Below are 81210 nucleotides of genomic sequence, written 5' to 3'. Positions count from 1 at the left end.
AAGGGAAATGAAAATTTTAGAGAAAGATATTGACATCCTATTAGCTGGTTTACTTCAATAAGGCAAGTTTTGAGGCAGCCTTTTTTTATGTCACTAAAATACCAGGGGAGCAAGACAGCCGAAGTGTTTTCGAACTACGTAATATAGTAGCTAACCCTGTTCCTTCTTCAGCCGAAACTGGGAACGTCAAGTTGGTTCATGGATCGGCGATATTTTTGAACGAGATAATTGGATTCCCAAATGGTCTAGTGGGGTTGATAAAAAAATTCCGGTGATTTTTGTGTCATTATCCTAATTAGAACATAACATGAATTAACCCATTTAATTTTTTCCTCCTAAAACGAATAAGGAGATGTTTCTATTGTCAAGTTGTGGTCATGAATCAAGTTGTTGTAATGATATTGGTGGATTTGGTGGCGGCTTCGCTTTTATAGTCGTTTTGTTTATACTCTTAATCATCGTTGGAGCTTCTTGTTTCGGCGGAGGTTACGGCGGAGGTTACGGCGGCGGCCCCGTACAAGGATATGGCGGTTACTGCTAAATAGTATATAAAAAAAGCCGACCTTTATTGGTCGGCTTCTTTTATGACTAATTTATCGCGAAGTTAGCTTAATGATTGAATCGATAATTTCATCCCAATCTTCACTATGAATCTCATGTCCCGATCCATCAAGAGTCACTAATTCTGCATGAGGGATGGCTTTTGCAAGGGCAAGTCCGTGCTCGTATGGCAAGGCTGGATCTTCTGTGCCATGAATAATGAGGACAGGAACGGATATCTCACCCATTCTATCAAAATATTCGTCTCCGCCAGCAAGCAAAGCATGATTAAATCTGCTCGGTAGTTGTTTGGCGCGGTCCGCCTCTCTTTTTGCCAGTTTATACATTCTTTCCTGCTCATAAGGTTTGGAACCGGCTAAAGTTTTCCATCCATCCGCAAGAAAAGCGATGACCGCCTCCCGATTTGTCCAATCCATGAAAGCACTCTTCGCATGATGATCCAATATGCTTTGGTCCATTGGAGGCAGTTTTTCCATTACAGTCCCGAACACACTTGATGCAATTAGCGTAAGCGTAGTTACGCGTTCCGGATATCTTAATGCAAGAATCTGGCCGATCATACCGCCTAGGGACATCCCGACGATAGACGCCCGCTCTATGGAATAAGCGTCCAGGACACCCGCGGCATCGTCAGCCATGTCCGTTATTGTATAGTTGGAGGTACCGGGTTCATAACTGACCGATCGTCCGAGATCCCGATGATCGTACCGAATGACAAACCTCCCTGAATCAGCGAGGCGGAGACAGAAGTCATCATCCCACCAGTCTAATGAAGACATCGCTCCCATGATCAAAAGCACAGCAGGGTCCTTACGGTTTCCAAAACTTTCTGTACATATATCCACTTTATTTATTTTCAGTATCTGTTCACTCATGTTTTTTACCTCCGTATTAAATATTATCTAATAGCCGCTACCATGGCGCAGATCAATAAATTCTTTCCGGAGCATGATGATTGGCCTGCGCTTTTAATTATCGCAGTCTAACCCACTTAATAATCATGACGAGGCCTCCTTTTATATTTGTGAAATGGGAATTATCCCTATATTACTGTAACATGTGCGAAATCTTTGCACCACCAAATTTTTCCACATTTCTAAGAAGACAGAAAACCCCGAATACAGAGCACCTTTTTGGTGTCATTTATTCGGGGTTTATTGCAGATGCATTTTCCACTTATTGAGCTGTATATCCGCCATCTAACACGACTGCCTGGCCTGTGATGCCCCGTGCTTTGTCGCTTGCGAGGAAAATGGCGTAGTCGGCAATTTCACTTACATCGAGTAAGCGGTTTTGTGGGACAAGTGGATAGATGACCTCTTCCAAAACGCTTTCTAGCGGGACTTGTCTTGTTTTCGCCAGATCCTCCAATTGACCGCGGACGAGAGGTGTGTCTACGTATCCTGGGCAAAGGGCATTGACGGTAATGCCAAAAGAGGCGCTTTCCAAGGCGGCGACTTTCGTTAATCCGATTACACCGTGTTTGGCACTATTGTACGCTGCTTTGTTGGCAAATCCAATCAGGCCGTTAATGGAAGAGATGTTGATGATTCTGCCGAAGCCTTGTTCTTTCATGATCGGCAAAACGTTCTTAATTGAAATGAATGGCGCGGTCAGCATGATTTTGATCATCAGTTCGAATTTTTCAGTTGGAAACTCCTCGATAGGAGCAACATGCTGAAGGCCGGCGTTATTGATGAAAATATCTATTCGTCCGTATTTGTCTTTAGCTTGTTTGATTAGTTGGATAATATCTTCTTCACTTGTTACGTCTGCTTTTAAGCCGATAACTTCCAAGCCTTTGTTCCTTAGGTCTAAAGCAGCTTTTTCAACTGTGTTTTGGTCAAGGTCGGACAAAACGACCTTTGCGCCATTTTCAGCGAATATCTTTCCAATCTCAAAACCGATTCCTCTAGCAGATCCGGTAATTATCGCCACTTTATCTTTAACCATATTACATTCCTCCAATAAAAAATGTAATGGTCCAGGTCTGTCATTTTATGTCGTAAATAGGGAATATTTCACAAGGTAAACTCCATTGGAAATATAAAGGGAAGGTTATAAAAATATGGTTTAGGTTAATGAGTAAGAGTCTATCATGATTTTCAAGATAAAAAAAGAATTTTATTTCCCCCTATCGTTGGCATAAATATTGCATAGATAAAAAGGTGAGTAAATATAGGTAATTGAAACGGAAAGGGGAAGCTGGATGATTAAAAAAATAGCCATTATCGGTTCAGGTGTAATGGGGAGCGGGATCGCTCAGTCTTTTGCAGTTAGCGGATATTTCGTCACCATTAACGATATAAAGGAAGAGTTGCTATACCATGCCCAAAATCGAATTTCTGAGAATCTATCACTGCTCATTGAGGAAGGGACCTTGACTGATCAGGAAAAGCAAGGTGCTTTAGCGAATATTACGTATAGCGTAGATTTGGAAGGGGCTGTAAGGGATGCTGACTTTATCATTGAGGCGATTCCGGAAGTCCTCGAGCTGAAGTTAAATCTATATCAGCAAATGGAGGAAATAATCAAACCGGATGCCATTGTTGCTTCAAATACATCGACCTTTCCGATTTCTCAATTGATGGAGAAGGCCTCGTTTGCGGACAGAATGGTCATCACGCATTTCTTTAATCCTGGCCATTTGGTTCCGTTGGTTGAAATTGTTAAGCATGACGAAACAAAGCCCGAAATCGTCAAGACAACAATGGATTTAATGCGTAAAATCGGCAAGTCTCCGATTCTCTTGAAAAAAGAAATAGCAGGATTCATCGCCAATCGTCTTCAGACTGCCTTGATGCGCGAAGCCTTTTATCTATTGAAAGAGGGCGTTGCCGATGCTGAGGATATCGATACGGCGATAACGGCTGGACCAGGTTTTCGATGGGCATTTACTGGGCCGATCGAGATTGCTGATTTTGGCGGACTGGATACATGGCAGCGCGTTTTTGATAATGTTTCACCGGTATTGGATCAAAGTAAGGAAGCCCCTGATTTGATTCGTGATTTGGTGGCTAAGGGAAAGCTTGGGACGAAGTCGGGAGAAGGGATTTTTACGTATGAAGGATCTGCCGTTTCCCAGAAAATCAATGAGAGGGACCGTAATTTTATTAAACTAGGAAAATTAAAAATGGAGAAGGAGGAAGTATTATGAGAGAAGTAGTGATTGTAGGGGCAGCAAGAACACCAGTTGGTGCGTTTGGAGGCAGTCTTGCCAATGTGTCGGCGGTTGACTTGGGAGTTGTGGCCGCCAAGGAAGCGATTAAGCGGGCAAATATCTCGGCTGACATGATCGATGAGGTATTGGTAGGGAATATTCTATCTGCTGGATTAGGGCAAAATGTGGCACGTCAGGTTGCGATTCATGCAGGGATTCCGGAAACAACGCCGGCCATGGCCATTAATAAACTTTGCGGATCTGGCCTCCGTACGGTAATAATGGGAGCGCAATTCATTGCCCTTGGTGATGCTGATGTGATTCTTGCCGGGGGGATTGAAAGCATGAGCAATGCTCCATATTTACTTCCAAATTATCGTTTTGGACAGAAAATGGGTAATGCCGAAGCAGTCGATTCCATGACATATGACGCCTTAACGGATGTTTTTAATCAATATCATATGGGCGTGACTGCGGAGAATATCGCCGAGCAGTGGGAAATCAGCCGTGAAAAGCAGGATGAATTTGCTTTAGATAGCCAACTGAAGGCTGAAAAGGCACAGCTTGAAGGAAGATTTGCAGATGAAATCGTACCTGTTGAATATAAACGCAGAGGAAAGGCGGTCTTGGTGGACCAAGATGAACACCCGCGTCATGGGCTGACGATCGGCCAGCTAGCGAAGCTGCGTCCTGCTTTTAAGGAAAATGGAACGGTTACGGCAGGAAATGCATCCGGAATCAATGATGGGGGTGCGATGTTAGTCCTGATGTCTAAAGAGAAAGCGGACGAACTGGGACTGGAAGCATTAGCAACCATTAAGTCATATGCAAACGCCGCGCTTGATCCGAAAATCATGGGATACGGTCCAGTGCCTGCGACAAGAAAAGCTTTGGCAAAAGCGGGATTGACAATAGATGATCTTGATTTGATGGAAGTGAATGAAGCCTTTGCGGCCCAATCACTAGCCGTGCTTAAAGACCTTGAACTGAAGCCGGAGAAAGTGAATGTAAATGGCGGTGCTATTGCCCTGGGTCATCCGGTAGGTGCTTCCGGTGCCCGCATCTTAGTGACTTTATTGTATGAAATGAAGCGCAGGGCTGCAAAAACCGGACTTGCCACATTATGTATCGGTGGCGGACAGGGAACTGCGCTGATTGTGGAACGGTAATGACTTGGCCTCATTTTCCTATGATATAATGGAGGAAACTTCAGACGGGTTAAGGAGAATAGGAATGGCCAGCGATAATAAAACTATTCAATTGGAATTAGTGAAAGCGATATTGGAAGAATTGCCTTTCGGTGTTTTGGTATCGAAAAACGAAACAGAAATCGTTCTCTGCAATCGCGTATTATCCGAGGCTTTTGCTGAGAATGAATTTGATCTGCAAATAAATTTGATTATTGAAAAAAATCTTGTGCCAGCTGTAAATACTCCGATCCGTTTGAATGATAATAATGGAATTGTCAGAAAAGCCATCATTCAAATGGGTGATGAGGAGTATCAGATTTATCTCCTGTTATTTACAAATAATAAAAGTGATTTTCTTAATATCGATAATCATGAAGAACTTCTGTTTAAGGATATTATCGAATTTGCCTATGACGGCTTGGTGATGGTCGATACGGAAGGGTATGTCCAAATGCTGAGTCACGCTTATGCGGATTTTCTTGGCGTCGATCAGGAAAGCTCCATAGGGAAACATGTAACGGAGGTCATTGAAAACACCCGTATGCATGTGGTCGCCAAAACTGGCAAGCAAGAGGTCGCTGAATTACAAAAAATTAAAGATAATTATATAATTGCGACCCGCTCCCCGATAAGGAAACAAGGTAAATTAATAGGGGCGGTCGGAAAGATTCTTTTTAAGAATGTCGGGCAATTTACCGCTCTTTCCAAACGGATAAATTCACTTGAAGTAGAGCTGAAAAAGTACAAAGGTGATTTTCGCGAGAGAAATAAGGCCTCATATACGTTTGATCATTTGATGGGGAGAAGCACTGCTTTCATGGAAGTAAAAGGTCAAGCCAAAATTGCCGCTAAAAGCGACTCGAATGTGTTGATTTTGGGCGAAAGCGGAACAGGTAAGGAGCTGTTTGCCCATTCCATTCATAATGACAGCAGAAGGGCCATGGGTGTGTTTGTCAAAGTGAACTGTGCCGCCATCCCGGCAGAGCTGCTGGAGTCAGAGCTATTTGGCTATGAAGAGGGTTCTTTCACTGGTGCAAAAAAAGGCGGAAAAGCAGGTAAGTTCGAAGCGGCTGAAGGCGGAACGATTTTTCTCGATGAAATCGGTGAGCTGCCACTGCATATGCAGGTGAAGCTGCTCCGTGTTTTACAAGAAAAAGAGATCGAGAGGGTCGGTTCGACGGGAAGCATTCCGATTGATGTACGGGTAATCGCTGCAACGAACCGTAATCTGGAGGAAATGGTCTCGAAAGGGGAATTCCGACTTGATATGTATTACCGGTTGAAGGTCTTGCAAATCCAGGTTCCTTCCTTGAGGGAGCGACCGGAGGACATTGAAATACTGGTAAATCATTTTGTTGAAAAGTACCAGAACCTCATGAAAAAACGCGTAACGGGTATGAGTGAACAAGCTTTACGGCTGTTGCGTCTTTATAAATGGCCGGGTAATATCCGTGAGTTGGAGAATATCATTGAACGCGCAATGAATATTGTTGAAGAAGGGGAAATGATACGTTCCAAGCATCTCCCTAAAGAAATAACGGGTCATAAAGAATCAGTATCGATCCGCACTTTAGCTGAAGTAATGGACGAGACCGAACGGGCTGCAATAGTTTCATGTTTGGAAATGACTTCTGGTAATAAATCGGAAACGGCAAAGAGACTCGGAGTGAGTCGAACAACACTGTATGAAAAAATGAATAAATATAGTTTATGAATATAGAAAGTACCCTTTTGCCAAAGGGTTCAGACTGTAGACAAATTCGAAGAATATCGAGTTTGCCTGCAGTTTTTTTATTTTAAAAACGTTTCAGGTGTTTTCAGAAATCCGCTCCCTTTCCGCCAACTGTCTGCCAAGCCTCATCAAAGCAAGCGCCTCCGGGTCCCGGCAAGCCAGTTTTTCGGCAGGAGTGTCGCAAATTTCTTCAATCCAATGAGGGGTTTATAAAAAAACAATGAAGTAACCTAGTCTTAATCATGGTTCAGGATGAGACCAACCTACAGTTTTTTCTATAAAAAACAGTCCAGTAGATTGGAGCGGGTGTTCGAGACTCCTGCGGGAAATGCGCGTCTAGGGAGACCCCGCAGGCGCAAGCCGAGGAGGCTCCCGGGACCGCCCGCGGAAAGCGAGTACTTGAAGTGAACGTTTAAACAGCCCCTCCAAAAAAAACAGTAGGTACATTAGTGCATATTTTTCACTAGCAAATATTCGGGAGTGTTAGGAGATCCGTACATAAAATGAAAGGAAATATAAATGGTGTAAGAAAAGGTTTACACTTTTTTGAAGTTTATACGTATGTGTACTGAAACCTTGACAGTTTTAAGGGATTTTATTTATAAAAAGGGAAATAAAATGTTTGAAAAGGTATTAAAAGATGTGATTTTTCATTGTACTTAAGTTGGCACAATAATTGCATAATTACTTTAGTGGATGGCCTATCTGTCATTTTATATTGTGTTTCCACGTAAAATGAAAGGGGATTTCGTAATTCAGCAGATTGTTGAAAGCGTTCTCAATAATTGGAAACCACTGAGGAAGATCATTCAGCTTGACTTGGGGAAGGCAGGCTTGGATGGCAAAAGCGGAATAATTGAAAATATGGAATTTAGGAGATTAATAGTTTTACTTAAGGGCTTCCGAAATTATTTTGGGGCAAGGGGAGAAAAGGGGGAATTGAGTTGGTGATTCAAATTTTAGCCATTGTTGTGGCGCTGGGACTTTTAATCTTTTTAGCCTACCGGGGCTATCCGGTCATTATCATAGCGCCGATTGTTACTTTATTGGCGGTCATTCTATCCGGTGGGCATTTGCTGCCGAGTTATACAGAGACATATATGACGTTTGCGGCTAACTATATAAAAGCGTTTTTTCCGATATTTTTATTAGGGGCCGTATTTGGAAAAGTCATGGAGATGAGCGGTGCAGCTGCATCCATTGCCAAGACCATCGTAAAATCACTAGGCTCAAAGCAGGCCATTCTTGCTGTGGTGCTGGCGTGTTCGGCGCTGACATACGGCGGGGTTTCATTGTTTGTAGTGGCATTCGCCGTTTATCCATTTGCAGCGGCAATTTTTAAAGAGGCAGACATTCCAAAAAGATTATTGCCAGGAACGATAGCATTAGGCGCTTTCACTTATACGATGGATGCCCTTCCTGGAACACCTCAGATTCAAAATATCATTCCAACGAATTATTTCGGAACTGATACCTATGCAGCTCCAATAATGGGGATTATTGGCGCGATCATGGTATTCACTGGAGGAATGCTCTGGTTAGAGCGTCGCCGTAAACAAGCGTTGGCAAATGGTGAAGGCTACGGGGAAGGACATATTAATGAACCAGAAAGTGCAGAACAGCAAAACCTGCCTAACTTTTGGCTGTCCATCGTACCGCTCATCCTTGTCGTAGCGTTTAATTTTGCTTTCAGCCGGAGTGCCATTTCGGTTAAGCACTGGTATGATGCATCGATGTTGAAGGAAACTTTCAACATTGCCGATGTAAGCACAGTCACTTCATCATGGTCTTTGATTGTTGCATTGACAATCGGTATTATTGCAGCGATGCTTCTGAATGTTGGACGTATCAAGGTCAAATTGGCAAGTGGATTAACAGCTGCGGCAATGGGATCATTGCTTGCCATATTCAATACTGCATCTGAAGTTGGTTTCGGGAATGTGGTGAAAACTCTTCCTGGATTCTCGGTCATTCAAAACTGGGTGTTCGATGCAAGCGGCAATCCACTCGTATCCGAAGCTATCGCCGTCAATGTGCTGGCAGGGATTACCGGATCCGCGTCAGGTGGACTTTCGATTGCGTTAGAAGTAATGGGAAGTCACTATTTGCAGGTGGCTCAAAGTGTCGGAATCACCCCGGAAATGCTTCATCGAATTGCATCCATGGCATCTGGCGGAATGGATACGCTGCCTCATAATGGTGCCGTCATTACCTTGCTTGCCATTACTGGACTGACACATCGTCAATCTTACAAGGATATCTTTGCGATTACGGTTTTGAAAACAGTGACCGTGTTCATCATTGCTTTTGCAACTTCACTGTTTATTTAATAGAATAGTATTAAGAATGGAGATGATGGAAAATGAGTAAATTATTAACATCTTTTGATAGCGCTATTCAACAAATCGAGGATGGAGCAACCATTATCGTTGGCGGATTCGGATTAAGCGGAATACCAGAAAAACTAATCTTTGCTTTGCGTAACAAAGGTGTGAAGGATTTGACGATTGTCAGCAACAATTGTGGAGTTGACGATTGGGGTCTAGGTCTTTTGCTTGAAAATAAACAAATCAAAAAAATGATCGCTTCTTATGTAGGGGAAAATAAGTTATTTGAACAGCAATTTTTAAGTGGCGAGCTGGAGGTCGAGCTAGTTCCCCAAGGAACGCTGGCCGAGCGTTTAAGAGCGGGCGGAGCGGGAATTCCTGCCTTTTATACAGCTACAGGAGTAGGAACGGAAGTCGCAAAAGGTAAAGAACATAAAGAGTTTGATGGCCGCACATACATTATGGAAAAAGGAATAGTCGGAGATTTTGCCTTTGTAAAAGCCTGGAAAGCAGATCATTTCGGTAATCTTGTATATCGGAAAACGGCAAGGAATTTTAACCCTGTCGTTGCCACAGCAGGGAAAGTCACGCTTGTCGAAGTGGAGGAGCTCGTGGGCACAGGAGAGCTCGATCCAGATGAAATTCATACTTCAGGGGTTTATGTACAGAAAGTGCTTGTAGGAAATGACTATGAAAAACGAATTGAAAAACTTACAACTGCTAACGCATAAAAAGGAGGAGTATTCGAATGACTAGACAACTAATTTTAGAACGGGCCGTTAAAGAAATCCAAGATGGTATGTGTGTGAATTTAGGGATTGGAATGCCGACCTTGATTGCCAACATGATTCCAAATGACTTTAATGTCATGCTTCAATCGGAAAATGGCTTACTGGGAATCGGGCCTTATCCACAAAAGGATGAAGTCGATCCGGATTTGATTAATGCAGGAAAAGAAACAGTAACGGCAAAATCGGGGGCATCATTTTTTGATAGCGCTGAGTCGTTCGCGATGATTCGCGGCGGCCACATCGACCTGGCCATTTTAGGCGGGATGGAAGTTTCCGAGAATGGGGACTTGGCAAACTGGATGATTCCAGGGAAGATGGTAAAAGGAATGGGAGGGGCGATGGATCTCGTCCAAGGCGCAAAACGAATTGTTGTCATAATGGACCATGTGAACAAGCATGGGGAATCCAAAGTGAAAAAGAGCTGTACATTGCCATTGACGGGGGAAAAAGTCGTCCATTGCCTGATTACCGAACTGGCTGTTTTTCAATTTACAGAAGCTGGCATGGAATTGATTGAATTGCAAAATGGCGTAACACTTGATGAAGTGAAAAGTAAAACAGAGGCTGACTTTAAAATAAGCCCCTCTATTGAAATTAGAGCGTAAGTTAAAGAGATTAATAAAATAATTCATTAATAGACTACTTTCATTCGCAAAATGGGCGAACGGAAGCAGTCTATTTTTTTTGTCGTAAGGCTGTCATAAGTTGGGGGGATTCTAACAGGGGGGAGTTTATGCAGGATCGAAAAATGTCGTTTCAGATTATAGAACAAAGGGATTTTATCCAATTTTATAACTAAGTTGATTGAAACGGAAGTTGCGAGACTCCTGCGGGAAAAGCGTGTCCAAGGAAGACTCCGCAGTCGCAAAGAGTGCCGAGGAGGCTCCCGGACCGCCCGCGGAAAGCGAGTGCCTTACGTTCCGATGAAAACACTCGAAATTTACAGCCCCTCCAAAAACTGTAGGCTACAGTCTGAGACCGCAAAATGTGGTCTCTTTTATTTGGTTTAAAAATCAGCAATATGAAAATTTTCCATCCATGCTACTTTTCCATTAAAAAGGCTTATATAAAGCCTGATGGGAACTTAAAAGGAGGGATTACATTGACGGTAGCATTACGAACATTATTGGATCGATCAGTGAAAAAGATGGGCAAAGGGATGAATCCTGTGGTGAAGGCATCAGCATTGGAAATGGTGGAACGTGCTTATACTAAAGGAATCAATGTACAGATAAGTGCAGGCCATCGCTCTTTGGAAGAACAAGCTGCGCTTTATGGTCAAGGACGAGTTTACAGCTACAATGGAAAAAACTATAGCAATCTTGCTAAACCTATTGTGACGAACGCTAAACCAGGACAATCTTTTCATAATTATGGACTGGCCATTGATTTCTTCATTGTGAGTGATGATGGCAAGAGGGTGATATGGAAAGTTAATTCAAAGTGGCAGCGCGTGGCTGCCATAGGTAAGGATTTAGGCTTTAAATGGGGCGGGGATTGGAGTTCATTCAAGGATTATCCCCACTTGGAGATGACAGGCGGGTTATCTTTTACACAGTTACAAGCAGGAAAAGAACCGCACCTTACCTTCAAACTAGAAAAAATGGAAATGCCGAAAACCAGCAAAGGAGATAGTCATATAATTTCGATACAAAAAACGTTAAATAGCCGATATAAAACGAATATTGAGGGTGATGGGTTTTATGGTCCCAAAACTCGATCGGCCCTTATAAAAGGTTTACAAACGGAGCTGAATAAGCAATACAATAAAAAGCTAGTTGTCGATGGAAAATGGGGACCTAAAACCAAGACTGCAGCCGTCACCATAAAAAAAGGCGCTAGCTGCAATATCACATGGATCCTGCAAGCAGCGCTCTATATGAAAGGATATAACCCTGGGCCTCTTGATGGAGAATTCGGAAAAAATACCGAGACGGCATTATTCAAATACCAAAAGGCATGTAAGGTTTCTGCTGATAAGCTTGCAGGTCAAGAAACATGGAATGAATTGCTTACTTGATAGAGAATCAGATCACTAAACATCTAATGTGAATGAGAAATGATGGCGGATAGGATGCCATCCGTCCAGCCATGGGAATAATTCGACTTTCCCGGGAAATAATTCACCTAAACCCAACATGATTCGACATAACCCGGAATAATCCTTCCTTCACAAATCCGCTATTCATCTAAAGAATTCATTCAAGTTCCAAGCACCAATCATTGCATCGCATAAAGCTTCCTGGCGGGTATTCGAATTCACATTCGGAGATGAGGTTGAATTTAAGCTTGCGGCAAATTGCGTTTGATGCAGAATTATTGATCGAAGGGAATGCGTGAATGTATTTGTATTTTCGTTCGGCTTTGATTTTCTCTATCATTGCCTTCACGGCATGAGATGCGATTCCTTTTCCTTGAAAGGAAGGGAGGACGCTCCAACCGATTTCGTACACATTTTCATCGTTCCACACTTTTTGCCAGTAGCCAACGGAACCGGCTGCCTCTGTCTCTGGAAACGTGTTGATGCTAAACATGCACCCCTTATCTCCAATCTGTAGGTACCGTTGATGGCGTTTCATGATTTGTTCATTACTTTCTGGTCCGCCAAGATGTTCCATCATTTCTGGGGCATTTAGTTGAAAAAGCAATTCAAGGTCTTTATCTTCCCACGGTTTAATTTCTATTTTAGTTTCTTTGCTTCGATCTGAAATCCGACTCACCCCTAAATTTTATATTTTCTAATATAATCTTCTTGGCATAATGCGAGATTCCTTTTTTTGAACTTATTATTCTATTACCTTTGTATTGAAGTTTGATTTTAATAAGAATAAAGAGATGAATGTTTCCCATTAAATGCTATAATTTACAGGTGATTCTATCAGATGACAGAGAACGGAGATGAAGAAATGAAATCTTCAGTAAATCAGTTTTCCACTCAATTTGAATGGATATTGAATGTGATCAATGTGGGTGTCCATATTGTGAATAAAGATGGGGACACGGTATTTTACAATGAAATGATGGCACATATCGACGGGCTTGATCGTGAACATGTGCTGGGGGAAAATATTTTTCAGCTTTATCCTTCATTGACTGATGAATCCAGTACGCTGAATGTAGCATTGGAAAAAGGCAATGAAACGATTGAGTCCATTCAAACATATGTCAATTTAAAGGAGAAAAAAATAACGTCGATTAATAGTACGTATCCTTTGTATGAGGATGGTGAAATTATAGGGGCAGTGGAAATCGCAAAGGATATTACGAAGGTCATGAATATGTACGACCAAATTGTCGATTTGCGTTCCCAGCTGGCCGAGACCCATAAGAAAAGTAAGTTCTCTGAAGGGACGGCGACCTATCATTTTAGTGATTTGATTGGTAACAGCCATGCTTTTCAGCAAGCGATTTCATTGGCGAAAAAAGCGGCTCGTACCCATTCCCCAGTCATGATTTATGGACCTACCGGGACAGGGAAAGAACTGGTTGCGCAAAGTATACATAATGTAAGTGCTCAGCGAAATCAGCCTTTCATCGCGCAGAACTGTGCAGCTGTTCCAAAGGAATTGATGGAGGGGCTGTTGTTCGGCACGACGAAAGGGGCTTTTACCGGAGCTATGGATCGCATGGGCATTTTTGAACAGGCAAATGGCGGAACTCTTTTCCTTGATGAGCTGAATAGCCTCGACCTCGGTCTGCAGGCAAAATTACTGCGAGTGCTTCAGGAAGGTGAGGTGCGCCGTGTTGGAGGTTCGAAGGAGCAGAAGGTTAATGTGAAGATCATTGCTGCGATGAACATATCTCCAGAAGAGGCGTTGGAGCGGGGAATCATTCGCTCGGATTTATTTTTCCGCCTGAATGTCGTGACGATCCAAATGCCTTCTCTTTTGGAGCGTAAAACGGATATTCCGGAAATCGTCGATCACTTTATTCAAAAGTTCAACAAATCATTTTTTACCGAAGTGCGCGGGATCAGTCAAAAGGCGATGCAGCGGCTTCTTCAATATCAATGGCCAGGAAACATTCGTGAACTGGGACATGCCATCGAGTTGACCTTTAACGTCATGGACGCAGGGGAAGATATGATTGATGAACATCATCTTCCTGCTTATCTTTTCCCTTCAGGAAATTATGCTGTAGCAAATGCGCAGAGCCATCCTTCCCCATTGAAAAACAAGATTGATTTACCTGTCGTTCTTGAAGAAATGGAAAGGGAAATGATCATCAATATGTTCGAGAAATATAACGGAAATATCAGCAAAACGGCAGAAGCCCTCAATATTAAAAGACAGGGACTGCAATATAAGTTAAACAAGTACGGCATTGAAAAAGTTTATACGGCAGGATCGAAGGAATCAAAGTGAATGCAGGTTTTTTCACTTTCTTGATCATGTTGTAACGAAGAGGGCTCTTGTGTAAAGAGACCCTCTTTTTTGATTTTTTACTTGGTGCAAAGAATCTGGCTGCAAAAAATTATGCGTATTGAAAAATTTCTTGCGACTTTAAGCTCGGTTTGCCCCCTTTTTCCTACGTTTTCCTTGTTATTCATGTTGGCATCATTCTTGCGAGAGTATATATATAAGTTCTTACAATAAAGGGGGCATTTTAAATGAATTTGATGGGAATGGATGTAAAACATAAAGAATACCTAGGTGGACGCAGGCATTATAATGATATCGAATTGTGGAAGGATGTAACGGAAGAGCAGTGGAATGATTGGATCTGGCAATTGACCAATACGATTAAAACACTGGATGATCTGAAAAAGGTCGTCAACTTGACACCGGATGAAGAGGAAGGAGTCCGGATTTCGACTCAAACGATTCCGTTGAACATTACGCCTTATTATGCTTCATTGATGAATCCCGATGATCCTCGCTGTCCGATTCGTTTACAGTCGGTACCGCTTTCGGCAGAAATGAACAAGACTAGATATGATTTGGAGGATCCGCTGCATGAGGATGAGGATTCCCCTGTTCCAGGATTGACGCATCGATATCCGGATCGCGTTCTATTCCTTGTAACGAACCAATGCTCCATGTACTGCAGATATTGTACGCGACGCCGTTTTTCAGGTCAGGTTGGCATGGGTGTTCCCAAGAAGCAGCTTGACGGGGCGATTGAATATATCCGTAACACTCCTGAAGTGAGGGACGTGCTGATCTCTGGTGGAGACGGCCTGCTTATCAATGATAAGATCCTTGAATACGTATTGAGTAACTTACGTGCCATCCCGCATGTGGAAATCATTCGGATCGGAACACGTGCACCGGTCGTTTTCCCGCAGAGGATTACAGAAAATTTATGTAATATTCTGAAAAAGTATCATCCGATTTGGTTGAATACGCATTTCAATCATTCACTTGAACTGACGGATGAAGCGAAAAAAGCATGTGATATGCTGTCGATGGCAGGCGTGCCGCTTGGTAATCAGGCAGTCATCCTGGCTGGAATCAACGATAGTGTACATATCATGAAAAAGCTTATGCATGACTGTGTAAAAGCAAGGGTAAGACCTTATTACATTTATCAATGTGATCTATCTGAAGGGATTGGCCATTTCCGGGCGCCGGTTTCAAAAGGACTGGAAATCATTGAAGCGCTGCGCGGCCATACATCAGGATATGCAGTGCCGACCTTTGTGGTGGATGCTCCTGGCGGAGGCGGAAAGATTGCCCTGACTCCGAATTACCTTCTTTCGCAAAGTCCGGATAAAGTCGTTTTACGGAACTTTGAAGGAGTTATCACAAGCTATCCGGAGCCGAAGAATTATGTTGCCGGCAGTGCGGATGCTTACTTTGATGAAGTGTATGGTACTGAGGATAGGAAAGAAGCCGTCGGGATTTCAGCTCTGATGACGGACGAGAAATTTAATTTGGTGCCAGAGGGCCTTCGTCGTCTTGACAAGAGAAAATCGTATGAAAGCACAGATGAACATGCTTCCTTGAAGGATCGCCGTGATAAACGGGATGAAATGAAGGAAAAATTAAGGTTAGCACAAGAAAAAAAGAACGCCATGGCCGTTAGTGGCTCTGTTAAATCTGAAGGCAAGGAGGAATGAAGATGGATTGCTTGTGGTGCAACACCCCGAACGTGGAAGAAAGTGAAAAGAAGGATTGTTACTGGATCATGCCTGACGGGAAACGCTCTATAAAAGTCCTTCAAGTTCCAGCCGTGAACTGTCCTGAGTGTGGAATCTATGTGTCTGATTCGATGAATCAAAAGGTGGATGAAGCCTTATCTATATATGATGTGAGTGAATATCCTGATGAGTTCACGTATGATCAGCTTCTTCAGGCACCTATCAAAAAATTATTCAATTGGAAATAGAATGCCGGGAGAAGCGGATGATATGCATCTCTTCTCCCGAATTCTTTAAATAAGGGGGGTACATAATGCCAGTTCAAAAGCTGCCTTTTTTCACCCAAGTGGAGACTGGGGATTGTTATACGATGGAACTCTATCATGATCATGCCAATCAGCGCTTACGCATGGATGATTATCGGGGAAATATCAAAAAAGCGATCGATCGGGCCCTTGCCATCGCAAAGGAGCAGGGCTTCACTAAAGTGATACTTAAAGCCAGAAATGAAGAGCTATCAGCGGCATTGGGTCAAGGATTCATGCTGGAAGGCATATTGAGCAAGTATTTCAAAGGGAATGATGCTTATTGCATGGCCTTCTATTTAACGGATGAAAGGCGAACAAGCGACTTTTGGGTCAAGGAAGATAAAGTCATCCAAGATGTAAGTAGGATTCCTAGGGTGATGGAATCTCAGCAAATACCTGAGGATTATATCCTCCGGTTTGCTACGGTTGAAGATGCACAAGAGCTGGCGAAGTTATATGGTGCCATTTTTGAGACCTATCCTACACCGATGAATGATGAGCGATATATCAAAAAAGTGATGGAGGAAGGCACGATCTTTAGTGTTATCGAATATGAAGGAACCATCGTGAGTGCTGCATCCGCTGAAGTGAATGAGATGTATCATAATGCTGAATTAACGGACTGTGCAACGATTCCCCAACATCGAAAGCATGGTTTCATGAAGGTGCTCATCTCCGCATTGGAACAAGAATTGTTCAGGAAAAATATTTATTGCTCTTATTCATTAGCGCGATCATTGTCAATGGGCATGAACGCAGTCTTTCATCAGCTGGGATATGAATATGGAGGCAGATTAACGAAGAATTGCAATATTTGGGATAAGTATGAGGACATGAATATTTGGGGTAAAGATTTATCCGTCAAGTAGGAGGATTGTTTCTATGGCTAAATACACGTGGGTTGATAAAGAAACCTGTATTGCGTGCGGGGCATGCGGTTCAACAGGTCCTGAGATTTATGACTATGACGATCAAGGGATCGCTTTCGTCATCTTGGACGATAATCAGGGTATTGCCGAAGTTCCTGAAATCCTGCATGATGACATGCAAGATGCTATGGAAGGCTGCCCTACCGAATCCATCCTGATTCAGGATGAGCCTTTTAGTTGGTAAACTGGTTCTGGAAATTAATTGATTAATAGAATATTGCACAGTGGGTACGAACGTTAAAAGGAGAGATGACATGACACGCAATTATTTGATTAAGCCTACTTTAGATCATCACTATCCCACTATCTCTCATGGGAATGGAATTTATCTTTATGATATAGATGGAAATCAGTATATAGATGGATCATCAGGAGCGGTCACAGCAAGTATTGGCCATGGTGTAGTAGATGTTGTCGAGGCAATGACGGAGCAAGCCCGCAAAGTTTCTTTTGCATATAGGTCTCATTTTACGAGTGAAGCCGCAGAGGCATTGGCCAAAAAGCTAAGTGAGTTGGCTCCTGGGGATTTGAATTGGTCATTTTTCGTGAATAGTGGATCGGAAGCGACCGAAACGGCGATGAAAATCGCGATTCAACATTGGCAAGAAAAAGGGTTTGAGCGAAAAAACCGCATCGTCTCCAGGTGGACGAGTTATCACGGGATCACGATGGGCGCTTTATCGATGTCCGGCCATGTACCAAGAAGAAAGCGTTTTGTTCCGCTATTGGAGGATTTCCCTAGCATTTCGGCTCCCTACTGTTATCGCTGTCCTTATAATAATGAAACTTCCGGATGCAAGCTCCAGTGTGCAAATGAACTGGAGACAGCCATTCAAAGGGTTGGCTCCGAGAATATCGCCGCCTTCATCGCAGAACCGATAATCGGGGCATCCGCTGGTGCTGTAACACCGCCGGATGGCTACTATCAAAGGATTAAGGAAATCTGCGAAAACTATGACATTCTTTTTATTGCCGATGAGGTAATGACGGGAATCGGACGGACAGGAAAAATGTTCGCGATGGAACACTGGGGAGTCACTCCGGATATCATCGCATTGGGTAAAGGAATGAGCGCAGGCTATACTCCAATGGCAGCCACAATGGTTACTGACCGTGTCATGGAGCCCATTTTAAAAGGCTCGAAATCCATCATGGCTGGACACACATATAGTGCAAACCCTCTATCTGCGGCCGTTTCATTAGAAGTGCTTTCCTACATTGAGGGAAATGACCTGGTTCAGGCAGCGGAAGAGAAAGGTCAATATCTGTTTAAGAAGCTGCAAGGATTGGCTGAGAAATTCGACATCATTGGTGATGTAAGAGGGAAAGGGCTTCTTCTTGGGCTTGAGTTTGTCTCCAATCGAATTTCAAAAACGCCATTCGACTTGCAAATCGGCCTGACTACAAGGCTTGTCAATAAGGCTTTTGCTAAGGGGCTGTTGATCTATCCTGCTGCAGGTGCGATTGAAGGAATTGCTGGCGATGCGGTTATCATATCTCCGCCATTAATCATTACGAATGAAGAAATCGATACCCTCGTCAAGATACTGGAAGCTTCCCTCGAAGAGTTGCAGCAAGAATTGCACACGGAAGGTTTGATTGAGGACATGCAGGCTATTTAGGAGGAACGATATGAAGCAGGTCATTATGAAGAAAAACAAAATTGTGACCATGGAAGAAGCATTAGAGCATATTTCCGATGGATGCACACTCATGTATGGCGGGTTTGGCGGAGTGGGGACTCCTCCGACACTCGTACAGGGTATCCTTGACAAGGGCGTCAAGGAATTGACCTTGATTGGCAATGATACTGGATTCCCTGACATCGGCATTGGACGGCTTGTGACTGCTGAAAGGGCAAAGAAAGTGATCGCCTCGCATATCGGTTCCAATCCTAATGCCGGCAGGCTCATGACTGAAGGAAAGCTGCAAGTAGAATTTTCACCGCAAGGGACATTAGCCGAACGGATTCGTGCTGGCGGTGTAGGCTTAGGCGGGATTTTTGTCGATGTCGGGATTGGTACGATAGCCGAAGAAGGCAAGGACAAGATGGTGATAGAAGGAAAAGAATACTTGGTGGAAACCGCTTTGACGGCTGAAGTCAGCATCGTCCATGCCAAAAAGGCAGATTCGCTGGGGAATTTAGTGTACGACAAGACTGCATGTAACTTCAATCCGCTGGTAGCGATGGCTGGAACCTTCACGATTGCGGAAGTGGAGGAAATCGTTCCTGTAGGCGAATTGGATCCTGAATGTATTGCCACACCAGGCATTTATGTAGATATGGTGATTCCGACAAAAGGGGTGAATTGGAAATGGGCATGGCAGTAGATGTACGAAATCGCATCGCGAAACGCGCCGCCAAGGAAATCCATGACGGATTGATCGTCAATTTAGGCATCGGCATCCCTACCTTGGTGGCCGACCATATTCCTCAAGATATCCATGTGCTGTTCCATGCGGAAAACGGAGTTCTCGGTACGGGGCCAAGCCCTGATCCCGGGCAAGAAGATCCTGCCCTCTGTAATGCGGGAGGGTTCCCGATCACCACTGTAATGGGAGCTTCATATTTTGATAGTGCAACAGCATTTGGAATGATCAGGAAAGGATACATCGACATCACCATCCTTGGAGCCCTGGAAGTCAGTGAAAAAGGGGATTTGGCGAATTGGATCGTCCCAGGAAAGCGGGTGCCGGGTATGGGCGGGGCAATGGAGCTTGCCCAGAAAGCCAAAAAGGTGATCGTCCTGATGAATCATGTGAATAAGCAGGGTGAATCGAAGATATTGAAGGCATGCACGCTTCCATTGACGGCAAGGCAGAGTGTGGATTTAATCATTACGGATATGGCTGTCATGGAGGTTACAGAAGCGGGGTTGGTGCTGAAGGAAGTCATGGCGCCATATACCGTGGATGATGTGATAAGGAATACAGAGGCGACATTGAAAATCCATGCTGCTGTCAACACCATTGAATAGGTAAGAGGAGGAAAAAAGCATGAATGAGGTTGTCATCGTTGCTGGAGCGCGAACTGCAGTTGGATCCTTTGGCAAATCACTACGGAATGTTAAAGCTACCGAATTGGGCCGTCAAGTATTGGAAGGTTTAATGGATAATTCCGGGTTAGGTAAAGAAAAGGTAAATGAAGTGATTTTCGGACATGGATATGTCCACGGAGGCGGACTTAACTCGGCCCGTATTTCGTCGCAGATGGCTTGTTTCCCACACAGTGTCCCAGGCCACGTTGTAATCAAAGCATGTGGATCAGGTTTAAAGGCCATTACCAACGCCGCTTTAACTATCGCCGCTGGTCAAGAAGACGTAATCATTGCCGGCGGAGTGGAGAGCATGAGCAATGTGCCTTATATCGTGAAAAATAGATGGGGCGGTAAATTTGGAAACGTAACGATGGAGGATGCTCTGCTGGCAGATGGATTAATATGTTCCTTGGGAAATGAGCATATGGGAATAACTGCCGAGCGCTTGGCTGAAAAATACGGTATCTGTCGTGAAGAACAGGATCAATTTGCTTATCAAAGCCACAAGAAGGCTTGGAAAGCTATAGTAGAGGGGCGCTTTGATAGAGAAATTATTTCGCTTAAAATCAAGGATCGAAAAGGACTTCAAATCTTCAACCATGACGAAGGGGTACGCGAGGACATTCATCTAGATCAACTAGCCAGTCTTCCAGCAGTATTCAAAAATGAAGGAACCATTACGGCAGGAAATGCCTGTCCTATGAATGATGGAGCTGCAGCTGTACTATTAATGTCCAAGCAGCAAGCAGAAGAAAAGGGATTAAAACCGCTCTTGAAAATAAAGGCTTTCGCCAGTGCAGGAGTTGAACCTGGAGTTATGGGGATTGGACCCGTACCAGCGACTCGAAAGGCATTGGCAAAAGCAGGTCTATCGTTAGAGGATATCGGACTGATTGAACTTAATGAAGCCTTTGCTGCCCAAGCACTTGCAGTGATCAAGGAGTTAGATTTGAATCAGGATATTGTCAATGTCAATGGAGGGGCAATTGCACTTGGTCACCCTGTAGGAGCAACAGGTGCAAAATTGACAGTCACACTGATGCATGAAATGTTGCGTTCACAAGTTAAGTATGGAATGGTAACGTTGTGTATGGCAGGTGGGATGGGACTTTCAGTAATCTATGAGAATATGTGTAATTAAGGAGGATAAATGTGCCGGATATAAAAAAACGGATAAACCAATGGATCAAGGATCATCGGGAAGAAGGAACAACCCTATTGCAAAAAATGGTTCAAGCCCCAAGTACGCAAGGAAATGAAGCAGGGGCACAGGCCATCGTCGCCCAAAAGCTGCAGGAAATGGGTTTGCAGATCGATAGTTGGGAACCTGACGGCGGCGAGCTGAAAAAGCATTCTTATTTCTATTCTCCACGCAGTGAATTTTCCAACAGCCCCAATGTGGTAGGTATCATGAAAGGGACTGGAGGCGGACGTTCCATCATTTTGAACGGACACATCGATGTGGTTCCGGATGGGGACCGGGAGCAGTGGGACGACGACCCTTATAGTGGAGCGATTAAAAATGGAAGAATGTTTGGTCGCGGTGTAACCGATATGAAGGGTGGAAATGTATCGCTGATCCTTGCGATGCAGGCATTGAAGGAAAATGGCATCCAATTAAAAGGAGATGTCATTTTTCAAAGTGTGATTGAAGAAGAAAGCGGTGGGGCCGGAACCTTGGCGGCCGTCCTGAGGGGATATAAAGCAGATGCCGCCCTGATCCCTGAACCGACGAATATGAGGATCTTCCCGAAACAGCAGGGTTCGATGTGGTTCCGAATCCATGTTAAAGGACGGTCAGCCCATGGCGGAACAAGGTATGAAGGCGTTAGTGCGATTGAAAAAAGCATGACTGTCATCAATCATATTCGTGCCTTGGAAGAAAAGCGAAATGCACGTATCAGTGATCCGCTTTATCAGAACACGCCTATTCCGATTCCAATCAATCTAGGTGTCATTGAAGGCGGTAATTGGCCGTCATCCGTCCCTGACCTTGTGAAAATCGAAGGAAGGATGGGCGTTGCGCCGGAGGAAACGATGGAGCAGGCGAAGGATGAAATGGCGGCCTGGTTATTACAGCTGGGGGAAGTGGACCAATGGTTCAAGGAAAACCCGCCCGTATTGGAATGGTTCGGGGCACGCTGGGTTCCAGGAGCAATTGATGTAGAGCATGAACTGATGAATGCGCTTGTTCATCAATATCGGCAAGTTGCCGGACAGGACCCTGTCATTGAAGCCTCCCCTTGGGGAACGGATGGGGGATTGCTGACACATGTCGGTGAAACGCCTGCAATCGTTTTCGGGCCAGGAGTAACCGAGGTTGCACACTATCCAAATGAATACATCCTGCTCGACAACGTGTTCTCAACAGCCGAAATCATTGCCCTTACATTAATTCAATGGTGTGGAATGGAGCCTGAGCAAGATGGGGTCACCCAGGCCGGGAATAGGGAGACGATACCAGGCAATGGCAATTAAACTGGATAGTATCCCAGCAAGTGAAGCGAACTATTAAGACTTTCACAAAGCGGTTGTTAAAAACTCTTTTATTTCTTGAACTTTTAACTTTAAAAGAAAATGAGGTAGGAACCATATGGACATGAATCTCATTGATAATCAAGAACCGACAGTTAAAAGGAAACTGAAAGCAAGGCATATGACCATGATTGCCATTGGCGGTTCAATAGGAACCGGATTATTCCTGGCAAGCGGGGCAACCATCCAGAGCGCAGGGCCCGGCGGTGCCCTTGCTGCCTATGCCTGCATTGGAATCATGGTTTATTTCCTTATGACGAGCTTAGGGGAAATGGCGACATATATGCCTGTGTCGGGATCATTTTCCACCTACGCCACACGCTTTGTTGATCCAGCATTCGGCTTTGCACTTGGCTGGAATTATTGGTTTAACTGGGCAGTCACCCTTGCCGTGGAAATAGCTGCTGCAGCCATCATCATGAAATTCTGGCTCCCTGATGTACCCAGCCTTATATGGAGTGCATTATTTCTTGGAATCGTCTTCACCCTCAACGCCCTATCCATTAAAAGCTATGGTGAATCTGAATATTGGTTTGCCTTAATAAAAGTCATTGCCATCATTTGCTTCATCATTATTGGTTTATTGACCATATTTGGGGTTTTTGGCGGAAAGGTGATCGGATTTGAAAACTTCACCATGGACGAGGCACCATTCAAGGGAGGATTTTTATCGATCATCTCTATCTTTCTAATCGCTGGATTTTCTTTTCAAGGCACGGAACTGGTTGGTATTGCTGCCGGGGAAAGTGAGAATCCCGAAAAAAATGTTCCGAATGCGATCCGCCAAGTATTTTGGCGCATTCTATTGTTTTACATCGGAGCCATCCTGATACTCGGCCTCTTGATTCCATATACAAGTCCAAGTTTGCTGAACGGGGATGTCGAAAACATTTCTGTAAGCCCTTTCACACTTGTCTTTGAACGGGCAGGACTGGCATTCGCGGCATCCGTCATGAATGCGGTCGTATTGACTTCCTTACTATCCGCAGGGAACTCGGGACTATATGCATCAACGCGGATGTTATGGTCGATGGCGAAAGATAAACAAGCTCCCCAATTCCTCGCCAAAGTCAATCGCAGGGGAATTCCGATGAATGCTTTGATTCTAACGGCATTAATTGGCGGGCTCGCCTTCTTGACATCCATTTTTGGGGACCATGTATTTACATGGCTTTTGAATGCATCGGGGCTAACCGGCTTCATCGCCTGGATTGGTATTGCAATTAGCCATTATCGCTTTAGACGTGCATATGTTGCACAGGGCGGTGATTTGAACGAATTGAAATATAAAGCAAAATGGTTTCCGCTCGGTCCGATCCTATCATTCGTCCTTTGCATGGGTGTCATTGCAGGGCAGAACTATCAAGCATTCCTAAGCGGCAGCATCGACTGGTATGGCGTCGCCGTCTCCTATATCGGATTACCGATATTTCTGGCGATCTGGTTAGGATACAAGATTTATCACAAGACCAAATTAATATCATTAAAAGATTGTCAATTTGATAAATCAGATGTGGCTTGATATGAATAGATAAAAACCTGAGATCCCTTTGGGGACTCAGGTTTTTTTATGGACTTTAATTAGACGATATCAGACGAAAATCCAGTTATATCTCCGAAAATAGAAATATATCGACGAAAACGGCAATTATATCGTCGAAAGTAGAAATATATCGACGAAAATCCAGTTATATCTCCGAAAATAGAGATATATCGACGAAAATCCAGTTATATCGACTAAAGCGGCAATTTTCTATTAAAATTCGCATCATGGTAATTTTTTCAATAAACCATTTTTTATAACTGAATAATTGGGGAAGGTGTGCAATACTATTAATCTATGTACTTTTATTACTGTGGATGAAAGGAAAATGAGGATGAAAGAGGCTTATCGCGGTTCTGGAATTGGAGTCATTTTCATGGCGGTCTTCGGTACACTGTGGGCAGGTACTGGTATAATGGGATTGCAGGGGTGGGGGGTTCCCTATGTGGAACTCGCAGCCATATTCGTAGGAATCATAATGGTTATCGAAGGCATTTCATTAATTCATGCATCACAAAAAATGTCCAATCAAGTTTCAGAAAATGGGGCTAGGCGTCTGAAGCGTATCGGATTTTTGTTTAATATGGTCTTCATTGCAGAAGCGGTGCTGATTGGGATTGCCATTGCCGTCTGTAACTTGATCAATCAGACCGATCTTATACCGGGAGTCATCGCCATTATTGTAGGGATTCATTTTTTACCTTTGGCGTCACTTTTCCAAATCAAGGTTTACTATGCAACAGGAGTGCTTCTCTGTTTATTGGCGCTTATCACATTGCTTATTGTGCCAGATACTTTCATGTTTGGGGAGCATCAAATCCTTGCACCGTTATCATTGCTCGGCTTTGGCTGCGCGCTAATTCTTTGGTCCACTGGACTTACGCTATGGCTTAGATTAAAGAAATCAAATCGAACGATAGCCGATGAAGATTGAACCAATCAAAAAACCCGTCATGGCAAACGGGTTTTTCATTTTGATTAATTTTTCATCCAGGTCAAGAGCCTGACAATTTGAAATGGTTCATTCCAAACGAGAATGAAACTTAAAAGAAAGAATGCAGCCACAGCCAAAAATTTCGACTTTCCTTTTTCATTTTTATACATGGCCCCGAAACTGCATAACATACCAATAACTAACGCACCGAATCCCGAAATCATAAGCTGCTCGGTGGCTTTTGGTAAAGCAAGGGAACAGCAAAATGATAGTGTACCAATCACTGCAAATACGATAGACCAATTGCTTAAACGTTTCATAGAGACTCCTTTTTTACTAATTATACCAATTCGGTGTTTGCAATGAAATTAAAAAATTTGAGGTTGTCACTTATGGGAATATATTGTAATATATATAACAATATAAAAATCCATTTTCATTTTAGAAGCATTGATAAGGACATGAATCATTTTTACGGTCTTCAGAGAGGGAAGAGAAGCTGCGAACTTCCTGGCTTAGGAAAATGTTTTACCGCCTTTGAGCCATATCGGTGAACAAGAGTAACTGATATCGTCTAAGCTGCGTTACAAGCTCCAGAGCCATGAGTGTTTCTTGCTTATGGGAAATTGGGTGGAATCACGGGTATAAACGCACTCGTCCCTTACTTAGGGATGGGCGCGTTTTTTATTATTATAATTATTGCCATGATAAGGACATGAATCATTTTTACGGTCTTCAGAGAGGGAAGAGAAGCTGCGAACTTCCTGGCTTAGGAAAATGTTTTACCGCCTTTGAGCTATATCGGTGAACAAGAGTAACTGATATCGTCTAAGCTGCGTTACAAGCTCCAGAGCCATGAGTGTTTCTTGCTTATGGGAAATTGGGTGGAATCACGGGTATAAACGCACTCGTCCCTTACTTAGGGATGGGTGCGTTTTTTTATATATAAAAATATTGCCATGATAAGGACATGAATCATTTTTACGGTCTTCAGAGAGGGAAGGGCAGCTGCGAACTTCCTGGCTTAGGAAAATGTTTTACCGCCTTTGAGCTATATCGGTGAACAAAAGTAACTGATATCGTCTAAGCTGCGTTACAAGCTCCAGAGCCATGAGTGTTTCTTGCTTATGGGAAATTGGGTGGAACCACGGGTAAACGCACTCGTCCCTTACTTAGGGATGGGTGCGTTTTTTATTACTTAAAAAGGGGTGTTTATGTGATGGGTGAAAAAATGATTAAAGTTCAATTCCCGGATGGGGAGCAAAAGGAATATCCGCAAGGGATGACAGTGGAAAGTGTGGCAGGGTCCATCAGTTCAAGTTTAAGGAAAAAGGCAGTAGCAGGAAAACTGGATAAGCAACTGGTTGATCTAAGTCACAAGCTGAATGATGATGCAGAACTATCGATTTTGACTCTGGATTCGGATGAAGGATTACAAGTATTACGACATACATCGGCGCATGTTTTGGCGCAGGTAGTGAAAAGATTGTACCAAAATGTGGAATTAGGAATGGGGCCAGTCGTGGAAGATGGTTTTTACTATGATTTTAAGTTAGACCATCCTTTGAGCCCAGAAGATCTACAAGCTATTGAAAAAGAGATGGAACATATCATAAGTGAAAATCTGGAAATGAAAAGGATCGAAGTGACTTATGAAGAAGCTGTGAAGTTATTCGAGGGCAGTGGGGAGTCATTCAAGTTGGATATAGCAAAGAACATCCCTAATGGTCAAAAATTAACGCTCTATCAACAGGGGGAATTCGTCGATCTTTGCAGAGGGCCGCACCTTCCATCCACATCATTTGTAAAATCGTTCAAATTGACTCGTGTATCTGGTGCCTATTGGCGGGGAGACAATCAAAATGAAGTTCTTCAAAGGGTGTATGGCGTGGCATTCCGAAAGAAAAAGGATCTACAGGAATACTTTGAATTCCTGGAAGAAGCAGCCAAACGTGATCACCGTAAATTAGGGAAGCAGTTGGAGTTATTCATGTTTTCGGAGGAAGCCCCTGGAATGCCGTTTTATTTACCGAAAGGGCAAATCGTTAGAAATGAATTGGAGAAATTCTCGCGGGAGCTTCAGACTGAAGCTGATTACGACGAAGTTCGGACTCCTTTCATGATGAACCAGCGGTTATGGGAACAATCGGGTCACTGGGATCATTACCATGAGAATATGTACTTCACTGAGGTGGATCAAACAAAATTCGCGATGAAGCCAATGAACTGTCCGGGTCATATGCTTATTTTCAAAAACAGTCTTTATTCTTACAGGGATTTACCAATCCGGATGGCCGAATTCGGTCAAGTCCACCGTCATGAATATAGCGGTGCATTGAACGGGATGCTGCGGGTCCGTACATTTTGTCAGGATGATGCCCACATCTATGTTCGGCAGGATCAAATCGAAAGCGAAATTAAACAAGTGTTTCATATGATTGATAAGGTGTATCGCACTTTTGGATTCGAGTATTCCGTGGAGCTCTCGACGCGTCCAGAGGATTCAATGGGCGATGATTCCCTTTGGGAAGCTTCTGAAACAGCCTTGAAAAATGTTCTGGAAAGCATCGGGATACATTATCAAGTAAATGAAGGGGACGGAGCATTTTATGGACCGAAAATTGATTTTCATATTAAAGATGCATTAAAACGAAGCCACCAATGTGCAACAATCCAACTTGATTTTCAAATGCCCGACAAATTTGATCTGAATTACATCGATGAAAATAATGAAAAAGTTCGTCCGGTCGTCATTCATCGTGCCATTTTTGGATCGATCGATCGTTTTTTTGGAATTCTGATAGAACACTTTGCCGGTGCTTTTCCGGCATGGCTTGCCCCGGTGCAAGTACAGATCATCCCTGTCTCACAAGTTCATTTGAATTATTGTTTAAAGGTTCAAAAAGAACTGAAGAATCAAGGCATAAGAGTGAAAATTGATGATCGGAATGAAAAGCTGGGGTATAAAGTCAGGGAAGCACAGTTGGGAAAAATCCCATATATGCTGGTTCTTGGAGATAAAGAAGAGAAAGAAAATGAAGTGAATGTCCGGAAATACGGGGAACAAGAAGTTGAAAATGTCGCAATAGAAACGTTCATCAAGAAAATGGCCCAGCAAATAAAAGAACGCAGCATCTAACAAGAAAGCAGCCTAATCCGGAACTCACGAGTAAATGCACGAAACTCACGAGTAAATGCACGAAACTCACGAGTAAATGCGCGAAACTCACGAGTAAATGCTCCTTAGATTAGGTTTGGATAAAAAAAGACAGCCGAATAAATCGGCTGTCTTCTTTCTATCTACAAATCCATACCCAGCCAACGCCCGGAATGAACTGCTGGAAACAGTTACGACCCGGGCTGCCGTGCCCGCCGCCAGGGCAGGTTAATCCTAGGTATTGTAATCCAACTATATCTGTATGATGAACCTCATTTGGAATGCCACCTTTAAGTATCTGTACCATACCAGTAGCATTATTTCCCCATTAAAATAAAGGTGTGCAGGGTGTTACCCCAAAAAACCTCTGAAACAATGACCTTGTCGGCCTGCGTTTAAATGGCTCTGAATAGTGGTTACTGGAACCAGTGTTTGTACTGGCAGTCTGTCATCATAATAAGGCAAATTAGCATAAGAATTATCGTAATAATATGGAACAGTAAAGTATGGAACATTATAAAAGTAATAACCGTGATTATACTTTGTGTTTACCCTTTCAGGCTATGAACAATGGGGGATAAGTGTCCGGCATGGACAAAGAAGGATAATAAAATAGGCGGCCTGTTTTATCTATTTAATACGAACTCACGAGTAAATGCTTATGTAAATAAAACCTTGGCTGCTTGGATGGCAAAGTAAATGCCAATCCCTATAAGGGATATACCCGAAATGATCGAGATGCCCATTAGAATGGGTTTGGATAAAAAGCGTCTGAAGGTGCTGGCGATGATGGCCATTGCGAAATCCCAGGTTAAGAGGCCGACAAGGATACCTGAACTGTAAAAAAGTAAATGATCCATATCATATTTTGAAGCGGAGTTTGCGAGAATGGATCCATAAATCCCCAGCCAAAACAAAATGGATAAAGGATTCGAAAGGGACATGATGAATCCTGTCAGGAATGAAGAAAAAAGGGAATCTTTCGCTTTTCGTGCATTCACTTCAATCTTACCTGCACTTAGCAGACTTTCGATTCCGGTATAGGTCAGGACGAAAAATCCAAAAAGCCATAAAAATGTCTTCATGAAGGGGTTGTCCAAAAAGTGGACGACACCGAAAAAGACGAGGGCTATAAAAACAAAATCCGCTAAAATGGCACCCCAGCCAAAAATCCAGGCATGCCAAAAACCCTTCTTGATTCCTTTGTCCAATTGAGCGGCGTTTATGGGTCCGATAGGAGCCGCCAGTGATAAACCTAATAATACATAGCTGAAAAAAACACCCAATTCATCACCTCATCGTTTGATACATCTTCGCTTATTTGAATGTATTCAAACAATTGGACTTGTACCACCTTTTTAGTCCTTTTTTGAGTGGGTACGGTGAATCATAGTCTCGTTTGCTGTTCACCTAGTCGATAACAAATGTAAAAAAAAAGAGAAGAATATTTTAAAGGTCAAAAGGGGTAATTTTGGGAAAAGCGCTACTGAATAAATCCATCAAAGCTATAACATAATAATTTAAGACATCTAAAAAATGATGCAAAACATATTGATTTCACAAATGGTTACCTTTTATGCAATAAGTTGCTTTTATAATGGATGAGGAGTGTAAGTATGGAAGGTCATGAGAAGCAAAATAAAGATGTAAGCGTGTGGTGCCTGATCAGTATGGCATCAATTCCATTGGTGATGACACTTGGAAATTCAATGCTTATCCCGGTTTTGCCCATTTTCGAGGATAAGGTGGGAATATCTTCATTTCAATCAAGCATGGTAATAACAAGCTATTCCGTTGCATCCATTTTTTTAATTCCCATAGCAGGTTATTTATCAGATCGATTCGGACGGAAGATGGTGATCCTGCCAAGTCTAATCCTAGCCCTTATTGGTGGCTTGGTCGCAGGTTATGCTTCATGGAAAATGGAAAATCCCTATACATGGATCATCATCGGGAGGGTATTGCAGGGGATTGGGGCATCTGGTGCCTCGCCTATCATTTTGCCTCTGGTGGGGGATTTATACAAGGATGATGATGAAAAAACGAGTTCTTGTCTGGGTATCATAGAAACCTCGAATACATTTGGGAAAGTGCTTAGTCCAATATTGGGTTCCCTGTTTGCTGCATTTATCTGGTTTTTACCATTCTTCTCGATTTCATTCTTCAGTTTAATATCTATTGTCTTGGTCTTTTTCTTTATAAAGGTACCAAAGGAAAAGGATGATCCGAAGAAATTCAAAGAATTTTGGCATGATACGAAAAAAATATTCAAGCAGGAAGGAAAATGGTTATATACAGTTTTCCTGATTGGTGTATTTGTCATGTTGGTTTTGTTCGGCGTTCTTTTCTTTTTGTCTGATAATCTGGAAAAAATCCATGATTTGCATGGAGTCAAAAAAGGTTTAGTGATAGCGATCCCGCTATTTTTCCTTTGTGTGTCTTCTTACGTTGCAGGGAAAAAAATCAAGGGTGAATTACCAATCATGAAAAAGATCATCATGATTAGTATAATTGTCCTTTCAATCAGCCTTGTTTTTGTCGGTTTTACTAAAAACAAAGTTTTCCTTTTATTACTCGTAACGAGCTTGGTTGGCATAGCAATTGGTGCGTTATTGCCGACACTCGACGCAATCATCACTCAAAATATAAAAAAGGAACAGCGGGGGACGATAACCTCCTTCTACATGTCATCCAGGTTCATCGGAGTTGCGGCAGGCCCTCCGGTCATGTCCCTTGTCATGAAAAATCATCTCAATTTGAGCTATATCATTACTGGGATCATAGGCATAGGCATCGTCTTGATTGTTTTGAAATTCATTAGTTCAGACAAAAAAGAAGCTGCTGCATAATAGGATTCAATAGAAATTCTCCGAAAAAGCCGGGTTTTCCCACGGCTTTTTTTGTTTGTAACACACAAAAAAAATCAATACAGGAATAGAGATTCTTTAATTTCCTGTTTTTTGAACGGATTCATCATGTCAGTGACCAGTCCATTATCCATTTTATTCTGGTTGGGTATATATGGATCTGTTTTAGCTAAAACGGCTTCAAGCTATGGGACCTCCCAACTTTTCATTTATAGCGGAATGATTTTCTTGGTCTTACCTGCTGGGATTTTTTTGTGGCTGCATTAACGAATGGATTTCGCAGGTTTTTAAATGAAAAAAGCTTAATGGCCATTTAGATCATCTCTGGATTATCTTTGATCGGCTTAGGTGTTTATTTTGCATATCAAGGCATTTCTGCCATCGTATCATAATGCTTAAGCACTTCAATTCTTATTCGGGTATTTGATTTATCATTTGGTAAACTTCTTCCTTGCATAATTCATTGTGGCATTATCAACACTATGAATGATGGAAGGGGGGATTGTTATGACAACAAAAGCCAATTGCAGTTCAGCGAAAGGGATGGCTGCTCAAAATTCCAAAGCATCTGGTGAACAACAAGGCGATATGAAATGGTGGCAGCTATCATTGGTCGGTGTCGGCTGTACGATCGGGACTGGTTATTTCCTCGGTTCGACCATAGGGATTAAAACGACGGGGCCATCCATTGTATTTTCATTTGTATTGGCTGCACTAGGTACATACATCGTTTATAATCTGCTTGCTAAGATGACGGCTGCCGATCCCCAAGAGGGTTCTTTTTGTTATTATGCCAATAAAGCATTTGGACGATGGGCTGGCTTTAGCTGTGGCTGGAATTATTGGTCCTCCAATATATTGATCATGGGAAGCCAGCTTACTGCGCTTTCGCTATTATCTCAATTTTGGTTCCCGAAAGTACCTCTGTGGCTATTTGCATCCGGGTTTGCAATTGTTTCGATCGTGGTGGTATTGCTGGGGACAAAAGGGTTCGACAGAGTGGAAAACATACTTGCGATAATTAAGACGGCAGCGATCGTTATGTTTATCATTATTGCAATATGTGCGGTTTTCGGCTGGTTTGGTCTTGATGGAGGGAAACCGCCCTCATTCCCGAATAAGTTCAATGAATTATTTCCAAAAGGGCTAAAAGGGTTTTGGATATCCCTTATCTATGCCTTTTATGCGTTTGGCGGCATCGAGGTCATTGGACTGATGGCGATGCAGCTTAAAAAGAAGGAAGATGCGCCAAAGGCAGGGACGATCATGCTCTTTGTTCTTACCATCATATATGTAGTTTCATTGGGGTTAGCAGTAACTATGATTTCATTAGGAGCATTCAGTGAAAAAGAAAGCCCATTCGTTTCGGCATTGGACAGTTATCACCTGGCATTTTTCCCGCACGTTTTTAATGGTGCGATCATCATTGCCGGTTTCTCGACGATGACCGCTTCACTATTTGGTGTTACCAATCTATTGGTAACGCTCTCCGATGATGGGAATGCACCCGCATTATTCATGCAAAAGATTAAGAAATTCAAGGACCTTCCACTGCCCTCACTCGGTCTTGGAGCCTTGGGACTTTTAGGATCAATCATCACTGCCTTGCTCCTGCCAGGCAAGATTTATGAATACATTACAACATCAGCTGGAATATTACTTTTGTATAACTGGGCATTCATCATTCTCTCCTCTTTTAAAATATTGGAAAATAAGGTTTGGAGTAAGATTACGGCCGTTTTCGGACTTCTTTTAATTTTAGCCGCCGTAAGTGGCACCCTGCTAGAAAAAGAGATACGTCCAGGGTTTTTCATCAGCCTTTTATTCATCGTGATTATCGGTCTTGCCGCCGTTTTCATGAAGTTCAAGGTTTGGAATAAGAACAAGGCGATGGCCGCAAAAGCGAGTAAATCAGGGCTTGATTGAAAAAAGGAACTCGACTATACGAAGTCGAGTTCCTTTCGATTTGGCGCTAAACTTCAATGATGATCGGAAGGATCATTGGTTTTTTCTTAGTTTGAGTAAAGAGATATTGCCCAAGTTCCTTCTTTATGGTTTGCTTAATGACGTTCCACCGATATATTTTTTCATTTTGTAAGTCGTTGACCGTTTTCGTGACAAGACGGTTCACATGCCTAAGGAGGTCCTCGGAATTTTGAACATAAACAAATCCCCGGGAAATGGTATCGGGTCCTGATACTATTTTTCTTTCCGTCTTGCTTAGTGTTATGACGATCACGAGCATTCCATCTTCGGAAAGCTGCTTACGGTCCCGCAGAACGATTTCCCCAACATCACCAACGCCAACACCATCAACAAAGGTATTGCCTGCAGCCACCTTTCTCGTTTGACGGGCAACGGAGTTTTCAATATCCACCACATCGCCGTTATTGATGATGAAAGTATGGTCCTTCTCCACCCCGACAGACTCAGCTAGCAATCGATGCTGGTGCAACATCCGATACTCACCGTGAATCGGTATGAAATACTTAGGTTTCATCAGGGTAAGCATGAGCTTCAACTCTTCCTGATAGGCATGTCCGGAAACATGCATGCCCGTTACAGTCCCAGAACCGTAAATGACTTTGGCACCAAGTTGAAACAGGTTGTCGATGATACGTGAAACATCCCGTTCATTTCCGGGTATTGGAGTGGAGGCAAGAATCACTGTATCATCAGGCAATATACTCATATCCCGATAATTCGAACTGGAAAGGCGGGAAAGGGCAGCAAATGGCTCTCCTTGACTTCCAGTACATAAAACTGCGACCTTTTCAGGAGCATAATTATCCACTTCTTGTGGTTGGATAAGCATCCCATCAGGAACCTGGAGGTAGCCGCGTTCAATGGCAACGGATACGACGTTCACCATGCTTCGTCCAATCAGGGCGAGTTTCCGGTTTGTCTTCTGTGCAGCGTTCACAACTTGTTGAACGCGATTGACATTTGAAGCGAAGGTCGAAAGAATGACTTTCTGTTTTGCCTGCATGAAGGCTTCTTCAATATGGCTGCCAACCAGATGCTCCGAGGGGCTTGAGCCGGGGCGTTCAGCGTTCGTGCTTTCAGATAATAAAACCAGTACACCTTCACTCCCGATTTTGGCCATTTTATGAATATCGGGATACTGATCATTCATGGGAGTCAAGTCAAACTTAAAGTCCCCTGTATGAACGACCGTGCCTACGGGCGTATGCATGGTGACTCCAAGGCAATCGGGTATACTATGATTCGTTTTGAAAAAGTCCAGAACCATCTCCCCAAATTCCAACCTTGAATCCGAATCGATCTGGATTAATTCCGTATCAGCCAAAAGGTTATGTTCTTTTAACTTCAATTCAATCAAACCAAGTGTTAAACGTGTGGCATAAATGGGTACATTCAATTTTTTCAAGAAATAAGGGATCCCGCCAATATGATCTTCATGCCCATGAGTCACAATTAAAGCGTGGATCTTCTCCTTATTCTCCTGAAGAAAGGAAATATCGGGAATGATCAAATCGACTCCTAATAAACTTTCATCAGGAAACTTTGCACCACAATCAATAATGACGATATCGTTAGAATATTGAACCACGTACATGTTTTTACCGATTTCGTTCACTCCGCCCAGAGCCAGTATGGACAAAGCATTCTCTTTCACACTCAAGTAGATAGACCTCCCTTTATGATGATAAGGATAGTGTTTCCTTAGGTCCCTTTTATAAAACCAACTCTTTTTTTAAAAACAGGGCAATTCAAAAAGCCATAAAAAAACACCTACCGTTTTTGGTAGGTGCGTGTATCTTAACTATTCATCGGCTCAAGCAAGAATTGATGCTTTCTTCAAAAGTCTCAATGAATGCTTGGACCTGTAATGCATATCCAGTCTTCAAAGTGAGCAGCAAACTTTCTATCAAGAATTTTCGCGGCTTGTCGGACTGCATCAGCTCATCTTGGATAAAGTCGATTAATTCAATGGCTCTTGTTCGATCTTCATCGCAAGGCAAAGCTTTGTTTATCGCTTTTTTCAATTCCGTGGTGGATTGAAGCAAATCATTATGGCAAGGATCAAGGTGGTTTGTAAAGTTTGGAAACCACGTATCCATTAGTTCCGGATCAATGATCTGTTCCCCGCTTTCAGCCACTTCATTGACTAAGCGGACAATGCGGTTCATGCAATATCGGATAATTTGTATGTCCGGTGTACCGGCGGGATTGGCACGATAGCTAAAATGATTCATGTGGGTCATCATCGAATGAAAGATAATGACGCTATCTAAAAGATAGGGTTTTTTGCTTTCACCGAATATATCGATAAATCGATTATACATCCAGCGTAAGCTCAACAATAGCGTGTTATTGATGAATTGTTTTAATTCTTCATCGTTGGAAACACGGACTTCTTCAATCAGGATAAGCAATTTGCTTTGCTTGTTCACCATCAGCTGCAGTTCGAGCTGCTGGATGAAAATATCAATATCGGCGGAATCTTGACCAATCAACAGTTTTTCCCGGTCATGGCGAATCTTTGTATAGAAGGAACGGAAAATGGCTATAAATAATTCACCCTTCGAAGGGAAATAATTATAAAATGTACCTTTTGATATACCGCTGCCATCTAAAATGTCCTGGATGGACGTGGCTTGGTAGCCCTTGTCAATAAACAGCTTATGAGCCGTATCGATGACATTCTGCCTTCGATTATTCATCATATCACCTTATTTTCATTATACTGCTTGTATAAATGTAATCGTACTCTATTTTTCATCACAGCACAAACCCTTATTTAAACCAGTAAATTTTTATTGCAAAAAATGAACTGGGGGTATATTATTGATTTTGTGAGTTTGGAATATACCGCTCGTCTAATTAAATGAACCAATAGTTTGAATGGAGGAATAGATAAAAAGTGAGTACTACACAAACAAATGAAAAAAAGGGTTCGTATGGCATTTTGGCCATACTGATGGTCGGGGCGTTTATAGCGATACTGAATTCAACCCTTTTAAATATTGCACTGCCATCAATCAAAACAGACCTGGGAATCGAGACTTCCACAGTTCAATGGCTGACAACGGGCTATATGCTTGTGAACGGAATCATGATTCCGACAACAGCCTTCTTAATAAGAAAATATTCGGTACGTAATCTGTTCCTGACAGCCATGCTCCTATTCTCGATCGGGACGATCGTTGCAGGTGTAGCGCATACTTTCCCGCTATTATTGAGCGCACGTATGGTTCAGGCTGCAGGTTCTGCCATTATGATGCCGTTATTAATGAACGTGCTTTTAACTGCTTTCCCTGTTGAAAAACGGGGCTCGGCAATGGGATTATTCGGTTTAGTCATGATGTTTGCCCCTGCAATCGGGCCGACGCTTTCAGGCTGGATCATCGAACATTATGATTGGAGAATGCTATTCCACTTCATCACTCCGCTTGCTTTACTAGTGCTTCTTCTCGGCTTCTTTAAACTTAAAGACAAAAAGGAAAAAGTCGATATTAAAATCGATAAATTATCGGTCATCCTATCTAGCTTGGGCTTTGGCGGCCTGCTTTACGGATTCAGCTCTGCAGGCAGCAAAGGTTGGGATAGCCCTTGGGTATATGGAACATTGATTGTCGGTGCCATTTCCCTGATCCTTTTCATTACACGCCAGCTGAAAATGGAAACGCCAATGCTTGAATTCAAGATCTTCAAACATCCGATGTTCGCCTTATCTGCAACGATTTCAATCGTGCTTAATATGGCCATGTTCTCGGCGATGATCTTAATGCCGATGTATACACAAACGGTCCGTGGCATTTCACCATTCGATTCAGGATTATTAATGCTGCCCGGTGCACTATTGATGGCCTTCATGTCACCGATTACCGGTAAGCTCTTCGATAAATTCGGTGCCCGCATACTTGCTTCAACCGGTTTGTTTATTACTGTGGTGACGACGTATTTCTTCAGTAAATTAACAATGGATACTTCTTATACACATATTGTTATTCTTTATTCCGTCCGTTTATTCGGTTTGTCCATGGCAATGATGCCAATCATGACAAATGGATTGAACTCACTGCCAGCACGTATGAACCCGCATGGTACAGCCATGAATAACACGCTGAACCAGATTTCCGGTGCAATCGGTACGGCATTGCTTGTTACGGTCATGTCAAACCATGCCGCTTCTTCCGGTGAGGATTTAATGACCAAAGCAATGAGCAAACTAACAAGTCAGCCCACTGCTGAGATGATGGAACAAATGCAGGCCCAAATCGGGATGCAGGCGATGCTCGATGGAATTAACTTCTCCTTCTTTGTATCCACCTTCATTGCTGCTGTGGCACTGATTCTGACATTATTCATTAAGCGCGCATGGCCGGCTGAAGAAAAACCAGCTATGAAAAAAGATCAAACCGCTTAAATGAAACAATAAAAAAGCCCTATGCCACCTGAATAATTCAGGCAGCATAGGGCTTATTCTTTTAAGTTTAGCCGACTTTAATTGTTTTACCCGGTGATTTTCACTTGAATATAAAAAAAGCGCAGTGCCATTTGCACTGCGCTTTTTTAGATCAAGATGTCACTTCCTCTGAAGTTACTTTTGCATGCTGGATATGACTGGCTATCCAACCAATGATCGCTGCAAAAACGAGATAGGCAAGTAAGATCCAAATCTGCGTTCGCAAGTTTTCCCAGCCGCCTAATGAGATGACCTCTTGAAGTTCCTTTAATGAGTGGGCCATAGGTAAAAATTGACCGATTTTCGTCAATAATGACATGCCCAGTTCACCTGGGAATGTTCCGCCGCAGGTCGCCAATTGGAACACGAGAAGGGTCACGGCTGCGAATTTGCCCACCACTCCGAATACGGTCACCAACATAAGAATGAATGTCATGAAGGTAAATGAAACGATGATGCTTGATAGAATGAATACAGGGACACTGGCCACGTGTAAATGGAATCCAAGAAGGACGACTGCATCCACTAGAAGTGCCTGTATCAAGCCGATTACATATACCAGCATTAATTTATTCGTGAAATGAACGGTTCCGGTAACCTTAATATTCTGCCTGCGGCCAAGCGGCAAGATATTGGAAGCCATGATGCCGCCTACATAAAAGGCCAATGACAGAAAATAAGGAGCAATCCCGGTTCCGTAGTTAGGTACTTCAGATAAATTGGATTGTACCAATTGTACGGGTTCAGAGAACATCGAAGTTGTCGAATCGTCGTACTGAAGACTGGCCGTTTTATCGGCAGCTTCATTAAGCTTGGTGGATAATTTGCTCGAACCCGTTTCCAGTGAAGCCAGTCCGTCTTGAAGTTCCGTCGATCCACTGGCTAGCTGGCTGCTTCCGCCGGCTAGCGATTCGATTCCGGCATGTAAAGTGGAGAAACCATTTTTCCATTTAAATAATCCGTTCGCCAATTTTTCAGAACCCTCGTTTAATTGCTTGGCACCCGAGGTAGCTTGTGCCATTTTATCACCAAAAGCATTCATCCCGGTTTGAACGGTTTCTTGTCCATCAGCCACTTTGGCAGCACCTTCGCCCAATTGCTTTTGACCGGCATGTAAAGTGGTGGCTGCTTCGGATAAACCTTCTGATAGGGCAACGATTTGCTTGAAGTCTTGATCCTTTATTGCATCAGGATGACTTTTCATATAGGCATCCAATTGTTTTTTTAGAGTATCCGCTGTATCGGCAGCCTGTTCTTGCCCTTGCATCAATTTTGCATTTCCGGCTGACCAGTTCTCAACACCTTTACTTACTTCATTCATTCCATTTTCCAATGAGTCATGTGCATCAGATAGCTGTTTCATGCCTGAATGCAAGTTCTGGGAACCTGTTGATAATCCTTTCGCACCATCCGCTAAGGCCTCTTGTCCATCCAAGAGCTTGGTGCTTCCTGTTTGTAGCTTCTGGACGCCATCATTCAAATCCTGGATACCATCATTCAATTTCTCGCTGCCGCTTTTCGCATCCGCCGTTCCTTGATGAAGCGTTTCCGCACCATCCCCGGCATCCGCCAAGCCGTTAGAAACGTCCTGGAATTTCGAAAGGATGCCTTCAGAATAGACCTTCGTAATGCTTGCGTTGATTTTTGCCGTCATTTTTTCAACAGCAGTAGAGCTGATCTGTGAAGCAACGAAGTTCTTACCTGGATTGACAGTATACAAAAGTTTAGCCGTTTCCGGTTTTTTATCCATTAAAGTCGTGACATTTTCCGAAAAATCTTCCGGAATCGTGACAACCATATAATAGGTACCTTCCTTAAGACCCGTATTTGCCTCCTTTGCCGTGACAAAGTGAAAATCCAATTCTTTCTGCTTTTTCAATTGTTCAACGAAATCATCTCCAGCCTCGACTGGCTTATCGTCCATTTCCGAACCTTTATCGAGATTGACCACTGCCACAGGGAGCTGATCCAACTTCCCATAAGGGTTCCAATATCCTGCCAAGAAGAAACCTGAGTAAATCAATGGAACGACCAGAAGGAAAATCAAGGCGATTCTCCCGTGTTTATGTTTCCACATTGCTTTTATATCTTGAAATACAAGTTGTAAACCTTTCATTATTTGAGCCTGCCCTTTCTAACTAAGAGATTATTTCATCATAATGGCTTTTTTAGATACTGTATAATACATAATTGATTATGTAATAATAGATTTAAATCTATGTGAAAAGAGTGGAAAAATGGAAATATTACAGCTGCAGTACTTTCAAACCGTAGCACGGCTGGAACATATGACGAAGGCTGCGGAACAACTTCAGATTGCTCAGCCATCCCTCAGTAAAACCATATCCCGGCTTGAAGAGGATTTGGGAGTCGCACTGTTCGATAGGGAACACCGGAAAATCAAGCTCAATGCAGCCGGACGAATTTTCTTGAATCGTGTTGAACGCGCTTTTGCGGAACTGAATGAAGGGAGGCGCGAAATAGTGGAATTAACAGATCAAGACCAAAAGAACATCACCTTGGCCGTTACCATTCCCAGGGTCCTGCCTGATTTATTGGGTACATTTTTATCTCAATACCCGGACGTCCGTTTTCAACAATTCCTAAAATCCATATCATCCATGAAGCAGCTTCTAATAGAAGGAGAAATCGATTATTGCATATCATCCGTTCCGATTGAAGGCCCAGACTTAAAGTGGGAACCGCTGATCACCGAAGATATATACTTGATCGTGCCCCCCAATCACCGGCTGGCAGGCAGGGAAAGCATTACACTCCAAGAAGTGAAAGATGAACCATTCATCAGTATGAACACAGGCTTCGGGTTCCGCAGCCTCACCGACCAATTTTGCCTTGAAGCGGGATTCGTCCAGCATATCGCATTTGAAGGAGATGAACCTGCTGTCATCTCGGACCTTGTCAGGAAAGGGTTGGGAGTCGCCTTCGTATCAGAATTGACATGGCTCCATCAAACCGGGTCATTATCCCATAAAATCCGGATAACCGAACCTGCTTGTCAAAGAACAATAGGGCTCGGCTGGTCAGAAAAACGCTACTTCACCCCAGTAGCCAAGCAATTTAGGTTATTTGTCATGGATTACTTCGCTGCCGCCAACTCCGCCAGACCAAAGAATGAATAAATGTGGTGAAGGTCGAAATAATCGGATGAAGACAGGAATGAATCGCCGTTAGGACGAATTAATGGGTGAAGGTATAAAAAGTATAATTTAATTTTAGAGAACATAGTATTTTAGGAGGTTTTTCTTAAATAGATCGGGTTAAAAATGACCAATTCCAATCCTAGGAGATGAATGGAGATGGAAATACGGGTTAATCAAATTGAGTTGAATGGACACACGTTTCAATACCGGGAGAGCGGTGATGTTTCTGCACCGCCGCTTGTTGTTCTTCACGCGCTGGGTAAAAGTGCAGAGTCATGGGATCAAGTGGCTGCCGCATTAGGAGAAAATTATCGTGTATTAGCTTTAGATCAACGGGGACATGGTGGGAGTGCGAGAACTAATACATACACTTTCGAATTGATGTGCGATGATTTGCTTCAATTTGCGGATGCGCTGAATTTGGGAAGATTTTCGCTAATAGGGCATTCCATGGGGGGAACGGTTTCCTATCTTTTCTCGCAAACTTTTCCTTCGAGGATAGATAGGTTGATTGTCGAAGATACGCCTCCACCTTTCTCGGATGAACCAGTTGAGGTTCCTTCCCAACCTTCTAGCCCTCTGCCGTTTGATTGGCAGGTTGTGCCTTCGATTCTACAGCAGCTTAATGAACCCGATCCCGAATGGTGGGCACGTCTTACCGATATTATGATGCCGACGCTTGTTATAGGGGGCGGGTCGAGCCATATACCCCAAAATAAATTGCAGGAAGTTTCCGAGCTTATTCCGAATTGCGAATTGGTGACGATAGAGGATGCAGGACACTTTGTGCATGAAGATAATTTATCAGCTTACTTGGCTGCCGTAACAAGGTTTCTTTCCAAAGGGCCAGCGCATTAATGAGATAGGAGGGTTGCCGATGCAGCCCTCTTATTCCTGCTTAAATGTATGGTTTATTTTATAGACGGCATTTACCGATTTATTATTAATGATTTCCAGTAACTGTTCAGCCATATAGTCAGCGCTGTATTTAAAGCCGGTGTTGACCCATTCGATGATCATGCCTAATATCGCATATGCTTGGTAACTGGAGGCAAGTTCTGTATTGATTTTAGGGTTCGGCCGGTAATCTTCTAGGTCCTCCAATGGAAGTTTCTTTAATTCATTACAAATCCTTTCCAGTAATGTAGGCCATGCATTCGACTTTAGGATGAGGGTATAAATGTTTGCATAATTAGCTACATGTTCAAATATTTTGATCACTGAAGCCGTTAGTTCATTGATGGTGAAAGTTTCAACATTTTTATAAGGTTCCCGGTAAGATATGATCAAATCGGCAATTACATCCTCCATGACCTCTTCAAGCAGTTCCTCTTTGTACTGATAGTGTTTGTAAAATGTACCCCGATTAAGGTCGGCGCGTTCTACAATGTCAGTAATCGATATTTCCCTGAAATCCTTGTGTTGCATTAATGATATGAGAGATTCCTTCAAGGCCAGTTTGGATTTCCTGATCCTCCTATCAATCCCAGTGTTATTATTGGACATTTTCTTCACCCTTTGTTCGTTATTGCCCTTTTAATGAACATAATGAACACTTTCTGTTCATTGTTCAACATCGAGGTCATCATTTGCTGATTGTATAAGCTTATTGAAACTAATTATACTATAAAGGAAGTTAGTTAATGAACATCTGTACAATAAGTATCACTTCACTAGAATGAATGGGGGAGTTCAAATGAAATTACAAGACAAAGTTGCAGTAGTGACAGGCGCAGCATCTGGCATGGGGAAACAAATTGCTATAGATTATGCTAGAGAAGGGGCTAAAGTCGTCGTATCGGATTTAAATCTTGATGGTGCGAACGAGACAGTAGAAGAAATAAAAGCGAATGGCGGAATGGCCTTTGCCATTAAAACGAACGTAGCGGTGGAGGAAGATATTCAACATTTGATCGATACCTCGGTCAGAACGTATGGTACGGTGGATATTTTGGTGAATAACGCGGGCATCATGGATGGCATGGAACCTGCTGGAGACATTGAAGATTCTAGATGGGATCGGATTTTTGCCATTAACACGACAAGCGTCATGCGTTCGACTAGAAAGGTATTGCCAATCTTTTTAGAGAAACAAAAAGGGGTCATCATCAATATTGCTTCTGCTGGCGGTTTGTACGGTGCTCGAGCAGGCGCAGCATACACTGCCTCTAAGCACGCAGTGGTTGGGTTCACAAAAAACACGGGCTTCATGTATGCCAATAAAGGGATTCGCTGCAATGCAATAGCACCAGGCGGAGTTGAAACCAATATCGGTTCCAGCATGACGAATATCAATGAGTTCGGCATCTCTCGCCAACAATTGGGTATGGCCATCAATCCACGCAATGGCAAACCTGAGGAAATCGCTAACGTGGCTTTGTTCCTTGCTTCAGACGATTCCAGTTTTGTAAATGGTACTGTCATCACGGCAGATGCTGGTTGGAGTGCATATTAAGCAGTAAATTAAAAAGAGGATGGTCAGAACTTGGGACTGATACATGCATTCCTGCTAGTAAGCAGGGATGCATTTTTTTTGAGTGGAGCCTTGGAGGGGGATTGTGGTTAGCCAACAATTTGCAAGAGGAAGGTTTGACTTCATCGGGGAACATTTTCATTTCAATCGAAAGTGGATAAGCTGGGGCTGGATAGTTCAACTACTATCCAGTTTTTTTAAAAAAATTATGCTATCAATTGGATTTAAAAGATAAGTAGAACTCTGAAATCTTGGAAGCAAAATAGGTTCCCTGAAAAATCCACTTTCCCTATGAAATTGGATCATTGAGTGATCCATTAGTTTGCTGCGATTACTTCCATCTTCCACACAAACGATATATTAATTTGCGTGAGAATATTGAAGGACTTTCTGACGGACGTAATCAAGGTGCTTGTACATTTGACTGAATGCTTCATGTGGATCATGCGCTGCAAGTGCCGCATAGATGGCTTTATGATACTTTACAGTCAGTTCCCGTTCCCTGAATTGTATCAGGCTATTTATTTTATTATGGGTAATCAATAAGGAATCGATCATGCCTTCAATAATGGGATTGTTCGCACTTAAAGCAATGATCTTGTGGAATTCTTTATCGGCCTCTCCATAATCGTTGTCTTCACTATTGGCAATCGTGTCAATCGTAACTTGCAGTTTCTCCAACTGTTCGTCTGTGATTTTCTCGGCAGCCATTGTTACCAGTCCCAACTCCAATGCCATTCGCGCTTCGATGATCGCTGGTAAATTATCCGTAGCCAGCGCCAGCATGACAGAGAATGGATGTGTACCGATTTTATCGTTAAAAAAGGTTCCTTCACGCGTTTTCCGTGTAATGACTCCTAGTGTATCAAGTGCACTGAGTGCCTCCCGTAAAACAGGTCGGCTTACTTCAAGTTCTTTCATAAGTTCCATTTCAGGAGGCAGTTTGTCGCCCGCTTTCATTTGTCCGCTGACGAGCAGATGCACGATTTGATCCACGACTTGTTGTGAAAGAGTGTTGCGATGTACCGATTGTACGCCTAATTTCTTTGACGATTCTTCCATTGTGTAACCCCTTTTCTGTTAAATCCTATATGTATTTATACTGTAAGACTAATTATATAATATAATACACTTATTTGCATGTGAGGAAGAGAAGATCTATACCCCAAAAAAAGTAAAATGCGCCGCTCTAAAGAGAGAGACGCACGCATTGTTGGAAAAAATCATCTGACAAGGCAAGGTGATTTTGGATTGAACTCCCATCCGGAAATCAGGTATTGCATCGCCATTGAATCATCACGGGCACCAAGTCCTTTTTGTTTATAAAGCTGATGTGCCTTCTCGATTTGTTCCATATCCACTTCAATTCCAAGTCCGGGCTTGGATGGGACATCGACCATTCCGCCGACAATTTTAAAAGGTTCTTTCGTCAAACGCTGCCCATCCTGCCAAATCCAGTGGGTATCGATCGCAGTGACTTTTCCTGGTGCGGCTGCAGCAACGTGTGTAAACATGGCAAGCGAAATGTCAAAGTGATTATTCGAGTGTGATCCCCATGTCAATCCCCAGTCGTTGCACATTTGAGCGACACGGACGGAGCCTTGCATCGTCCAAAAATGCGGATCGGCAAGAGGGATGTCCACGGATTGAAGTTGAATGGAGTGCCCCATTTGCCTCCAGTCCGTTGCAATCATATTAGTAGCGGTGGGAAGGCCCGTTGCGCGCCTGAATTCCGTCATGATTTCCCGGGCGGAAAAACCATTTTCCGCTCCGCATGGATCTTCCGCATAGGCTAAAACATGATGTTGATCCCGGCAAAGTTCAATCGCATCCTTAAGCAGCCAGCCGCCATTTGGGTCAAGGGTGATCCTGGCTTCAGGGAAGCGTTCCGCAAGTGCCGTCACCGCTTCGATTTCTTCTTCCCCGCGCAAAACTCCGCCTTTCAGTTTAAAATCATTGAATCCATAGCGAGAGTGGGCGGCTTCTGCCAAGCGGACAATCGATTCAGGTGTGAGCGCTTCCTCATGACGGAGGCGAATCCAGTCATCTACCGCTTCAGGCTCGCTTAAATAACCAAGATCCGTTTTATTGCGGTCACCTACATAAAATAAGTAGCCCAGCATTTCCACCTTATCACGCTGCTGTCCTTCGCCGAGAAGGGCTGCAACTGGAACACCTAAATATTGGCCGACTAAATCTAGAAGTGCCGCTTCCAATGCTGTCACGGCATGGATGGCTATACGGAGATCGAACGTCTGAAGGCCGCGGCCTCCAGCATCCCGGTCCGCAAACTGCTTACGGATGGTATTCAGAATGTTGTTGTATGTCCCAATGGACTGGCCGACAACCAATTGTTTGGCATCCTCGAGTGTTTGGCGAATTTTTTCGCCTCCAGGAACTTCACCTACACCAGTATTACCCGCATTGTCTTTCAGAATGACAATGTTCCGTGTGAAATAAGGAGCATGGGCACCGCTCAAGTTCAGCAGCATGCCATCATGGCCTGCAACTGGAATAACGCTCATTTCTGAAATTACCGGTGTGCCGATTTTTACATTATCCTTAAGCATTTGATTGTTCATAATTCTTCCCCCTACCAGAATATTTAGTTAACTATGATTTTAACTCTACACGTTTAATTTCACCAACAAGGAATAAATAGCTGCAAATCGCGACAAGAGCATTGGCACATACGAAGACTAGCGCCCCATTAAATGATCCTGTCGTGGCAATGATGTATCCGATGATAATCGGTGTTGTAATGCCTGCAATGTTACCGAATGTATTGAAAAGCCCGCCACTGACACCGGACATTTCCTTTGGTGAGGTATCGGCCACTACCGCCCAGCCGAGTGCCCCAAATCCTTTACCGAAAAATGCTAGGGCCATAACGAATATAACCACCCATTCCGTATCTACATAGTTTGCAGCTACCAAGCTCATCGATAGAAGCATCCCAACAACAATTGGCAATTTTCGAGCGACAGTCAATGAGAATCCCTTCCGTAACAAGAAATCCGAGAATGTCCCTCCGAGAATGCCGCCAAAAAATCCACAAATGGCTGGAAGAGAAGCGACGAGTCCAACTTCAAGAATGGTCATGCCTCTTTCTTGTACAAGGTACACAGGAAACCATGTAAGGAAAAAGTACGTTAACGTCGTAATGCAATATTGTCCGAGATAAACACCTAACAGCATACGGTTTGATAAAAGCTGCTTAATATTATTCCAGTTGACGCCCTTCTTTTCCTCGTTATTTGTAGTGGTTTGATCCATATTGATCAAAGCGCCGCCTGCTTCGATATATTCAAGTTCAGCTTTGCTGATGCGCGGATGTTCCTTTGGGCCATATATCGTTTTCAGCCAGAAGAAAGCGACGATGATTCCTAAAGCGCCCATAAAGAAGAAGACGTATTCCCAACCAAATTTATACGTAATGTAACCCATGATTGGTGCAAAGAGAACGGTTGCAAAATACTGTGCTGAATTGAAAGTGGCAGCCGCGGTTCCGCGTTCATGGCTTGGAAACCAGGTAGCAACGATGCGGCTGTTGGCCGGGAAGGAAGGAGCCTCTGCCAATCCAACTAAAAAACGCAGTCCGAACAATACCATGACAGCCGTTCCGGCAGAACCGAGAAATCCGATAAATCCTTGTAAAAGCGTAAAGATAGACCATAGCGTGATACTCCAAAAGTAAACTCTTTTTGAGCCAAAACGGTCCAAAAGCCATCCACCCGGAATTTGTCCAGCTACGTAAGACCATGCAAAAGCGGAGAAAACATATCCCATCATGACTGAATCGAGACCAAGCTGACCAGACATGTCCGTACCTGCGATTGATAGCGTAGCACGATCTGCATAATTCAGAGCGGTAACCAAAAAGAGCATGAAGACAATGAACCATCGTGTCCGTGTTTTTTTCTGGGCATTTGGCAGTTTAGGAGATGCTTGAAAAACTTTTTCTTCAGCGTTCATATACTCACTTCCTTAAACGTATTTAATTATATTTTTTAGTTGATACCGCTTACAATGTTGGCCGATTCCCCCTTCGTGAAAATTCTAAATATTTAGTTTTGTCCAATGGTAAGACAAATAAAATTGTTTGTCAATGGCTTTTTTTATAAATCGTTTTTCATTTTTAGCACCTTAATTATCGTGTTTTTTTGTATATATTAGAAGCGAAATTATTGTGGGATGAGGTGATGGTTTGATTTTTCAGAAAATAAAAAAAATACGATTGACCAGACGGTATATTTGTCTTACAATAAAACAATAATACACAAGGAGGAATAGAAAATGAATAAAATTCGCAAGGCACCTAAAGGGATTCTCGGATTTCCCGTAGCACCATTTACAACGAGTAATAAGCTTGATGAACAAGCACTTGCCCGTAATATCCAATTTTTACTAGATGAGGGACTCGAGGCTATTTTCGTAGCATGTGCAGCAGCGGAATATCCATCGTTAAGTAAAGAGGAATATGAAGCGATGGTAGAGGTAGCCGTATCCGTTACGGCTGGAAAAGTCCCTGTATACACAGGGGTAGGCGGGAATATTCAAACTTCCCTGGAACTTGCCAGAATATCAGCGGATAGAGGGGCAGACGGATATTTAATATTACCTCCATATCTTGTTACTGGAGAACAGGCAGGTCTGGCGGCTTATTTCAAAGCTATCGCAGAGAGTACAGACTTAAATTCCATAGTATATCAGCGTGATAATGTTTCACTTTCAATTTCAACTTTGGAAGCGCTTGCTGAGGTCCCGCAGGTCGTCGGCGTCAAAGACGGTCTAGGCAATATGGAGTTGAATGGACTCCTTACACAAACGTTCGGAAAGCGTTTCGGCTGGTTGAACGGAATGCCGCTTGCGGAAGTTACCATGTCGGCCTACGTCCCACTTGGCTTTGACTCTTACTCATCCGCGATATCCAATTACATCCCGCACATCTCACGGAAATTCTATAATGGCATTTTGAGCGGAGATCAAGAAACGGTCAAAGAAATTTACCAACAGGTCATCATGCCAATCAACAATATTCGCCGTCAGCGAAAAGGGTATGCCGTTTCTCTCATTAAAGCAGGTATGGAGATTATGGGAATGCCGGTTGGGCAAACAGTCAGATTACCAATTCTTCCGGTGGAAAAAGAACATTATGCAGAAATGCAAACGATATTAGAGAATGCTTTAGATCGTTTTCCAAAAGAAACACCAATTCAATCAATCTAATAAGGGCGGGATTATATATGATAACTACAGTTCAAACAAAAACGTATCTTAACTATATTAATGGTGAATGGGTTACTTCCATTTCAAATGAAGTTGAAAAAAGTTTAAACCCGGCAGATAATCAGGCAATTGTCGGATTTGTACAGAAATCTGCCAAGGAAGATTTGAACCTGGCTGTGGAAGCGGCGAAAAAGGCGAAAGACAAATGGCGCAAACTAGCTGGTTCAGAGCGCGGGGAGTATCTATATAAAGTAGCGCATATTCTTGAAAAGCGGATTGATGAAATCGCAGAATGTGCAACACGGGAAATGGGTAAGACCTTTGCAGAAACAAAAGGGGAAACGGCACGCGGTATTGCGATCCTGAAATACTATGCAGGAGAAGGAATGCGTAAAGTGGGGGATGTCATTCCATCCACCGACAGTTCAGCGCTTATGTTCACGACGCGCGTCCCGCTTGGTGTAGTGGGCGTCATTACACCTTGGAATTTCCCAATCGCCATCCCGATCTGGAAGATGGCTCCTGCTCTCGTTTATGGGAATACGATTGTGGTGAAGCCAGCCACCGAGACGGCCATCACCTGTGCGAAGATCATGGAGTGTTTTGAAGAAGCAGGTTTACCGGCGGGTGTTATCAATATGGTCACAGGGCCGGGCAGTGTCATCGGGCAGGGCATCGCCGATCACGAAGATATAAACGGCATTACCTTTACCGGCTCGAACGGCGTTGGAAAAAGGATTGGACAAGCCGCGTTAGCACGCGGAGCGAAATACCAGCTTGAAATGGGCGGGAAAAACCCGGTAATCGTTGCAGCGGATGCGGATCTTAATCTGGCTGTAGAAGCAGTCATTACAGGCGCGTTTCGTTCGACGGGGCAAAAATGTACCGCGACAAGCCGTGTCATCGTTGCAGCTGAAGTTTATGAAGAGTTCAAGCAGTTGCTGGTGAAAGAAACGAAAGGCATTTCCATCGGGGATGGATTGGACAGCGGGACATGGATGGGACCATGCGCTAGCGAAAATCAATTAAAAACGGTTCTTTCCTATATCGAAAAAGGAGTCGAGGAAGGCGCTACACTTCTAACTGGCGGAAAGCGTGCTGAAGAAGGCACTCAGGCTAATGGCTTTTATGTAGAGCCTACGATTTTTGATAACTGCACGTCAGATATGACAATTGTACAGGAAGAAATTTTTGGTCCGGTGATTGCTTTATTGAAAGCTGATTCAGTTGAAGAAGCCCTGCAACTTGCGAACAGCGTCGAATATGGCCTTAGCGCTTCGATTTTTACAGCCAATATCCAACATTTGCTTTCATTTGTTAACGATATGGAAGCGGGATTGATCAGGGTCAACGCCGAGAGCGCAGGCGTTGAATTGCAGGCACCATTTGGCGGCATGAAAAACTCCAGCTCCCACTCCAGGGAACAAGGAGAAGCAGCAAAAGAGTTTTTTACATCCATTAAAACGGTGTTTGTAAAATAATATAACGTGAATGCGATCAATAGATAACGTTTCGAATTAATGATTAGAGTACTTATGAGGTTAATAAATCTGGAAGGAAGTTAAATAATGAAATCGCACGGATCGCCAATTATTACAGATATGAAGGTTATTCCAGTAGCAGGCTATGATAGTGCGCTGCTCACACTAAGTGGCTGTCATGCTCCTTATTTTACTCGTAATATTGTTATTTTAGAAGATGAAACGGGGAATACAGGTATCGGTGAGATTCATGGCGGCGATGATATTACTAGAATGATAGAAAGTTATCGTCCATTTGTAGTAGGACAAGAGATTGCCGATTATAGAGGTTGTATTACTGCCATACGTAAAGGTGGTTTGAGTATAAAAGGTGACTCTGGTGAAGGGTTGCAAGGATTAAATTTAGCCAATTTGAAATTTGTTGTGCAAGCGGAAGCTGCTGTTGAATGCGCCATGATGGACTTACTTGGTAAATTTGTTAATAAACCAATTGCAGCATTACTTGGCGATGGAGGCATTCAACGGACAGAAGTTCCTTTCTTAGGCTATTTATTCTATATCGCGGATATGGAAAAACTCGATCTTAATTATTTACGTGAAACACAATTTAAGGATGATTGGGATCGCGTTAGACGAATTGAAACATTAACAGCTGAAGGAATTGTCGCTCAAGCAAAAGCAGCTAAAGATCGTTATGGATTTAAGAGTTTCAAATTAAAAGGTGGAGTGCTTCGTGGAGAAGAAGAAATGGAAGCGATTCAAGCTTTACATGAAGCATTCCCTGATTCAAGAATTAATCTTGATCCAAATGGTGCATGGTCATTGGAAGAAGCCATTAAGCTTTGCAAAGGTAAAGGAGATATACTTGCCTATATTGAAGATCCGTGTGGTCCTGAAGCGGGATTCTCTAGCCGTGAAATAATGGCTGAATTTAAAATTGCCACCGGTCTGCCTGTTGCCACAAATATGATTGCGACAAATTGGCGTCAATTCCATCATGCAGCAGCACTTAGAGCAGTCGATATTGTGTTAGCTGACCCTCATTTCTGGACATTGAATGGCAGTATCCGTATGGCACATGTATTAAACGATTGGGGCTTAACATGGGGGTCGCATTCCAATAACCACTTTGATATTACATTGGCGGCATTTACACAAGTAGCAGCAGCTGCGCCAGGAAATATTTCACCAATCGATACACACTATATTTGGCAAGATGGCCAAGAATTATGTGATGATCCATTACAAATTATAGATGGAATGATTAAACTGCCTGATAAACCAGGTTTAGGTGTAGAAATAAATATGGATAAAGTGATGAAAGCAAATGAATTATATCGCAGTCTGCCATATCATGATCGTGATGATTCAACTTCTATGCAGTATCTAATTAAAGAGTGGAAATATAACTCTAAGAAACCATGTATGGTGAGATAAACCTTTCAATTTAAATGAATGGTAATTACCATGAGTAAAAGAATGAATATCTCAATCTATTAAAGATGAAAATATTAACATTCTACTCATGGTAGTTGCTAAAAATATATGGATTGTAAGCCCTTACTTGATTGCAATTCATTGAGAAAAAATAAAAGGTATTAAACTGAAACCATTTTTCTGAAAATCAAGAAAAAAAGGAGGAAGCTTATGAACAGTAGCGGTGCTCAACGCATCAACAATGAGACTGAACATCCTAAAAAAACCAATGTGCGTTTTACCATACTTGCAATGTTATTTATCGTGACCGTCATTAATTATATTGACCGTTCTGCTTTGGGTATAGCTGCTCCAGTAATGAAAGAAGACCTTGCTTTCGATGCAGTGAAATTAGGTGTTGCTTTTTCAGCCTTTAACTGGGCATATACTGCATTTAACATTCCAGGAGGTTGGTTACTAGATAGATATGGAGCACGTAAAGTTTATGGTGTTGCTTTATTATTATGGTCCACATTTACCTTTTTTCAAGGATTTATCAGCACCTTACTTGGATTATTCATTTTAAGATTCTTGGTTGGTATTACTGAAGCCCCATCTTTTCCAGGGAATAGCAGATTGACGACGATGTGGTTTCCACAACATGAACGCGGACGGGCGGTATCGATTTATAACTCTGCACAATATTTTGGATTAGCACTTTTCACGCCAGTCATGGCATGGATATTACAAGAGTTTGGCTGGCACGATGTTTTCTTTGTTGCAGGAGGATTAGGTATCTTTGTAGCCATTTTATGGTTTGCATTTGTACGTGAACCATACAACCATCCACGTGTAAATCAAGCAGAAATCGATTATATTAATTCAGGTGGCGGGTTAGCAAATAAAGAAGAAAAAAGAAAAGTGAACTGGTCTGATATCCGTCTTTTGTTGTCAAACAGACAAATGGTCGGAATTTATATTGGTCAGTATGCGTTGAATACAATTGTTTGGTTTTTCTTAACGTGGTTCCCTACATATCTCGTAACGGAGAAGGGTTTATCTCTAATTCAAACAGGTTTTGCAGCATCGGTACCTTATATAGGAGCATTTTTTGGAGGTATCGTTGGCGGGGTCATTTCCGACAGATTATTGAAAAAAGGAAAATCGCTCGCTGTTGCACGTAAAACACCGATCATCACTGGGTTTCTTTTATCCAGCACAATCGTATTAGCTAACTTCACTTCAAATATTTTTCTTCTTATCCTAATCATGTCCATTGCCTTTTTCGCGAAAGGTTTGGCAGGTCTTACATGGTCTCTTGTCGGTGATATGGCACCAAAAGAACTTATTGGTTTAACTGGCGGTATTTTTAATACCATTGGGAATATCGCAGGTATTGTAACACCACTTGTCATTGGCTTTATTTTAGCCAAAACAAATTCCTTTAGCGGTGCCCTGATCTTTGTTGCCAGTGTATTGTTCATAGGAGCTCTATCCTACATTTTCATAGTAAATAAACCTGAAAGGATCGTATTGATAGATAAAAATTAACAGAAGAAAAGAAAACGAACTTTTGAAAAAAAATACGTACGTTTGAATGAAGTTCCCTAAAAGCATGAGGAATATAATTTAAGCCATTTTAAAATATATCTATATCAGACAATATGCTAGCTTTATTATATTGAAAGGGTTGGTAAAGTGGATACGAAAACGCAGCTGACAGAGGTACCGCTTTATATTAAGGTAAATGGGATGGACAATGTCGCCATCGTTGTTAATACGGGGGGCTTGGATCAAGGAACGGTTTTCCCATGTGGGCTTGAATTGAAAGAAAGAGTACCACAAGGTCACAAAGTAGCTTTAATGGATATAGTCGAGAATGAAGCCATCATACGCTATGGGGAAGTTATCGGTTATGCAGCTAAATCAATCGGTAAGGGCAGTTGGATTGACGAGTCACTGGTGATGCTGCCGGCATCTCCAGATTTAAAGGAATTACCGGTGGCAAATGATATACCCAAAACTTTGCCCCCACTTGAAGGATATACATTTCAAGGATTCCGCAATGAAGATGGCAGTGTTGGAACCAAGAATATATTAGGGATTACAACAAGCGTTCAATGTGTAGTAGGCGTGCTGGATTTCGTCGTGAACCGGATAAAAAAAGAGCTTCTTCCGAAGTATCCCAATGTTGATGATGTTGTCGCCATAAATCACAACTATGGGTGCGGAGTCGCAATCAATGCACCTGAAGCGGTTATTCCCATTCGCACGATACAGAACCTTGCGAAACACCCGAATTTCGGCGGGGAAGCCTTGGTAGTTGGACTGGGGTGTGAAAAACTGTCTCCAATGAGGATAAATCCAAGCGGGGACGATTCAGATATCATTTCACTTCAGGATCAGCAGGGATTTGCGGGAATGGTCCAATCTATTATGGAAATGGCCGAGGAACGTTTAATCAAGTTGAACCGCAGGCAGCGGGAGACGTTTCCGGTTTCCGAATTGGTCATCGGCACGCAGTGTGGAGGAAGTGATGCATTTTCCGGTGTGACAGCTAACCCTGCAGTAGGATATGCTACAGATCTGTTAGTTAGGGCAGGGGCAACCGTTTTATTTTCTGAAGTCACAGAAGTGCGGGATGCGATTCATCTATTGACGCCCCGTGCAGTGAATGAAGAAGTAGGGAGAGCGTTAATAAAGGAAATGGATTGGTATGATAACTATCTTGCTTTAGGTGATGCCGATCGAAGTGCCAATCCGTCGCCAGGAAACAAAAAAGGCGGATTGGCCAATGTAGTGGAAAAATCATTAGGCTCCATTGCCAAATCCGGAGGCAGCCCCATTTCAGGCGTACTGGCTCCAGGTGAAAAAGCAACGGAAAAAGGGCTGATTTTTGCAGCTACACCAGCTAGTGACTTTGTTTGCGGAACGCTGCAGCTAGCTTCCGGCATGCACCTTCAAGTTTTTACAACTGGAAGGGGCACACCTTATAATCTGGCAATGGCTTCCGTCATCAAAGTATCTACACGAAATACATTGACCGAGCAATGGAAAGATCTGATTGATATAAATGCAGGAACTATCGCTACAGGTGAGGCAACCATAGAGGATGTCGGGTGGGAAATATTCCACCTCATTTTGGAAGTGGCCAGCGGTAAAAAGAAAACCTGGGCAGAGCATTGGGGCCTGTATAATGATTTGGCACTGTTCAATCCTGCGCCAATTACCTAATAATGATTTACTAAGAAGGACTTCCTTTTAAAAGGGGGCCTTTTTTTGTTGGTCCAATTTTTAAAGCTGTCATTATTTTTCCTCCAGAAAAGAGGACCGCCTAACTTTTAGTTGAAGTTATTATGAAAGATTGGTTTCCATCATGACGAAAAAAGGGCGATACTGAACTGGAGGGATATTATGGTCACATTCAGGAATGCGACAGTAAAAGACTTAAGTGAAATAGTACGGATGCTAGCGGATGATGTATTGGGGAGGGAAAGGGAACGCTATGAAAATCCCCTTCCTGAAAGCTATCTAAAAGCATTTGCATCCATTGATGCAGATGAGAATAATGAATTGATCGTAGCATGTCTTGGTAAGGAAATCGTTGGGGTGCAGCAAATCACGTTCACTCCATATATTACCCATCAAGGCGGTTGGAGAGCAACGATCGAAGGGGTTCGGACGGCATCTTCAGAACGAGGGAAAGGCATTGGAAGCAAGTTGATTCAATATGCGATTGACCGTGCCAGGAAGCGGGGCTGCCATATCATTCAGCTGACGACCGATAAAAAACGGGAAGAAACGCTGCGATTTTATGAACGTTTAGGATTTAAAACCACTCATGAAGGCATGAAAATGAAGCTTTAATTCACCGTCTTTTGACCCCTTTTTCTGTGCACAACAATTTGTCTGGTATTATATGTTAAAATTATTTGTGAGATATTAATAGATGTGCAGGATCTGATGAAAGGGTGTGCTCGATGGAAAACGAAGCATGTATTCAGAAGAGGTACGGTGTAATTAGTTTTACTTCATTCATCATTGGAATCATTTGCTTTTTTACTGTTTTTATTACACCTATTAGAATGGAAAATATCGGGAGCATGACGGGTCATTATATAACTTTTTTCCTTACGATTGCCGGCATCGTCCTCTCTGTTATAGGAATTTTGAAGAAAACGGAGAAAAAAGTGATCCCGATCATTTCTTTGGTTTTTTCCTCGTCATTCTTTATATTTTGGGTTATCTTCATCACTTTGTTGTTAACTGGGGAAATAGAATTACCCAGTAGATCAATAAGATAAAGGGATTGAACCAGAATGGTTATGAAGCTTCTGGGGAGATAGATTTGACAAAAGGTGGTTTTTCAATGATAAGAGGTTTATATGAAGCACATTTACCGGTTCGTGATTTGAAACGTTCCATTGAATTCTATGAGGGGCTTGGTTTGCAGTTAGATCATAAGGTTGAAGACAACCTGGCTTTTCTATGGATTGAAAAGGACAAAAGTTGGTTGGGGCTTTGGGAAACGGAAAAAGTGGAGGTTGAGTATCATCCCTCCCTACGGCATATCGCTTTTCAAGTATCATTGGAAGATCTAAAGAGCTCAGTCGCATGGCTTGAGGATAGAGGCTATGCGCCAAGAGAGGCTTTTGGATTTAAACCAATTGAACCTTTCGTGATGCCTCACGGGGAATATGCCCACGCTAAAATTCACTTTAATGATCCAGACGGAAACAGTTTAGAGTTTATTAGTAAACTGGAGAATCCAAAAAAAATCACGAATCGTATGTATTTAAGTGAATGGGAACATGAATATAGAAGTGAAAAATACGAATGACAAATGGGAGAAAATTTTAAGAATAAGAATGGAGAATCATAGAATGAATGTCAAAGCGGAATTATATTGGAATGAATTTTGGCAGGGGAAAGATGAAGAAAAACCCCAGGCAGTGAGTGCATGGCAATTCGGGGCTGATCCCGATCATTTGGCTCAATTAGTGATGGACGGGAAAAAAACGGCTACGTGCTCTGGGTATGTTTTTTATGAAGAAGAAAATGAACCATTACCATCCGTGGGTGATTACAGCATTATTTTGAGCAGTGAGGATGAGCCCTTAGCCATCATACAAACAGTGAAAGTCGAAGTATTGCCCATGAATGAAGTGAGTGAAGAGTTTGCGATTGCAGAAGGGGAAGGAGATCGAACCTATACATACTGGTGGGATGCTCATGAAAAATGGCTGAAAGAAGAATTGCACAAAATCGGCCACACCTTTAAAGAAGATATGCTGCTGGTTTGTGAGCGTATTGAATTGATACATGTAAAGTGAATGCAGATGGTTTTTACGGAAGTGAGCAATAAGTGTTTTCGTTCAGTGATTTGCTATAATGGGTCATTGGATTAAAAAACTTATAGAAAGATAGGTATTTGCCATGAAAAAGAAACTGATATTCATTGGATTGGGAATCCTGGTTGTTTTCCTGCTATTGTTTGGTACGTATAAATTAATGAATTCGAGAACATATCAGGTATTCGGAGGATTAACGGATAATGTCGAGACGAATGAAAAAGTGGTCGCTTTGACTTTTGATGATGGCCCATCGAAAAATGTGAATCAGATCCTACCGTTATTGGCTAAATACGATGTGAAAGCTACATTCTTCCTGATTGGTAACGAAATCGAAAAGTACCCAGAGGAAGCGGAGAAAATAGCGGAAGCAGGACATCAGATTGGGAATCATACGTATTCCCACAAGCGAATGGTTTTTAAATCGCCTTCTTTTATCAAGGCGGAAATCGAGAAAACGGATAAATTAATTCAGAACTCCGGATATAAGGGTGAAATTGACGTCCGGCCACCAAACGGGAAAAAAATCATAGGTTTGCCTTATTATTTAAATGAAAATGATAGAGAGACCATTACCTGGAATCTGGAACCAGACAGCTATTACACTTCCGCTTCAGACAAAGTGAAGTATGTGAAGGAAAATATAAAACCAGGTTCGATCATCCTGATGCATCCGATGTATGATGATACGGGTAAAGAACTTCAAGCGATTGAAGGGATCTTACAAGAGTTAACGAACGAAGGGTATACATTTGTAACGGTCAATGAACTTCAAGAAATGTAGTTTCATTCTTACCATCCGAACCATTTTCGAAAAAAATCGGGTTGCTGCGGCAGCCCTTTTTTATCATTTCCCCCCAGAAGACTCCCTCTTCAAGCGGGTGAAGGGCGAGAGCCCAACGGTAAGGGGGAGATGAATGGCGGTTGGCATAAGCCAAAGTAACCTTGTTGACAAACGTATGTTCCCTAGGTAATAATAACTATAGAGGGGGGGGGTGAAACCAATGGTCGTAAACAAAGCTTATAAATTTCGAATCTATCCAACGAAAGAACAACTCGTTCTCATCAATAAAACGATTGGCTGCTCTCGTTTTGTCTATAACTTCTTTTTAGGCAAACAAAAGGAGAAAGATGCCTACTGGAATATCTGTGAAGAAATGAAGCAAAATGGCCAATTACCCTCTAATGAATGGAAAGGTTCGTTTCTGAATAAATACGCAACAATCAAAGAACTTCCAGCTTTAAAGAAAGAATATTCTTTCCTGAAAGAAGTAGACAGTATTGCCTTACAGAAATCGGTCGAAAATTTGGCAGATTCCTATAGTCGATATTATAAAAAGCAAAACAAATCTCCACGCTTCAAATCAAAAAAGAATCCGGTCCAGTCCTACACGACTAAACATACGAATGGAAATATCGGAATAATAGGAAACCAAATCAAATTGCCCAAACTCGGTCTAGTACGTTTTGCTAAAAGCCGCGAAGTTGAAGGGCGAATCATCAATGCCACAATCAGGCGGAACCCTTCGGGTAAATATTTCATTTCCGTTTTAGCCGAAACCGATGTACAAGTACATCCTAAAACGAATCGTTCGTGCGGTGTAGATGTTGGTTTGAAGAACTTTGCGATTCTTTCAGATGGTACGGTCTATCAAAACCCAAAATTCTTCCGGACGGTCGAAAAGAAATTGGCCAAAGCACAACGGATTCTTTCAAGGCGACAAGAAATAGCCTTGAATCGAAATAACCCATTGGCTGAAGCCAAAAACTATCAAAAACAAAAACGAAAAGTGGCCATCCTACACGAAAAAATTTCAAATGCCCGAATGGATTACTTACATAAAGTCTCTACCGAAATCATCAAAAACCACGATGTTATTGGAATGGAAGACTTGCAAGTGTCCAATATGATGAAAGATCATAAACTAGCTAAAGCGATTAGTGAAGTATCTTGGTTCCAATTCAAAAAAATGTTGGAATACAAAGCAAAATGGTATGGTAAACAAATCGTGACCGTATCTAAAACGTTTGCTTCTAGCCAATTGTGTTCTAGCTGCGGGTACCAAAATAAAGACGTTAAACATCTGAATCTTCGTGAATGGGATTGTCCTTCTTGTTCTACTCACCACGATCGAGATATTAACGCAGGACACAATCTAATGAACGAAGCCATAAGGCTTCTAACCGTAGGAACTACGGGGATAGCCTAATTAAAAATTTGGCCGATAGGCTAATGTTCTTAGGAATCCCCCGCTTCAATCAGACCGTAAGGTCGATAAGTAGTGGGTAGTTCAATTGAGATACAGAATAGTACAAAACATGGGTTGCATATTGTTTCTTAACGGAATGTTGTTGTTAGGGCATGCATTCGCATGAATTTTTTCTTAGTGTAAATAAAGCTATTAAAATGGGGCTGGTTACTTGTACCGGAATAAAAATACCACTCTGATCATGATTTTGTGTTTCCTGTTATTCCTGTTTCTTGTCGTGCTCATTTTTCGCCACATCACGGTATATTTCGTGTATAGCTCGGGCATCGGCCCGTTATTACTTATCGGGGTAATGGTCTTGGCTATCGTTATGCTTTTTTTCAAAGGATATAAATAATCGAGTTTGTTTCTTTGAGGCTGCTGCGCAGCCTTTTTTTATGTGGAAAAAGTTCTTTGAAGCCAGTACATAAAAAAATATAAAAATCAATAAAAAATTAACAATCCATTATTAGTAATATATGGTAAGATTTGAAATGGGATTATTTTCTTATAATTTATAATCAGGGGTGATATGTACGTGGAGTTTTTTACTAAGTGGGCGTTTAAGAACAAGGCTGCCGTTTCATTGGTAACCATATTTATTTTGTTGATAGGAGTTGTCAGTTATTTTAAACTGCCGATGGAATTTTTACCATCTGCTGATAATCCACAAGTTACGATTATCACAATGGGGCAGGGCACTGATTCGAAAACGATGGAAACACAAGTTACAGATCCGATTGAAAGAGCAGTTACGGGAGTTAAAGGAAAGAGTTCAATATACTCCACCACTGGAGATGGATTTTCAAAAGTAGATCTATTCTTTGAAGCCGGATCGGATATGAAGCAAGCGAAACTTGATGTTCAAGAGGCTTTAGGCAATGTAGCATTGCCACAAAGCATGGCAAAGCCTACTGTTACACAGTTAAATACATCAATGATTCCCATTTCATTTGTAGCTGTTACTTTTAAGGATGGATTAACAGCTGAAAATATAGACTTTACCAAGAAAGAATTAGAGACTCTGTATAAGGATATTAAAGGGGTTTCGGATGTACAGACATTTGGAGTTTCGCAATCCGTTCTTTCAGTCAAAGTGGATAATGAAGAATTGGCTAAAAAGAAAGTATCCATTCAAGATGTCATGAGCGTCCTTAACGGTCAGAATGCAGCTCTGGCCGTAGGCGAAAAAGTGATTGATGGGAAGGCAAGTAACATCAAGGTTATCGGGGATTTAACAAGTATTGAAAAATTAAAAGCGTTAAAGGTCACTCCAAATGTCACACTTGGAGAAATAGCAAAAGTTGAAGAAGCGAAGGATGGTAACCTCATCAGTCGTTTTAACGGAAAGGAAAGTATTGATTTAAGCATTATCAAGGACAGTCAATCAAATGCTGTCACAATCAGTAAAGAGGTTGAAAAAGTAGCAAAAGAAATTAATGAAAAGTATAGTGACCAGAAATCGACCATTTATTTATCTACAGCTGATATGGTGGAGACTTCCGTTCAGACGATGGTAAAAGAAGTTCTGCTCGGTGCGCTATTCGCTACTATTGTAATCATGGTCTTTTTACGGAATGTACGATCTACATTCATTACAATCGTATCCATACCGTTATCTCTTGGCTTTACGTTATTTTTGCTGTCATTGTCGGGAGTGACGCTGAATATTTTGACGCTGGGCGGTGTCGCTGTTGCGATCGGGCGCTTGGTGGACGATAGTATTGTTGTTATTGAAAATATTTTCCGGAAAATGCAGCAGGAGAAGATTTCAATTGAATTGGTCATGGATGCAACTAAAGAAGTGGGAGTGGCGATAACAGCTTCAACCCTTACGACTGTAGCCGTTTTCTTGCCGGTTGCTTTATTGAATGGAGGGCTTCAAGAGTTTCTTCTTCCTTTCGCTTTGACTGTCACGTATTCTTTGCTGGCTTCTTTAATCGTGGCATTAACGGTCGTTCCGTTAATGAGTGCAGGATTGCTGAAAAGGACGGAGCTGCCAAAACATCGTCCGGCCAAGCGTTTTACCAAGCTCGTTACTTGGTCACTAAACCATAAATGGGTTGTCTTGATTGTTGCTATGCTGTTGTTTGTCGGTTCCATTGGTACATATTTTGCCATGCCAAAAGGGGCGATTGATAATTCTTCAGCAGACTATGTCTCTGTGACATTAACTTATCCAAATGATCAGCCCTATGAGAAAGTAAGGGGAAAAGCGATTGAACTCGAAGAAACGATGCAGGATATGAGTGAAGTGGATAATATTTTCATGCAATTAGGGAACTCTGCCGAGACAGCACAATATGGCGCAGTCACATCACCCACTGAAGCTACTTTCGGCATTCTGGTGAAGGATAAAGCAAATGTAGATTCAATCCTGAAAAAGATGGAAAAGGAACAAGAAAACTATCCTGATGCGAAGCTTACGGCCACCGCTTCCTCATTTATGATGGGGGCATCAAAGACGAACATTACGATAGATGTGATTGGCAGTAATGTTGAAGATTTGGAACTGACGGCCAATAAGGTCAAAGAAGGAATTCAGGATATTAAAGGAATTGAAGATGTTACAACGAACCAAGACGAAAAGAAAACGATTTATTCATTCAAGGTAGATCCAGCTAAAGGCAATACAGAACAAATAGGTCAACAATTAGGTATCATGCTTAATAAAACGCCTATCGGCAATATAACTTTACAGGATAAGCAGACACCTGTCGTCCTTGAACCAATCTTAGATCCTAAAAAACCAGAGGATTTAAAAAGTATTCCGATTATGACAGATGGCGGTCTAGCACCAGTGTCAAAGGTTGCTTCTTTAAAGAGCGAAGAGAGTGCAACAACACAGTTCCATAAAGATGGAGAAACGTATCTTCAACTAACGGCAACAGTCGATCCGACTAAGCTTTCCGATATTGCAAGTAAAATAAATCTTGAGATATTTGGAGATAAGGAGAACAAAGGTCTTGATATTCCGAATGATGTAGAAATTTTAGTCGGGGGAGCCAGTGCTCAGCAGACAGATGATTTTTCCGATTTGTTCCTTACGATGTTAATATCGATCGGCATTGTCTTTTTAATCATGGTTATAACATTTAAATCGATCAAAGCACCGATCGCCATTCTATTTTCCTTGCCATTCGCTGCTATTGGAGCGGTATTAGGATTGGTTATCAGTCGAATTCCAGTCGATATTACAGCACTGCTGGGTGCTCTCATGTTAATTGGAATTGTTGTGACAAACGCGATTGTGCTTCTGGATCGAGTCAAACAAAACGAAGAAAAAATGATCATCCGTGATGCGATCGTCGAAGCGACAGCTACAAGATTCCGTCCGATCATAATGACGGCTGTAGCAACGATTTGTGCCATGCTGCCACTTTTATATAAAAAAGCGGAAACAGGAAGCTTGGTTTCACAAAGTTTAGCGATCGTTGTCATTGGCGGGCTAGCTGTTTCTACACTGCTCACACTTATCGTCATTCCATGTATATATGAATTACTGTACTATAAAAAATCGAAAAAACAGAGAAAGAAAAAGAGAGAACCCGTTAACGAACAAATCGAGATGTAATGGTGCTTAATAAAAGGTTTGTAGAGAAAGCAACGCTTTCTTTACAAACTTTTTTTTCTGTAAAATAGTACATGCTATTAATAGTTTTTTAAAATAATGGTTGACTTTCCTTTGACCTGTAACTAAAATGGTTACAGCAGGAGATGATATAATCGGCTGTGCAGTTACTAATTGCAATGTTCTTATATTAATATTTTTTGGTCTGTGTTGTAACTGGTTTGATTACAAGTTTAACCAATGATGAAAAGTGAGGGAATATATGATGACAGTGAAAATTAAAGCGTATTCTGATTTTATATGTCCATTTTGTTTTTTAGGTAAAGGTCCTTTGGACGAAATCGTGGAGGAAAAGGATGTAGAAGTGGAATGGATGCCATTTGAATTGCGTCCGAGTCCATATTCCAAAATTGATCCATGGAATGAACCCGATAAGTTGAATTCATGGGATTCTTACATTCTCCCAGTTGCGAAAAAACTAGGAGTGGATATGCGTTTACCCCGTGTCTCCCCGCATCCATATACACATTTGGCGTTCGAAGGGTGCCATTTTGCAAAGGAGCACGGAAAAGGGAACGAGTTCCACAACAGAGTATTTACAGCGTTTTTTCAAGAGGAACAAAATATTGAAGATATTGAAGTATTGACAAAATTAGCGGGTGAAGTTGAACTTCCTGTAGATGCTTTTAGAGAAGCATTAGTGTCACGAAAGTATCGGGAAGTGCACCAAGAGGCACTAAAACATGCTTATGAAGAAGCAGATATCAGGGCTGTCCCGACGTTTATTATTGGTGATGAAGTTATTCAAGGACTAGCCAGCAAAGAAAGGTTAGCGCAAGTCATTGAGAAGGAAGAAGCAAAAAATAAACGGAATGAATTTGATGGCTTGCAATGTGATGGTAAGGGGAATTGCTAAAAGCCATTTGAACTGTCAGGGAAATGCTGATTTACAACGGTAAGGTCATTTTAGGATACTCCTTAAAATAGGGATTTATTTTAGAGTACTTATATATTACAGAAAATCCCCCTTTATAAAACAATAAATTCTTTCCATCATTTACTGTTTAATATAAAGGGGGTATTTTAATGTAATTCTAGTTGAATTGTAGTAACAATATTAGAATCATCAATCCATAAATAAACATTCTTACATTTATGCGTGAAATATCTAATGGCAAAAGAATCTTTTAAATAATCTTCTAAAATCCAATTGTATAAAGACAGAGAGATTATAGGCCCCTTTGATGTGTGTTTTAAACAATCTAGCACCTTATCGAACTCCATATTTTCGTATTTCTCTATACATTCAGATATTATCTTGTATGATTTTTGAGGTTTCCATTCATATTGTGTCTTGCTAATTGTCCCATATAGATCTTTTATTATTGGATTTAAATGATTTGACCTGATCAAGGAGAGAGATTCTTGATTCGGCTTACTTAACATTATCTCTGATGGTAATTCGTTTTCTAATACAATCTTCGTGTTGTCAAAATGCATAATAATTTCTTCGATTACTTGATTATCAATTCTATTATCGACAAATAATGAAGTAACACTATTTTCATCTTGGCAACCCAACAGTAAAAAGAATTGAGTTAATATTGAATATTTTTTTGGGACATTTGAATTGGGGATAAATTCCCTGATCTTGAAATCTGAAAAACTGTCTGTATTGTCCTCGAACTGATTAGTAGCTTCATTAGGTTTCAACCATTCCATTAGTAGCCCACCTAGTAAGTTTTTTATTTAACCTCAAAATAACTATAACCATTTGCAATGGCTGAATAAGTGCCATTTTTTACTGTCCTGAACGTTCCACCTAGTTTTGCACGGTATTTTCCAGCAGACAATCGGTCAGATGATTCATTTCTAATTGTGGAAGTTGGTCGGTTTATAGGATAGCTGAAGTTGTGAGTTTTATAATTTTTCCAACCGCCATTAAGAAATCCGTGATGTTTTTGTATTGTAACTTTTACATTGCTATAAGCGATTACATCTCCACCAACTTGTATTGTCCAAGGGCAATATGCAGTTTTACTTATGACATAACAGCCAACCGTTCCGCGTGCAAAAGAAAGTCCGTATGGAGTGATAACTGATTCATTTTCATTAGAAAGGCTATCTGGTGAATAATCAGTGTTTGCAAGATTTGGTAGTAAATCCAAGTCTATTGTTGGCTCTGCCTCTTGTGTTATTACTTCTGTTAATTCTTTAGATGGATCCGTATCTTCTGCTTTTGTTTGATTAGGAAAACTAGTAATCAAGAATACTGAAAATAAAAATAAATAAAGCACATTTTTCATCATAATAACCCCCTAAATAATTATTTTCCATAATAAATTCATATATTTATGGATTTATTACAAAAACAAGAAAGGTAGAAATGAAATTGCAAGGTGCTTTTTTGTTTTGTTATATCTACCTATATAGTTATATTGTAACGTAAATTTTTATAAAATATAGTCTTTTTAACCTAAGTATTTTGATAATTTCATTTAATTTACAGGTCATTTTTACTATAAATATGACTGAAACGGACTGTTTAATATAATTAGCGGAGGTAAATAATTGACAATGAGAATCATTTTCATTTATAGTGAGATGTGTAATGAAAGTAATTCTCAATTAGGATGGTGATATAGATGAAGGTATTCATTGGTTATGTAAGTTTATCCGGTAATACCGAGAAAATGGCTATAAACATAAAGAATAGAATGAAGGCTGTCGGCTGTGAAGTATATATGGAAAGATTGGATACTGTTGAAGTTGATGCCTTAAAGGATTTTGATTTGGCCTTTATTGGTTTATATACATGGAATCTTGAAGATTTACCGTATGAAGCACACGAGTTTTATGAAGAAATTGACCAAGTGGACTTTGCTGGAGTGAAAGTCGCATTCTTTGGTGCCGGCGACTTGACCCATTCGAAACCTTTCGCCGGGATAGATATCCTTTCTGATAAAATGAAGCAATTTGGATTTGATGTATATGATCGAGTATTGAAAATACACCATGAAAGCAGTACATACGAACAATTAAGGAAAAGTGAAGACTTTGCAGAGCATGCCCTTATATGGGGAAGCAATAGGAAGAAGTGGAGATTCTTCATGTGGGATCGGATGCTAGGCAGCCCAAAATACCAAAAGTCAGCATTTTTGTTAAGGAGGGTCCTTGATGATTACCCAATTAAGTTCAAAGGCAGAAGCAAAAAAAGAGGAACTTATACAAGAACTTCTGAAATTAGGGATTTTTAAAAAATATAATAAGCAGCTATACGAGCTTCCGATAGTTGTTTTACAAAAGGAATTCAATCACTTGAGAGGTGAATTAAAAAATGTCTAGAAGAAGGAAATCTTATACTGAACTGCTAAAAGAAAACCGCGAACTTCTGCTGCATGACAAAATGGAAGTGGAACGCATCTATACAAAAATCGACCAAAAAGCCATCAATGAAAAAAAGGGAAGTAAGCAAGTACAATCATAACTGGTTAAAAATGAAAACCGAAATCCTTTTGTTGATTTTGGTTCAGTCGATAAAATGAGCTTCTGATGTTTTATTGAGGGTTTGTAAAATGATTTCCACTCCAGGCACTCGCTTTCCGCGGGCGGTCCGCCCTCGGCGCTCTTTGCGCCTGTGGGGTCTCCCTTGGACACGCTTTTCCCGCAGGAGTCTCGAACACCCACTCCAATCAACTGGACTGTTTTTAAAGAAAAAACTGTAGGCTGATCTCATCCCAAACCTTGATAAGGCTAGTCTATCATTGATGGTTTTTTACTGTAATCCTTATTGGATTGAAGAAATTTGCGACACTCCTGCCGAATAACTGGCTAGCCGAGACCCCACAGGCGCTTGCGGTGATGAGGCTTGGCAGACAGTCGGCGGAAAGGGAGCGGATTTCTGAAATCAAGCTGGAACGTCTTTTAAATAAAAAACTGCAGGCAAACTAGTTCTATATGTTTTTTTATTATTTTATAATCCTTATTGGATGAAGAAATTTGCGACACTCTTGCCGAATAACTGTCTAGCCGAGACCCCGGAGACGCTTGCGGTGATGAGGCTTGGCAGACAGTCGGCGGAAAGGGAGCGGATTTCTGAAATCAACTGGCACGTCTTTTAAAAAAACTGCAGTAAAACTGGCTTTTCTTAGAATTTGCCTACAATCGGAGGTTCGGGATGGTCTAATCCCGAGCCGGAATTTTAAAACAAGAATAGATTATCGTTATGTTTTTTTACCGTAACCCTTATTGGATTTCTGAAATCAACTGGCACGTCTTTTAGAAAAAAACTGCATGTAAAACTAGCTTATCTTCGAGTTTGTCTACAGTCTGAACCGAAATCCTTTTGTTGATTTCGGTTTTTTCTTTTGGGTCTGTCATTGAAAGATGTTGATTCCATATTCAACAAACCGTGCAGATTATTTGAAAGAAGGGATTTTCCAGTTGGTTGCCGAATAAAAATCCTTACGCAAAAAACTTAGGGGGAGTTCCACAATGGAAAATGTAATAGATGGAATCAATCATTGGATAGGTTTTATACCTGAAGAGTTCAACCGGATGACAGAAAAAGAATTAAATCATCGACCAATGCCACACAAATGGTCCCAAAAAGAGATTTTAGGACATCTATGCGATTCTGCATTGAACAATATGAATAGGTTTATCAAGATTCAGTACGAAGAACAGCCATATGTTATACAATCATATAATCAAGACCAATGGGTATTAGTCCAGAATTATCAAGAGCGACCAATGGATGAGATAGTTAACCTTTTTTGTGCTTTAAATAAGCAAATCATCCATATAATAACGAACACACCAAATGATAGATTATCTAATCTTTGTGATATAGGAAATAATCAACAAAAATCATTGGAGTGGCTAATAAAAGATTATCTAGAACATATGGAACATCATATTAACAATCAAATTCTAATTAAAAAATAGTGATCTATATAAATCACTATTTTTTATCGTTTTTCTTCTCAATTTTTCACTTTTCGTAACAGCTTGTCATGAAGTTTGGACAAGGTAAACAATACAAGGATAGAGCCGATTAATGTTAACGACATATCCCATTGTGCGTCCCAGATATCACCTTGTGTTCCTAAAAATTCTTTTGAAGCTTTTCCGCCTTTTGAAATGATGGCAGTTATCCATTCGATGATTTCATATAAGGCTCCAATGGCAAGCGCAAAACTTAAGGAAACAGCAAATAACCATGGTCCTTTTGTTAGAGGGGTTTTACGTATTACTATTTCTCTAATCACAATCGCAAATAAACCTTTTAGGAAATGTCCAAACCGATCATAGTGGTTCCGGTTTAGATCGTAATGATCTTTTATCCAATTAAATAGAGGAACTTTTGAGTACGTATAATGGGCACCGATGAACATGGTAATTGAAAGAACGGCAATAACGAAATAGGATAATGTAGTGAGGCGGAATTTGTTATATGTAGCAAGTACAAAAATCAGAAATACAACGGCAGGAAGTGCTTCCATTGTCCATATCAAGTATCCTTCAGGCTTAATGACTGACCAAATAAAAACTGCAGTGACTAGCAAAAGTAATAATAAATGAATCAGTATACTTTTATTTCTTCCCAATTTTTTCACTCCATAAATTTATGATCTGTACAATAGTATAAGATTGGAATTTTCTACATAGTACTTGATTGATTGGTTTCGTTTTTAAATAGAAAGAATCAAACAGTTTGTGTATGGATAAAACGCTTTATCCTTTCATTTAAATCATTAGCCGCTTTTGTAGGGATCTGATGCTTTGCATGATCAATGAATTTTAATTCCGTACATGGCAATTTTTCATGCAATAAATTAGCGTAATGATGCAATGGTTTATCTTTTTTACCATAGACAAGTAAAATTGGCAGGTTGATTTTCTCTAGCTGATGGGTACAGTTATAATGCAAACTATAATGGTAATACTGCTCGATATTTCTGGCATCTCCCTTTAAGGCTTCATTAAACATTTCGTTGAACAACTTTTCGGTATTTGAATTGCTCCATGAAATGGAAAGCGCAAGAATTGCAACCGCGTCTTTATTTGCAAGTGATATTCCTAAAGAAATCTTTTGCTTTAAATATTTATCCCTCACTTCTGACATTCCACCTATTACAATGCCTCCTAGAGACCTATCGGCACAACTCAGCAAATATTCCAATACGATGGAGCCGCCGGTCGAGTATCCGCATATGATAGCTTTTTTTATTTTTAAATGATCCAATAGATGTTTAATATCTTCTATAATCAGGGGATAAGTTACTGGCAGTCTTGAATACTGACTTCTTCCGTGACCCCTAATATCAAAAGTGATAACTTTGAACTCTTCGGATAATTCCTCCATTTGGTATTGGAAATTCACACTTGTCAGTACTGGAGGATGAATAAAAACAATAGGAACACCGTTTCCCTTAACAGAATAATACAAGCTAATACCTTCCACATCTAACATTGGCATGAATATTCACCTCAATAATCTTAAATCATTTTCCACTAGCGCTGAAAATAAAATTCCCAGTCGAAGAGTTCTAATATCCCTCCTAAAAGAATTTTCCCTTTAAAACATATTTTTATTACTAATTGTGTCGGTAACAAGCATCTTGAATTTTTTGGGTTCTTTTGAACAAGATATAAGAGTTCAGGAAATGAACAAAAATATATAAAATAAGGTGATGTAAATGAAGGCAAACATGGATAAAATTTTGCCAGTTGTCGCTTCGGTCGGAGTAGGTATTGCTACTTATCAGATGTTGAGTGGGAATGGCGGGAAAATGAAAAATATGGTGCCGCTTGCCACTAACTTGATGGGCATGGGAACTGGGATGCAAGGGCAGAATCAACAACAGCTATAAAATCACTAAAACAAAATAATCCCCTTTTGGGGATTATTTTGTTTTAGACAAGAAAAGGGACCTCCATCATATAAGCTTAATGAACACCGTGGATACTATTTACCATTTTTTATAATTTAAGTAATAAAACACCAATAAAACAACTCCATACGTTATAATGAATGGGCTCCAAGGATAGTGTCAGAAACCTGCCGGAGTGATCAAATGAATGGAGGTTATATGTGTTGAAGAAAAAAATATTGGTCATTATTCCAACAGTTGCCCTGATGTTGGCCCCACTAGGAGCGGGAACTTCAATTACCCACGCAGCATCAAAGGAGAAAATCGAAACGAAGGCGGAAACGCGACCGACCCTCAAGAAAGGCTCACGTTCGAGTTATGTAAGAGACTTACAGCAAAGCCTTAAAGATGTTAAATATAATGTAGGCGTTGATGGGATTTTCGGTACCCAAACACAAAATGTGGTAAGGGAGTTTCAAGTGGATCATAACTTGAGTTCAGATGGTATCGTCGGTCCGCTGACATGGGCTGCTTTAGATGAAAATAAGGTGGAAAGAAAACAGTTTACGGAGAAAGATGCGATTGCGTTAGGGAAGAAGAAGCTGGGTAACAAGATCATATTCAGCGGTGATGGCAGATTGCTGAAAGATGGCAAAGGAAAATCATATTACAATTTTAAAGCTGCTAATAAAGATTGGATCGATCAAGGCGGCACAGGAACGATTGGGTGGTTCCACATTTATAAAGATGGCCGTGTAGTGGAACAATAAAGGGATATACATGCAAAGAATGTTCTCACTTTATGTGGGATTTTTTTTTATGTAAAGCATGGATATAATAAGAAGACTAAATACATCTATTTTTGGCTATAAATAACATGAAAATATAGATATAATAGTAAATGGACAGCAATTTGGTATAGTGGGCAGCGGTCACTCCTTTTTAGAAAGGGGGTGTCGCTGGTGATTTCTATTATGGACGGACTGATGCTAATGATTTCATTCGCCTCTTTAATCGTCGCAATAATCGCGGTTACATTAAAAAAGTAACCCCCTCCATACCATCCGGCCAGATGTATGTAGAAAAAGGGTTACTTTCATGATTGAGTAGCTACTGACTTACCACAGAAAGCCGCTGCTCTTTATGCAGTTTGCTGTTCATTAAGACGCTGGTTTAACCAGTGTCTTTTTTTATATATGTTAGTTATCATTATTATATCCTCATTTTACCTATACATTCAACTAAAAAACATGCATAGAGCATCGATTGGTTTCTTTACGTACATTCAAGAGTTGCCTGGGGAGCTCTTGGATTAACGAAGCTTTTGGTAAATAATTAGATTTTCGTTAATTTCCCGCCGGCTTCCAGTTTGAATAATTTCATTCCTTTATAAGATACAATCGAAGGAATCAAACAAAGCAAGGCCATCGGTAAACAATAAAGAAGATAGAAGTGCCCTCCGTTTTCCAGCGAGGGAATAAAGGCTAAAGCAACTAAAAGTAAAGTGAAAAAAATGATCGCGAAAATCCCGAAAGATTGATGATAGAATGCATGAATTTCCCTTCTTCGTTCCTCTTGGTTGGGTAAGGTCTTTACTTCTTTGTGCGTTCGAAGGAATAGGTACAAGGAGAACATGAGAAATAAAGCGGAACATGGTAAAGCGATCGCAAATAATGAAACGTCAAGAATGGAAAGATAAAAGCTGGATAAAAAGAAAACTTCTGACACCCCTAATGCAAAACAATAATTGAAGATACTTATTCTATCAGGTTGTTTAAGCATGAAATCCCTCCTTCTATATCATATTATGCAACTGCTTTCGCGTTCACCACTTTGTCACATTTAAAAAGAAAAAAAGTGCACCAAGAATCAAGCAAAGTGGGTTTGTGGCATCGCTCGCTAACTAGTCAGAATTATCAAGCATGCAGATGTTGAATAGAGTCTTTGCATATTACGAATAGTAATAAAATATCGCTTGAAGGGGGGAGTGCTCAATGACTGTAAAAACGGTAATAATAGGATTTCTGCTCGTTCTTCTATTATATTTGCTTTATGTAGTGGTGACGGCAGTGTTTCTTTTCCCAAAAGCAGAAAAAGAAGAAAATAGGCCGATTAAACATGTGAGTGCATATATGGGTGAGAAGGAATCCACCGTGGATCGTGTCCTGCTTCTCGAAGACGGTTATGAGTCGGGACTCGCTCGAATGCGAATGATCCAGGAAGCCCAGCATTCAATCAATATTGCCTACTATGCTTTTGGAAAAGGCAAATCAACCGAACTTATTATTGGAGCCTTGATCGAAGCGGCCGACAGAGGTGTCAAAGTCCGAATTCTTTTGGATGGAATATCTCATGGACTCAGAGGTCAATTAAGCAGTGCCCGTTATGCATTGGCTTCGAATGAAAATATTGAATTAAGATATTACGAAACCGTTAAGCCATTTAAGCCGTGGACCTGGCATAATCGCCTTCATGACAAAATCATCACTGTAGACGGAAAGTTGGGCATCATCGGAGGGAGAAATATTGCCGATAAGTATTTAGCCAGCAAGCCGCCGAGGGATTTTGTCTATGACAGGGATGTACTCATTTTCAATGCTAAAGAGGAAAAAGATAGTGTAATCGTTGAAATGAAGGACTATTTGAATGAATTATGGAACCATCCGTATACGAGCGATGTCTTTTCAGACCTTTCGAAAAGGCAAACGGAAAAAGGGAAACGTGAAAGAGATGCATTGGTGAATCAATACAGCTTAGCTTTACAAACTGAAGCCGATTTCGTTAATCCAGCCGTCGATTGGAGCAAGGCTACAACACCTACTAAAAAAGTGTCCTTCATTCATAATCCAATCGAACGCTTCAATAAATACCCTTTTGTGTGGAGATCTCTATTGGATATTGCGGCGAATGCCAATCAATCGGTATTTATCCAAAGTCCCTATATTGTTCCTGCGGATGCCTTAAAGGAATATGTACCGAAGAAGATGGATTCAAAGGCTGATTGGACGATACTTACCAACTCGACGGCATCAACCCCGAATGTGATCGCTTTTTCCGGATACTTAGAGCTTAGGGATAGTATCGTTGAGACGGGGGCAAGGCTTTATGAATATTCAAAGCCTTATTCTTTGCATGGTAAATCGGTTGTCTATGATCAACGATTAAGTGCAGTGGGTTCCTACAATTTGGATTCTCGATCTGCCTTTTTAAATACAGAATCGATGGTGGTCATCGATAGTGAAGCATTTGCAGCGCAGTTGACAGGAGCCATCGAGTCGAAAATCTCGAATAGTACACTCGTTGCTGACAATAAAAAATATATAGAACCACCTGAAGATCAGAAAAAGGAAGAGTCTTTTGTTAAAGCCACCTTTATAAATGCCCTCTCGAAAATTACGGTATATTTGAATAGGTTCATTTAAATGATGACGAAAAGACAGCAATCTGAGTAATTGTTGTCTTTTTAGCCTTTCGCGGAGTTTATCTTATGAATGCATGTGTAATTTGCTATACTTGAGCAAGCTAATCACAACTATCGTAAGGAGAACAGAAACATGCAAACACTACAGCACCTATCGAAACATATTGCCTACCTGCCGCCAGTTCAGGAAACGGATCGCCCGGTACTTGCCGCCGTTACGGGAAACAAGAAAACGCTCATCATCGATGCCGGTAACTCTGTCCGGCATGCACAGCTCTTTAAGGACGAATTGCTTCGGAATGATATAAGCGGGAATTTCCTCGTTCTTACCCATTCACACTGGGACCATGTATTCGGGCTGGAGAATATCAAGATTCCGGTGATTTGTCAGGAAAAAACATACACAAACATTAAAGATATGCAGCAGCTTTCATGGGAAGATCAAGCCCTTGATCAACGGGTCGAAGAAGGGACGGAGATTCCCTTTTGCGCCGATGCAATCAAATTGGAACATGGGACTAATAGAGAGATTACCTTCCCCCTGCCTGATATCATCTTTGAAAAAACGATGACGATCGATCTCGGCAATATAACCTGTATCATTGAACATGTTGGCGGCGACCATGCCAAAGATTCCTGCATCATTTATGTACAAGAGGAAAAAACACTATTTATGGGAGACTGCCTTTATGCCAATCTTTATGCTGAAAAATGGAATTATACGGCTGAACAGGCGTCGCTGCTCATTAAGAAAATTGAAGCCTATGATGCCGAAACATATATCCTCTCCCATCATGCTCGGCCTTGCACGAGACAGGAGATGGAGGCGGAGCTTAAGCTAATGAAAGAATGTGCCAGAACCGTGGTCGAACATCACGGAAACCGAGATTTAATGGAGCAGGAACTGGCTGAAGAATTAAAGCGGGATTTAACGGAGGACGAGCTCGAGACGATTGGCTTTTTCGTGAATGGGTATGTTGAGTGATTTAAGCACTGAAGAACACAAAAAGTTAAACACTTTATTATAAAGGTTTGGGTGGGTATGAGTTCGATATTATGGAGCTCATACCCTTTAATTTGCCCTTTTTCCGCAACAGTCCTACAATAAATCGATAATAATCGTTAACAGTACTGAAACAATAAGAATGGATAGGAAACCTGAGATAATTTTCCCTGCTTTTGCTCCTCTATCATCGGGATGAATATGACCAATGATAAAGGAGGGGATGAAAAATATAGCCGAATAGAACATTGTATAATGAATACCTGAATCTCCATTTGACCAGGCGCTAAGTCCGATAGTATTTAAAATATTATCTCCAATGCAAGGGTTACCGCCGAATTGAATGGTAAACAATATTCCGATTAAACATAGCGCAAAAGAAAGTGAACCTAAACCGATATTCTTTGTTTTCCTAACTTCAATAGTTGGCATGTCATTTTCTCCTTGTATAAAAAACCAAATTATGGTTTTTTTATTGTATCATAACTCAGCTAGTACTTAAATCGCTACACCTGTATCAGAACCAAAATATAAAAAAACTGCACCTCCAATTGTTAGAAGTTGTCTAACGATTAGGGTGCAGTTCAAATTAATTATGAGCTTTTTCCAGAGCTAGCTTAATCCCGAAACCAATCAAGACCGTACCGGTTATACCCTCGAAAATCGCTTGGGTTCTAGGCTTTTTCATAAAAGCACTGATCTGGTTCAACAGATAGATATAAAATACAAACCACAACGCAGTTAACACGGTATACGTTATGCCCATGATCAGGAACGGTAAAAACGTATCATTTCCCGGATTCACGAACTGAGGCAGGAACGTTAAAAAGAAAACGGCCACTTTAGGATTCAGCAGGTTGGTAAGGAACCCTTGTTTAAAGCAAGACTGGTTTTCGTACTTACTTTTGACGGACGTTTCAGCCGCTGCGGCCACTTGCTTATTCCTTAATCCCCATAGGGTCTTGAAGCCTATATATACCAAGTAAACGGCACCGACATATTTGAAGATGGAAAATAGTAAAGCGGATTTCACAATGATTGCTGAAAGTCCGAACACGGCAGCTGATGTATGAATAAGCAGGGCACAACATGTGCCGAACATCGTTTTAAAACCTCCCGACGTTCCCACGGTAACGGTGTTCTTTGTGGCTATTGCTGTATCTGGACCAGGTAAGATGATGAGAAGGATACACATGATGATGAAGAAATAAAAGTTTTCCATATTCAGACCTCCACTCTTGGTGATGAATTCTGAAAATTATAACATAGATGTACTTGGTTTAGGGAAAAAATTTGATAGTTAATGATTACCTCAATAGAAATGAGGCAATAAAAAAACAAGCCAAATCATTTTTTGATCTGGCTCGTTTTTTACTGTTATATGTTAGGGTAACTTTTTCAACACAGCACGTACCGGACTTCCATCTGCTTCAACTAATGGAAGAGGGAGGGCTGCCAACTCATAATTACCCGGTCCTATACCGTCTAGTACAAGACCTTCCAAAATGTGAATTCCATGACCGGCAAGTTCATGATGTGCAGACAGTTCTTTACTATCCAATGGATCTACTGATGGTAAATCAAGACCAATAAGACGAACGCCGTGTTCTGAAAGATATGCCGCTAATTCTGGTTGGATATGAGGAATCGTTTGTGGAAACACACTCCGATTCTTCCATGCATCCGTCCGAATTAACAGACGGGTAACGCCTTGCAGGTCTATACTGGATAATTCATTGACACCGATGCTTGTCTTGTTAGGTAAATGGATAACTCGGGCACTTCCCATATATAAGTCGAGATCCAAATCAATCACTCTTTTTCCATCGTCATCAAAATGAAATGGAGCATCAATATGGGTACCGGTGTGGATGCTCATATTGATTTGACCTACATTGACAGATCCACTTTCTTCTTTACTCCAATTGACTTTGTATGAGAAAGGTGTATCTCCAGGCCAAACTGCAACGTTTTCATCCAGACGTTGTGAAATATCAATCCATGTCCCCATGCACCTTACCTCCATCTCTTCTGGCTGTTTTTTGAATATCTTATAGCTTCGTTCTTAGGCTCCATAGTTCTGGGAAAAAGTGTTGATCCAGTGCTCTTTTTAAATACGTTACACCTGATGATCCGCCAGTACCTTGTTTATTACCAATAATTCTTTCCACCGTGGTCATATGATTAAAACGCCATAATTGCTGTTGATGGCCGATGTCCACTAACTTCTCGCCCAGCTCATATAAGTCCCAATATTGCTCAACATCGCGGTAAACTGTCAGCCACGCCTCTTCTACACTGGCATTTGGTTCATATCTTTGCGACCAATCCCTGCTGATGGCTTCTTGATCAATAGGTAATCCGCGTGCCACAAGTGCATTGATCGCCGCGTCATAAATACTTGGCTCATGAAGGGCCTGCTGCATTTGCTCGTATAAATCCGTTTGGTGCTGATAGACTGATAGCGTATGGACATTTTTGTTTCCTAATGCAAATTCAATCAAACGATTCTGATAAGATTGGAATCCGGAAGATTGTCCCAGTTTATCCCTGAACTCCATGTATTCTGCCGGCGTCAAAGTTGAAAGGACATTCCATGACTGGATCAATTGCTGCTGGATCCTCGAAACGCGCGACAGCATTTTAAACGAAGGTTCCAACTTGTTTTGGCGGATGGACTCAGTTGCTGCTGTCAACTCATGTAAAATGAGCTTCATCCATAGCTCACTCGCTTGATGGATAATGATGAATAGCATTTCATCATGATGATCGGAACACCTATGTTGACTAGTTAAAATCTTATCAAGGTGGAGATAATCTCCGTAAGACATCGATTTTTGAAAATCGGTTTGAATTTCTTTCTCTAGACCAGTTATTGTTTGTTCATTGTTATCCATATTCTTCATTCCGCAATCTCCTCACTTTTCCATATGAAAAATTATTTATTCCGTCATTCTATTCTATCTTCTTTTCCAGGGATTCTTCCATTACATTATGGTTAATATTTCTTCTTTTTGAAACAAAATAAGCAACAGTTAAAAATAGTAACCAAGGTATCCCAAATTGAAGCATGATCTTGAAATCTGTAAACCATGTTGTAATCATTAAGCTGAATAGAAGAACGGCTCCCAGTATCGTTAAATATGGAAAACCGATCATCCTTACCGGTAATTTGCGTCCGCCGGTTTTCTCCCATTTAACCCTGAAAAACAAATGGGAAATGAAGATCATGAGCCATGTGAACATGGCACCGAACATGGAGATCCCCATCATGAATGCATAGGATGAACCAGGAAGTAACGCATGAACGCCTGCCGCAATGAAAATCCCAGTTGTAGAGACAGCAAGTGCTTTTCCCGGAACGCCCCTTTTGTTTAGCTTTCCTAAAAAGCTAGGTGCATGTTTTCCGCGAGCCAATGAAAACATCATACGTGTTGAAGCATAGAGCTGGGCATTCATGGCAGATACTGCAGCCGTTAAAATAATAAAGTTCATGATCCCGGATGCACCAGGAATGTTTAAGATTTCCATTACTTTGACGAATGGACTTTCCTCGATCCCAGCCGTTTTCCACGGAACGATCATCAACATGATGCCGATTGTCAACACATAGAAGGTGGATAAACGGAACACGGTCGCTTTTAAGGCTTTTGGAACAGCTGCATCCGGATCTTTTGCTTCTCCTGATGTAACCGCTATCATTTCGGTTCCAAGAAAGCTGAATAAAGAAATAAATACGGCTACCCACATTCCCCACCCGCCAAATGGGAAAAAACCGCCTTCATTTACAAAGTTCTCAGGTCCTATATGCGGCTGATCGGATGAACCGAATAGTACATAGGATCCAAGAAGGATAAAACCAACAATGGCACTTATTTTAATGAAGGAGAACCAATACTCAAATGTAGCGAATGTATTCACGCTAGTAGCATTTACATAAATCAGGGCACCTGCAAACACCAAAATCCATACGATTCCCGGCACGGTCGGAAACCAATACTTCATATACACGCTGACTGCACTTACCTCAACCCCAACAGCCAAAACATTGGCAATCCAATAAGAATAGCGGACAAGATAGCCAGCCATCGGAGTCATGTACTTTTCAGCAATGGCCCCAAAAGATCCTGAAGTGGGATGGGCAACCGTCATTTCGGCTAAACAGCCCATCAACAGTAAAACAATGAACGCCCCGAGTGCATAGCTGAGCAATACACTTGGCCCTGCCGCTTGAATGGCAAGCCCGCTGCCAAGGAATAGCCCTGTCCCGATGGCACAGCCCATTGCGATCATTGAAGGCTGATTTGTTTCCAGCTCACGTTTTAATCCTTTTTCTGGCTCATCTTTAAAGTTCAATTGAGTATTTTTGTTCTCCATAGTTCATCCCCTTTTTTTCAAAAAAGATTTTATCCTGCCCAAATTAACTAACCATTTGAGGGATGAGCCCCATCTGGCGGAATCCCATGTTATGCGACCACTTCACGCTCATTCTTGAATTTTTCATATTGTTTTTCTGACATGATTTTCTTGAGTATTTGTACAACTTCCCAAACTTCTGCGTAGGAAGTATATAGTGCAACCGGAGCGAGACGAATGATGTTAGGTGCTCTGAAATCGGGAATGACACCGTTCTCTTTCAATGCCTTGCATATCCGTGCAGCTTCTTTATGCTCAAGGCTTACATGGCCTCCGCGGCGTATGTCTTCTCTAGGAGTTCCAATGAAAAACCCCATGCCTGCCAATTCGGATTCGACTAAATCCATTAAATATTGGTTGATTTTCAGGGATTTTTCGCGAATATTCTCGATTCCCGCTTCAATAAAAATGTCCAAAGACCCAATCAAAGGTGCGCAACTTAACACATGCGGCGTGCCGATTTGATACGCGCCTGCTGATTCAGCTGGTGTTAACGTATGTTCCATATCGAATTGTTTATCTTTTTTGGAGCCGAACCATCCAGCCAATCCAGGCATCGTTCCAAAATGTTTTCGATTTACATATAAACCGCCAACACCGCCAGGACCGCCATTTAAATGTTTATAATTGCACCAATAAGCAAAATCCACATCCCATTCGCTGAATGAATGCGGAATGGCACCGATAGAATGACATCCGTCAAATCCGATTACTATTCCTCTTTTATGAGCTTCAGCAGTTAATCGTTTCATATCCAATATTTGACCGCTGCGATACAGGACTGTTGGCAAGATGATCAATGCGATGTCATCTGTCATTGCTTCGATTATGTCATCCTCTTCAAGAAATCTGCCATCCGAGCTTTTGACGCGGATGAGATCGGTTTCCGGATCGTATCCATGTGTACGCAGTTGACTTTGAAGAGCATAAATATCAGTCGGAAAGGTTAATTCATCTGCTAAAATTTTTGTGCGCGTACCTTCAGGCTTATAAAAAGTGGCAACAAGCTGATGCAGATTTACAGTTGTGGAGCCGGTTACGATAACTTCCTCGGGAGAAGCTCCGACCAATGGGGCCATCTTCGCACCCAATTTCTCAGCCATGAAAAACCATGGGTGATTCCCTTGCGTCCATCCATCAATCCCATGTTCCTTCCAATCTTCCAAAGATTCCAAAAGAGTGCGTTCAGCCCTCTTCGAAAGAAGCCCCAATGAATTTCCATCCATATAGATGGAATCCGGCTTTAAATAAAACTCTTCTCGAAAACCTTTAAGTGTATCTTTCTCATCCATTTGTTTAGCGTGATCCAATGTGTATTCAGAAACCATAATCATCCTCCTATATTAGTATTCTAAATAATTCTAGGAGAATCGTACCAAAGAATATGACATCATGTCAATAAGTTAATTCAGAAAATTATAAACATTAAATCGAACTTTCCAACAAATGTTTTTTATTTTATGGAAATCCTTTATGCTAGAAGATAAGGGGAGGAATAAGCATGGAGAATGGCAAAGTAGGGGATAAACGGCATTTACGCTCGATCATGACACGGCAAAAGTTATTAGAAGCTGCAAAGGAAACATTTCTTGAAGAAGGTTATCAAGCTGCGCTTATTTCCCAAATGATCAAAAGGGCAAACATCGGATACGGAACGGCCTATGTTCATTTTAAAGGAAAAGAGGATCTGTTAATTGTATTAATGGAAAATGTAATGGAGCAATTTTATGAAATTGCCGAGACCTCTTTCTTTCCAAAATCAAAAGACGAAGCAAAACATATCATAAACAGACAAGCTAATGCTTTTTTGAAAATGGCAGAAGCTGAACGCAATATGATGCAAGTTTTCGAACAGGCCATTGGGATCTCAACCATTATTTCAGATAAATGGAAAGCGATCCGCATGAAGTTCATTCAGCGAATTTCAAAGGACGTCGACTATGCACAGCAAAATGGGCTGGCAAGAGCTGAACTAAACCATGAGCTAGTGGCAAGAGGGTGGTTTTTCACAAATGAAATGTATCTATGGGAAATTGTCCGAAACGAACATCAAAGTTCTGTCGAAGAAATTGCTCAAACCATCACCTCAGTTTACGTCGAAGGCTTGTATTTGTAATGATAATAGCAATTCACCAATCTTCCGGTTATATCGGAAGATTTTTTTATATTCAAGGCTTTACAGCATTAAGCATTCATAACAAAAACACTAAATTCACGAGTAAACCGGCGGAATTCACGAGTAAACCGACCAAACTCACGAGTAAAGGCGCAGAATTCACGAGTAAACCACCCAAACTCACGAGTAAAGGCGCAGAATTCACGAGTAAAACCGCAAAATTTACGAGTAAAGGCGCAGATTTCACGAGTAAACCGCCCAAACTCACGAGTAAAGGCGCAGAATTCACGAGTAAACCACCCAAACTCTCGAGTAAACCGGCAGAATTCACGAGTAAAGGCGCGGAATTCACGAGTAAACCGCCCAAACTCACGAGTAAGCCGGCAGAATTCACGAGTAAACGCCAAACTCACGAGTAAAACCGCAAAATTCACGAGTAAACCAGCAGAACCCACGAGTAAACGCCAAACTCACGAGTAAACCACCCAAACTCACGAGTAAAGGCGCAGAATTCACGAGTAAACCGCCCAAACTCACGAGTAAACCAGCAGAACCCACGAGTAAACGCCAAACTCATGAGTAAACCACCCAAACTCACGAGTAAAGGCGAAGAATTCACGAGTAAACGCCAAATTCACGAGTAAACCGCCCAAACTCACGAGTAAAGCACTCAAACACACGAGTAAAGGCGAAGAATTCACGAGTAAACCACCCAAACTCACGAGTAAACGCCAAATTCACGAGTAAACCGGCGGAACTCACGAGTAAACCGACCAAACTCACGAGTAAAGGCGCAGAATTCACGAGTAAACCACCCAAACTCACGCTGTCTCTTATACACATCTCCGAGCCCCCGAGACG

Annotated in this window: 74 protein-coding genes, 2 pseudogenes and 3 other annotated features; of the genes and pseudogenes, 52 read left to right on the top strand and 24 right to left on the bottom strand. The window is 41.6% G+C overall.

The window, feature by feature from the left end; translation table 11 throughout:
* Positions 1-352: 352 nt before the first annotated feature.
* A pseudogene (locus FNK51_RS27805) lies at positions 353-484 on the top strand (YjcZ family sporulation protein); the annotation flags it as partial.
* A 109-nt stretch (positions 485-593) separates the two neighbouring features.
* Here the strand turns inward: FNK51_RS27805 and mleCBF are convergent.
* A complete protein-coding gene (gene mleCBF / locus FNK51_RS20990) occupies positions 594-1436 on the bottom strand; it encodes a CBF family alpha/beta fold macrolide esterase (RefSeq protein WP_141994557.1) in 843 nt (280 codons plus the stop codon).
* A 301-nt stretch (positions 1437-1737) separates the two neighbouring features.
* Positions 1738-2514 (bottom strand): 3-hydroxybutyrate dehydrogenase, encoded by a 777-nt coding sequence (locus tag FNK51_RS20985; RefSeq protein ID WP_061464627.1) that lies wholly within the window; start codon positions 2512-2514, stop codon positions 1738-1740.
* Positions 2515-2770: 256 nt separating this feature from the next.
* Here FNK51_RS20985 and FNK51_RS20980 point away from each other — a divergent pair, with 256 nt between their 5' ends.
* From FNK51_RS20980 to FNK51_RS20950, 7 genes are all read left to right on the top strand, one after another.
* The gene (locus FNK51_RS20980) at positions 2771-3718 is read left to right on the top strand and encodes a 3-hydroxyacyl-CoA dehydrogenase family protein (RefSeq protein WP_141994556.1); all 948 of its coding nucleotides are present in this window, start codon (positions 2771-2773) and stop codon (positions 3716-3718) included.
* The gene (locus tag FNK51_RS20975; protein ID WP_141994555.1) at positions 3715-4890 is read left to right on the top strand and encodes an acetyl-CoA C-acetyltransferase; all 1176 of its coding nucleotides are present in this window, start codon (positions 3715-3717) and stop codon (positions 4888-4890) included. Before FNK51_RS20980 ends, FNK51_RS20975 begins: the two co-directional genes overlap by 4 nt.
* Before the next feature lie 64 nt (positions 4891-4954).
* On the top strand, positions 4955-6625 hold the full coding sequence (locus FNK51_RS20970; RefSeq protein WP_141994554.1) for a sigma-54 interaction domain-containing protein: 1671 nt from the start codon (positions 4955-4957) through the stop codon (positions 6623-6625).
* Between the two features lie 962 nt (positions 6626-7587).
* Complete coding sequence (locus FNK51_RS20965; RefSeq protein WP_098372478.1) at positions 7588-8973, top strand: GntP family permease; 1386 nt, start codon at positions 7588-7590, stop codon at positions 8971-8973.
* A gap of 32 nt (positions 8974-9005) precedes the next feature.
* Complete coding sequence (locus tag FNK51_RS20960; protein WP_141994553.1) at positions 9006-9701, top strand: CoA transferase subunit A; 696 nt, start codon at positions 9006-9008, stop codon at positions 9699-9701.
* A 17-nt stretch (positions 9702-9718) separates the two neighbouring features.
* Entirely contained in the window at positions 9719-10366 is a 648-nt protein-coding gene (locus FNK51_RS20955; RefSeq protein WP_185150873.1) for a 3-oxoacid CoA-transferase subunit B, read from the top strand.
* 497 nt (positions 10367-10863) lie between these two features.
* Positions 10864-11781: a peptidoglycan-binding protein gene (locus tag FNK51_RS20950; RefSeq protein WP_286178807.1), complete on the top strand. Its 918-nt coding sequence runs from the start codon at positions 10864-10866 to the stop codon at positions 11779-11781.
* 178 nt (positions 11782-11959) lie between these two features.
* Here FNK51_RS20950 and FNK51_RS20945 read toward each other — a convergent pair whose 3' ends face one another.
* Positions 11960-12472, bottom strand: a complete 513-nt coding sequence (locus tag FNK51_RS20945; protein WP_483296135.1) for a GNAT family N-acetyltransferase — start codon at positions 12470-12472, stop codon at positions 11960-11962.
* A gap of 171 nt (positions 12473-12643) precedes the next feature.
* Here FNK51_RS20945 and FNK51_RS20940 point away from each other — a divergent pair, with 171 nt between their 5' ends.
* The 12 genes from FNK51_RS20940 (at position 12644) to FNK51_RS20885 (ending at position 25130) form a co-directional block, all read left to right on the top strand.
* Positions 12644-14125, top strand: coding sequence for a sigma-54 interaction domain-containing protein (locus FNK51_RS20940; protein WP_286178806.1), 1482 nt, complete (start codon positions 12644-12646; stop codon positions 14123-14125).
* Between the two features lie 260 nt (positions 14126-14385).
* Positions 14386-15822, top strand: a complete 1437-nt coding sequence (gene kamA / locus FNK51_RS20935; RefSeq protein WP_141994563.1) for a lysine 2,3-aminomutase — start codon at positions 14386-14388, stop codon at positions 15820-15822.
* A 2-nt stretch (positions 15823-15824) separates the two neighbouring features.
* Entirely contained in the window at positions 15825-16091 is a 267-nt protein-coding gene (locus FNK51_RS20930; RefSeq protein WP_158226085.1) for a YokU family protein, read from the top strand.
* Positions 16092-16156: 65 nt separating this feature from the next.
* Positions 16157-17020 (top strand): putative beta-lysine N-acetyltransferase, encoded by an 864-nt coding sequence (gene ablB / locus FNK51_RS20925; protein ID WP_141994550.1) that lies wholly within the window; start codon positions 16157-16159, stop codon positions 17018-17020.
* A 13-nt stretch (positions 17021-17033) separates the two neighbouring features.
* Complete coding sequence (locus tag FNK51_RS20920; protein WP_061464616.1) at positions 17034-17264, top strand: ferredoxin; 231 nt, start codon at positions 17034-17036, stop codon at positions 17262-17264.
* A 70-nt stretch (positions 17265-17334) separates the two neighbouring features.
* Complete coding sequence (locus FNK51_RS20915) at positions 17335-18702, top strand: aspartate aminotransferase family protein (RefSeq protein ID WP_141994549.1); 1368 nt, start codon at positions 17335-17337, stop codon at positions 18700-18702.
* 10 nt (positions 18703-18712) lie between these two features.
* On the top strand, positions 18713-19411 hold the full coding sequence (locus tag FNK51_RS20910) for a CoA transferase subunit A (RefSeq protein WP_141994548.1): 699 nt from the start codon (positions 18713-18715) through the stop codon (positions 19409-19411).
* The gene (locus tag FNK51_RS20905; RefSeq protein ID WP_141994547.1) at positions 19396-20058 is read left to right on the top strand and encodes a 3-oxoacid CoA-transferase subunit B; all 663 of its coding nucleotides are present in this window, start codon (positions 19396-19398) and stop codon (positions 20056-20058) included. The genes FNK51_RS20910 and FNK51_RS20905 overlap by 16 nt, the downstream gene beginning before the upstream one ends.
* Positions 20059-20077: 19 nt before the next feature.
* Positions 20078-21259 carry a thiolase family protein gene (locus tag FNK51_RS20900; RefSeq protein ID WP_141994546.1) on the top strand — a complete coding sequence of 394 codons (1182 nt, stop codon included), beginning with the start codon at positions 20078-20080 and terminating at the stop codon, positions 21257-21259.
* An 11-nt stretch (positions 21260-21270) separates the two neighbouring features.
* Positions 21271-22596, top strand: coding sequence for a peptidase (locus FNK51_RS20895; RefSeq protein ID WP_098372465.1), 1326 nt, complete (start codon positions 21271-21273; stop codon positions 22594-22596).
* A gap of 115 nt (positions 22597-22711) precedes the next feature.
* Complete coding sequence (locus tag FNK51_RS20890; RefSeq protein WP_260399736.1) at positions 22712-24175, top strand: amino acid permease; 1464 nt, start codon at positions 22712-22714, stop codon at positions 24173-24175.
* 349 nt (positions 24176-24524) lie between these two features.
* The gene (locus tag FNK51_RS20885) at positions 24525-25130 is read left to right on the top strand and encodes a DUF7010 family protein (protein ID WP_141994545.1); all 606 of its coding nucleotides are present in this window, start codon (positions 24525-24527) and stop codon (positions 25128-25130) included.
* A 44-nt stretch (positions 25131-25174) separates the two neighbouring features.
* On the opposite strand, the gene FNK51_RS20880 is transcribed toward FNK51_RS20885, so the two are convergent.
* Positions 25175-25450: a hypothetical protein gene (locus FNK51_RS20880; RefSeq protein WP_141994544.1), complete on the bottom strand. Its 276-nt coding sequence runs from the start codon at positions 25448-25450 to the stop codon at positions 25175-25177.
* A gap of 121 nt (positions 25451-25571) precedes the next feature.
* Positions 25572-25795 (top strand) — a binding site (T-box leader).
* Positions 25796-25825: 30 nt separating this feature from the next.
* Positions 25826-26049 (top strand) — a binding site (T-box leader).
* Positions 26050-26080: 31 nt separating this feature from the next.
* Positions 26081-26302, top strand: a binding site (T-box leader).
* A gap of 59 nt (positions 26303-26361) precedes the next feature.
* Here FNK51_RS20880 and thrS point away from each other — a divergent pair.
* Positions 26362-28269 (top strand): threonine--tRNA ligase, encoded by a 1908-nt coding sequence (thrS, locus tag FNK51_RS20875; RefSeq protein ID WP_483296134.1) that lies wholly within the window; start codon positions 26362-26364, stop codon positions 28267-28269.
* Positions 28270-28366: 97 nt separating this feature from the next.
* Positions 28367-28519, top strand: a complete 153-nt coding sequence (locus FNK51_RS26710) for a hypothetical protein (protein WP_181762310.1) — start codon at positions 28367-28369, stop codon at positions 28517-28519.
* Between the two features lie 427 nt (positions 28520-28946).
* Here FNK51_RS26710 and FNK51_RS20870 read toward each other — a convergent pair whose 3' ends face one another.
* The gene (locus FNK51_RS20870) at positions 28947-29573 is read right to left on the bottom strand and encodes a LysE family transporter (RefSeq protein WP_141994542.1); all 627 of its coding nucleotides are present in this window, start codon (positions 29571-29573) and stop codon (positions 28947-28949) included.
* A gap of 330 nt (positions 29574-29903) precedes the next feature.
* On the opposite strand from FNK51_RS20870, the gene FNK51_RS20865 reads away from it, so the two are divergent.
* The 3 genes and pseudogenes from FNK51_RS20865 to FNK51_RS20855 all read left to right on the top strand — a co-directional run bounded on the left by FNK51_RS20865 (position 29904) and on the right by FNK51_RS20855 (position 33080).
* A complete protein-coding gene (locus FNK51_RS20865; RefSeq protein WP_260397923.1) occupies positions 29904-31136 on the top strand; it encodes an MFS transporter in 1233 nt (410 codons plus the stop codon).
* Positions 31137-31217: 81 nt separating this feature from the next.
* Positions 31218-31546, top strand: a pseudogene (locus FNK51_RS20860) (LysE family transporter); the annotation flags it as partial.
* 151 nt (positions 31547-31697) lie between these two features.
* Entirely contained in the window at positions 31698-33080 is a 1383-nt protein-coding gene (locus tag FNK51_RS20855) for an amino acid permease (protein WP_098372623.1), read from the top strand.
* A 46-nt stretch (positions 33081-33126) separates the two neighbouring features.
* Here the strand turns inward: FNK51_RS20855 and FNK51_RS20850 are convergent, their stop codons facing one another.
* Both FNK51_RS20850 and FNK51_RS20845 read right to left on the bottom strand, forming a co-directional pair.
* On the bottom strand, positions 33127-34800 hold the full coding sequence (locus FNK51_RS20850) for a ribonuclease J (protein WP_141994541.1): 1674 nt from the start codon (positions 34798-34800) through the stop codon (positions 33127-33129).
* Positions 34801-34945: 145 nt separating this feature from the next.
* Positions 34946-35845 (bottom strand): TetR/AcrR family transcriptional regulator, encoded by a 900-nt coding sequence (locus tag FNK51_RS20845; protein WP_141994540.1) that lies wholly within the window; start codon positions 35843-35845, stop codon positions 34946-34948.
* 254 nt (positions 35846-36099) lie between these two features.
* On the opposite strand from FNK51_RS20845, the gene FNK51_RS20840 reads away from it, so the two are divergent.
* Entirely contained in the window at positions 36100-37548 is a 1449-nt protein-coding gene (locus tag FNK51_RS20840) for a DHA2 family efflux MFS transporter permease subunit (protein WP_098372622.1), read from the top strand.
* 151 nt (positions 37549-37699) lie between these two features.
* Here the strand turns inward: FNK51_RS20840 and FNK51_RS20835 are convergent, their stop codons facing one another.
* On the bottom strand, positions 37700-39703 hold the full coding sequence (locus tag FNK51_RS20835) for a YhgE/Pip domain-containing protein (RefSeq protein WP_141994539.1): 2004 nt from the start codon (positions 39701-39703) through the stop codon (positions 37700-37702).
* A gap of 121 nt (positions 39704-39824) precedes the next feature.
* Here FNK51_RS20835 and FNK51_RS20830 point away from each other — a divergent pair, with 121 nt between their 5' ends.
* Positions 39825-40727, top strand: a complete 903-nt coding sequence (locus FNK51_RS20830) for a LysR family transcriptional regulator (RefSeq protein ID WP_141994538.1) — start codon at positions 39825-39827, stop codon at positions 40725-40727.
* Positions 40728-40904: 177 nt separating this feature from the next.
* Entirely contained in the window at positions 40905-41606 is a 702-nt protein-coding gene (locus FNK51_RS20825) for an alpha/beta fold hydrolase (RefSeq protein WP_141994537.1), read from the top strand.
* 30 nt (positions 41607-41636) lie between these two features.
* Here the strand turns inward: FNK51_RS20825 and FNK51_RS20820 are convergent, their stop codons facing one another.
* Positions 41637-42254 carry a TetR/AcrR family transcriptional regulator gene (locus tag FNK51_RS20820; RefSeq protein ID WP_141994536.1) on the bottom strand — a complete coding sequence of 206 codons (618 nt, stop codon included), beginning with the start codon at positions 42252-42254 and terminating at the stop codon, positions 41637-41639.
* A gap of 190 nt (positions 42255-42444) precedes the next feature.
* Here FNK51_RS20820 and FNK51_RS20815 point away from each other — a divergent pair, with 190 nt between their 5' ends.
* Positions 42445-43203: an SDR family oxidoreductase gene (locus tag FNK51_RS20815; protein WP_141994535.1), complete on the top strand. Its 759-nt coding sequence runs from the start codon at positions 42445-42447 to the stop codon at positions 43201-43203.
* Between the two features lie 378 nt (positions 43204-43581).
* Here FNK51_RS20815 and FNK51_RS20810 read toward each other — a convergent pair whose 3' ends face one another.
* The 3 genes from FNK51_RS20810 to FNK51_RS20800 form a co-directional block, all read right to left on the bottom strand.
* Entirely contained in the window at positions 43582-44283 is a 702-nt protein-coding gene (locus FNK51_RS20810) for a FadR/GntR family transcriptional regulator (protein ID WP_063232459.1), read from the bottom strand.
* 161 nt (positions 44284-44444) lie between these two features.
* Positions 44445-45803 carry a glucarate dehydratase gene (gudD, locus tag FNK51_RS20805; RefSeq protein WP_181762309.1) on the bottom strand — a complete coding sequence of 453 codons (1359 nt, stop codon included), beginning with the start codon at positions 45801-45803 and terminating at the stop codon, positions 44445-44447.
* 31 nt (positions 45804-45834) lie between these two features.
* Positions 45835-47196, bottom strand: coding sequence for an MFS transporter (locus tag FNK51_RS20800; protein WP_141994534.1), 1362 nt, complete (start codon positions 47194-47196; stop codon positions 45835-45837).
* A 321-nt stretch (positions 47197-47517) separates the two neighbouring features.
* Here FNK51_RS20800 and kdgD point away from each other — a divergent pair, with 321 nt between their 5' ends.
* The 13 genes from kdgD to FNK51_RS20735 all read left to right on the top strand — a co-directional run bounded on the left by kdgD (position 47518) and on the right by FNK51_RS20735 (position 63434).
* A complete protein-coding gene (kdgD, locus tag FNK51_RS20795; RefSeq protein ID WP_141994533.1) occupies positions 47518-48450 on the top strand; it encodes a 5-dehydro-4-deoxyglucarate dehydratase in 933 nt (310 codons plus the stop codon).
* Between the two features lie 17 nt (positions 48451-48467).
* Positions 48468-49931 carry an alpha-ketoglutaric semialdehyde dehydrogenase GucD gene (gucD, locus tag FNK51_RS20790; RefSeq protein ID WP_141994532.1) on the top strand — a complete coding sequence of 488 codons (1464 nt, stop codon included), beginning with the start codon at positions 48468-48470 and terminating at the stop codon, positions 49929-49931.
* An 87-nt stretch (positions 49932-50018) separates the two neighbouring features.
* The gene (locus FNK51_RS20785; protein WP_098372450.1) at positions 50019-51368 is read left to right on the top strand and encodes a glucarate dehydratase family protein; all 1350 of its coding nucleotides are present in this window, start codon (positions 50019-50021) and stop codon (positions 51366-51368) included.
* A 210-nt stretch (positions 51369-51578) separates the two neighbouring features.
* Positions 51579-52898, top strand: a complete 1320-nt coding sequence (locus tag FNK51_RS20780) for an MFS transporter (protein WP_181762308.1) — start codon at positions 51579-51581, stop codon at positions 52896-52898.
* A gap of 147 nt (positions 52899-53045) precedes the next feature.
* Complete coding sequence (gene garD / locus FNK51_RS20775; RefSeq protein WP_218925120.1) at positions 53046-54581, top strand: galactarate dehydratase; 1536 nt, start codon at positions 53046-53048, stop codon at positions 54579-54581.
* Positions 54582-54761: 180 nt separating this feature from the next.
* A complete protein-coding gene (locus FNK51_RS20770; protein ID WP_098372449.1) occupies positions 54762-55214 on the top strand; it encodes a GNAT family N-acetyltransferase in 453 nt (150 codons plus the stop codon).
* Between the two features lie 113 nt (positions 55215-55327).
* Positions 55328-55651 carry a hypothetical protein gene (locus FNK51_RS20765; protein ID WP_141994531.1) on the top strand — a complete coding sequence of 108 codons (324 nt, stop codon included), beginning with the start codon at positions 55328-55330 and terminating at the stop codon, positions 55649-55651.
* 65 nt (positions 55652-55716) lie between these two features.
* A complete protein-coding gene (locus tag FNK51_RS20760; RefSeq protein ID WP_098372447.1) occupies positions 55717-56187 on the top strand; it encodes a VOC family protein in 471 nt (156 codons plus the stop codon).
* Between the two features lie 43 nt (positions 56188-56230).
* A complete protein-coding gene (locus FNK51_RS20755; protein WP_141994530.1) occupies positions 56231-56680 on the top strand; it encodes an ASCH domain-containing protein in 450 nt (149 codons plus the stop codon).
* A gap of 103 nt (positions 56681-56783) precedes the next feature.
* Complete coding sequence (locus tag FNK51_RS20750; RefSeq protein ID WP_141994529.1) at positions 56784-57482, top strand: polysaccharide deacetylase family protein; 699 nt, start codon at positions 56784-56786, stop codon at positions 57480-57482.
* 220 nt (positions 57483-57702) lie between these two features.
* The gene (gene tnpB / locus FNK51_RS20745; protein ID WP_141994528.1) at positions 57703-58908 is read left to right on the top strand and encodes an IS200/IS605 family element RNA-guided endonuclease TnpB; all 1206 of its coding nucleotides are present in this window, start codon (positions 57703-57705) and stop codon (positions 58906-58908) included.
* Positions 58909-59485: 577 nt separating this feature from the next.
* Positions 59486-62521: an efflux RND transporter permease subunit gene (locus FNK51_RS20740; RefSeq protein WP_141994527.1), complete on the top strand. Its 3036-nt coding sequence runs from the start codon at positions 59486-59488 to the stop codon at positions 62519-62521.
* Between the two features lie 262 nt (positions 62522-62783).
* Entirely contained in the window at positions 62784-63434 is a 651-nt protein-coding gene (locus tag FNK51_RS20735) for a DsbA family oxidoreductase (RefSeq protein WP_141994526.1), read from the top strand.
* Between the two features lie 167 nt (positions 63435-63601).
* Here the strand turns inward: FNK51_RS20735 and FNK51_RS20730 are convergent, their stop codons facing one another.
* A complete protein-coding gene (locus FNK51_RS20730) occupies positions 63602-64240 on the bottom strand; it encodes a hypothetical protein (RefSeq protein WP_141994525.1) in 639 nt (212 codons plus the stop codon).
* 23 nt (positions 64241-64263) lie between these two features.
* Positions 64264-64827, bottom strand: a complete 564-nt coding sequence (locus FNK51_RS20725) for a hypothetical protein (RefSeq protein WP_181762307.1) — start codon at positions 64825-64827, stop codon at positions 64264-64266.
* A gap of 336 nt (positions 64828-65163) precedes the next feature.
* Between FNK51_RS20725 and FNK51_RS20720 the strand changes: the two genes are divergently transcribed.
* From FNK51_RS20720 to FNK51_RS20700, 4 genes are all read left to right on the top strand, one after another.
* Positions 65164-65775, top strand: coding sequence for a flavodoxin domain-containing protein (locus tag FNK51_RS20720; RefSeq protein ID WP_141994523.1), 612 nt, complete (start codon positions 65164-65166; stop codon positions 65773-65775).
* Positions 65696-65863 carry a Fur-regulated basic protein FbpA gene (locus FNK51_RS27585; RefSeq protein WP_098372440.1) on the top strand — a complete coding sequence of 56 codons (168 nt, stop codon included), beginning with the start codon at positions 65696-65698 and terminating at the stop codon, positions 65861-65863. Before FNK51_RS20720 ends, FNK51_RS27585 begins: the two co-directional genes overlap by 80 nt.
* Complete coding sequence (locus FNK51_RS20710) at positions 65856-66005, top strand: FbpB family small basic protein (RefSeq protein WP_098372439.1); 150 nt, start codon at positions 65856-65858, stop codon at positions 66003-66005. The genes FNK51_RS27585 and FNK51_RS20710 overlap by 8 nt, the downstream gene beginning before the upstream one ends.
* A 1007-nt stretch (positions 66006-67012) precedes the next feature.
* Complete coding sequence (locus FNK51_RS20700) at positions 67013-67465, top strand: DinB family protein (protein ID WP_141994521.1); 453 nt, start codon at positions 67013-67015, stop codon at positions 67463-67465.
* Between the two features lie 38 nt (positions 67466-67503).
* On the opposite strand, the gene FNK51_RS20695 is transcribed toward FNK51_RS20700, so the two are convergent.
* Positions 67504-68136 carry a DUF2238 domain-containing protein gene (locus FNK51_RS20695; protein WP_483296133.1) on the bottom strand — a complete coding sequence of 211 codons (633 nt, stop codon included), beginning with the start codon at positions 68134-68136 and terminating at the stop codon, positions 67504-67506.
* An 89-nt stretch (positions 68137-68225) separates the two neighbouring features.
* Positions 68226-68999, bottom strand: a complete 774-nt coding sequence (locus FNK51_RS20690; protein ID WP_141994519.1) for an alpha/beta fold hydrolase — start codon at positions 68997-68999, stop codon at positions 68226-68228.
* 220 nt (positions 69000-69219) lie between these two features.
* Between FNK51_RS20690 and FNK51_RS26705 the strand changes: the two genes are divergently transcribed.
* Both FNK51_RS26705 and FNK51_RS20685 read left to right on the top strand, forming a co-directional pair.
* A complete protein-coding gene (locus tag FNK51_RS26705) occupies positions 69220-69393 on the top strand; it encodes a hypothetical protein (protein ID WP_181762306.1) in 174 nt (57 codons plus the stop codon).
* Positions 69394-69614: 221 nt separating this feature from the next.
* Positions 69615-70163 (top strand): peptidoglycan-binding domain-containing protein, encoded by a 549-nt coding sequence (locus FNK51_RS20685; RefSeq protein WP_141994518.1) that lies wholly within the window; start codon positions 69615-69617, stop codon positions 70161-70163.
* Positions 70164-70728: 565 nt separating this feature from the next.
* On the opposite strand, the gene FNK51_RS20680 is transcribed toward FNK51_RS20685, so the two are convergent.
* Positions 70729-71175: a hypothetical protein gene (locus tag FNK51_RS20680; RefSeq protein WP_141994517.1), complete on the bottom strand. Its 447-nt coding sequence runs from the start codon at positions 71173-71175 to the stop codon at positions 70729-70731.
* 212 nt (positions 71176-71387) lie between these two features.
* On the opposite strand from FNK51_RS20680, the gene FNK51_RS20675 reads away from it, so the two are divergent.
* Together FNK51_RS20675 and FNK51_RS20670 are read left to right on the top strand one after the other, a co-directional pair.
* The gene (locus FNK51_RS20675; RefSeq protein WP_141994516.1) at positions 71388-72815 is read left to right on the top strand and encodes a phospholipase D-like domain-containing protein; all 1428 of its coding nucleotides are present in this window, start codon (positions 71388-71390) and stop codon (positions 72813-72815) included.
* A 132-nt stretch (positions 72816-72947) separates the two neighbouring features.
* Entirely contained in the window at positions 72948-73799 is an 852-nt protein-coding gene (locus FNK51_RS20670; protein ID WP_141994515.1) for an MBL fold metallo-hydrolase, read from the top strand.
* Positions 73800-73913: 114 nt separating this feature from the next.
* On the opposite strand, the gene FNK51_RS20665 is transcribed toward FNK51_RS20670, so the two are convergent.
* From FNK51_RS20665 to kynU, 6 genes are all read right to left on the bottom strand, one after another.
* A complete protein-coding gene (locus FNK51_RS20665) occupies positions 73914-74249 on the bottom strand; it encodes a hypothetical protein (RefSeq protein ID WP_098373736.1) in 336 nt (111 codons plus the stop codon).
* Positions 74250-74406: 157 nt separating this feature from the next.
* Positions 74407-75039 (bottom strand): LysE family translocator, encoded by a 633-nt coding sequence (locus tag FNK51_RS20660; protein WP_141994514.1) that lies wholly within the window; start codon positions 75037-75039, stop codon positions 74407-74409.
* A gap of 162 nt (positions 75040-75201) precedes the next feature.
* On the bottom strand, positions 75202-75828 hold the full coding sequence (kynB, locus tag FNK51_RS20655; protein WP_141994513.1) for an arylformamidase: 627 nt from the start codon (positions 75826-75828) through the stop codon (positions 75202-75204).
* Positions 75829-75868: 40 nt separating this feature from the next.
* On the bottom strand, positions 75869-76714 hold the full coding sequence (gene kynA / locus FNK51_RS20650; RefSeq protein WP_141994559.1) for a tryptophan 2,3-dioxygenase: 846 nt from the start codon (positions 76712-76714) through the stop codon (positions 75869-75871).
* A 58-nt stretch (positions 76715-76772) separates the two neighbouring features.
* Positions 76773-78194 (bottom strand): amino acid permease, encoded by a 1422-nt coding sequence (locus FNK51_RS20645; protein WP_141994512.1) that lies wholly within the window; start codon positions 78192-78194, stop codon positions 76773-76775.
* Positions 78195-78283: 89 nt separating this feature from the next.
* On the bottom strand, positions 78284-79525 hold the full coding sequence (kynU, locus tag FNK51_RS20640) for a kynureninase (RefSeq protein ID WP_377408668.1): 1242 nt from the start codon (positions 79523-79525) through the stop codon (positions 78284-78286).
* Between the two features lie 209 nt (positions 79526-79734).
* Between kynU and FNK51_RS20635 the strand changes: the two genes are divergently transcribed.
* Entirely contained in the window at positions 79735-80349 is a 615-nt protein-coding gene (locus FNK51_RS20635; protein WP_141994511.1) for a TetR/AcrR family transcriptional regulator, read from the top strand.
* Positions 80349-80768, top strand: coding sequence for a hypothetical protein (locus FNK51_RS20630; protein WP_141994510.1), 420 nt, complete (start codon positions 80349-80351; stop codon positions 80766-80768). Before FNK51_RS20635 ends, FNK51_RS20630 begins: the two co-directional genes overlap by 1 nt.
* 114 nt (positions 80769-80882) lie before the next feature.
* Here FNK51_RS20630 and FNK51_RS26975 read toward each other — a convergent pair whose 3' ends face one another.
* The gene (locus tag FNK51_RS26975; protein WP_220126997.1) at positions 80883-81050 is read right to left on the bottom strand and encodes a hypothetical protein; all 168 of its coding nucleotides are present in this window, start codon (positions 81048-81050) and stop codon (positions 80883-80885) included.
* Between the last annotated feature and the right edge of the window lie 160 nt (positions 81051-81210).

Source organism: Bacillus sp. B4EP4a (assembly GCF_006680105.1).
GTDB lineage: Bacteria > Bacillota > Bacilli > Bacillales > DSM-1321 > Peribacillus > Peribacillus simplex_E.
Note: the sequence above shows the minus strand (reverse complement) of the source record. Positions and strands in the feature narration are given on the sequence as shown.

Bases quoted from the DNA above. Each gene is read 5' to 3' on its own strand.
- ablB (WP_141994550.1), top strand. From the start codon at position 16,157: ATGCCAGTTCAAAAGCTGCCTTTTTTCACCCAAGTGGAGACTGGGGAT.
- FNK51_RS20910 (WP_141994548.1), top strand. From the start codon at position 18,713: ATGAAGCAGGTCATTATGAAGAAAAACAAAATTGTGACCATGGAAGAA.
- FNK51_RS20810 (WP_063232459.1), bottom strand. From the start codon at position 44,283: ATGGAAGAATCGTCAAAGAAATTAGGCGTACAATCGGTACATCGCAAC.
- FNK51_RS20970 (WP_141994554.1), top strand. From the start codon at position 4,955: ATGGCCAGCGATAATAAAACTATTCAATTGGAATTAGTGAAAGCGATA.
- FNK51_RS20840 (WP_098372622.1), top strand. From the start codon at position 36,100: ATGGTCGGGGCGTTTATAGCGATACTGAATTCAACCCTTTTAAATATT.
- FNK51_RS20760 (WP_098372447.1), top strand. From the start codon at position 55,717: ATGATAAGAGGTTTATATGAAGCACATTTACCGGTTCGTGATTTGAAA.
- FNK51_RS20670 (WP_141994515.1), top strand. From the start codon at position 72,948: ATGCAAACACTACAGCACCTATCGAAACATATTGCCTACCTGCCGCCA.
- kynA (WP_141994559.1), bottom strand. From the start codon at position 76,714: ATGGATAACAATGAACAAACAATAACTGGTCTAGAGAAAGAAATTCAA.
- FNK51_RS20890 (WP_260399736.1), top strand. From the start codon at position 22,712: ATGGACATGAATCTCATTGATAATCAAGAACCGACAGTTAAAAGGAAA.
- FNK51_RS20830 (WP_141994538.1), top strand. From the start codon at position 39,825: ATGGAAATATTACAGCTGCAGTACTTTCAAACCGTAGCACGGCTGGAA.
- FNK51_RS20755 (WP_141994530.1), top strand. From the start codon at position 56,231: ATGAATGTCAAAGCGGAATTATATTGGAATGAATTTTGGCAGGGGAAA.
- gucD (WP_141994532.1), top strand. From the start codon at position 48,468: ATGATAACTACAGTTCAAACAAAAACGTATCTTAACTATATTAATGGT.
- FNK51_RS20960 (WP_141994553.1), top strand. From the start codon at position 9,006: ATGAGTAAATTATTAACATCTTTTGATAGCGCTATTCAACAAATCGAG.
- FNK51_RS20785 (WP_098372450.1), top strand. From the start codon at position 50,019: ATGAAATCGCACGGATCGCCAATTATTACAGATATGAAGGTTATTCCA.
- gudD (WP_181762309.1), bottom strand. From the start codon at position 45,803: ATGAACAATCAAATGCTTAAGGATAATGTAAAAATCGGCACACCGGTA.
- FNK51_RS20750 (WP_141994529.1), top strand. From the start codon at position 56,784: ATGAAAAAGAAACTGATATTCATTGGATTGGGAATCCTGGTTGTTTTC.
- FNK51_RS27585 (WP_098372440.1), top strand. From the start codon at position 65,696: ATGATTACCCAATTAAGTTCAAAGGCAGAAGCAAAAAAAGAGGAACTT.
- FNK51_RS20865 (WP_260397923.1), top strand. From the start codon at position 29,904: ATGGAAGGTCATGAGAAGCAAAATAAAGATGTAAGCGTGTGGTGCCTG.
- FNK51_RS20835 (WP_141994539.1), bottom strand. From the start codon at position 39,703: ATGAAAGGTTTACAACTTGTATTTCAAGATATAAAAGCAATGTGGAAA.
- kynU (WP_377408668.1), bottom strand. From the start codon at position 79,525: ATGGATGAGAAAGATACACTTAAAGGTTTTCGAGAAGAGTTTTATTTA.
- kamA (WP_141994563.1), top strand. From the start codon at position 14,386: ATGGATGTAAAACATAAAGAATACCTAGGTGGACGCAGGCATTATAAT.
- FNK51_RS20665 (WP_098373736.1), bottom strand. From the start codon at position 74,249: ATGCCAACTATTGAAGTTAGGAAAACAAAGAATATCGGTTTAGGTTCA.
- FNK51_RS26710 (WP_181762310.1), top strand. From the start codon at position 28,367: ATGCTCCTTAGATTAGGTTTGGATAAAAAAAGACAGCCGAATAAATCG.
- FNK51_RS20880 (WP_141994544.1), bottom strand. From the start codon at position 25,450: ATGAAACGTTTAAGCAATTGGTCTATCGTATTTGCAGTGATTGGTACA.
- FNK51_RS20800 (WP_141994534.1), bottom strand. From the start codon at position 47,196: ATGAACGCTGAAGAAAAAGTTTTTCAAGCATCTCCTAAACTGCCAAAT.
- FNK51_RS20710 (WP_098372439.1), top strand. From the start codon at position 65,856: ATGTCTAGAAGAAGGAAATCTTATACTGAACTGCTAAAAGAAAACCGC.
- FNK51_RS20680 (WP_141994517.1), bottom strand. From the start codon at position 71,175: ATGCTTAAACAACCTGATAGAATAAGTATCTTCAATTATTGTTTTGCA.
- FNK51_RS20735 (WP_141994526.1), top strand. From the start codon at position 62,784: ATGACAGTGAAAATTAAAGCGTATTCTGATTTTATATGTCCATTTTGT.
- FNK51_RS20920 (WP_061464616.1), top strand. From the start codon at position 17,034: ATGGCTAAATACACGTGGGTTGATAAAGAAACCTGTATTGCGTGCGGG.
- FNK51_RS20930 (WP_158226085.1), top strand. From the start codon at position 15,825: ATGGATTGCTTGTGGTGCAACACCCCGAACGTGGAAGAAAGTGAAAAG.
- FNK51_RS20720 (WP_141994523.1), top strand. From the start codon at position 65,164: ATGAAGGTATTCATTGGTTATGTAAGTTTATCCGGTAATACCGAGAAA.
- FNK51_RS20635 (WP_141994511.1), top strand. From the start codon at position 79,735: ATGGAGAATGGCAAAGTAGGGGATAAACGGCATTTACGCTCGATCATG.
- FNK51_RS20980 (WP_141994556.1), top strand. From the start codon at position 2,771: ATGATTAAAAAAATAGCCATTATCGGTTCAGGTGTAATGGGGAGCGGG.
- FNK51_RS20915 (WP_141994549.1), top strand. From the start codon at position 17,335: ATGACACGCAATTATTTGATTAAGCCTACTTTAGATCATCACTATCCC.
- FNK51_RS20630 (WP_141994510.1), top strand. From the start codon at position 80,349: ATGATAATAGCAATTCACCAATCTTCCGGTTATATCGGAAGATTTTTT.
- FNK51_RS20845 (WP_141994540.1), bottom strand. From the start codon at position 35,845: ATGATGAATAATCGAAGGCAGAATGTCATCGATACGGCTCATAAGCTG.
- FNK51_RS20660 (WP_141994514.1), bottom strand. From the start codon at position 75,039: ATGGAAAACTTTTATTTCTTCATCATCATGTGTATCCTTCTCATCATC.
- tnpB (WP_141994528.1), top strand. From the start codon at position 57,703: ATGGTCGTAAACAAAGCTTATAAATTTCGAATCTATCCAACGAAAGAA.
- FNK51_RS20725 (WP_181762307.1), bottom strand. From the start codon at position 64,827: ATGATGAAAAATGTGCTTTATTTATTTTTATTTTCAGTATTCTTGATT.
- mleCBF (WP_141994557.1), bottom strand. From the start codon at position 1,436: ATGAGTGAACAGATACTGAAAATAAATAAAGTGGATATATGTACAGAA.
- FNK51_RS20820 (WP_141994536.1), bottom strand. From the start codon at position 42,254: ATGTCCAATAATAACACTGGGATTGATAGGAGGATCAGGAAATCCAAA.
- FNK51_RS20780 (WP_181762308.1), top strand. From the start codon at position 51,579: ATGAACAGTAGCGGTGCTCAACGCATCAACAATGAGACTGAACATCCT.
- FNK51_RS20730 (WP_141994525.1), bottom strand. From the start codon at position 64,240: ATGGAATGGTTGAAACCTAATGAAGCTACTAATCAGTTCGAGGACAAT.
- FNK51_RS20975 (WP_141994555.1), top strand. From the start codon at position 3,715: ATGAGAGAAGTAGTGATTGTAGGGGCAGCAAGAACACCAGTTGGTGCG.
- FNK51_RS20885 (WP_141994545.1), top strand. From the start codon at position 24,525: ATGAGGATGAAAGAGGCTTATCGCGGTTCTGGAATTGGAGTCATTTTC.
- FNK51_RS20770 (WP_098372449.1), top strand. From the start codon at position 54,762: ATGGTCACATTCAGGAATGCGACAGTAAAAGACTTAAGTGAAATAGTA.
- FNK51_RS20985 (WP_061464627.1), bottom strand. From the start codon at position 2,514: ATGGTTAAAGATAAAGTGGCGATAATTACCGGATCTGCTAGAGGAATC.
- FNK51_RS20690 (WP_141994519.1), bottom strand. From the start codon at position 68,999: ATGCCAATGTTAGATGTGGAAGGTATTAGCTTGTATTATTCTGTTAAG.
- FNK51_RS20900 (WP_141994546.1), top strand. From the start codon at position 20,078: ATGAATGAGGTTGTCATCGTTGCTGGAGCGCGAACTGCAGTTGGATCC.
- FNK51_RS26705 (WP_181762306.1), top strand. From the start codon at position 69,220: ATGAAGGCAAACATGGATAAAATTTTGCCAGTTGTCGCTTCGGTCGGA.
- FNK51_RS20955 (WP_185150873.1), top strand. From the start codon at position 9,719: ATGACTAGACAACTAATTTTAGAACGGGCCGTTAAAGAAATCCAAGAT.
- FNK51_RS20855 (WP_098372623.1), top strand. From the start codon at position 31,698: ATGGCTGCTCAAAATTCCAAAGCATCTGGTGAACAACAAGGCGATATG.
- FNK51_RS20905 (WP_141994547.1), top strand. From the start codon at position 19,396: ATGGGCATGGCAGTAGATGTACGAAATCGCATCGCGAAACGCGCCGCC.
- FNK51_RS20700 (WP_141994521.1), top strand. From the start codon at position 67,013: ATGGAAAATGTAATAGATGGAATCAATCATTGGATAGGTTTTATACCT.
- kynB (WP_141994513.1), bottom strand. From the start codon at position 75,828: ATGGGGACATGGATTGATATTTCACAACGTCTGGATGAAAACGTTGCA.
- FNK51_RS20825 (WP_141994537.1), top strand. From the start codon at position 40,905: ATGGAAATACGGGTTAATCAAATTGAGTTGAATGGACACACGTTTCAA.
- thrS (WP_483296134.1), top strand. From the start codon at position 26,362: ATGATTAAAGTTCAATTCCCGGATGGGGAGCAAAAGGAATATCCGCAA.
- FNK51_RS20940 (WP_286178806.1), top strand. From the start codon at position 12,644: ATGACAGAGAACGGAGATGAAGAAATGAAATCTTCAGTAAATCAGTTT.
- FNK51_RS20765 (WP_141994531.1), top strand. From the start codon at position 55,328: ATGGAAAACGAAGCATGTATTCAGAAGAGGTACGGTGTAATTAGTTTT.
- FNK51_RS20675 (WP_141994516.1), top strand. From the start codon at position 71,388: ATGACTGTAAAAACGGTAATAATAGGATTTCTGCTCGTTCTTCTATTA.
- FNK51_RS20815 (WP_141994535.1), top strand. From the start codon at position 42,445: ATGAAATTACAAGACAAAGTTGCAGTAGTGACAGGCGCAGCATCTGGC.
- FNK51_RS20645 (WP_141994512.1), bottom strand. From the start codon at position 78,194: ATGGAGAACAAAAATACTCAATTGAACTTTAAAGATGAGCCAGAAAAA.
- kdgD (WP_141994533.1), top strand. From the start codon at position 47,518: ATGAATAAAATTCGCAAGGCACCTAAAGGGATTCTCGGATTTCCCGTA.